Raw genomic sequence first — 112,254 nt, forward strand, 5'->3', positions numbered from 1 at the left:
ATAGGAGGTCTAGGGCCGCCCGGTCCCAGATGTTCACGCCGAATAGCCCCAGCGGCTTGGGGACGGCGCCAGCCAGCACCTGCCTGTCGAAGTGAGTCGGGCTGATGCCCAAATAGCGCGCTGCAGCCGCGCGACGGAGCCCACGCGGCTGCATACGATTGTCATTGGCGGAAACGGGCAAGAGCGTGCCCCTTGAATAGATTGCTCTGAAAACCTCGCCGGCCAGTGCCGACGCACAAATGGTGGGACTGCTGAGCCGCCGCATCGGGTCAATGGGTTTCGACCATCCACTGGCGGCGACTCAGCCGTCCCTTGGCTTATTGTAACACGGCCTATTCCGCCGCCTGCAGCACCACCGCCGACCGTCTGGCAGCCCACACAGCGCGCTCGTCGTCGGCAAGCTCGTCGGCGTGGCCGGCCGCCTCGTCCAGTTCTGCTTTCACGTGGTCAGCGGTCCACAGGAGGCGAGCGAGCGTCTCGGGCGTGATCTCCGCCTCCATATCGCGCAGGTCATAGAGCATGCCCCGTAGGACGGCAAAGCCGTTGCGGAGGTGCGCAATTTCCGAGGCAACAACGGAAGACGTGGCCTTAAACTCGATGGTGGTGGTCATTTGTGATGCTCGTCCAGTTTGATGGCTTTCCACAGCCCCGCCGGTTACAGACCGGCAGCCGGGGGGTGGAAACCAGCCTGGACGACTGGTCGGCAGCGCTTTTAAGCTTTCGCTCTGGACATGACGCACCGCCCCCGGCATAAAGGCCGAGTTGGTGCGCCCGCCAAGGCGCTACCGATGAGCGCCTGAGGAAACCCGCCAAGGCTTCCTTCGCGCAATGTCAGGCCGCCCCGCCAAGGGCCGCCTTAGTCCAAGTCCGGGTTTCCACACCCACGGACACCATCCCATGATTCGGTGAAAAATCCAGCCCTACCTTGGGGCGCTTCGGCGCGTCCACAGGCGAAATCGCGCGCAACCGGCCAGCCGCGCCGAGCGTTTTTCATGGACGGCACCCAGGTAGGACAACCCCATGCGCAAGCCAAAAAATTCAAAAGGACAGTGGCGGCCCAACTTCGAGGAGAAGCAGCCAACCTCTGATGAGGGGATTAAAGCGAAGGAGAAACAGCGGGCCGAAAATATGATGCATCCCAAGCACACGGTCGAGATGCACGAAGAAACTCTCGTTATCCTAGCATGGCTCTCAAAGGTCGACGGCCTTGCAGCCCTGGAGCAATTCGAACGTTGCGAACGGGCAATTGAGACAATGAAACGGGCAGAAGCACTGCTCGCTTCAAAGGGCATTCACGGATACGACGATTGCATCAAGTACCAGAACAAAAAGGCGCGACTTTGGGCTGACTTTATGGCTTCCCAAAACGTGTAGGCAAAGCCCCTACCCGCCCGCAGGCCATGCGGCAGGCGCTGAAGGCCATGCCGGGGGGTGAGGCCACATCCGCCCGGGAGCGCTTTTGTGCATATTTTTCCCGGGTTGTGGATACATACGCGCGCAAGCTATTGATCTCGCGCGCTGGTTGTTGTTGGATGTGCCTACTTTTTAGGCCGGGGCTTTTCACATGGGTAGAATTGCGATTGCGGCGCTTTGCGCCGTGCTGCTGCTTGCGGGCTGCTCTTCAACTCCGGCCGACCTTGAAGCCAAAGCGGCACCGATCGTCCAGACGTATTCCGAAAACTACCAGGAAATTTATCGGAGGGTTTCGACCACTGCGAAGCGCTGCTTTGCCGGTAACGTTGGCGCCTACGCTTCCTTTGCAGTGGACTCCGAGCTGTATTCAGAACTCGGCTATGGCGAGCTAACACTTTCCTTGATCAACATGGGAACGCGCAACTACTACGTTTCCGCCCGTGTCGATAAACAACCGACTGGCTCGAAGCTAACGGTTCGCTCGGGCAACACGCTGGCAAGCGAGAGATACAAGACGCTGCTTCTAGGATGGGCTGGCGGCGATCAGAACTGTCCGGTGATTTGAGGAACGGGAGCAAGATATGTCGGATGATACTTTAAAGCGAATGCTCGACGATGCCCTTCAGGCATCAGCAAACCAGCGAAGCGCTGAGATCTCCGCTAAACAGCGCCGAGAAGCAGAAATGAAAGCTGCAGGTGAGGAGCTCAAAAGTCGCGTTCTTCCCAGACTGTTGCAAGCTCAGAAACTTTGGGAAGGCAAGATGAAGCTCGACATCAACGATCAGAGCGGACGGGTCATCATTAGTTCGCCACATGGGAATCAAGTGAGCCCATCCATCGAAGTATCCGCCACCGGGAAAGAGCACGCATCTTACGTCTTTGTCGCCCATGCGCCTGGTTATGTGCACATCCAAGAAGGCTCCGGACGAAATCGAGGTAACAGAGCATACGAATTCCCTGTCGAAAAAATGGAGCAACTGACAGAGGCCGTTGTTGATGACGTGCTTCGGACGGTCTTGCAAATTGCCACTGGCCTGAAGTCGCAAAGATAGCGATATGACCGATCACGAGTTTGGCGACCAACATACCGAGCTTAAGTTATCGATAGTCGAGAAATACCTTCACTTCTTTACGACCGCTCTGCGTAAGAAATTCCCTGAGCTTTGGTACATCGACGCCTTCGCGGGCACCGGCTATCGGACAATTCGCCATGAGGCTATTCCAGCCAACTTGATTGACGCTGGTGAACCGGAGCGGATAGAGCGACGCCGCGGCTCCGCTAAAATCGCAATCGATGTGACGCCCCGCTTCGATTTTCTGGTGTTCATCGAGAACAAGCCGTCTTATGTCCGAGCGCTTGAGGACTTGCGGGCGCGACACCCGGATAGGCGCATCGCGGTCGTAAAGAATGATGCCAACGAAGGGCTGAAGTCCTTACTCGCTTCAAACAGCTGGAGATCGACGCGCGCCGTTCTATTCCTGGATCCATACGGCATGGAGGTTGACTGGTCGACCTTGGTAGCTATCGCGAAGACTCAAGCAATAGATGTTTGGTACTTGTTTTCGCTAGCAGGCTTTTACCGTCAAGCGACGCGTGATCACGCCGACTTAGATGAGGATAAGAGAGCTGCTCTAACGCGCATGCTCGGTACGAACGAATGGGAGCGCGAGCTATATTCTGCGAACACAACGTTTGATCTTTTTGGCGGCGATGACGGCGTCTCCTTGAGACGCGAGGCCGATCTCGTCGCGCTAGAGGCCTATGCTAAGAAGCGGCTAGAGACCATATTTGGAGCGGTGCTTGACCCTCTGCCATTACCCCTGCACGAGGGGCCACAGCGCTTCTCTCTGTTTTTCTGTATCTCTAGTCAGAATCCCGCAGCGATCAAGTTGGCGAGGAATGTCGGCAATCATATACTCAAGGCCGGCATTTCGTCGTAGGTGCGGCCGTTCAGCATGCGACCTGCGGCCTTCTTGTTCTTACCGCCCCACTGTTTGAAGAAGAATGCGGTGCCGTAGCGGCGACAAGCGGACTCAATTTCGCGAACCCACGCCGCATCCATCGGCCGAGCCTTTGGACCACTCTCGCCGCCGACAATCGCCCAGTGAATACCTTTGAGGTTGGCGTTGGCGACAGACCCGAGCAGTGGCTCAAACGAGATGAACCGTACCGCAGCGCGCACCGCACGCAGTTCATCAATTCTGCCGAGATAGTCCGCGCTCTCTACGCTAGTGCCGAGCCAAACGTTGCGCAGCAGCGGCAGACCTGAGGTGATTTTGGCCATGTGGTCCGGCCGTTTGGTGAGGATCTGGTACGTATGCTGTGGTGTCGCGGCCATCGTCGACCAAACTTCAGCAACGAAATCCGCCGGCACCTCTTCGTGGAAGAGGTCGGACATGGAATTCACAAAGATCTGACGCGGTTTACTCCAGCTCTTTGGCGTCTCCAGCGCCTTACGATCGAGATAAAGCTTACCGGTCCATTTCGCTCTGCCGCCGCTCTTTCGCGTCAGGCCTTCGTACTTCGCAAGGCCCATGGCATCGAGGCGCGCAGCCATCCGCATAGCGTAGCAATTGGTGCAGCCAGGCGAGAGAATCGTGCAACCGGCCACAGGATTCCACGTCGCGTCGGTCCACTCGATCGAGGTTTCAGCCATGGAACTCCCCTTGAGAGTCGAGAGGATCACAAGAAAATGGTGATAATTCGTTAACCACGGGCTGACCTCACGCCGCCACCCGCCTCGTCCTCCAACCCTTCCAATCCATCGGCTTAGGCCTAATCGGCTTGCCAACCCGATCCTCCGGCCAATGGTGGACCGCGCGCTGCGCCACACCCTCGCGCGTGACAGTCGTGAGGACGGCGTGGCCACCGACATAATATCTGCCATCGGTGGCGCGACGGCGGCGCTGGATCTCCAGCATGTGGAGCAGGTCAACCTCTGCATCGCGCGCATCACGGTCAACTCCAAGCCGCCATCCCGCGGCACGCAAGTCTTCGACTGGTGGAATCGGGTTTGCCAGGATGGGTAGCTCGACAAGATTGTGCGCGACGTTGCTGGGATCAGTATGCGCATTGTTGCGCTTCACCCACTCGGCCTTCTCTCCGCCGTTTGACAGCTCAATCGCAAAGGCAGCCGGCCGATCTTCGGCCTCTAGCCAGCCGATCAGTACGACGGTCGCATATTCACTTGCGCCAGCGCGCTCGTTCTCAATGTACCAATCGAACGCACCGTGGAACCACTCCCGGTCCTTGGCGGCAACCTGGTCAAACGTGGTGCAGCTTGTCGCCAGCATCTCTGCAAGCAGGTAAGCGAAGCTCGCAGGTCCTGTCGACGCAATGGCCGCTCGCATTCCCCTGATCGGTAGGCATTTCGGAAAGTCGGTCTGCACCACCTTTCCCCGGACATACAAAAGCGAGTCGGTCATCATGTGCACAGCATTGCTCTGCACCAGCGCGCTGATCGCACTCATTCAAATCATCTCCATGTTAGCAAGTGAGAGAACGCCTGAGCCGATGGCCGGCGTTGCACCGATAGTTTTGGCGTTTTGCTTAGATTGCGAATTGATCTGATTTTGGAAACTCTTTAGCGCTTGCTCTTGCTCGTTAGCTGCTTCCTGCGCGGCTTTCTTCCGATCGTTGAACGACAGGATGGCCAACTGATCGTCTCGCACGCGTGCAACGGCCAGACGCTCCTCGGTGCTCCCGGCCTTTTCGAGCGCGTCGGTGTAGTTCTTGAGGATCTTTTCCCGGTCGTCGAGGTTTGGCGAGACTGTCGTCGACAGCGCCTTCATTGACTTCGCAAAGGCCTCGCCCTGTTCTGCCGCGGCCAACGCGTCAGCGCTGAGATTGCGCAGCGCCTTCGATGTGCCTTGGATGGCTTCTTCTGCGAGGCCGGCGCTCTGAGACATGTCGAGCAATTCGCGCCCGATTTTTCGAACGCTTGGATCACTCGACGACTCAACAATCTGGGATACGGCGAGTCGGAAGGCGCGAACATCTGGCACTCCATCCGCGAACTGCTTGCGAAGAGAGTTGATCGTGTCGCCGAATGCCTTGTATTTGGGATTGTTCTCTTCAGTGAATTGCCCCGCGGCGTCACCAAGTTGGACGTAGGTCGTGACCGTTGCCAGAAGAGAACTGGTCAGGTTGCGGAGATTCTTTCGAACCTCATCGGTTTTCAGCCCTAGCAGCGCCGCTTGGACCTCTGACGATTTTCTGACTACGACGTCGATGCCCTTAGCGGCATCGCCATAGGCCTCCTGGAGAGATCTGATTAGCTCTGCATGCGCCTTCAGGTTCTCGTCAACGTCGTCAACAGCACCGATTGCTTTCGCGCCGTATTGCACCGCTGCGCCACCTAAGGCGATCACGGCAATCGTTGCTAGCGACGTTGGGGATAAGAGCGACGCGAAAGCACTGCTCAGTAGCGACACGGCACCAGTTGCCCCGCCCTGCCCCAGAACTTGGCTGATTTGCGTGCCTTGCTGCAGGGCGACGGTGAACGGCGATTGGCCGCCCTGAAGCTGAACCGCAATGTCCTGAAATTGGGCAGCAAGATTGGCAGTCTGGAATTTTGCAGCGCCGAGCGACTTCGTGACGTCGTCAATCTTCTTGGGCGCCTTCGTGAAGGCGGTTCCAAGACTATTGTCAACCGCGCCGATCTGCCCTACCAGCTTATCAAGCTGACGTTGCATCGCCCGCGTGTCGGCCGAAATTGACAGAATTAGTTGTTCGTTGTCAGCCAATTCGCTCTCCGAAATTGATTTTCAATGATTGTTGCGCGCTGCGCGTTATGTGGCTAGACCGCGCTCCTCAACATCAAAGGAGCGCCGAGTGGCCAAGAAGACGAAGAAGCCTGTTCGCCGTGAGTGGACACCCGCTGAATTGCGAACCCTCAAGAAGCACTCGAAGGATCGGACTTCCGTGGCGAAGATCTCCAAGGAGATGAAGCGGACCGTTGGCGCACTACGTCAGAAGGCGCTCGTCTTAGGTTTCGGCCTGGGCCATCAGCGGTAGTTGGCGGGGCTGTAATCTCTCACTGAGCAGCATCAACGACGAACCTGGAGGAACTCTCCAACTCATACACGGTTACGTTCGTTGCCGGCTCGTCCCCGGAGCTGGCGGAGCGGCCCCGGCCCTAACCCCTAGCCCCGTGCCAGCCGGGGCCGCCTCTCCGCCGAGTGGTAGTATCGGAGTAAGCGTATGCGTCAGTCGCCCTCGATTGTCCCGCTGGATCGTCTAGACCGCGACATCTATTTGGTTCTCGAAGACTTCGGCGCACGTGCAGGCTGTGCCTGGCGCGAGACAGACGAGCAGGACACCGACCGGGAAACGGTGCTGCGCGATTTGCTCTCCGGCCAATACGCCTATCCCGTCCGAATTGTCGCGTTCAACGCCATCGAGGGCTGGTCCCGCGATGCCACTGAGGACATTGCAGATGCGTTGGCAGAACGTGCTGCTCGGGAACGGTTGGACCTGACGTCAGCGCTCGAAGCCTTCGTCCAGGCTAACGCGAGCCTTCCTGTTGCATTGCAGCTCGCCTTGCCGCTGCGCGGCGCCGCTTGAGCACCGCGGCGCCCAAGGTGGATCAACCGACTCGCAAATTCTCCGCCGAGTCTTTTCCGCGATTGTTCACGACGTCGAAGCTGACTTTTGCGCCCTCGGCGAGAGAGCTAAATCCAGCCTTCTCGACTGCCGAGATGTGAACAAAGACGTCCTTGCCGCCCGAGTCCGGCTGAATAAACCCGTAGCCCTTCGTCGGGTTGAACCACTTAACTGTCCCCATAGCCACTTTTGAATTCTCCATTTTTCAAAAACCAAAACTAGTGCTCGAATTTAGACGAAAGAAAGGCTGGCCCAGCCGCCTTCACGCGGCGACACCACCTTCACATCGATGGCGCCAAAATGGCTGTAGTCAAAATCGTTCGGAAAGAAGCTGAAGTAGCACTACCGCTAAACGTCGCAGTGACGCCGGATACTGTTTGCGTAATCAGCGTCGAATAATGAAAGCCGTCGGACAGACCGGTTGCTTTGTAGTTCACCGGGGCAACCATGCGATTCCCGCCCGTGTCTGAATTGTAGTTCACCGCGCCATCTTGCCAAGCGTTCATAGCGTCGAGCCCGATACCCACTGTAGCGCTCTGGCCAGTGGAGGGAAGCGAGAACGTTGACACCAATGTGATGTCCCACACCTCGTCTGCCCAAAGCACGACGCTATTGCGAATCTCGGAATTAACTTCCGCGATCGCACCGCCGAACCCGGAGTTGTTACGATCGGCCGTATAAGCCGCTCGTGTCGCGGTCGCCTGTCGATTGTACCACGACCGCACCAGAGCCGAGTTTGCGGTGCTCACCAACTGGCCCGAACCGTTAGTATAGAACATCCCGACCAGCGATCGCGACGCGTCGCCGCTCTTTATTTCGTGCCCGTATGTTGTATCCGTGGCGTGTCCGGTCGTCGATACTTCAAGCGCAATTGAGCCGCCACTGATGTACGCATATGCATAATATAGCGTGTTGCTGGTGAGGCTTCCGAGCGTCCCCGTTCCTACACCGGCCGACGGGACGGACATCAGAGAGCCATTAACAAAAAGCTGATTGCCGCGCTTTGGCATGAGTATTCCACTCGTCGAGCTGGAATACTGGAATTGACATTGCCCGCCGACAGCGACACCTGCGCCAGCCCCAGGTTCGCCAACGATGTTAAAATTCCAATCCGCCAGCGTGCCGCTACCGTTCGTTTTGTCGACATTGATCGTCAGCGTTGTGCCGCTGTAGGTCGCAAGACCCTCCATCCAGTTCGACGTGTTCGCCGCCGAGCTGGCACGCACGCGCGCGCCATTGGTGTAAGCGAGACCGGATTGCGTGGTGAACGCCTTGGAGCCCGTGCCGATGGTGAGCGATGTGGTGGAGGTACCGCCATAGCCGGGACCAGGAACTGTGCTGGCATCGCCCTTGCTCGCTAGCAACTGCCAATAGGTCGTGTTCGGCGCCGTATGTCCGGCGCTCGGCGTATCGTTGATATAGATGTACGACGAGCCCGACGTGACCTGCACATCGCCGTAAGAATACGTCCTGACACTATCGTAGGCGCCGGTCAGATTGAACGCCTTGAAGATGCCGAGATAGGTCCAAACGCCGCCGACCTTCTCCCAGAGCTTGGCCGTGGTCGGCTGGAATGCAAACTGGCCATCGTTGCCGAGCGACGGATCTGGCTCGGTCTCATCGATGCCGACGAAGACGTAGAACCCCGACGTCTCAAATGCAGCCACGAGCTTGCCCACAGTAGACATCGCCTCGGCGCCGGCAAAGCGTTGCGGCGAGACCTGCCAAATCACATAAGCGACGCCGCTCTGATTGCCGCCGCCCCATGGTGGAATGACTAGATGCGTCGTGTCGGTCACATCGGAGATGACCGACTGAAAGTTTCCGATTTGGAAAATGTCGCCAGGCTTGACGCTGGTCCCTGACCAAATCGCGCCGGAACCCGTGATGGTCGTTCCGCCCGCCGAGACGGTGGCAAGGCCGGTGGAGTAGCTGGCAAGTGCGGTCAAAAGGAATTCCTTCTTGCTTCAACAATGGCATTTGCTTCGGCGATCGGCAGCCATTTGCCGTCGAGCTTTCGCCACGCTTTGCAGGTCAACGGCTGCCAGGCGAGCCAACCGCGCGCGTCGGGCGGGGGTTCGGTGAGTTCAGGAGGAAGGTCGTGAAGTTCGATTTTAATCGAGCAGGTCATCGGTCTCCTCCTCGGGCGCCCACGAAACTTTGCTCGCATCGGCTGGAGTCGCCCCCATGCTGCTTAGGCACAATCTCAACAGCGAAAGCGCCTTAGTGCCAACCTCCTCGCCCGAATGCAGGCGAGCGCGCACGACGCTTGCGATTTCCAGCAAGGCGCGGTGGCTGTGGTTCAGCCAAGGCAACTCGCCAGCGAATTCACGCCAGGCGGTTGCCTGCGGGCCGGTCAACCATTTCGGAGGATCACCGATCGCGTCGGCAGTCGGTTCGTTGCGCTTGAAACGGCCGGCATTGATGAGGTGTCGCCCCTCAATGCGCGCCTTGGCAGCGGGCGTTCGTTGTCTTGGCATTTTACCCCTGGGGGTCTGAATTGCAGATGCGCGCGTTTTAGGAGGCGGCCGGTCTTTGAAGGGCGATCGATTTAGAGCCATCGAACACCCCTCCCCGTCACAGTCGCTAACCCGCGCTCACAGTAAGCACGTTGCTGTTGACCCAAAGCTGGCCAACGACGTGCGGATCCGCGGTGGGAAGGCCGGTGACGATCAGCTTGCCGGCGGCATTGACAGAGAACGTAACATTGCCGATTTGAAGGCTGCCACCTGCGACGACAGTCATCTTGTCGCCGCCGACTTCCTTATAAACCTTAGTTGCGTAGCTCATTTTATCCTCACCAAATCCTCAAAACATCAACAACGCGCCCATCATCGTCACGCACGCATTCGAAGCGATCGCCAGCGCGCATCTCGAAAGGGCCTTGCCACTCGGGGCGACGCCGCGTTGCCGCTAGGTTGTTCGCATGAATTTGCACAGTGCTGCAGTCGTCCAGTTCGGCGATGCCGCGACGGCGGCTGCGATCCCAGGAGTGCACCAATCCGTTGATCGTCATTTCAGGATACCTCGCTTGCGCTGCGCCATCTCGATACGACGCTTGGCAGCCATACTGTTGCTAGAGGCCCGGCTGATCTGAGCTGAGGTGTCCTTGCCGTAAGCACCCCACAAAACCAAACTGATCTCATACAGCTTCGCCTCGGTGATCAGTCGCTTCGGAATATCGCCGCTGTCATCCCACTCCTCGACAACCGGAGTGAATGAGACGCTGACCTCGTTAACCGTGCCGTTGCCCACCGTCGCCAATGCCTCTTGACCGAGCGGTGCAGCAGGATCTGGTGTCAGCGCATAATATAACCCCGCATTGTCCGAGCGCAGTTTAAGGCTGCCGTTGCTGATACGCCCCAGCGGCCTGCTTGGATCATGCGCCCAGAGAGCGGCGACATCTGGATTCTGCGCAAGGTGCTTGTCGAATGCACCGCGCGCGAATCGCTCCTCGAAAAGCCCCGCGATGATGGCGGGCCTATTCCAGGAAATGGCATAACCCGAGATTGTCTCAGCCATTACGTTGCGTCGCCCGCAATCTCTTCTCGCGTTTCGCTTGCATCAACTTGCGTGCAATCACAGCAGGCGAGTCCGAGCACTCTGAGTGCCGGCTTTCGCCAGGCAGCTTCACACTGCGGCGGACCGGCTTGCGGTCGGCCGCGTTAGAAGTGCGTTCGGATCCGTTAGACATAACCAGCCTCCTTCGCTTCCTTGATAAACCGCGGAATGTGGCCGTCGCGCGGTTCACCCAAGAAGCCAAGCGACATCGGCACTAACGATCCCCAAGAGATATCCTCGGCCTCGAATTGGTTGCGCAGGTCGTCATAACCAGCCCTCGCCTCAGCGAGTGCCTCAAGCGCCTTGGCCACTGCTGCGACGCGCCGACCGTACTCTGGCTTCGCAATTTGGCATGCGGCCCGGCTTGCTGGGCCTTTTGCGTCGCTCAACCGGCGACGAACTATCTCAATGGCGGTTTCAACATCCGCCAGTTGCGCGCGAATATCGGTCGCCTGCTTTTGGAGCATCGGCGTGCTGTCAGTCGCGTCGCCAAGCAATTCCGCGACTCGCGCTGGGACAGTTGGCCCGGTCGACCCAGACTCATCGATCCGTTTCTGCAGATCGCGACGCTCACTGTTAAGTTTAGATTGCAGTGCGTACAGGTCTGATTGCTTTTGCAGAAGCGCGGCATAAGCCGGATCGGCGTCAGCGAGGGAGGGAATGCGGTATTCAGCCGCCTCTTTCTTCTTGAGCAATGCCATCAAAACAATTCCTTCATCAAATTTACAAAAGCTTCGCCCTTCACCACGCCAGCAACGCGGTGCGGCGCCTGTTGATGTGACGCGAGCGCACCGGGTAACACGAAGCGGGTTACAGTGCCTTCCGGCGTATGCGCCGAAAATTCGCGCCAGCCGTGGACGAATTCGTAACGGTGCGCGCGAACGTCCTGGATAGCTTCAGGCGAACCGCCAATTGCTACCTCGGCTTTCACTTCCAGAAATTCCAGCGCAGACCGCGGAATGCGGGCCGGCGCATCAGCGGATAGTACCGCGCCGCCCGGAGTCATGAGCGCGTAAGCGAGCGCATGGTCCGGTGCCTCATGGAGTTTCGGTGCCGACATCAGGACGGCGAGCAAAAGACAAACGTCGCGCTGGCCCGGTGCAGGCGCAATTCCGGGTCCGCCAATAGGCAGTATACGCGCCTCCTGGAGGCGCCTTGCGACGCTATAGCCGCGCGAGCGTGGGAAGCCGACATGACGCTGGATGGCGTCAAGCGTTTGGTTGAGCGTGGCCACTTGGCCATCCTCCTCGTGATTTGTGTGTTGTGTTGCGAGTAGTGGTGCCAAAAAATCGCCGGACTAAGCCGGCGCAGGTGCACGTCGTAAGCAGTACCCTTGCCCTCTTGAGGCGAGGGGCAGGATTTTTTCAGTTTTCAGGCTGCAACCTGCAAATATTTTTGGATAGACATATCGACATAGCGTTCAGCCTTCGCGCGGCTGACACCGATCGCGTCCGCAATCTCGCCTATGGTCGCATCGCCGGCCGCCATATCCAGCAGCCCGCAAACCGACTTGCCGAGCTTTGCTCGGATCCGCTTTGTGTCTATGGCTTGGACTATCTTATCCTCTTCGCTCATGTCGTCCACGGTCCAGTCAGGGGCCGCTGCAGAGTGTTTCCGATCAAAGCTAGATCCGCCCGCAATGGGGCGCCACTCTCCCTTGACCGGCTTGCCGACGTCATCCCGCTCGGTGACGACGAAGATTTCCTGACTATGTGCGCGGTAATGCTTGCCCGCCTCCGCTTTCTCCAACTCGACCGCGGCCATGATGGCGTCGCCATCTAAAAGGTCGCGTTCAACAGTTTCCGTGTGATCAAAATCAATGGCCTGGTTGTCGTTCGCCGCGCTCAGGCGGGGCATGGCGTTCCGCACCTGCCAATCTATAAGCCCCATGACGAGCACTAACTTGCCCGCCTTATGCAAGCGCCGGCCTTGAGGCCAGGCGCCTCCCTGGTAGGCGCGCTCGCCTGTGGTTGCTTGCTCTGCCAGGATGGCGCGGTACTGCTCTGGCGTGCGCGGCTGGTTGTCGTTGGCTGGTGTCATTAATGCTCCGTGACGTGCTGATCGGCCGTCTGCGCGGCCTGGACAATAATCTGAATAACTGCGGGATTTAGCGTGCGACTGTGGGGCCGGTAGTTGGTGGCGAATATGGGAAGGATCGCGGTGGCCCCTCGCCCTGCCCGGTCAGGCCGCCTCGTCGTCCTCCTCATATTCAGCGCCCATCCAGGCCGGCCATTCGTCATTGGCTGCGGGCTTATCCTCGAATAGCTCAGGATGCGCCTCGTCCCATTCCCTCATGCCCGCGGCGCGCTCTTGCCGGGCCGTATAGCGCCGCTCCCATTCCTTGGTGCCGTAGTCATCGCGCGGCATCGGAGGGAAGGCTGCAACCCTCGCCCTCAACGCTGCCTCGTCGGCTTCGTCCACGGCCTGCTTGGCGGTGGTGGCGGCTCCGGCGTTGGCTCAGGCTTTGCCGGCAGCGGCGTATCATCGTCGGGACGGGTGGTCGGCGCAGTGAAACCATCCTCGGTTATGACGATGGTGCGGCCATGCAACTCGCTGGAGTCCAAAATCTGCTCAAGGCCGGCCGCGTGCACCAGCTTGGCCAGTTGCTGTTGGCCATCGAATTGGGTTTCGGCGTCGGGATGCTCCAACGTGATGACGTGCTCATGCTGCACGCCAGCCGCGTCGGTTGCGGTGAAGTGTAGCTCCGTCTCGCCGGAAGGGCCGACAACCTTGCTTGCAGTAATGCGGGCCGTTATGGGTGCGGCAGGCTTGCGCTTGGTTGGCTTGGCCGGATTGGCTGGCTTGGACTTGCTCGCCTTCTCTTGCTTCACGTAGCCGGTAGGAGCCACTTCGTCGTAACGCTCCTCGCGCAACCACGTGGCCAGGTGCTTGCGCGGTGCGTCCGGCTTGCCTTGTGCTGCCCATGAGGCTTGCCACTCGCCGGCCTTGGCAATCACGGCGGCGCGGTCAACCTCGGGCGGAAGCGCATCCCACGCAGCTTTGGCTTCTTTTTTGCCTTTCAGGCAGTCATAGGTGCGGTAGCATAGCTCAAAGGTTGGCTCGGCTTGGGAGCTTGGCAACTCTTCCACCGCCGACCCGCGCGCTGGGGTGGCCGCCAGGCCATCCCCAAGCAGCGGCACCGTAGGCGGGCGCGTGTCATCTCTACCTATCTGTAGGTCCGGCTTGTAAGCCGGACTACGTAGGTAGGATTCGGTGGTCATTTGCACACCACTAGCGCCTTCTAGTGGTGGGGATTCAACCACCACCCCGGTGGTCATTTGCACACCACTAGGGTCATCGTCGTTAGTGGTGGCCGCTTGCACACCACTGGCCGTGGTCACCCACCGCGGCACATATTCAGACGGCCGGCTGCCGGCACCCGTGGCGCGCGCCGCGTGCCCCCACTCGTCAAGCTCGCGACACGCCCTGATGACGGTCTTCCGGTCCATGCCGGTGGCTCGCTCAATGAAACGCAGGCTGGCACGACCGTTGCCGTGCTTCTGCCAATATGAATTGATGATTACCCAGCCCGCCTTCATGTGCCGCCCGGAGGTGCGCCGGTCGGCGGCAATCGCACCGAGCGTCCACCACTGAGAAAGCAAGTCGCCAGGCTTGGCGGTGCGCTGCTTAGCGTCGCTCATACTGACACTCTCCGACCGCGACCGCGGCGCGCGCTAGGCCATCGGCAACACTGCGGTCGAAGGTCAGCGAGTGACCGAAAACGCGCAGCGAGCCATCAGTCTTGCGAATGACAGAAACATCCAGTGCCCGAACTCCGGGCGCAACCTCAACGTCGATCGAGGCAAAGCGCCTCCCGCCCGAACAAGGACGCAGATTAAGTATCTTCACTATTCATCCTATTTTTTAAGAGGCCCGAGAAAGAGCCCCATCAACGGCCGCCTTCACTTCGGTCAGCCACTCGCGCGGCATCTCTGAAAGATGCGCTGTGCGCCACTCGGCGTCGTCACGACCAACCAAGACCTTGACCGTCACGGAATCCCCGCCAGCATAGTAAAGGTCGTCGACGTAACTCCCGTCCCGCATAACCATCTGCGTCTCCCAGGTTGGTGCCCATGCAGACAAATACGGGCGGTGCGCGCAAAAGACAGGGCGTCCGATAAACACACCGCCCCATACCAATAGTGCGGCTTTGCGGCCCCATTTACTAAACGGGCGCCCGAAATTTGCGGGAGCTAGGAATCCACAGCTGGCCCGGTAAAGGGCTGCGCGCTGGAACGTTTGGTGCCGCGGCGCGTCCTTGAGATATCGATCCAGTTGCTTGTGGGTCGACCGATGGACATAGTAGCTGCCTACGCGATCTCGGCCTTTATCGTCGGCTTTGGCATCGGGATCTTCATTGCCGGCCTAAACTCTGGCGCGCCAGCTTTGTGGGCCGGCGTCGCCCTGATACCCGTCCTGATCGGGCTCCTGAGTGCTTTCGGTCCCAAATAACAAATCCCTCCCGGAAAAAAACGGCCCCAGCAGTTTGGCGGCGGCTGGGGCCGTTGGACTTACTCCGGCCCGCACGGGGGGCATGAAGCCGGAGCACAGCACCAAGCCCGAGGCTTGCCGGGCGTTCCTAGAACTGTCTGAGGGATTGAGGCCACCCAACTCAGCGGCCTTACTTCTACGTGTTCCGTTTATAAATACACGCCTGGGGAACAAACACTGACCTATTTAAATTGCGCGGCCGTTCTTATCCGGAGAACTACGGGCCCTAGTTGGGTGCCCATTTTAGAGCCGTAACATAAGTTAATTTTTGAGCTGACAGGGCGTGGAATTCGTGCCTAATTCTTAGGCATCAAACACCTTGGGCTTAGGACACCATGGATGGAACTGTTTAAAGCTGAAAAGATTGGCGAAATCAAAAGCCAGCCGAATAGAGAGTGTAGATCCTGCGGAAGAACGCTCCGCTTGTTGAGACTCGTGTTTTTCCCGGATCGGGGAGCGACTGTGCGCGCGTTTGAATGCGAGTGCGGCGAACGTACTTGGGACGACGATTAAGGCTCTTCAGCTCGGCGTGGCACAGCTGGCGGAGAACTACGGGTTTTGGCACAACCCAAAAGCAATTTATCAGGTTGTGTGGTTGTGTTTTGGCGAACAAGCCGGTCCAGCCGCCAACACTTTATGGGTCTTCGCTTGCCTGACGGGTTGCCAAAAGCGGAATTTCGTCAACGATTACAGTGGACGAATTGTTGGCTAACCGACCGGCTAAGTCGTTGAGAATGCCCAGAAAGGTTGTTCCGCTAGGGAGCGCCAGTGCAGGCGACGGCGATAGATGGCGCCGCACTGAGCCGCCATGACAGCCCGGCTGCAATTTCCGCCGCTTCGCGTGAACCTCCCCGCTGCCCGCTACCGACCAATGTCAGTTGGAACCGGTCCAGGCCCATGGCGCAGTGTAACCCCGAGATTGAAGGTTCGGCCGGCGCATCCACAGCGAGGCCGGGCCTTCCGCCATGGCTGAGCCATCCCCACCAGCATCCATCGGACCGACGCGCCAAAATGCTGGAGCACATGGCGCGCGCCAGATCGCTTCCGCAGCGTCAGGCAGATTCCGCGCCGGCGGCGCTCGTGCCGTCAGGCAGCAGCGCCAAGAACGCAATCAGCGATATTCTCGGCGACGTCATCGGCCACGTTATCCTGTTCGGTATCCTCGCCCTGCTCTTCCAGTCGCGCATTCCGCTCTATCTCGGCGCGTTCGTCGTCCTGACCGACGGCGAGCGCATCGAAAGCGCGCTGGCAACGATCGGTATCCGCCTCGAGCCCGAAACGATCGGCCCCGACATCGTCAAGCGCTCCGCATTCTGGTTCGGCTGGTTCGCGTTGCTCGCCGCCTTGAAGGGCTCCGTCCCGGCCTGGCTCGCGCCATGGATGCCTCCGACCGAGTCATGGTCTTTCATCGCCGGCATCGCCCTCCTGCTCGCCATTGTCGAAGCATTCACGGCGCTGGCGATGCGGCGCGCGTTGCCGCCGTTGGGATTGCAGATCAGCCCGAACGGCCTGATATGGACGACGATCCAGTTCGCGATGGCCATGGGCTCGCTGGCTTTGCTGGTGCTGTTCGGATCACTCTAGGCGCCACAGCGCGTCGTTGCTTCACCGCACCCTCGATGACGATGTTGTGAGGCGGCCTGCAGCATAACGGGTCCTTATGCCGCGCTTTCTGCCGGGCGCGCGAAGCGCGCATTTACCGGAAATTTACCCCTGCTCCTTTGCGCTAGTATCATTTGCTTAGAATTTGACAGCTACCGTGGAATTACGGAAGCAATCCCGAACATCATTGGCACCTCATGTCCGTCGCAGAGTTCCTCAGGCAGCGTGCAGTGGACGTCACGGTCAGCGGCAGCTACTCGCTGCCCCGCTGGTATGATTGCGAGGGCAAGCTGCGCAGCTTCGCCTGCCGCACCAAGCGCGTCTCGCCCTTCCGAATGATCGTGGACGTGCCCGTCGTCGGCAAGGTCGGCGAGCGCCTCACCTCCTACTTCCAGGATTTCGGCGAATTCCAGTGCACGATCAGCGCGACGCTGAAGTCGGGCTTCCTGATGGAGCTCGACATGACGCGGGCGCGGCGCGCCTGGATGTCTGAAAAGCTGACCTGGCTCGAGAAGAAGCAGAAGGACGCCAGCGTCCAGGAGCTGCGGAACGACGCGCGTTTCGTACCGCAGGTCTCGCACACCTTCCTGACGCTCGCCAACGGCAGCAGCCATCCGTGCTTCATCATCGACGTCTCCACGGCTGGCGTCGCGATCTCCTGCGAATACGATCCCCCGCTCGGAACCCCGCTTGCGGTCGGCGTCTGCGTCGGGCGCGTGATCCGCAAGTTCGAGCACGGCTTTGCCGTCAAATTCGCCGAAAAACAGTCACGGGATGACCTCGTCCGCCTGATCGTCCGCACGCCCTTGCTCCAGTCGGCCTGAAGCCGGCCCGATCAATCTTAACTCTTTCTTAACTAAATACTGGAGATGGCGACCCCTGCGCAGTAGGGTGTGCCCCGGTGCGTCCGCAATCACTGCGGGCCTCGAGTATTGGAAGCCCCGGAATGTCCATCGCCGACGCCGAGTTCGCCCCGGCAGAGATCGCGCCGAACGCGCCCGTCGCGCCGAAGCCGCAGCTTCCACCCGGCGTCGTCACCGAAGGGCCGCTGGTCCAGGCCAAGCTGCGCGAGAGCTATCTCCTGCTCGGCATCCTCTATGTCGGCGCGGTCGCCGGCATCATCTGGGCCGTGACGCAAGGCGTCGGCAAGGTCGAGCTGTTCACGTTCGCCTGGATGTTCGCGCTGACGACGTTCGGCATCGGTGCCGGCATGCACCGCCTGTTCGTCCATCGCAGCTTCCGTACCGGCCCGATCATGCGTGTCTTCTTCTGCGCCATCGCCCAGATGGCTGTGCAGGGCTCGATCGCCAAATGGGTCGCCAACCACCGCCGCCACCATCTCTACGCCGATGACGTCGGCGATCCCCACAGCCCGCAATTCGACGGCTTCGGCAATCGCTATATCAGCGCGTTCAAGGGCTTTCTGCACGCCCAGGGCAGCTGGGTGTTCGACCAGGCGACCACCGACAACGAATACTATGCCAAGGACATCCTCGCCGATCCGATCGCGATGTTCTTCGTGCGCACGCGCTGGGTCTGGTACGGGATGTCGGCAGTCTTCATCCCCGGCGTGATCGGCTACACGTTCGGCGGCGTGCACGCCATGATCGGCTGCGTGCTGTTCTCCGGCCTGCTCCGCGCCTATCTGCTGATCCTCACCAGCCAGCTCACCGGCTCGGTCTGTCACGCCTATGGCTATCGTCGCTTCGAGGTCGTCGACGCCTCGACCAACGAGTTCGTGACCACGATCCTCACCTTCGGCGAGGGTCTGCACAACAACCATCACCGCTTCCCGCGGGACGCCTACATCTCGCACGCCTGGTGGGAGATCGATGTCAACGGCCTGATCATCCTGGGCCTGGAAAAGATCGGTCTCGTCCACGACGTCTTCCACGCCTCGCACCGTCAGCTGGAGCGGGCGGCCGAAGCAGAGGCGGCCTCGACGGCGCGCTGAATTGGCAGGCAGCGGCCACCGCCGGGCCGTCTTGCCTGCGCATCGCCGCCCTATCGCGGCCCCATTGCGGGATCAGCTTATGATCGTCCGTGCCTCCAGGCCGGGCGTCATTTGCAGACTTGCGATCGGGGGACCGAATGGCAGTCGACAAAGTTACAGTGGACAAGATCACCTGGGACAGGGTCGGCCGGGTCACTGAGCCCGGACGCTACATGTACACGTTCGGCTGGCTCACCATCACCGCCGGCGATCTGGAGATCTGGAAGCTCTACCCCCAGGCCGCGTTCACGCTGCTGGCGCAACCGGGCGAAGCCGACACATCCCTCGGCGAGGAATTCCATCTCGGCGCCTTCGACGTCGCTCCCGGGGCGCCGCCGCCGTTCACCACGCACTGAAGGCGGAAAGCACCGGCCGTTGCTGGAACGCATGGCATGGGCGTTGCTTTATCATCGCCATGATGCACATCCCCGCCGTCGACCAGGCTTTCCTGCTGGTGCTCATCGTGTTCTGCCTTGGCACCTGCCTCGTCCGCGCCTTCTGGGAGCTGGAGCAGGCGCGGATGCGCCGGCTCGCCTCGCCGCCCCGCGAGGACCCAACGAAGCGCGGCTAGCTGGCCTGACCGGCGCAGGGCTACGCCGTGAATCGAAGAAACCCACGCATTTCCTTGATCCGGCTTGCCAATCGCGCCTCAAGCTCGGCGGCGCGAGCGTTATCATGGATGACGAACAGGTGCTGTCATGCAATTGATTGCGCTTGTATTCTACGGCGCGACGGGCGACGGCAGATGAACGAAGTCTGTCGCGCTCGTTAAGCGAACCGACAGCGTGCGCATGACACATGGTCGCATCGGTGAATGTAGATAAGCGGATCAAGGGAACCTATTTTCGGCGCCGATGTACCTGATTGAAGCATTGCCCACCGTCATCGGAACGGCCGCCATCGCCCCGGCGCTGCTGATGCTGTGGCTTGTCATCGCCGCCGAGGAGCGTCCGGGACCGCCGGCCCAGGTCTGGACCGCGTTCCTGTTAGGCGCGGCCAGTATCTCGCTGCTGGGCCTCGCCCGCGCCCCCTTCGCCAAGATGGTCGCCGCGCCCGACGACCCCTGGGCGGCGCTGGCGATGCATTCGATCTTCGGCGTCGCGCTGCCAGAGGAAGCCGTCAAGGTGATCGCCATCGTGGTGATCTCCTCGACCAAGCGGCGGACCTTTGCCAATCCGATGGACACCGTGGTCTATGGCGCCGCGGTCGGCCTCGGCTTCGCCGCTTACGAGAACCTCGCCTATCTGGTTCAGCACGCCGAGATTTGGCGCTCGCTGGCCGCCTTGCGCAGCGTGCTGACGGTGCCGTTCCACGGCGCGCTCGGCATCATCGCGGGCGCTTATCTGACGATCGCGCGCGCCGGCACGGCGCTGGGTGCGAACCGGCACCATCGCGACTGGGCCCGCCTCTCCAGCCGCCTCCTGATGCTGGCCGGCCCGCTTGCGCTGCATTCCGCCTTCGACTTTCCGCTGCTGACCCTGCAAAGGATGCCCGACCTCGATCCGACACTGCGGATGTGGCTGGGCGCCTCCAGCCTCTTGATCGGCTTCAGCTCGATCGCCTTCGCGATCCGCCTGGTCCGGCGCGTCGCTCGCCATCACGCCCCCCGGACCGATGTCGCGCGGGAGCGGCTCAGCCAGCTCCGCCGGATGTGGGCGCTGCTGCTTGCCGGCGGCGGCGTCGGCTTTCTCGGCCTCGCCTTCGTGCTGACCTCGATCCATCACTGGCTCATCAACCCCGAGCGCAATCTGACGCTGGCCCTGATCCCGATCGGCTTCGTATCGATCCTGCTCGGCCTTGCGCTTCTGATTGTCACAACGGCGATCTATGTTCTTGGCCGCAACCGCATCCGCACCAGCGCGGAGGGTTTTTCCTCGGCGCCCGGCGGCGGGTGAGCCGCGGGATGGCGAGCGCGCTGCGCGCATACTAGATTGAGCGCTGACCTTTCGATCTGGAGCCTGCCGATGACGTCGCCCGAGGATTTTTCGCGGCTTCAATCCATGATGAGCCAGACGGTCAAGGCCCATTGGAAGGCCTTCTTGTTCGAGGGCATCCTGCTCGCAATTCTCGGCGTCGCGGCGCTGATCCTGCCGCCGCTCGCAAGCCTTGCTATCGCGATCTTCCTCGGCTGGATGTTCCTGATCAGCGGCATTGGCGGGCTGATCGTGACCTATTGGGCGCGCAGCACGCCGGGCTTCTGGTGGTCGCTGATCTCGGCTGCGCTCGCCGTGCTTGCCGGCATGCTGCTGCTGGCCCGGCCGATGCAGGCCGTGCTGACGCTGACCATCGTGGTCGGCGCCTACTTCCTGGCCGAGGGCGTCGCCACCATCATGTACGCACTGGAGCACCGCCGCGAGCTCATCGGCCGCTGGTCGTGGCTGCTGATCTCGGGCCTCGTTGACATCGCGATCTCCTTCATGGTGATCACGGGACTGCCGAGCTCGGCGGAATGGGCCATCGGCGTCCTCGTCGGTATCAACCTCCTGTTTGGCGGCGCCAGCCTGATCGGCCTGGCGCTGGCGGCGCGCAACAGCAACACCTGACCCGCCTCGTCACCTGCCGCGCAGATTGGGGGTGACAATCCGCCGATGGCGCGCTATATGCCCCTCCATGATCACCGTCGCCACCAGCTATTTTTGGTACTTTAGCTACGACAGCTCGCTGGCGGCAGGAGGATCGCGCTCAATCTGAATATTGAAGCAAACGTCCGAACAAGCCGCCAGACCTGGCGGCTTTTTTATTGGCCGGCAGGTTCGAAACAAACAGGAGCCCGCCGTGCTGAGCACGACCGACGATCTTCGTATCCGCGAATTGAAAGAGCTGAGCACGCCCGATGAGGTGATGCGGGAAGTCCCGCGCACGCTCACCGCGACGCGTGTGGTGATGGCGGCGCGCAACGCCATCCACGCCATTCTCGCCGGCCAGGACGACCGCCTGCTGGTCGTGGTCGGCCCCTGCTCGGTGCATGACCCCAAGGCCGCGCTCGAATATGCCGAGCGGCTCGCGAGCTTGCGCGAAGAACTCGCCGACCAGCTCGAGGTCGTGATGCGGGTCTATTTCGAGAAGCCGCGCACCACGGTCGGCTGGAAGGGCCTGATCAACGATCCCGATCTGGACGGCAGCTTCGACATCAACAAGGGCCTGCGGCTGGCGCGCAACGTGCTGTCGGCAGTGAACAATCTCGGCCTGCCCGCCGGCACGGAATTCCTCGACATGACGACGCCGCAATACATCGCAGACCTCGTGTCCTGGGCCGCGATCGGCGCACGCACGACCGAGAGCCAGATCCATCGCGAGCTGGCCTCGGGCCTGTCCTGCCCGGTCGGCTTCAAGAACGGCACCGATGGCAATGTGCGGATCGCAGCGGACGCCGTGAAGTCGGCCTCGCATCCGCATCACTTCATGGCGGTGACGAAGCTCGGCCGCTCGGCGATCGCCTCGACCGCTGGCAACGAGGACTGCCACATCATCCTGCGCGGCGGCAGCAAGCCGAACTATGATGCGGCAAGCGTCGCGGCCGCCTGCAACGAGCTGACCAAATCCGGTGTCGCGCCGCTGGTGATGGTGGATGCCAGCCACGCCAATTCGAGCAAGAAGCCCGAGAACCAGCCGCTGGTCACGGCCGACATCGCCGGCCAGATCTCAGGCGGCGAAGGCCGCATCATGGGCGTGATGATCGAGAGCAACCTCGTTGCCGGCCGCCAGGACGTCGTGCCGGGCAAGCCGCTCACCTACGGCCAGAGCATCACCGACGGCTGCATCGACTGGCCGACTACGGCGACCGCGCTCGAGCAGCTCGCCGACGCGGTGGAAATCCGTCGCAACGCCCGGCGCGCCGGATTGCAGGAGCGCTCGGCCTAGCTCATGGCGAACTCGCGTTCGCTCTCCTCACCTCTCCCCAACGGGGAGAGGTGAAAGGATCAGCAGCCGCGGCAGATGCTCTTGATCTTGCGATCGAGCTCCGCGTCTTCCTTGTTCGCGGGGGTGTTCGGATTGCTCAAATTCTTCTCGCTCGGCACGTCAGCCGCCCGCGGCTGGCGGTGACCGACCGGTGCCGGCAACACCGATCCAGAGGTTCCGCCGCTGCCGCCGGAGGTCGATCCCTTGGAACCGCCGGTCTGTGCTGCCGCCGCGCCGCCAAGCAAGACCACGAGCGATGCTGCCACCATGATCTTTTTCATTTCCGCCTCTCCATTCTCGAACCGGCGCGCTCTCCATCACCGCTCACGTCTCGGGCGGATAGAGATGAACGTCGCCGCAATAGTCCACGATACGATAGCGCGTTTCGGCCCCCGCATCACCCGCATGGGGTGCGGTATTTTGTGGCGCCAGGACGTAGCTCGGCCCCACCGGGGATTTGCCGGCGCCGCCGGGAATGTCGATGACATAGTCCGGCTGACAAAGCCCTGACACCCGCCCGCGCAACTGCCGCATCAAATCCTGTCCTTCGGCAAGGGTCGTGCGAAGATGCGCGGTGCCCGGCGCGAGGTCGCCGTGATGCAGATAATAGGGTTTGATCCGGCATTCGACGAAAGCTCGCATCAAATCCGACAGAGCGGCGATGTTGTCATTGACCCCGCGCAACAGCACGGACTGGCTAACCAGGGGAATCCCGGAATCGACGAGCCGCGCGCAGGCGGTGCGCACCGGTCCCGTCAGTTCGCGCGCATGGTTGGCATGCAGCGCCACCCAGGTGGCCGCGCCCTCGACCTTGAGCGCCGCAACCAACTCGTCGCTGATGCGCGCGGGATCGGCCACGGGCACGCGGGTGTGAAGGCGGATGATCTTGACGTGGTCGATTGCCGCGAGTTCGGCCATGATCTCGCCCATCCGGCGCGGCGACAGCATCAGGGGATCGCCACCGGTCAGGATCACTTCCCAGATCTCGTGATGCGAGCGGATGTAATCGATCGCCGCGCGATAGGCGCTATCCGACAGCGCGTTCTCCTTGCCGGGTCCCACCATTTCGCGGCGGAAGCAGAAGCGGCAATAGACCGCGCAAACGTGAACGAGCTTGAACAGGACGCGATCGGGATAGCGGTGCACGATCCCTGCTACCGGCGAGTGCGGATGATCGCCGATCGGATCGGCGTCCTCGCCCGGCTGCATCTCAAGCTCCGCGGCGCTCGGAACGAATTGCCGTGCGATGGGATCGTCGGGGTCGGACGGATCGATCAGTTCGACCAGCGCCGGCGTGATCGCCACCGCATAGCGCGCGGCAACGCGCTCGAGCGCCGGCAGCGCTGCTGCGGGCGCCAGACCTTCAGCGACGAGCTCAGCCGGCTCGCGCAGGGTGCGTGCAAGGTTCGTTTTTGTCATGTCTCACTAGACGCTTCATTTGCAGGTGGCGTCCAAACCACCTGATCGATCCGCGATGCGCCGCTTGCCAGCATCACCAGCCGGTCGAGGCCGAGCGCGACGCCGCTCGCCTCCGGCATTGCGGCGACCGCAGCCAAAAAGTCCTCGTCGAGCGGATAGGCTTCGCCGTAGCGGCGCTGCTTCTCCGCCATCGATTCCGTGAAGCGCTTTCGCTGCTCCGCGGCATCGGTCAGTTCCCCAAAGCCGTTGGCGAGCTCGACGCCGCATGCGTAGACCTCGAAGCGCTCGGCAACCCTGGGATCGTCAGTCTTCACCCGTGCCAACGCCGCCTCTGGAGATGGGTATTCGAACAAAATGGTCAAACGCCCCTGCCCCAGATGCGGCTCGACGTGCTCGACCAGCACCTTGCTGAAGACGTCGGACCAGGTGTCATCCCCGGCCACACGGACCTTGCCACTGGCCGCCTCGGCCAGCGCGGCACGGTTACCCTCGCCGTCCCTGATTGTCGACAGCAGGTCGATGCCGACGAACCTTTCGAAGGCGCCCGCGACCGTCAGGAGCTCCGGCTCGGCGAAGGGATCGGCGGTCCGCCCCCGGAACGAGAAGGTGCCGATGCCGGTCGCCTGCGCCGCACGGGCGATGACGACGACGCAATCGGCCATGATGGCGTCATAGGAGGCGCCTGCCCGATACCATTCCAGCATGGTGAATTCGGGCAGATGAAGGTCGCCGCGCTCACGGTCCCGGAACACCCGGGCGAACTCGAAAATCCGCGTCTCGCCCGCCGCCAGCAGCTTCTTGCAGGCGAATTCGGGCGACGTCCGCAGATACCGGAGGGCTCGGCTACCGTCCGGCCGCATGATCTCGGTCCGAGGGGCGTGCAGGTGGGTCTCATTGCCCGGAGACACCTGGAGAACGGAGGTTTCGACCTCCACGAACCCCTGCTCCGCGAAAAAGCCCCGTAGAGACCCGGTAATGGCCCCCCTGGCCTGGAGGAACGGCCGACGGTCGAGGTGCCGCCCGGGCGACCAGAACGGTGAGATGGGCTTGTCCCCAGCCATTACCCGACCGCCCCAGATCCGAGCAAAACGCTGGCATCTAACGGCAAAATCAGTATGTTGCGGCCCGAAACGGGCGCCGAGGTCCGATTTGAGGCCCCAAGTCCCCCATCGAATTGATCACGTCCTGGCCGGTGCCGGGCCAAGCAAGCAGGAAATATAGCTTTGAGAGTCATCGCCAGTTCTATTCGCAAAGGCAACGTGATCGAGCAAGACGGCAAGCTCTATGTCGTCGTCAGCGCCGAAAACATCCACCCCGGCAAGGGTACCCCGGTCAGCCAGATCGAAATGCGCCGAATCTCGGATGGGGTAAAGATCTCCGAGCGCTACAAGACCACCGACCAGGTCGAAAAGGCCACCATCGAAGAGCGCAACTACACGTTCCTGTATGAAGATGGCGACGGCTTCCACTTCATGAACCCGGAGACCTACGACCAGGTCCAGGTCTCCAAGGACGTCGTCGGCGACGCGGCCTCGTATCTTCAACCGGACATGACCGTCAAGCTGTCGACCCACGACGTCAACGTGGTCTCGCTCGCGCTGCCGCAGCGCGTGACGCTGGAGGTGGTCGAAACCGAGCCGGTGACCAAGGGCCAGACCGCCTCGTCCTCCTACAAGCCGGCGGTGCTTTCCAACGGCGTGCGCACCACCGTGCCGCCGCACATCGCGGTCGGTACCCGCATCGTGGTCATGACCGAGGACGGCTCCTACTCCGAACGCGCCAAGGACTGACGGGGAACAGAGCGATCGCAGGTGCCGCCGGGGGGCGAGACAGTGGTTGGGAAGGGTTTCCGCTTCGTCTCGCTTCTTTTGGCGTCGCTTTCGCTCCTCATTGCCGCTCCGCTCGCTGCGGATGAATTCCGCAGCCCCTCGCTCACGGCCCTGCGCGTCGACTGGCGCGCAGCGCTCGACCAACTCCGCACCGAGATCAACAGCCGCCCCCGCGTCGCGGACGATTTCATCTTCGCACCTCGCCGTTCGGTGCCGCGCTACGATCCGCGCGCGATGCCCGCCCTGGTGCAGCTCAACGCGGTTTCCTCGCGATTCTTCACCGGCATCACCCGCAGTCCCGTGCCGGTGCTGCTGCCGTTCGACGCCGCCGCTTACCTCGAGGCGCAACGCAGCGGCGCGACGGCGACGCTCGCGCTGTCGCGCTATCAGGCGGACTTCAATCCCGTCGACATGTTCGATGCCGGCCCCGCCGGCTACAGCGCGACTTTCTCGCTCGAGCCCGGCGCCGGTGAGGGAATGCCTAGCCGGGTGTTCACAAGGCCGGTCGAAGTGCACATCACAGGATCGGCGCTCGTCTACGACATCGCCGATCCCGCCGGCGGCAAGGGCGAGCAGATCAAACCACTCACAGCGCTCTACCCGGACCTGCGCAGGTTCATCCGGGAAGGCTATGTACGCTACGCTTTCACTCGTTTCGGCGTCGCCTATGTGGTGTCGATCCAGTGCCTCGACAGCGTCGCCAAGCCGCGGCGGCTGGCCTGCAAGGAAGCCTATCCGGTGGCCGAGCGCTTCCTGAAGGCCCTGCGCGTCGCCGGCGGCCAGCGCATGCGGCCATTGACGGACATTGCCTCCAACGTCCTCGATCGTCCGGCGGGCCGTTCGCCGGATTTCAGCTACCGGCCGAGCGGCGATATCATCCCGAACACCGGCTACCGCAAGCAGGGCGGCCATCCCGACGCAATGGCCTATGCACAAATCCGCTTTCCGCTCGAAAAGGCACCCGCCTTCATCCGCTCGCAATCCTATGCCAAGCGGGACAGGACGGAGAGCACGACCGCCTATCCCTGGCGCGACAATTTCTGCGAGTCCCGCAGTTTCGAGGTCTGGCAATGCGCGGGCGGTTACGGCCATCAGGGCGAGGACATCCGCGCCGCCGACTGCCCGCCGCCCGGCGAAGGCCGCGAGCCCTGCGATCCCAAGCAGCGCGGCGTCGTCGCCGTGCGCGATGCCATCGTGATCCGCGCGTCCAAGGATCAGGCCGCGACGCTTCAAGTCAACAGCCGCACCGAGCACATCCGCTTCCGCTACATGCACATGAATCCGCACGCAATGAACGCCGATGGCGTGCTCAATGGCCGCATCGTCACCGAAGGCGAGAAGATCGGTGTGATCTCGAATTATCTCGACCATCCAGCCGGCACCTCGATGCATCTGCATTTCGACGTGCAGGTGTTCACACGCGACGGCTGGATCTGGGTCAGCCCCTACGTCACCCTGGTCTCCGCCTACGAACGCCTGATCCACGCCCGCGGCCGCGAGGTCGGCCCGGAGATCGCGATCACGTCGCAGCCGGTCGCCCATGCGCTGCCGGACGACGTGATCAAGCCGGATCTGCGCGAGGGATCGAGCGGCGAGGAGAATTGAGGGCTTGCTCGCTCCAATGAAGGGCGGTGCAAGAGCTTGTTGTCGCGCGCACCGCCGGCTCAAACAAAAACAGGGATCGGGGTGATGAGTGTCGGACTGATCGGTCTTCTCGACGATATCGCGGCGATTGCAAAGGTGGCAGCGGCCTCGCTCGACGATGTAGCGAGCCAGGCTGCCAAAGCGGGCGTAAAGGCGGCTGGCGTGGTCATCGACGACGCGGCCGTTACGCCGAACTACGTCATCGGCTTTGCCTCGAAGCGCGAACTGCCGATCGTCGGCAAGATTGCGGTCGGATCGCTGCGCAACAAATTGCTGATTTTGCTTCCCGCTGCCCTGCTGCTTGGTTATTTCCTTCCCACCGCGGTGACGCCGCTGCTCATGCTGGGCGGAGCCTTTCTCTGCTACGAGGGTACCGAGAAGGTGCTCGAAGCCGTGATGCCGCATCATGCGCACCACCACGAAGCCCAGCTCGAGCCGATCGCACTGAATGCCCGGTCGGTCGAGGACGAGAAGGTCGCGAGCGCCATCAAGACGGATTTCATCCTGTCGGCGGAGATCATGGCGATCACGCTGGCGGCCCTCCCGGCGGGCAGCATCTGGATGCAGGCGCTGGTGCTGGCACTGGTCGGCTTCGGTATCACGGTCGGGGTCTACGGCGTGGTGGCCCTGATCGTGAAGGCGGACGATGCCGGCGTAGCCCTTGCGGGCTACGACGGCGCCTCAGTCATTGGCGCCGCGATCCGCTCGCTTGGACGCGCCCTGGTCCGCGGTATGCCCACCTTCCTGGCGGTGCTGAGCACCATCGGCACTGCCGCCATGATCTGGGTTGGCGGCGGCATCATCCTGCACGGCATCGAAAAATACGGCCCGCCCGTGGTCGGCCGCACGGTCCATGCCGCAAGCGAGGCGGCCGCACACGCCCTTCCATCCATTGCCGGCATCATCGAATGGTCGGTCGAGGCAGCCATCTCAGGCGTGCTTGGACTTCTTGTCGGCGCAGTTGCGATTCCGGCCGTCCAATACGGTCTCTCGCCGGCATGGAAACGGCTGAGGCGATCGCGGGCGGGCTGAAGGGAACGAGCCGTGTAGCCCGGATGGAGCGAAGCGTAATCCGGGGACTTTCTCGCGCGAGGCAACGGTCCCGGATTACGCTTCGCTCGATCCGGGCTACCGATTATTCAAGCAACGTCGTGAGCTGCGCGCCCTCGTCCGCCACGAACACCGCGATCAATTCCGCGGGCTCCGTCGCGCTGGCGTTGGCCGAGACCAGATGCGTCGAGCCCGGCGGTTCGAAGAAGGACTGGCCGACGCCAAACGTCTCGACAGGACCGCCGCCGAGCTGGGAACGGATCTCGCCCTTGGTGATGTAGGCGGTCACGGATCCAGCGTGACGATGCGGGCGCGAGAATCCGCCCGGACCATAGGTCACGCGCACGATGGTGACGCGCTTGCCCGGCACGTTCGGCAATGCGTAGGAGCCGATCGGTTCGACCTTGTCGAGCGGCGAGCTCTCCGCCGCTGTGGCGCAGAGCGGCGCCAGCGCGCCGGAGACGGCATCCATCGTCACCGGCAGCGCTTTGCCGATCGCCAGCGCACAGGCCAGCCCTGCAACGACGGCGAGCGCCGTCGAACGTGACGGCGCCGGACGCTGTACGGCAGATAAACTCATTGCTGTCATCATAACCTCCCTTCGTGCCGATCAGGATGCCGCGGCATTCGCGGCCGCCGGCCGCGGCGCCGGCGTCCAGCGAAACGCAGCCCCGAAGCGGTTCCAGACGTTGATCGAGGCGACCGCCGAGGTCAGGTACATCAGCTCGGTCTCGGAGAACTCCCGGGCAGCTTCGGCATAGACGTCCTCGCTGACGCCGTCGGGCAGGACGGTCAGCGACTCGGCCCAGGCCAGCGCGGCACGCTCGCGCGGCGAAAAGATCGGCGCCTCGCGCCAGACCGCGACCAAATGGAGCTTGTCGACGGGAACGCCGATCCGTTCCGACAGCAGGACATGGTGCTGCACGCAGAAGGCGCAGCCGTTGATCTGCGAGGCGCGCAGCTTGACGAGCTCGATGAGCTGCTTGTCGAGGCCGGCCTTGGTCGCAAGCTGACCGAGCGCCAGCACCAGATCATAGACGTCAGGCGCGATCTTCTTGAAATCCTCGTATTCGCTACGGGCATGTGACATTGCGGTTCACCTCGTCTTATTATAAGTGTACTTACATATTATAAGAGCTCTGACATGTCACGCAAGACCGACGCCGTCACCAGATCGAAAACCCGCACGGTGCCCGAACCTGCCGGCGACGCGGCGGTGCGTGTTCCCGCTGCCGGCGAAGGCAAGCGCGGCGAGCAGGGCTATCTCGGCTATCTCTTGCGCCAGGCTCACGCCGCAGTCCGTCTGACGATGGAGCGGACGCTCGCAGACCTCGGCGTTACGTCGCCACAATTTGCCGTGCTGACGATGCTGAATGCCTATCCGGGACTATCGGGTGCCGATGTCGCCCGCCTCACCTTCCTCACGCCACAGACGGTCGGGGTCATCATCCGCAACCTCGAACGCGACGGCGCGATTCTGATGACGCCTCATCCCGTCCACGGCCGTATCCAGCAATGGACGCTGACCAAGCGCGGAACGTCGTTGTTGAAGGCGTGCCGGGAACGGGTGATGGCGCTGGAGAAGCGTCTGGCTGGCGGCCTCGACGCCAAGGCCGAGGCGAGCATTCGCCGCTGGCTCGCCAACGTCGCGACGGAGTTGCAGGGGGACTAGGTGTGGTCTAGTCGCCGCCTCCTCCGTCACAGCCGCCGGCATCCGAGAAATCGCCACCTGCACCGCCGTCGCCGCCCTGAATACCGCGGCCAAAGTTCTCGGCGATGATCATCAGAACGACGACGAAGAGCCCGGCGCCGAAGGGCCAAGGATTGGCACGGATGATGTCGAACAGCTCCCGCATGCCGCATCCTACGCGGACGGAAGCGAACCGACCGTAAAACGACAGGCCTAAAGTCAGGGATATCGCGAAGCGCGGGAGCCGACTACCCGCCCTTCAACTCTTTCTTAACCTCACCATCGACCCAGGTCTCGTCCGCCGCGATCACCCGTACGCGGCTGTCGTCGGTGGCATTCACCAGCACATGCGAACTCACCCGGTCGGCGCTTTGCTCGAGGTGCAGATCGGTCTCGGGCTTCCAACTCAGCGTGGTTGCGAGATCGCCGGGAAAGATCTGCCATTGCGATCCGTCGTCGAGTTCGACGACATGGCTTTCCGCGTGCGTGTGTATCTTCATTCCACCCCGAATGTTCGATGAACGGACTGCATGCGAAAGGCGGGCCCCGACGATCCGCCGGGGCCCTGCTCCGTCAGTCGTTGTCGTGATGAATTACAGTCTTGCTGCGATTGCCGAATTCATCCTGCTTCTTGATCACCGTGGTGCGATCAGAGGGCTCGCGCTCCCTGATGACGGTGGTGCGGTCGCGATCACGGTCTCGCTCGCGGTACTCGTGGGACTGACCGACCGTCACGCCGGCGCCGACCGGGCCGACGTGAACGCCGACTTCATCAGCGAACGCGGGCGTCGCGACGGCGGTGATCATGGCGGCGGCAAACAGATATGTCCTCATCATCATCTCCTCCTTCCGGATACGGAGGGAATGCAGGACTGCGACAGTTTGTTCCGACAGAAGCATGATCCCGGGCCGCGCAGAATCAGCCACGCGGCTGTTCCAGGAACCGACCCACACCGGCCATGTTTCGGGCTACAATGTGCCCATGACGCACGCTGATTCCTCCCTCCATCCGACTCGCCGCAACCTGCTGCACTCGACGTTCGGTGCAGCCGCTTTGCTCACATTCCCGACACGCTTGCTCGCCGCGCCTCCGGGCTTCGACGAATGGCGCGAGAGCTTTCGCGCACGTGCGATGGCCAAGGGCATTTCGGCAGCGACCTGGCAACGCGCGATGGGACGGGTCGAGCCCGACATGAGCGTGTTCAAGCAGATGCGCAGCCAGCCCGAATTCCACGAGCAGGTCTGGCAATACATCAACCGTCGCGTCTCCGACTGGCGCGTCATCAACGGCAAGATCGCACTGAAGAACAACGAGGCGCTGCTGGCGCGCATCGAGCGGGATTTCGGCGTCGAGCGCGGCACGCTGCTGGCGCTGTGGGGCGTCGAGTCCGCTTATGGCGATCCCCTGGTGCAGCAGAACCACATGACGCCGGTGTTTCCCTCGCTCGCCGCGCTCGCCTGGAACGAGCCGCGCCGCAAGGCCTATTGGGAGACCGAGCTGATCAATGCGCTGCGCATCGTCGACAAGGGCTGGAGCACGCCGGAGCAGATGCAGGGATCCTGGGCCGGCGCGATGGGCCATTCGCAATGGATGCCGGAAGTCTGGCTCAATGTCGGCATCGACTATGACGGCGACGGCAAGGTCTCGCCCTTCGGCAAGCCCGACGACGCGCTGGGCTCGACCGCAAAATATCTCGTCAACCGCGGCAAATGGCATCGCGGCGAGCATTGGGGCTATGAGGTGCGCGCCGCCGGCAATATGAGCGGCAGCCGCACCTATGCGGCCTGGGCGTCAGCCGGCGTCACCCGAGCCGACGGCCAGCCGTTCCCGCAGCCGAACGCATCCGCGCAAATGTGGACACCGGTTGCGGGCGGACCGACCTTCCTGCTCGGACCGAATTTCTACTCGGTGAAGAGCTACAACCCTTCCATGAACTATGCGCTCGCGATCTGCCATCTCGGCGACCGCTGCCTGGGGGCGCCGCCCTTCATCCAGCCCTTCCCCGGCTCCGAGCGCGCGCTGACGCTCGCCGAGGTGCAGGAGATGCAGACGCGATTGACGAAAGCCGGTTTCGACACCGGCGGCACCGACGGCCGGGTCGGTAACGACACCATGAAGGCGATCAAGGATTTCCAGCAGCGCGCAGGGATTGCGCCAGCGGACGGCTATGGCGGGCTGAAGGTGCTGGCCAAGCTGCGGCAGGGGTCGTAGGGACCAGTCATTCCGGGGCTCGCGCAGCGAGAACCCGGAATCTCGCGCCACATCTCTGGATTCCGGGTTCAAGGCTTTGCCTTGCCCCGGAATGACACTGTGGTCAGTGCCGGTACTGCGGCTCTTCCGCGTCGAGCTGCCTGCGGATCGCGGCGAGATGCAGCCGGGCGGATTCGGAATCGCCTTGGCGCATCTGCCTGTAGGTCTCGGCCGCGATCGCAGGATCGACCGGCAGCACCTTCCGTCCCGTCGACATCGCCAGCACTTGCACTTCGGCGGCGCGTTCGAGGTAATAGAGATCGTCCCAGGCTTCCGCAATGGTGGGCGCCAGCACCATCACGCCGTGATGCTTCATGAAGACGATGTCGGCGTCGCCGACGGCGGATGCGATGCGCGCACCTTCCTGGTTGTCGAGCGCGAGGCCGTTGTACTCGCGGTCGACCGCGGTGCGGCCGTAGAATTTCAGCGCGGTCTGACCGGCCCAGATCAAGGGATCGCCTTCGGTCATCGACAGCGCCGTCGCATAGGGCATGTGGGTGTGGAATGCGACCTTGGCGCGCGGCAGGCGCTTATGCATCTCGGCATGGATGTAGAACGCGGTCGCCTCCGGCACGCCCTCGCCGTCGAGCACGTTGCCGTGGAAATCGCAAATCAGCAGCTTTGACGCGGTGATCTCGCGAAAGGCGTAGCCATAGGGATTGACGAGAAACAGATCGTCATGGCCGGGTACCACGGCCGAGAAGTGATTGCAGATGCCTTCCTCAAAACCGTTGCGCGCCGCCATGCGGAAGCAGGCGGCGAGATCCTCGCGTGCGGTGCGGATTGCATCGGTGGCGAGGTCCGGCCGGTTCGAGCGAGCGGGCTCAGGCGCAGAAGAGGACGAATGAAGGCTGTGCGCCATGGCGAAGGAAACCTCTGTCGGTCAGAAAGCTCCTCGCGTTGTACAGGGGCTGCGCCTGCGCGTCAGCCCCTGCGACCGCCACCCTGCCCTGCGCGGCTCAGGCCCGCCGCGGCACGCCGCCGGCATTCATGCCGCCGTCGATGACGAGCTCGCTGCCGGTGACGTAGCGCGAGGCATCGGAGGCCAGATACAGCACGCCGGAGGCGATCTCCGCCGCCTGCCCTGCGCGGGCGAGCGGCGTGACGACCTTGGCGCGCTCCTCGGGATCGATCGGCGCGTTCTGGCCCGCGCCGGACGCACCCGTCGGGATCTTGCCCCAGATCGGGGTATCGATGATGCCGGGATGCACGGAATTGACCCGGATGCCGTCGCCGGCCGCCGCGCATTCCATTGCAATCGATTTGGCGAACAGCCGCACGCCGCCCTTGGTCGCCGAATAGGCCGACAGGCCCGGAGCGCCGCGCAGGCCCGCGAGCGAGGACATCATGACGATCGAACCGCCGCCATGCTTTCGCATCAGCGGCAGGCAATGCTTGACCGAGAGAAACACCCCGTCGAGGTTGATCGCATTCTGCTTGCGCCAGTCGGCGAGGGTCATGTCGACGATCGATGGCACGGAGATGCCGATGCCGGCATTGGAGACGAGAATATCGAGCCGACCATAGCGCTTGGCGATTTCGGCGACGATATCGATCCAGCGCTCCTCGCTGGTGACGTCCTGCTCCACGAAGATCGCCTTGCCGCCGGCTTTCGTCACGCGCTTGGCGAGCTCGGGCCCGCGCAGCTCATCAATGTCGGTGATGACAACAGTCGCGCCCTCGCGCACGAACAGCTCGACGATGGCCTCGCCGATACCCGAGGCGCCGCCGGTCACCAGCGCGACCTTGCCCTCAACCTGCCCTGCCATGTTCACTCCCTTTTTTGTTGTTTGAGCGATCTATTTCTGACGCTCATGCGCTATCTAATCACGGATGGCCCCTGGTCCGGTAGCGCGACGTCGATGACGCGGAATTGCACCCGCTCGACGCCCTGGTAGCGATCGACCGAAAGCGATCCGGCGACATGCAGTTGCTGGCCGCGGTTGGCCAGCAGCGCGTTGCCGAGCTTCTGGCCGATCGAGCGGAACGCGATGCCGTTGACGATGGCGCCATCGCCCGACTTGAAGCGCAGACGCAGATGCGCCTGCCCGACCTCGTCGGCAAAGACGAGTTGGTGCGCCGGCAGCGCCAGCACGGCTTCCGGATTGCCGCTGCCGAACGGACCGGCACGGTTCAGCGTTGCCGCAAGCTCCGTCGTCACGGCGCGCGCGGAGACCGCGCCGTCGATATAGAGCTCGTTGACGTGGCGCGCCTCGGCGACGTCCTGCGCCAGCGCATTTTCGAGATAGGCCCGAAACTCGGCGAGCTTCTCTTTCCGCAACGTCACGCCCGCGGCCATCGCGTGGCCGCCGCCCTTGAGCAGAATGCCATCAGTGACCGCCTGTCGCACGGCCTTGCCGATATCGACGCCCGCGATCGAGCGGCCCGAGCCGGTGCCGATGCCGCCTGGCTCGAGGGCAATGGCGAAAGCGGGCCGCGAGAATTTTTCCTTCAGCCGGGAGGCAACGAGGCCGACGACGCCAGGGTGCCAGCCTTCGGACGCCGTGACGATGACGCCGAGCTTGTCCTCGAGCCCGATCGAGGCCAACGCCTCGGCTTCGGCTTGCGCCTCGGCCGCCTGCTCAATGACGCGTCGCTCGCCGTTGAGGCGGTCGAGCTCGGCCGCGATCCGCGCGGCCTCGACGCTGTCGCCTTCCAGCAATAACCGCACACCGAGATCGGCGCGGCCGATGCGGCCGCCGGCATTGATGCGAGGCCCCAGCATGAAGCCGAGATGCCAGGCCTCCGGCGGCCCGTTGAGCCGCGCCACATCCATCAGAGCGGTATGACCGACATGGTCGCGGCGCCGCATCGCGATCAGCCCCTTGGCGACGAAAGCGCGGTTGAGACCGATCAGCGGCGCGACGTCGGCAACCGTGCCGAGCGCGACGTGGTGCAGCATGCCGAGCAGATCCGGCTCGGGCATCTCCGCGCTCCAGAAACCGCGCTGGCGCAGCTCGCGGTTGACGGCAACCAGCGTCACCAGCACGAGACCTACAGCGGCGAGATGGCCGAGGCCGGAGAGATCATCGAGCCGGTTCGGATTGACCAGCGCGTCAACCTCCGGAAGCTCGGTGCCGGCCTGGTGATGGTCGATCACGACCACGGACATGCCAAGCCGTTTTGCTTCGGCGAGCGGTTCGATGCTGGTGGTGCCGCAATCGACGGTGACGAGCAGCGTGGCGCCCTTTGCCGCCAGCCCACGAACCGCTTCGACATTGGGCCCATAGCCTTCGAAAATGCGGTCGGGAATGTGGATCAGCGGATCGAGTCCGCAATGGCGCAGGTGCCAGGCGAGCAGTGCCGCCGAGGTCGCGCCGTCGACGTCGTAATCGCCGAAAATCGCGACCTTCTCGCCCTTCGCCGCGCCATCCGCGATCCGCTTCGCCGCGGCCTCCATCTCCGTCACGGTAAAGGGGTCCGGCAGGAGCTTGCGGATGGTCGGATCGAGAAAGTCGGCGACTGCATCGATATCGACGCCACGGCCGGCCAGCACCCGGGCCAGCAGTTCGGGAAGCTGGTGCCGCTGCACGATGGCGAGCGCCTGGGCCGCTCCACGGGGATCCAGCCGGTCGCGCCAGAGCTTGTCGGTCAGCGAGCGCGCGACGCCGAGGAACGCCTGGGGCGCTTCGACGGGCAAGGCGGTTGCAGGCGGCGTCATGGGTCGCAGTTGGTTTGAGGAACCCGGAGCCGACGGTATCGGTCCGGCTTGCAGGACGATTGACCCGGAATCCTCAGGGATTTGCAATCTCCGCGCCGCACAAAGCGGTGGATTGCCGATTTGCTGCGCCGACTGACTATCATTTGGGCATTCGGCGGAACAGCAAATTAAGGAGGCGTTAGGTGGAATCTTCGAAAAAGAATCGTATTCGATCTGTAAGCGATTGTTCCGGGTTCATTGCAGATCAGACCTCATTGCCAAGGGAAATCCCCGATGTCTGCTGCGCTGGGTCTGAAAGCCAAGCCGATCGCCACCGAACCCGCTGACGACGATTCCGACATCTCCGCGCTGATCAACCGCCTCACCGCGGAGGTCAACCAGATCGCGGTCGACAAGACCAAGTCGATCCAGCAGATCACCAACCAGATGAAGATGCTGGCGCTGAACGCGCTGATCGAGAGCTCGCGCGCCGGCGCGCAGGGCGCGGGCTTCGCCGTGGTGGCGCAGGAGGTGCGCGGCGTCGGCCAGCAGGTCGAGACCATCGCGCGCGAGCTCGAAAGCCAACTGACGAAGCGCACCGGCGATCTCGTCGCCTCGATCGACCGCATGAGCCAACGCTCGCGCGGCGAGCGGATGGTCGACCTGTCGCTCAACGCCATCGAGCTGATCGACCGCAACCTCTATGAGCGCACCTGCGACGTGCGCTGGTGGGCGACCGATTCCGCCATGGTCGATTGCGCGGCCTCGCCGACCGCCGCAGCGATCTCCCACGCCTCGCAGCGCCTGGGCGTGATCCTCGGCGCCTACACGGTCTATCTCGATCTCTGGCTCTGCGACCTCGACGGCAACGTCATCGCCAACGGCCGCGCCGACCGCTTTCGCGTGGTCGGCCAGAACGTCGCCCACACCAAATGGTTTCGCGAGGCGCGAACCTTGCGCTCCGGTGACGACTACGTCGCCGGCGACGTCGAGAACCAGCCGCTGCTCGGCAATGCGCAGGTGGCGACCTATTGCGCCAGCGTCCGCGCCGGCGGTCAGGCCCACGGCGCTCCGATTGGCGTGCTCGCCATCCACTTCGACTGGGAGGCGCAGGCTCGCGCCATCGTGCAGGGTGTGCGCGTCGGCGACAGCGACAAGGCCCGCGTGCTGCTGGTCGATTCGAATTTCCGCATCATCGCGGCGTCCGACGGCCAGGGCATCCTCAGCGAGCGCATCTCGATCTCGCTGAACGGCCAGCGCTCCGGCTTCTACCATGACCGCTCGGGCGCCCTGGTCGCCTTCCATGCGACGCCGGGCTATGAGACCTATCGCGGGCTCGGCTGGTACGGCGTGATCGTCTGCGGGGTGTGAGACAGCCGGCCGATTCAAAAACCCGAAAACAACCCCATGCACAGTAGCCAAAGGGCTGCTTTCATTGGTGTTTTCAGCCGGGCTTGCCTTTCTTGTTCTCTCAAACATTTTGACAAGTCGGGCAAAACACTGGCACTCTGCGATCATCGCAGAGTGTGTTTGCGGCACGAGGGAATGACCCTAGCGGTTTTGTGAAATCGCACCCCGGCTTCTGAAGCATTTTCCGGCAAGCCGCGCCCGTAACAGGCAAGAGCCCCGCGCCCTTGATCGACTAGAGTCGCTTCGCATCACGTTAATCGACGTGAGCGCGCGAGTCCGCCCTGGCTAATCATCTCGCGCTCGTCACATGCCAAGGAGACATGCCATGAAGATCGTCGTGATCGGCGGAACCGGATTGATCGGATCCAAGCTCGTGGCGAAGCTCAAACAGCAGGGCCACGACGCGGTAGCAGCCTCGCCGAAATCAGGTGTGAATGCCGTGACCGGGGAAGGCCTCGCGGCGGCGCTGGCCGGCGCGGATGTCGTGGTCGACGTGGCCAATGCGCCGTCTTGGGAGCCTGCCGCCGTGCTCGAATTCTTCGAGCGATCGAGCCGAAATCTCGCCGCGACCGAGGCCGCCGCAGCCGTCAAACATCACGTCGCGCTCTCGATCGTGGGGACCGATCGTTCGCCCGACATCGCCTATTTCCGTGCCAAGCTCGCCCAGGAGACCATCGTCAAGGCCTCGGCGGTCCCCTACTCCATCGTCCGCGCCACGCAGTTCTTCGAATTCCTCGGCGCCATTGGCGAGGCGGGAGCGGCCGGAGACAAGATCGTCGTTCCATCGGCGCTGTTTCAGCCGATCGCCGCCGACGATGTGGTCGATTGCCTCGCAGAGATCGCAACGGGGCGGCCGCTAAATGGCACCATCGACATCGCAGGCCCCGAGAAGGCTCCCTTCAATGAGTTCGTCGCGCGCCGCCAGAAAGCCTCCGGCGACAGCCGTACGGTGGTCGGCGACCCAAAAGCGCAATATTACGGCGCTTCCATTCAGGACACATCGCTGAACCCGCTCGGCGAGGCTCGGCTCGGGAAGACGCCGCTCGCAACATGGCTCGCGCGCCTCTGAGGGGCCGCCAGTCCCGCAATCAATACAGAAACGGCAATGAAGGAAATCCCATGCGCAGATTGCTGATTGCAACGGCGGTTTACGCCGCGTCTGTCCTGGCGGTCCATGCGGCCGAGACGGCAGCACCATCGGCCAAGGTCACCGTCGTATTCGACCAGACGCTGCCCAATGTCCCCGGCAAGAGCATGAAGGGCGTGCTGGTCGAGTATGGTCCCGGAGGCTCGTCGCCGGCCCACATCCATGCACCCTCCGCCTTCATCTACGCTACCGTCCTGGAAGGCGCGATCCGCAGTCAGGTCAATGACGGCCCGGCCAAGGTCTTTCACAAGGGGGAGAATTTTTCCGAAAGACCCGGCGACCGCCACGGCATCAGCGCGAACGCCAGCGATACCGAGCCTGCCAAGCTGCTTGCCGTGTTCGTGGTGGATACGGCCGACAAGGAGCTGACAATGCCTATGCCGAAATAGCCTGCAGACGCACTCCCGCCGGGGTCGGATTCTTATTCGAGAGGGTCTTCATGTTTCCGACCGTTGCGCGGTGAATTCTCGATCTGGGGTGGCAATCAGCGCGCGGTACCGATCTTCGTACTGTCGCGCCATTCGGCATGCGGTGAAGCGTTCCTCGAAGCGGGCGCGCACCCTCTTTCGATCCAGCTTGCTCAATTCGCCGACCGCCTCGACCGCCTGATCCTCGTTCTCGACGATGAAGCCGGTCACACCGTGCTCGATCACCTCAGGGACGGAGCCGGAGCGGTAAGCGATCACAGGCGTTCCGCAGGCCATCGCCTCGATCATGACCAACCCGAAAGGCTCCGGCCAATCGATCGGAAATAGCAGCGCGGCGGCCCTGTCGAGGAAGGCCTGCTTCTTCACGTCATCGACTTCGCCGACAAGCTGGATCTTCTCGCCATCGATTTGAGGCTCGAGGTGCTTCTTGAAATAGGCGGTCTCGGCGCGCGGAATCTTCGCGGCGATACGCAGAGGCATCCGGGCCGCGTGCGCGATGCGGATGGCGTCCTCCGGCCCCTTCTCGGCCGTCAGTCGACCGAGAAACGCCAGATAGGCTCCCTCCTCATAGGAGGGGCGCAACAGCTCCGACGGCAATCCATGCTGGATGGTTCCCATCCACTTCGCGTCCGGAAGCGGCAGGCGCTGATGATCGGAGATCGACACGAAACCAGCCTCGGGGAATTGCCGAACCAATTCGGGCAACCCAGGCAAGTCGAGGCGACCGTGCATGGTCGTCATGAACGGCACGCCAAGCCGACTGAGCAACGGGAGTTGCAGCCAGTCGATATGCGCGTGGATCACATCGAAATCCCTCGCCCGCTTCGCGATCGCTTCCAGCAGCATTGCGTTGGCTGCACCCGGATCCGCGCCCTTTCGGCCGAGTCGCAGCGCGCGTGGCCATACCGGGTGAAGCTTGCCAGTCGTGCGGGAGTCGCCGCTCGCAAACAGCGTGACGTCATGTCCAAGCTTGACGAGCTCATCGACCAGCCAGGCCACCACCCGCTCGGTGCCGCCGTAGAGCTTTGGAGGGACGCTTTCGGCCAAGGGAGCAAGCTGAGCGATGCGCATGACAGCCCGCCGCTATACCGCTGACCGGACGATCAGCACGATGGTCGCGGACAGGAGGTTCGAGATCGCGAGCAGCGTCCACTGCGGCCTCGCGCTTGCGCTCGCCAGGCGGCACGCGAGGCTCTCAATCAGGCTCAGCATGAGTCGTCCGAAAGCCGCTCGAGATAGGCAAGCCCGAAACCCGTGAGCTCCTGGGCATCGCCGTTACTCTGGCGCGCTTCCCGTCTCCCTCGCAAATGACGCTCGAGCAGGCAGCGACGGCCGTCTGCGGCATCGACATCGCGATGCTGGGCGCGGTACACGCACCAAGCGGTATCGACCGCCGTTCGTAGCGGGTCGTCGTCGACCATCTTCCCAGCTCCCACTGGAGATATCCATGGGACGCCAACTCGTCGCGACGGCGGAAGTTTCCAGTTTTTCCCGAAAGTCTAATCCTGCCCGCAAGGCGAGCGCAGCAAGCGCTCACTGCCTGCGCGTGCAAATCAGGCGGCGCGGCGAGCGGCCATCTCCAGGGCGAGGAGCAACGCGGCGTGGCTGGCGCCGATCGAAGCGATGCCCTGCCCTGCGATGTCGTAGGCGGTGCCGTGCGCGGGCGTGCAGATCGGGAAGGGGAAGCCGCCGAGCATGGTCACGCCGCGATCGAAGCCCATCAGCTTCATCGCGATCTGGCCCTGGTCGTGATACATCGTCAGCACCGCATCGAAGGCGCCGGCTTTGGCGCGCAGGAAGACGGTGTCGGCCGGGAACGGTCCCTCCGCGGCGATGCCCTCGCGCTGACCGGCCGCGACCACGGGCGCGATGATGTCGATCTCCTCGCGACCGAAATTGCCGCCGTCGCCAGCATGTGGATTGAGACCGGCCACCGCGATCCGCGGCCGCGCGAAGCCGGCGTTGCGCATGCAGGAATCGGTCAGCTTGAGCGCGCGATGGATGCGTTCGCTGGACAGGTTTGCAGCAACGTCCCTCAGCGGGATGTGCGAGGTCACCCGCGCGTTCCAGAGCCGGTCCAGCACGTTGAACTCGCTCGCCGCCGACTTGAGTCCGACCACCTCCGCAGAGAATGCGATCTCGTCGTCGTACTCGGCGCGCGCGAGCCGCATCGCCTGCTTGTTGAAGGGGGTGAAGCAGACCGCATCGACATGGCCGTCGCGGCCGAGCTCGAGCGCGTTTTTGTAGTTGGCCAGCGCGAACCTGCCGCCGGCAAAGGTCGCGGTCTTCGGCTCGACCTCCTTGGGATCGAGATGGCCGAGATCGACAAACAGCGCCTCGCCCTTCGCCGCGCGAAGATCGGCCCCCTGCTCCGACATCTTCAGCGCCGGCTTGACGCCGGCAATGCGCGCGCCCTCCTCGAAGATGCGGCGGTCGCCGATCACGACGAGCTGGCAGCTCGCGCGGATGTCGTCCTGCGCCACCAGCTTGGCCGTCAGCTCCGGGCTGATGCCGGCGGGGTCTCCCATGGCCAATGCAATCAGCGGCTTTGCGGTCATATGATCACCTTCTCCTGGGCCGTCGTTTCGGTCGCGGGGGATGCGGGTTTGCGCCAGAGGCGCGCGAGCTGCAGCACGAGCGGAAGCAGCAGCAGCGCGATGCCGGCCATGATCAGGCATGTCACCAGCTTGTTCGCGAAGAAGATCCCGAGCGATCCCTTCGACATCAGCATCGACTGCCGGAACGCATCCTCGGCCTTGTCGCCGATGACGATGGCGAGCACGAGCGGCGCCAAGGGATAGAACAGCTTCTTGAAGAGATAGCCGACGATGCCAAAGCCGAGCATCATGACCACGTCGAGATAGGAGTTCGACACCGAATAGGCGCCGACGACGCAGATGATCACGATCAGCGGGGCGATGACGACGAAGGGAATCCGCATCAAGGCGGCAAACACCGGAACGGTTAGCAGGACCAAGGCGACGGCGACGATGTTGCCGACATACATCGAGGCGATCAGGCCCCAGACGAAGTCCTTCTGGTCGACGAACAGCATCGGCCCGGGATTGAGGCCCCAGATCATCAGCCCGCCCATCATGACGGCCGCGGTCGCCGAGCCGGGAATGCCGAGCGAGAGCATCGGCAGCAGCGCGCTGGTGCCGGCGGCATGGTCAGCCGTCTCCGGCGAGATGATGCCTTCGACCTCTCCGGTGCCGAAATAGCGGCCGCGGCGCGAGAAGCGGCGGGCAATGCCATAGCTCATGAAGGAGGCCGCGGTTGGCCCGCCTGGCGTGATCCCCATCCAGCAGCCGATTGCGGCGCTGCGCAGCAAGGCAACGCCATGCCGCGGCAGGCGGCCGACCGCGCGGAACACCTCGCGCCAGTCGATCTTCGAGGACACCGCGCGGGCATGGAATTCCTCTTCGACCGCAACCAGCAGCTCGCCGATGCCGAACAGGCCCATCACCGCGACGACGAAGCTCACGCCCTTGACGAGTTCATCAACGCCCATGGTGAGGCGGACGCTGCCAGAGACGGTGTCGATGCCGATCGCGGCGATCGCAAAGCCGATCGCGAGCGCCACGACGGTCTTGATCGGCGCGGCGCCGCCCATGCCGACGAAGCTGGCAAAGGCCAGGAAATAGACGGCAAAGTATTCCGCCGGCCCGAAGGCGAGCGCGACCTGCGCCACCCAGGACGCGAGGAAAGTGATCAGGATGACGCCGATCAGCGCGCCGAAGGCGGCCGAGCCGAAGGCGGTGGCGAGCGCCGTGGTCGGCCTTCCGTCACGCGCCATCGGATAGCCGTCGAAGGTGGTCGCGACCGACGACGGCTCGCCGGGAATGTTGAACAGGATCGAGGTCACCGAGCCGCCGAACAACGCGCCCCAATACATGCTGGAGAGCAGGATGATCGCCGACACCGGCTGCATGCCGAAGGTCAGCGGCAGGAGCAGCGACACCCCATTCGGCGCACCCAGCCCCGGCAGCACGCCGACGAGAATGCCGAGCAGCACGCCGACGACCATCAGCACCAGGTGCGGCACGGTGACCGCGATGGTGAAGCCGTGGAGGAGTTCGCTGAGATTGTCCATCGGCCCTCCGTCAGAACCCGAGGGCGGCTGCGAGCGCGCCGTGCGGCAAGCTCACCTGGAACATGCGCTCGAACACGACGTAGAGCGCGAGTGCCGTCGCCGCCGCCATGGCGAGCGCGCGCGGCACGGATTGGTGCCTGGGGATCGCCAGCACCGCGAAGACATACAGCGACGAGGCGACGTACATCCCGGCGAGGGGAATCGCGGCTACGAAGATCGCGGCGGGCACGAACAGGCCGGCGAGCCGGCGCAGCTCGATCGGCGTGATCGCGATGGGAACGTTTGCCAGGGACGCAACCGGCAGCACGCCCCGCACCAGGTTGTAGAGGCTGCCGAGCACGATGATGATGCCGGTCAGGAACGGGAACGTGCCGGCGTCCACGCCCGCGCTCGACCAGCCAATGCCGTTGTCGAGGCTCGACACCACGACGGACACCCCGAAGCCGCCGGTGAGCACGGCAGTCGCAAGTTCAAGCGCGCGGCGTGAGATCATGGGGGGCTCCGCTCAGGCCGCGTACAGCGGTCGATTATCACGCACGCACTTTCCCAGCGCTCGGTGTCGTCCCGGCGAAAGCCGGGACCCATAACCCCAGGGAGGAGTTTGACGAAGACTCGGAGTTGAATTCGCATCGGTACGACGACCGTCGCCTATGGAGAGATCACGCGGTATGGGTCCCGGCGCCTCCGCGCGCAATTGCGCGCTAGGCTGGGACGACAGCGGAGTTTGAGGCGCGCCCCGCCTCACTTCACCAGCCAGCCCTGCTCGCCCGCCACCTGCTTGACGTGTTCGAGGTCCTGCTTGATGAACTTGTCGAACTCGACACCCGTCAGGAACGTGTCGACCTGGGAGGTCTTCTCGATGTAGTCCTTCCACTCCGGCGTCGCCTGCACCTTCTTCATAAGATCGACATAGAACGCGGCCTGGTCCGGCGTAACCTTGCCGGGCAACCACACCGTGCGCGGCTGCTCATATTGCTTGATGTCGAGCCCCTGCTCGACGCAGGTCGGAACGTCGCCCCAGCCTTCGGTCGCGGTGACCTTGGCGCCCTGCGGCAACCGCTTCGGGCTGAAAACGCACAGCGGCCGCTGCGTGCCGCCGCGCCATTGCCCGAGGCTTTCGCTGGGATTGTTGACGTGGGAGTCAAGATGTCCGCCGGCGAGCTGCACGGCGGTCTCGGCGCCGCTCTTGAAGGGGATATAGGTCAGCTTGACCTTGCCGGCCTTCTCGATCATGCGCGTCAGCACCTCGTCGGTGTCCTTCGACTGGGCGCCGCCCATCTTGAACTCGCCCGACCCGGCCGCCTTCAGATAGTCACCCGCCGTCTTGTAGGGTGCGTCCTGCTTGACCCAGAGCAAAAACTCGTCCTGCGCCATGGCCGCTACGGGCGTGAGATCGGTGTAGTTGAAGGCGACCTTGGAGACGAGCGGTTGCTGCCACGCGTTCGAGGTGCCGAAGATGACCTTGTAGGGATCGCCGGCGGAGGCCTTGCCGTAGACATAGCCTTCGGCTCCGCTGCCACCGCCCTTGTTGACGACGACGATCGGCTGCTCCGTCAGCTTGTGCTTGGTGATGATGTTCTGCACCGCGCGCGCGAGATTGTCGGTCCCGCCGCCGGGCCCGGCGGTGGCGACGAACTCGATCGGCTTTTGCGGTTGCCAGGCGCTGAGCGCCGGCATCGTGCCGGCGAGCATCGTCGCGGCTGCGGAGAGCATAAATATCGACGTCCGACCCATGATTTCCTCCAGCTGATTTTTGTCTCTTATTGTTGTCCGTCCTATCGACGTCCGATCAGGCGACGCGCTCCTCGCGCCTTCCTGATGCCAGGACGATTGCGCCTTCTTTTTCGAGCGCTTCGATCTGCTTCTGGTCGAACCCGTACTCGGCCAGCACCTCGCTCGTATGCTCACCATAGACCGGCGCGCCCGAGAGGACTTTGCCTGGGGTCTCCGAAAACTTGACGGGAAGACCGATCGTCTTCACCGGGCCGAGCGTGGAATGCTCGACCTCGACGACCATCTCGCGCGCCAGAGTCTGGGGATCGCTGAGCGCCTCCAGCATGTCGTGCACGGGTCCGCAAGGCACGCCCTTCTCGTCCAGCGCCGCGAGCCAGTGCGCCCGCGATTTCGTGCGGAAGCGCTCGCTCAGGACCGCTTCGAGCACCTTCAGATTGGCCATGCGGTCGGCGCCGGTGACGAAGCGCGGATCGGCGGCGAGTTCGCTGGCGCCAAGGGCTTCCAGCATCAAGAGCCAGTGCTTTTTGTTGGCGCCGCCGACCACGAGCCAGCCGTCGGACGCTTCGAACGCCTGATAAGGCGCATTGAGCGGATGGGCCGAGCCCATCGCGCGCGGCGCGGTCCCTGCGGCGAGCGCAATGGTCGACTGCCAATAGGTTTGCACCAGGGCGGCTTCATAGAGCGAGGTCTCGACCCACTGCCCCTCGCCGGTCTTGAGGCGGTGCGTATAGGCCGCGAGGATGCCCATGCTGGCGAGCAGGCCAGCGGTGATGTCGGACAGCGGCGGGCCACATTTGACGGGCGGCCCATCGGGGCGCTCGCCGGTAAAGCTCATGATGCCGCTCATGGCCTGCGCGACGAGATCGAAACCGCGGCGGTGCTTGTAGGGGCCGGTGCGGCCGAAGCCCGACAGCGAGCAGTAGATCAGCGCCGGGAATTGCTCGTGCAACGCCTCGTAGCCGAAGCCGAGGCGCTCCATCGCGCCCGGCGCAAAGTTCTCGACCAGCACGTCGGCATCAGCGATCAGCCGCCGCAGCACCTGCTTGCCGCCCTCGGTCTTCAGATCCAGCACGATGCCGCGCTTGTTGCGGTTCATCATCAGGAAGGAGGCCGCCTCCTCCCCGATCTTCGGCGGCACCGAATGGCGGGTATCGTCGCCGTTCGGCGATTTCTCGATCTTGATGACGTCGGCGCCCATGTCGGCGAGCATCAGGGTGCAGGTCGGCCCGGCCATGACATGGGTGAGGTCGACGACCCTAAGGCCGGCCAGCGGTCCCGAACGGCGCGAGTTGGATTGCGATCGATCGCTTTGCATGGGGCCCGTCCTATTGACCGCGCCACTGCGGAGCGCGCTTGTTGAGGAAAGCATCGAGCCCTTCGCGAAAATCCTGGCTCGTGTAGCACATCAGGATGAGGTCCTCGCCTTCGTCCCTTGTCAGCCGCCGTTGCAGGCGGGCCACCGCCTGTTTGGTCGCATTCAGCGTCAACGGCGCATGACTGGCGACGAGCCTGGCGACCTCGTCGGCGCGCTTGTCCAGCGCGGCAAGATCCTCGACCACTTCGCCGAGCAGCCCAACGCTTGCAGCCTCCGCGGCGTCGACGAGGCGTGCGGTGAAGATCAGGTCCTTGACGCGCGCAGCGCCAATGAGTGCGGTGAGACGGCTGACATTGGACATCGACAGGCAATTGCCAAGTGTTCGGGCAATGGGAAAACCGATCTTCGCGCTTGCCGTGCCGATGCGCAGGTCGCAGGAGGCGGCGATGCCGGCGCCGCCGCCGGTGCAAAAGCCGTTGATCGCCGCGATGGTCGGCACGCGGCACTGTTCGAGCGTGTTCAGCACCCGATCGATGCGGTTCTCGTAGTCGATCGCATCCTGCGGCGTCTTGAACTCGCGGAACTGATTGATGTCGGTGCCGGACGCAAAGGCCTTGTCGCCGGCTCCGCGCAGCACCAGCACCTTGATCGCATGATCGCTGTTGGCCTCCTCGCAGATCGCAGCGAGCCGCTCGTACATGGCGAAGGTGAAGGCGTTGCGGGCCTGCGGACGGTTGAAGGTGATCCGCCCGATGCCGTCATTGCATTCAAAAACGAGGTCGTCTGCCTCCATCGCCAGGTCCATTTTCTCATATCCTCTTGTTTTTTACATTTTTGAATGCAAAATCTGCGATTAGCAAGCTGGAACTTCAGAACACCAATCGATTATCCCAGTTTTGCATTCAAAATTGGAGCGCTGGTCCCCATGCTTCACGAGGAAGTCGTCGGCCGTATCCGCGCCATCCTGCTCGATGGCGAAATCCCGCCTGGCGCGCGGATTCCCGAGCGCGAGCTATGTGAACGGTTGGAGATCTCGCGCACGCCGCTGCGCGAGGCGCTCAAGGTGCTTGCCGCCGAAGGCCTCGTGCAGCTGTTGCCGCATCGCGGCTCACGCGCAGCAAAACTGACCGACAAGGACATGCGCGACCTGTTCGAGGTCTGCCAGGGCCTGGAGGCCCTCGCCGGCGAGCTCGCCTGCGAGCGCATCACGGACGCCGAGATCGACGAGATCGCCGCCGCGCATGCGGCCATGGTGCTGCATTATCGCGACGGCGATCTGATCCAGTACTACCGCGGCAATCGCGCCATCCACGAGGCCATCGTCACCGCAGCCGGAAATCCCGTGCTCGCGGGGCTCTACACATCAGTAACAGCGCGCATCCGGCGCGCGCGCTACGTCACGCCGATGACGCCGCAGCGCTGGGCGCTCGCCGTGAAGGAGCATGACGCCATCCTGAACGCGCTCCAGCGCCGCGACGGCGCCGGCCTCTCTCACATTCTGCGCGCGCATCTCCGCCACAAGCGCGAGGAAGTGTTGCAGGCGGGCTTTGCCGAGACGGAAGGGACCGATCTCATGCTGAGAATTGCGTAAGACGCAATTCGCGTTGTCCTGGCCAGCGGAGCGCGCGTCCACACGCGGCCGGCCCGCTGCCGCGGCTCGTTCTCGCTCCGCGTGAATCTGCGCACTAATTCCACTTGCTAGCTTGTCGCGGCCGGAGCAGCATACTTCTCTGCCGACCTGCGGCCGCGCGGCCGATCAGGCCGGTCCCCACGCGCGAACAATCGCGCAAAACAAAAGACAAAAGCGAGGAAACGCATGACAGTCGATGTCTCCCGTCGATCCCTACTCGCGCTTGGAGCGGGCCTTGGTGCCAGCGCCATGCTCGGCACCAGCGCTATGGCGCGGGCACCCAAGCTTGGCACCCAGACTCCCTATTGGCACCGCTTCGTTCTCGGCGATGCCGAGGTCACCGTCGTGTCCGACGGGCCGCTGCCGCTCGGCGATCCCTCCGGAACCTTCACCGGCGTTCCCAAGGAAGAGGTGAAGAAGATGCTGGCGGACAATTTCCTGTCGCCGGACAACGTCGTGCTCGAACAGAACTCGCCGATCGTGAACACCGGCGACAAGCTCATCCTGTTCGATACCGGCATGGGCTCATCGAAGATGTTCGGCGCCAGCACCGGCCGGCAGCAGAAGAGCATGACCGAGGCCGGCATCAAGCCGGGGGACATCGATGCCGTGGTGTGCTCGCATGCCCATATCGACCATATCGGCGGCATCGTCGACGAAGGCGGCAAGCCGCTGTTTCCGAACGCGCAGATCTACATCTCACAGACCGATTTCGACTTCTGGACCGACGAAGGCAAGCTCGGCAGCCCGGCCAAGGACTTCGTGGTTCACGCCCGCAAGAATCTGCTGCCGGTCCGCGACAGGATCGTGTTCTTCAAGGACGGCCAGGAATTCCTGCCGGGGGTCCAGGCGATCTCCGCGCCCGGTCACACCGTCGGCCACACCATCTTCATGGTGTCGTCGGCCGGCAAGTCCTTCGCCTTCCTCGGCGACCTCTCGCACCATTCCGTGCTGCTGCTCGAGCGGCCGCGCATGGAATTCTCCTACGACACCGACCCGAAGCAGGCGGCGGAATCGCGCGTCAAACTGCTGACGATGCTGGCGGCCAACAAGACCCCGGTGATGTCCTATCACTTTGCCTGGCCAGGCTACGGTCATGTCGCCAAGGCCGGTGAGGGCTTCCACTATTATCCCGAACCGATGCAGATGACGCTGTAGGTTCTCGAGATCAGGTCCGGGCGGCGCGTGCCGTCCGGACCATTGCTGGCCGCGTACATCCTATCGAGATGCCGGCTAGCAGCCGAGCCTATCGGCGATCCCGCCAAAGTCCTTGGCGACGATGTCCCAATTGCCGGTGGCTTCGAAATCGACCTTTTGGAGCGGACCGTACTCCGTCGGCCGTGCGACGAACGCGGTCTTCAGCCCGTTCTTCTGGGCGGCCGCGAGATCGCCGTTGTGGGCGGCGACCATCATCACCTCCTCCGGCTTGAGGCAAAGCAGCTTTGCTGCGCCGAGATAGGTCTCGGGATCGGGCTTGTAGTGCTCGAACAGTTCGGCCGACATGATGAGGTCCCAAGGCAGGCCAGCGAACTTCGCCATGTTGGTGAGCAGCGCGACATTGCCGTTCGACAGCGGCGAGATCACGAATTTCGACTTCAGCCGCGTCAGGCCCGCGACGCTGTCCGGCCAGGGATTGAGGCGATGCCAGCCCTTGGTGAGATGATCGAGATCGGCCTCGGTGAGGCCCTTGATCGCGAACTGCTCGACCAGCTTCTCCAGCGAGCGGCGGTGCAGATCGTCGAGCATGACATAGCCGCGCTCGGGATGTCTGCGCACCTCGTCCATCGAGGCCATGTACATGCCGCGCCAGCCATCGACCAGAGCGGTCCAGTCGGCGCTAATGCCGCGCTGCCTGCTCCACCACATGAAGTCGGAGATCAGGCTGGTGCGCCAGTCCACGACGGTGCCGAACACGTCGAACACCAGGGCTTTGACGGCGGAGAGTTCGGACATGGCGCTTCCTCGTGTTCTTATCGTTGGTCATTCCGGGGCGCGCGGAGCGCGAACCCGGAATCCATATCGCCTCAGACTCTGCCACCCTATGGATTCCGGGCTCGACGCTTTGCGTCGCCCCGCAATGACGGGCAGTTATCCTTACTTAGTCCAGATGGAACTTCGCCAGCTCGCGATGCTCGGCCTTGATGTAGCGCACGGTGCCGGTGACGGAGCGCATCACCACAGTTTCGGTCTCGATCACGCCGTCCTTGCGGAATTTGACGCCCGAGAGCAGCGAACCCGTGGTGACGCCGGTGGCGGCGAACAGGCAGTCGCCGCGCGCCATGTCCTCGATACCGTAGATCATCTTGGGATCGTTGACGCCCATCTTGGCCGCGCGTTCACGCTTCTCGTCGGAATCGAGAATGAGACGGCACTGCATCTGGCCGCCGATGCAACGCAGTGCCACGGCCGCGAGCACGCCTTCCGGCGCGCCGCCGGTGCCGAGATACATGTCGACGCCGGTATTGTCGGGATCGGCGCAATGGATCACGCCGGCGACGTCGCCATCGGTGATCAGGCGCACGGCAGCGCCGGTCGAGCGTACGCTCTCGATGATGCTGGCATGGCGCGGGCGATCGAGCACGAGAACCGTGATGCCGTCGGGCTGGACGCCCTTGGCCTTGGCGAGACGGCGGACGTTGTCGGCCGGCGTTGCATCGAGATCGACGACGCCCTTGTTGTAGCCCGGCCCGATCGCGAGCTTCTGCATGTAGACGTCGGGGGCGTGCAGCAGCGTGCCGCCGTCGGCCATCGCCATCGTGGCGATCGAGCCCGGCATGTTCTTGGCGCACAGCGTGGTGCCTTCGAGCGGATCGACCGCGATGTCGACCTGGGGGCCGGCGTTCAGGCCTACCTTCTCGCCGATGAAGAGCATCGGCGCCTCGTCGCGCTCGCCCTCGCCGATCACGATGGTGCCCTCGATCGGGAGCTTGTTGAGCTCGCGGCGCATCGCATCCACCGCAGCCTGGTCGGCGGCCTTTTCATTGCCGTGCCCGCGCAACCGCGCCGACGACACTGCCGCCCGCTCTGTCACCCGCACGATCTCCAGCGTAAGGATGCGCTCGAGCAACGCGTGCGGCGGGACTGAAATATGGGTCGACATCGGCTCACTCCTTCGAAACGTTTGGGACGGAAATCTCCGTCCGTATCAACTCGTAACACCCACAGTTCGTTCGAACCGTGTCAATTCTTCTCGATTCGTATCACCTGCGGCCTTCCGCTGATCACCTTGTCCTTCTGCACGGCGGCGAGCGCGCGGCGCACCGCGTCCTCATGCGTCGCATAGGTGATCAGGATGACGGGCACAGGAACCGCCTTGCCGTCGGCTGGCGCAGCGCCGCCATTGGGATGACGCTGCACGATCGACTCGATCGAAATCTTCTGCTCTGCCAGCCGCGTCGCGATCGCAGCCGCGGTGCCGGGGAAATCGCGCGCCAGAAGGCGGATGTAATAGCCGCCCTCGTGCCGCTCCATCGGCGCCTTCTTGGTGTCGCGCAAATGAGAAATGGGCCGGCCGAACGGATTGGCGCGGATTCCGCGCGCGACATCGGCGATATCGGCGACGACGGCGGATGCCGTCGCGGCACCGCCGGCGCCGGGGCCGACCAGCGTAATCGGCGGAATGCCCTCGCCGTCGATTGTGACCGCATTGGTGACGCCCATCACCTGCGCGATCGAGGAGGATTTCGGAACCATGGTCGGATGCACGCGCTGCTCGATGCCCTTGGCGGTGCGCACCGCAACGCCGAGCAGCTTGACGCGGTAGCCGAGATCGGCCGCCGCGCGCAGATCTTCCGGCGCGATGGAGGAGATGCCTTCGACATACACCGCGCTTTGAGCAACTTTCGTGCCGAAAGCGAGGCTGGCGAGAATGGCGAGTTTTTGCGCGGTGTCATGGCCGTCGACGTCAAAGGACGGGTTGGCTTCGGCATAACCGAGCCGCTGCGCATCCGCGAGGCATTCGGCGAAGGACAGGCCTTCCTGCTCCATCCGGGTCAGGATGTAATTGCAGGTGCCGTTGAGGATGCCATAGACGCGGTTGACGCCGGTTCCGGCAAGTCCCTCGCGCAACGTCTTGATGACGGGGATCGCGGCGCCGACCGCTGCCTCGTAATTCAGCGCACCGCCGTGCTTTTCAGCGCCTTTCGCCAGTTTCAAACCGTGCTTCGCGAGCAGCGCCTTGTTGGCGGTGACGACCGACTTGCCGGCGCTGAGCGCGGCCTCGACGGCCGACAGCGCGGGATCGCCGGCGCCGCCCATCAGTTCGACGAAGCAATCGATGCCGGGATGCGTGGCCAGTGCCATGGGATCCTTGACCCATTCGACGCCGCGCAGGTCGATGCCGCGCTTCTTCGCCTTCGAGCGCGCGGTGACGGCGACGACGCGGATGCCGCGGCCGCTGCGGCCTGCGAGCACGCGGGCCTGCGTTTCAATCAGACGGACAACTTCGGCGCCCACGGTGCCGAGCCCCGCTATGCCCACTTTCAGGGGTGCAACCATGATGACTTAGAAAACCTGCCGAAGAGAACTTAACGCCGATTGGCGAGCGGAACGACGTTGTGCAACGTTTCGATGCCGCTTTCAAGGAAGCGTCGCACGCCGCGCGCGGCCTGCCTGATCCGTTGCTCGTTTTCCACCATGGCGATGCGGACATATCCTTCACCATGCTCGCCGAAGCCGACGCCGGGCGAGACCGCAACGCCGGATTTCTCCACCATCAGGGTCGCGAATTGCATGCTGCCGACGCTGCGGAAGGCTTCGGGCAGCGGCACCCAGGCAAACATCGAGGCCTCCGGCGGTGGGATCTCCCAGCCGGCGCGACCGAACGATTCCACCAGCGCATCGCGGCGCTTGCGGTAGGTGTCGCGCATCTCCTTGATGCAATCGTCCGGACCGTTCAGTGCGGCGGTCGCCGCGACCTGCACCGGCGTGAAGGCGCCGTAATCGAGATAGGATTTGACGCGGGCGAGCGCCGCGATCACGCGCTCATTGCCGACGGCAAAACCCATGCGCCAGCCGGCCATCGAATAGGTCTTCGACATCGAGGTGAATTCGACGGTGACGTCCATCGCGCCGGGCACCTGGAGCACCGAGGGCGGCGGATTGTTCTCGTCGAAATAGACCTCGGCATAAGCGAGATCGGACAGGATCAGGATCTCGTGCTTCTTCGCGAAGGCGACGAGGTCCTTGTAGAAGTCGAGGCTCGCCACATAGGCGGTCGGGTTCGAGGGATAGCAGACGACGAGCGCGAGCGGCTTAGGAATCGAATGCACGATCGCCCGCTCCACCGCCTCGAAGAACTGCGGCGTCGGCTCGGAAGGCACCGAGCGGATCACGCCGCCCGCCATCAAAAAGCCGAAGGCGTGAATCGGGTAGCTCGGGTTCGGACAGAGGATGACGTCACCGGGCGCGGTGATCGCCTGCGCCACGTTGGCAAAGCCCTCCTTCGAGCCCAGCGTCGCGACGATCTGGGTATCGGGGTTGAGCTTCACGCCGAAGCGGCGGGCGTAGTAGCCAGCCTGGGCCCGGCGCAGTCCGGGGATGCCGCGAGACGCCGAGTAGCGATCGGTGCGCGGCTTGCCCAGCGTCTCCTTCAGCTTTTCCAGCACATGCGAGGGGGCCGGCAGATCCGGATTGCCCATCCCGAGGTCGATGATGTCGGCGCCGGCATTCCGCGCGGCCGCCTTGGCCCTATTGACCTGCTCGAACACGTAAGGCGGAAGGCGGCGGATGCGGTAAAATTCTTCCATGGCTCTCTGGGCTCCGGGGCAACCGGTCAGGACAGAATCGACAGGCCGGGACGGCGCTTCGGAAAGGCGTCCATTTTCGTCGTGAAAATTACTCAAAATCAAATGCTTAGAGCAATCATCGACGACAAAGACTGAAGTCGTTCGCCCTGACTCTCGGCTGAACCGTGGTCTTTTAGCACGGCAAGGCGGGGGCGCCAGCGATTACCTTGGAGCGGCTCATTTCGCATCCTTGCCGGCGACGGCCTGGCGATCGCGCGCGGCAGCGAGCTCAGCCTCGATCTTGGCGCGCTGCTCCGGCGGGATGACCGCTTGATCGCGATCCGGCGGCAGGTCGTGCACCGGCAGATAGGTGCCGGGCTCCCTGGGATGCGCCTGCGCGTCCGTAGGCGTCATATCCGCGAGCTGACTCGAGCAGCCGCCGACGGCGAGCGCCGCGATCAGCAGCGCGCCGCGGATCGGCAGCGTCTTTTGCAGGTCCCACAACGCCAACACTTGGGAAATCCCCTACTCGTCCCAAAGCACGGCCCCGGGCAACCTTACCCAAGACCGCGCCCAAGCTCAAACCATTGCTGCCCAAATGGTGCGAGCGAGAAAACAGCCAATGCCCACCAAGCCGAGCGGTGCGGCCCGAATGTGACGGAACCAAGAAGATTTGTCGCAGTGCAACACATCTTCGAGAGTGTTTAACGTCAAACATGCGAGCTTCGCGGTGACGAATACGGAATGAATCGTTACTGTTCTGCTCATGAATATGGCCACGACCGATACGCCCAAACCCGAGACGAAGTTCGATGCGGAAGCCTTCGCGATGAATGTCGCGCGGGCGATGGAGAGCGGCGGCAAGGCACTGGCCGCTTACCTCAAGCCGCGCGAGAGCGGCGAGGTGCAGGATCGCCCGCCGCCCGAGCTCACCGAGGTCGTCAGGACCTTCACCTCGGTCGCCGAATACTGGCTGTCGGATACATCCCGCTCCTCCGATCTGCAGACCAAGCTCGCCAAGGACTATCTCGACCTCTGGGGCTCGGCGGTGCGCCGCATGGCCGGCCAGGACGCGCCGCCCGCGATCGCGCCCTCGCCGCGTGACAAGCGTTTTGCCGACCCGGAATGGAAGTCGAACCAGTTCTTCGATTTCGTGATGCAGCTCTATCTGCTCACGACCAAATGGGCTCAAGAGCTGGTGCGTGACGCCGAGGGGCTCGATCCGCAGACCCGCCGCAAGGCGGAGTTCTACGTCCAGCAGGTCATCAACGCGATCTCGCCGTCCAACTTCGTGCTGACCAATCCGGAGGTGCTGCGCGAAACGGTGGCCAGCAGCGGCGAGAACCTCGCCCGCGGCCTGAAGATGCTGGCCGAGGACATCGCAGCCGGCAAGGGCATGCTGAAGATCCGCCAGTCCAACCCGGACAACCTCGTCGTCGGCGTCAACATGGCGACGACGCCGGGCAAGGTGATCTACCAGAACGAGATGATGCAGCTGATCCAGTATTCGCCGACCACGGAGACGGTGCTGCGCACCCCGCTCCTGATCGTGCCGCCCTGGATCAACAAGTTCTACATCCTCGATCTCAAGCCGGAGAAATCCTACATCAAGTGGTGCGTCGACCAGGGCATCACCGTGTTCGTGATCTCATGGGTCAATCCCGACAAGCGGCTCGGCAACAAGAGCTGGGAAGACTACATGAAGGAAGGTCCGCTCACGGCGATGGACGTGATCGAGAGGGTCACGGGCGAGATGAAGGTGCACACCGCCGGCTATTGCGTCGGCGGCACCATGCTCGCGACCACGCTGGCCTGGCTCGCCGAAAAGCGCCGCCAGCGCGTGTCGTCCGCAACGTTCTTCGCGGCACAGGTCGACTTCACCCATGCCGGCGATCTCCTGGTGTTCGTCGACGAGGAGCAGATCACGGCGCTCGAGCAGGACATGAAGGCGGCCGGCGTGCTCGAAGGCTCGAAGATGGCGATGGCCTTCAACATGCTGCGCTCCAACGATCTGATCTGGTCCTACGTCGTCAGCAACTATCTGAAGGGGCAGCAGCCGAGCGCGTTCGACCTCTTGCATTGGAATTCGGACGCGACGCGCATGACCGCGTCGAACCACTCCTATTACTTGCGCAATTGCTATCTGGAGAACCGGCTCTCCACCGGCACGTTGGTGCTCGACAACACGCTGCTCGATCTCTCCAAGGTCAAGGTTCCCGTCTACAACCTCGCCACCCGCGAGGACCACATCGCGCCTGCTGAATCGGTGCTGTACGGCTCGCAGTTCTTCGGCGGTCCGGTGAAATACGTGCTGTCGGGCTCGGGCCACATCGCCGGCGTCGTCAATCCGCCCGCCTCGAACAAGTACCAGTACTGGACCAACGACAACATCAAGGACGTCAACGTCGCGCAATGGATGAAGGACGCCGTGGAGCACAAGGGCTCGTGGTGGCCGGACTGGCGCCAATGGCTGGGCGAGCTCGATCCGGAGCAAGTCCCGGCGCGCAGCGTCGGCAGCGACGCCCTGCCCCCGATCGAGGACGCGCCCGGCAGCTATGTCAGGGTCCGCGCATAGCGGAATCTTCCGCGCTTTTGTATAGACTCGCGCTCAACGCAGCGACGACAGAGGGGATCGAACCATGACGCGCGAATTGTTCTGGCTGACACTGACTGTGATCCTGACCGGGATCCTCTGGATCCCCTACACCATCAACCGGTGCCAGGTCCGCGGCCTCAGTGGCGCGTTGGCCAACCCCTCGCGCGGCGACAAGCCGCAGTCGGAATGGGCGAACCGCCTGATGTTCGCGCATGACAATGCGGTCGAGAACCTCGTGCTCTTTGCGCCGCTGGTGCTGATCCTCAACGCGATCGACTATTCGACAAAATGGACCGTGCTCGCCTGCGCCGTCTACTTCTGGTCCCGCGTCGCGCATCTCATCGTCTACGCGATCGGCATTCCCGTGTTCCGCACGCTGGCCTTCACCGTCGGCTTCCTCGCCCAGGCCGTGCTGGCGCTGGCGATCTTCAAGGTGGTTTGATTTCGTGTCCCGGACGCGCGAAGCGCGAGCCGGGACCCAAAACGCCGCAAACGAAGCAGAAAACATGGGCCCCGGCTCTGCAGCGCATCACTGAAGGAGTGCTGCGCTGCGTCCGGGGCACGAGACTGCCCTACTCCTCCGGCAATCCCAGCATCAGCCGCATGTTCTGCACGGCCGCGCCGGAAGCACCCTTGCCGAGATTGTCGAGCCGGGCGACCAGCACGGCCTGGTGATATTTGTCGCTGGCGAAGACGTAGAGCTCGAGCACGTTGGTCTCGTTGAGCGCCTCCGGCTCGATCCGGCCGCCTTTGGCCGCCTCGTTCTGAAGCGGCATCACCTTGACGTATTTCGAGCCGGCGTAACGCTTGGCGAGCGCAGCCTGCAGATCGGTACCACCGGGCTTGCCGGGCAGCGTGTCGAGCTGCAGCGGCACCGAGACCAGCATGCCCTGCCGGTAGTTGCCGACCGACGGAATGAAGATCGGCCGCCGCGTCAGGTTCGAATAGAGCTGCATCTCCGGCAGATGCTTGTGCTCGAAGCCGAGGCCGTAGAGCTCGAAGGATGGCGCGCTGCCGTCCTCGAAGCTCGCGATCATCGACTTGCCGCCGCCGGAATAGCCGCTCACCGCGTTGACCGCGACGGGGTAATCCTGCGGCAACAGGCCGGCATCGACGATCGGCCGCAGCAGCGCGATCGCGCCGGTCGGATAGCAGCCGGGATTGGAGACCTTCTTGGCGGCCTTGATCTTGCCGGCCTGATCCGGCGTCAGCTCGGGAAAGCCGTAGGCCCAGTCAGGCGCGACGCGGTACGCGGTCGAGGCGTCCAGCACCTTCGGGCCCGCAGCGCCCATGCTGTCGACCAACGCAACCGTTTCCTTGGCGGCATCGTCGGGCAGGCAGAGGATGACGAGATCCACCTCCTCCATCAGCGCCTTCTTGGCCGCGGGGTCCTTGCGCTTGTCGTCGGCGATCGTCTTCACGACGACGTCGTTCTGGAGCTTCAGCCGCTCGTTGATGCCGAGCCCGGTGGTGCCGGAGCCGCCGTCGACGAAGACGGTTGCGGGTTTGGCGGCAGCGCCCTTCGGGGCCTGTTTGATGTCAGCGAGGCTCATAGTGCGCTCCCTTCGAGCATGTTCGTGTCGTCGGCAAAAACCTGCGGCCTTGCCTGCCGCATCAAATGTGAGATCTGCTTGGCGTCGGCATCGCCGGCGCTGAGCGCATTCGCGATCGCCGCATAGTCGGCGTCCGATTTGTGCTGGTTGAGCTTGAAGCTGCCTTCGACCTCCTCAACCGTCATCACCAGACCCACGATCGCCTTCTTCATCGCTTCCAGCCGTCCGGCCGTCATCTTGTCCGATGTCCACGGCTTCTTCGGCAGCAGCCAGTTCTCGAACTTGTCGCTGAGCGTGTCGATCTGCACCGCCAGCTCGTCGTCAGACAACATCCGCACCGGCCCGCTCAGATGCACCGACTGGTAGAGCCAGGTCGGCACCTGGTCCGGCGAGACGTACCAGTCCGGCGATACATAGGCATCGGGGCCATTGACCGCGAGCAGCCAGGACACTGCGCCGTCCGCGAGCTTTAGCAGCGGATTGTGACGGGCGACATGAAAGGCGGCCTGCGGCGTGCCGTCAGCCGCATAGGTCAAATAGAACGGCAGCGGGGAAGCGACCGGTTTCTTGCCGTCAAAGGCGCACATGGTGCCGAAGCCGCGCTCTTCGGCGAACTTCAGGCTTGCGGCGCGGTCCTGCTTGAAAAAGGGTGGCGTGTACATCGTGGTCTCCTGCTGGGCCTCCTTGGGGGGCCGCCGGATCAGATCGCGCTGACAGGAGAGAGAATGCCGCGGATCGGATCCAGCGGCAAAGACGATGATCTCAAACGCGATCGACCGCCCAAACCGCTAAAGAGCGGCGGCGGCGACGGGCGAACAGGATGGTCGCGGCGTTGATCATGGCGCGCGGCTATAAAGCCAGATCAGGTTTCCGTCAAGGTTTCGGCGTCAGATCACCCGCCAGATCCATTCCATGATCTTGGCGAGCACGTCGCCGAACAGCAGGAGCACGGCCGACCAGATCAGGGCCGAGACGAAATTGGCGGCCTGGAAGCTCCAATAAGGCATCTCGAAGATGCCGGCCGCGAGCGGCACCGAGGCGCGCAAGGGGCCGAAGAAGCGGCCGATGAAGATGCTGGGGACGCCCCAGCTGCGCACGAAAGCCTCGCCTCTGGGCAGGAGTTCCGGATAGCGCGAAAGCGGCCACATCTGCGCGACCTTCTCCTTGTAGCGGTAGCCGAACCAGTACGAGACCCAGTCGCCGAGCGCCGCGCCGAGGCCGCCGGCGATCCAGACCGGATAGAAGCTGATGCCGCTCGCCCCGATCAGCGCACCGATCGCAACCAGCGCGCCCCAGGCCGGGATCAGCAGCGAGATGAAGGCCAGCGATTCCCCGAAGGCGAGCACGAACACGATCGGAGCCGCCCAGGCCTGGTGAACGCGCACGAAATCGGCCAGGGCGTGCGCAATCTGCTCCATCTAAAAAAAGCCTTCCCGCCCCGTCTCAAGGTGCTGCTCGATGAAAAAGACTGGTAAGCCAAGGGCTTGTGTGACATCAAGTCACAAAACTCGCTCGACGCGGACGGTCCGGTCAAATTGCCGGGAATTGCAGGGCCTGCGGCGTAAAATCGCCGGGATTGGCTCCCAACCAAACCGCCCGGCCCGCCCCGCGGTAACCTTTCCAAGTCAGAAGTGGCATAGTCGGCCTAACCGATTCGCCGCTGATGCGGCCCTCAAAGCGTATCAAGATATATGTCCAAGCAGTTGAAACCCAAAGCAAAAGACGATTTTTTCGGCGGCGATGAGCCAAAGCCTCGCGCGCCTGCCAAGGCGGCTTCGCGCGGAACCGGCGGCGAAGCCGACTACACCGCGGCCGACATCGAGGTGCTCGAAGGCCTGGAACCGGTGCGGCGCCGGCCCGGCATGTATATCGGCGGCACCGACGAGAAGGCGCTGCATCATCTGTTCGCCGAAGTCATCGACAACTCGATGGACGAGGCGCTCGCGGGACATGCGACCTTCATCGGCGTCGAGCTCTCCGCGGACGGCTTCCTGACCGTCACCGACAACGGCCGCGGCATTCCGATCGACCCGCATCCAAAATTCCCGAAGAAATCGGCGCTCGAAGTCATCATGTGCACGCTGCATTCGGGCGGCAAATTCGACTCCAAGGTCTACGAGACCTCCGGCGGCTTGCACGGCGTCGGCATCTCCGTGGTGAACGCCCTCTCCTCGTTGCTCGAGGTCGAGGTCGCGCGCAGCCAGAAGCTCTACCGCATGACGTTCGAGCGCGGACACCCCAAAGGCAAGCTCGAGGATCTCGGCAAGATCAACAACCGCCGCGGCACGCGCGTCCGCTTCAAGCCCGATACCGACATCTTCGGCGCCAAGGCTGCGTTCAAGCCGCAGCGCCTGTTCAAGATGACGCGCTCGAAGGCGTATCTGTTCGGCGGCGTCGAGATCCGCTGGAATTGCGCGCCCGAACTGCTCAAGGGCGTCGAGGACGTCCCGGCCGAAGCGACGTTCCACTTCCCCGGCGGCCTCAAGGACTATCTGGCGGCTGCAATTCACGCCGACACGCTGGTGCATCCCGACATCTTCTCGGGCAAGTCGGGCCGCAACGGCGCGCATGGCGCCTGTGAATGGGCGGTCGCGTGGACCGCGGATGCCGACGGCTTTCTCTCTTCCTATACCAACACCGTCCCGACGCCCGATGGCGGCACGCACGAATCCGGCCTGCGCAGCGCGCTGCTGCGCGGCCTGAAGGATCACGCCGAGCGCGTCGGCCAGGGCAAGCGCGCCTCGTCCATTACGTCGGAAGACGTGATGGTCGGCGCCGCCGTGATGCTCTCGGTGTTCGTGCGCGAACCCGAATTCCAGGGCCAGACCAAGGATCGTCTCGCCACCGCGGAGGCGCAGCGCATCGTCGAACAGGCGATGAAGGATCCGTTCGATCACTGGCTCTCGGGCAATCCGAACATGGCCAACAGGCTGCTCGATTTCGTGATCGACCGCGCCGAGGAGCGGCTGCGGCGCCGCCAGGAAAAGGAGACGGCGCGCAAGACCGCCGGCAAGAAGCTGCGCCTGCCCGGCAAGCTCGCCGACTGCACCGACGCCGGCACCGAAGGCTCCGAGCTCTTCATCGTCGAAGGCGACTCGGCCGGCGGCAGCGCCAAGCAGGCGCGCGACCGCAAGACCCAGGCCGTGCTGCCGTTGCGCGGCAAGATCCTCAACGTCGCCTCCGCCGGCAAGGACAAGCTGACGGCCAATGCCCAGCTCTCCGACCTCGTGCAGGCCATCGGCTGCGGCCAGCTCCTGCAATACCGCGAAGAGGATCTGCGCTATCAGCGCATCATCATCATGACCGATGCCGACGTCGACGGCGCCCACATCGCTTCGCTTCTGATCACCTTCTTCTACCGGCAGATGCCGCGGCTGATCGACGAAGGGCACCTCTTCCTCGCGGTGCCGCCGCTTTACAAGCTCACGCACGGCACCAAGTCGGTTTACGCGCGCGACGACAAGCACAAGGAAGAGCTGATCAAGAGCACGTTCAACGCCAACGCCAAGGTTGAGGTGAACCGCTTCAAAGGCCTCGGCGAGATGATGCCGGCGCAGCTCAAGGAGACCACGATGGATCCGAGCAAACGCACGCTGCTCAAGGTGGTGCTGCTCGCCGACGATCGCGACACCACGGCGGATTCGGTGGAACGACTGATGGGCACCAAGGCCGAGGCGCGCTTCGCGTTCATCTCGGACAAGGCCGAGTTTGCCAGCGAAGAGCTGCTGGACGTGTGAGTCCTCGGCGCTGTAGCGCTTCATCGAGAGCCCCGGCGAAAAGCCGGGGCTCTTTTGCTTTGCGGGGGTGACGACGTCGCTGCGGTCCGTACGGCTTTGAGCGATTCCCGGCACCGTCGTTGCGACTCGGCCAACGACTCACGGCGCTCAGGCGGAGGCACGACTGCCTCCATTTCGGACAAGGCGGGATTTACTAACGAAACCTTACCCGAGGTTGAATTCCAAAAAGCTCAGTAAGGCTTTGAATTTATGTGATTATTCCAGATTTCGACAGCCGCCACCGAAATGCCCGCGTATCGGCGTTTTCCGGCGACTGTGCCTGCCCGGCAACAGCATTCCGGCGAGAAACGTCTATAGTCCGGACATCAGATGACACGAACTTCAGTGCGCTCGCGCTGCTACACAGACCAAGGTTGGGGATTTTTATCATGAAGAAGGTTTTGCTCGCTCTGACCGCGGTTGCCGCGATGACCGGTTCGGCCTCGGCGGCCGATCTCGGTGCCCGTCCCTACGTGAAGGCCCCGATGCCGGCGCCCGTCGCGAACTGGACCGGCTTCTACGTCTTCGGCGGCGGCGGCGGCGGCCTCTCCAATGCCGACCAGAGCATCGTGGACACGGCGACCGGCACTCCGTTGACGATCACACAGCGCCAGGGCGGCTCCGGCTGGTTCGGCACCGTCGGCGCCGGTTACGACTGGCAGTTCAGCGGTACTTGGGTTGCCGGTGTGTTCGGCGACGCCCAGTTCGGCAGCATCCGCGCCACCATCCAGGATCCCATCTTCGGCATCACCGGCAACCAGAAGCTGGAAACCTCCTGGGCCGCGGGCGTGCGCCTCGGCTGGCTGGTCGCCCCGAACGTTCTCTCCTACGTCAACGGCGGTTACTCGGGCGCCCACTTCGGTCAGACCAACTTCACGACGCTGGGCGGCACTCCCGTGGGCGTCCATCTCGCCAGCTACGACCGTCACGGCTGGTTCGTCGGCGGCGGTGTCGAGAACAGCCTGAACATCTTCGGTATCACTTCGCCGGGCTGGTTCATGAAGACCGAGTATCGTTCGGCCTTCTACAACGCCAAAACCCAAACCGAGCTCTTGGATGGCACCAACGCGCCGCTCATCAACAGCGTCCGCGCCAACAGCTGGAACCAGACGATCTCGACCTCGCTGGTCTACCGCTTCAACTGGACCGGTCCGGTCGTCGCGAAGTATTGATCCGAACGCAAGTTCAGACGTCAAAGCCCCGGCATCGCCGGGGCTTTTTCGTTATGGACTGGTCGGCGACCAATGCTCGACTTCAGTGTCGTACGCAGCGAGCCGAACTCCGATCACTCACATAACATTGGTGATCGCCCGCCCCCGCATCGCGACATGCGCTGGGCTTCGCCGCGTTGGCTTCTGCCGGCGGCGCCATTGTATCCGAACCGAAGCTACGGTTACTGTGTGCCCCAAGCTTTCGTGGCCGCAGCAATCGTTCGTGCCGCGAGTCGCGACGGAAACGGACCGACGGGGAGGAATGCATGCGCAGATTTCTGCTTGTAGCAGGCCTGTTTGCCCTCGCCGTTGGGCTGCTCTGGATTGGACAGGGCACGGGTACGGTGCCCTGGCCGCGATCGAGCTTCATGGTCAACCAGCTGCATTGGGCCGCCTATGGCGCCGCCATGGCCGGCTTCGGGCTGGTGCTGATCTGGCAGAGCAACCAATAAAAGAAACCAGGGAATACAAGCATGACATCCAGCCGGTTCGAGCTCCGCGGCAAGGTCGCGATCGTAACAGGAGGCAATGGCGGCATCGGGCTCGGCATGGCGCGCGGCCTTGCCGATGCCGGCGCCGACATTGCCGTGGTCGGACGCAACGAGGCCAAGTCCAAAGCAGCAGTCGAAGATCTCAGGCAGCGCGGCGTCAAGGCGATCGCGGTTGCGACCGATGTCACCGACAAGGCCGCGATCGAAGCCATGATCGCGCGCGTGGTGAAGGATCTCGGCCGCATCGACATCCTCGTCAACAACGCCGGCATGAGCATCCGCAAGCCGCCGCACGAACTCGAGCTCGACGAGTGGAACAAGGTGATCGACACCAACCTCACCAGCGCCTTCCTATGCTCGAAGCTCGCTTATCCGGCCTTGAAGGCGTCAGGCAACGGCAAGGTGATCAACATCGGCTCGATGATGTCGATCTTCGGTGCGAGCTTCGCCACCGCCTACGCGGCAAGCAAGGGCGGCATCGTGCAGTACACGCGTGCCTGCGCCAATGCCTGGGCGCCCGACAACATCCAGGTCAATGCGATCCTGCCGGGCTGGATCGACACCGACCTCACCCGCGGCGCGCGGCAGCAGGTGTCGGGATTGCACGAGCGGGTGCTGGCGCGCACGCCTGCGGGGCGCTGGGGCGACATCGACGACTTCGCCGGCATCGCCGTGTTCCTGGCCTCGCCGGCATCGAACTTCGTCACGGGCACCGCGATCCCCGTCGATGGCGGCTTCTCGGTGATGGCCTGAGGCCGGGCCTGTCGGCCATTCAACAACGCAAAAAAAGAAGCCCCGGACAAATCCGGGGCTTTTGAATTTAGGCAGTGCTTTTTTTGATCGTTGGTCGCGTTGCGTCGTCGACGTGCTCAGTAACGGGCAATGACAGGTGCGTCGAACTTGTAGCTCGCGCGCACGACGGCCCACTGGATGTCGCGCGGCTTGGCGTCGAAGGTGTAATTCCCCGAGGTGCCGCCGAGCTGATAGGTCTGGCTGCCGAAGGCAGCGTAGTTGTATTCGAGGCCGACGATCCAATTGCGGGTGACGCCATATTCCCAGCCGGCGCCGACGGTCCAGCCGTTGGCCCAGTGGGTCTGTCCGCCCGAGCCCGACACACCGATGGTGTCGCTGACCGACAGACGGTTGTTCGCGCCGGCATAGCCGCCCTTGATGTAGAAGAGGTTGTTCTGCACGGCGAAGCCGGCGCGGCCGACCACGGTCGCGAGCACGTTGGTGCGCCAGGAGAACACGTCGTCGCCCGCACCGAACGCGGTGTTCGTGAACGAGCCCTTGTTGTCGAGGCCGGAGATCGTGCCTTCCATGCCGAACACGTAGTTGTTGGCTTGCCAGTTGTAGCCGATCTGGGCGCCGCCCATGATGCCCGCGCTGCGCTGACGATAGCCCTCGCCCGGGACGAGATCGCCGAACGGCGCACCGGTCCCGTTGTTAATGAACTGCTGGTTGGTCCATGCGCCGCCGATGTGACCGCCGACATAGAAACCGGTCCAGTTGAACAGGGGCTCCACATAGGCTGGCGCCTTCGTGTAGCGCGCGCCGAGATCGGCGGCGGAGGCCGCGCCCGTCGAAACCAGAGCGGTCGTGCAGGCGAAGGCGGCAATCAATTTGTTACGCATGGTACAGCCCCGTGTCCTTTGATGGACGCACGGTCACAGACGGGTGTTACTAAAATTCGAATCAAGAGAGTTAACGCGGCGCATGGGCACGCGCCGGTCCGCAAATCCGTCGGCGCTGTTGCACCCTCGCAACGCTGCACACGCGGTTTAACGCAGCATTATCCATACCGAATTCCCGCGCTACGCTGCCGGCGCAGCTTTCGAGTGCACGTGCTCGGGCCGCACGCCGAGCGCAAGCAGGCGCGCCGGAATGCCCTGCAGCCATGGCAGCGCGGTGATGAGGCGCACGATCAGCGGCACCTTGAGCGGCCGGTCACTGCCTTGCAAGGCGCCGCTGATGATCTTGTTCTGCACGATCACCTGCATTCGCTGCGTCATCTTCACCGGGAACTCGCGGCGACGGCGCACGGCATCGAGATCGCTCTCGGGCGGGCAGCCGTGCTGCATCTTGTCCGCCAGCAGATTGGCGGTTGCGACTGCATCCTGCACGGCGAGATTGACGCCGACGCCGCCGACCGGAGACATCGCATGCGCGGCATCGCCAATGCAAAGCAGACCCGGCCGCGTCCAGCGCGCCATGCGGTTGATCGCGACGGTCAGCAGCTTGACGTCGTCAAAGCTCTTCACGTCGGCGATGCCGGACCTGAGGATCGGGGCCATGCGCACGACGTCGTCGAGCAGCGCCTGCAGTCCCCTCGCCTTCACCGCCTCATGCTGTCCCTTGGCGATGACATAGGCGCACTGCCAATAGTCGCCGCGATCGAAGGTGATCATCATCTTGCCGGGCTCGACGCGCGCGAACACGCTTTCCGTCTCGTCGGCCTTGCGGCCGGCGCGGAACCACAGCACGTCCATCGGCGCGCCGATTTCCTCGACGACGAGGCCGGCGCGCTCGCGCACCGTCGAATGCCGGCCGTCGCAGGCGATGGTGAGATCGGCTTCGATGTCGATGATGCCGTCAGGCGTTTTCGCCCGCACCCCGGCGATCGTCTCGCCGCGGCGGATTAGATCGACCGCCTCCGTACTCATCATCACCTCGAGCGAGGCAAAGCGCCGGCCGGCCTCGCGCAGGAAATTCAAAAAATCCCATTGCGGCATGAAGGCGATGAAGGGGTATTTGGTGTGGAGCCGGCTGAGATCGGCGATGCGCACCGGTGTGCCGCCGAACAGGCCGTCCATCTTCTGTAGGCGTTGATGCGGCAGCTTCAGGAAGCCGTCGATCAGACCGAGCTCGTCCATGACCTCGAGCGTCGAGGGATGCACGGTGTCGCCGCGGAAATCGCGGAAGAAATCCGCATGCTTCTCCAGCACCACAACCTCGATGCCGGCGCGCCCCAGGAGATAGCCGAGCATCATGCCGGCCGGCCCGCCGCCGACGATGCAGCAACGGACCTTTTTCGTCCGGTTCGGTTGTTGGTCGGATGTCATTGCAGCCACGATCCGCGATGCGAGTAGCGATCAAGATATGGCGGGCAATGTAACGCCGATTCCGATCGAACGGCGCTTGAATGTGGATGCGCGATCTCCAACGCCGGCCGGCCGCTCAGATCACGCCGGCCCTTCCGATCCCGGGAATAAGCCGCGCGCCCTGTTGTTATCAGGACACGCGCCGAAGCTGCGATGCGGAAGAGAGCAAGCCGCGGGCCTAGCGTTGCTCGCGGCGAGGAGCCGCGTCTACCATCAGCCGCGCGCGTCACGCAGCCGGTCGCCACTTGCGCGGCAACGGAAAGGCTCGCACTGCGGCGGGCTCTCCTGCACGGGATCTAGACTATTTCTGATCCTCATTGCTGGTCCCGGTGCCCGGACTGCCGATCGGCAACCCGTTCGGCGCATGACCGACACCTGCGTTCCGTCCAGCTTGCGCGGCCGCTGGCGAGGTGCCGTTTGCAGTCGGGGACTGAGCGTTCGGATTGTTCAAGCCGGTATTGGTGTTGACGTTGGCACCGGTGGTGGTGCCATGAGTGCCCATTCCCGAAGGAGCCGACGGCCCCGAATTGGCGCTGCCGGATGAGGTGCCCATTCCGGCACCCGAGCTGGCAGCGGATCCCGCGCTTCCGCCCCCGGTCCCCGTACCGGCAGCAGCACCGGCACCGCCAGCCGCACCACCGCCGCCTCCGCCAGCACCCCCGCCTCCCTGGGCAAAAGCGGTCGTTGAAAGCGCAGCGCATGCGAAGGCTATGAGGATGGACTTGCGGATCATGGATCGTCTCCCTGGTTTGACAGACAATCCAGGTGACCAAGGACTTGTTCCGTCGCCTGCGGCGAACGGACGTCCACTACCTCAGGGCTTCGACTTCCGTTCCCATGGGCGCTTGCCGTCGGAATCACGATCCCAGGGACGCGTCATCGGAGCCACCTTTTCATCCTCGGCGGCCTTCGCACGGTCCGCTTGGACGCGTTCCCGGTCGGTCGGTGGCTGCGTGGGGATTGGAGCAGTTTGCGCCAGAGCCGGAAGCGTCGTGAGCAGCGCGACGATGATGAATTTTGTCATCCCCGGCTCTAACATTTCCACCGTTGGCTTGTCCGAATTAAGTTCGTCCATCCCGTCACGCCCCGCCCGATCAACACGGCCTCAATTATTGCCGCGGTTCGCGCTGCGGAAACTCTTGATCTCCGAGACGCTGCCGTCGCGATAGGTCAACTCCACCGAGACAGACTGCGTGGCGGGTGCAAGCTTCATGTAGAGCGGCATGCCGGCGGTGATCGCACTGGGGTCGCGCATGTCGCAAGCAGGCATCTTCAGCACCTGGTTGGGCACGGCAGTGTCGATGCCGATGCGCACCTCGCGGATGGCGCAGCGATAGGACACGAGGTGCGTGTAGTAAACCAGCAGCCCGTTGAACTCGCGGAAGGACAGCCAGCTCGTCGACGTCATGTCGAGGATCTTGCGCTGGTCGCGGATCAGCGCGGCCTCAGGATCGAACCTGATCGGAAACGGCCCCTGCATGTCGCCGGACTGATCGACATAGCGGACCTCGATGGTGCCGGCCTGTGCATCCGGCGGCAATTCGATCGACGGGTTCGGCATCCGCTTGCGCGTGCGCGGATCGAGCGTGTCGATGAAGCCGGTCTCGCGGAAATCGCCCTTGCCGGCCATGCGCCAGGAAATGCCGAGAGTCGGGTCGGCGAACGAGAACACCACGCTCCAGCCGCCATTGTGCCGCGAGAAGCTCGCGATCGGCGCGTTGATGGTCTCCTCCTTCGGCATCTGCGGCACCGACACTGGCGGCAGCGCCGCGAGCTTCTGCGGCGGCGGATCGGCCGGCCGCGCGGCAGCATCCTTCGCCACGCCGCTGAGGAAGACATCGTCGACCATCTGGTCGAAATAGACCGGCACCTGCCTGTGCTTGACGGTATCGGCCATCTCGCTGACGGCACGGCGGGTGCGCTGCGCCACCTGCACGAGGTTCTCGCCGGGTTGGAGCAGCTCCTTGGCGAAGGTGCGCGTGAACACCGAATTGGGATTGGCGTCGTCGTTGGAGAGGCGGTCGAGCGCGGTCTGGCGGGGACCTGCCGAAAACACCGAGAACACGCCTTCGGGCAACTGCACCATCGGGGCAAGCCCGCCGCCACCGGCGACTGCGCGGGTGCCCTTGCGCTCGAATGGGTTGTTGCGGCAGGCGTCGAATACGAGGATCGAGGTCCGCGCCTTCTTGTTCTGGAGGCGCTCGACGATGCGGTCGGCCAAGATCGAGGCGTCACGCACCAGCTCTTCCTGCCCTTCGGTCGCCGCCGGCACGTCGGTCGGCAGCAGGTAGTTCTGGCCCGCGATCTCGAAGCCGTGGCCGGCGTAGAAGAAGAACGCGGTGTCGCCTGGCTCGATCGTCTTGTCGAAGGCGAGCAGGGTCTCGGAGAATTGCTGCCGGCTCTGGTTCTCCGCGACCATCACCGAGAAGCCGAGCTGCTTCAGCGTATCGCCCATGGTTCGGGCGTCGTTGACCGCCTTGAGCAGCTTCGGAACGTTCCTGTAGTCGTTGTTGCCGACGACGAGCGCGACACGCTTCTCGGCATAGGCGGGAGCTACAAAGCCGCTCAGGCCCGCCGCCAGGCCAAGGGCCGCCAGAATTCCGAAAAGCCGACGCGTCATCGCAAAATTCCCGTTGCAGAACGGCGCCACGCCGCTTCCCTCGAACAGCAGTTCATTGGACCCCCTGCCGCTGTGTGATAGTCGGCCCAGAGGTAACGAGGGTTCAAGGGCCCGGGCCCCGGTTCCACGATCTGCCTATGGCAGATTGCGCCGGAATCTGCTTTTTCTTTGGCATCAGGCAAACGCGCTCGAAGCGAGGGGGCTGCCGTGTATCGCTGGTGTACCGACGAAGTCGAGCCGCACGATCGCTTCGATTATTGGCGCGAGGTGCGCTCCAAGGGATTGTTCGGCGTAACCGCCGAACTCGAGCGCGAACGGCGCGCGGACTTCTTCGGCGAATTCTCGCTGCGCCAGCTTGGCGGCGCCGGCCTCGTCGAGCTGAAGGCCTCGCAATATACGGTCGAGCGCAGCAGCTCCGACATCGCCTACGCACCCGGCGACAGCATCTGCGTCTACCAGCAACTCGGCAGCGGCGGCTGGTTCGGCGGCATGCGCGGAAACGACTTCGCGATCGCCCCGGACAATTTCGCCACCAGCCATACCGACCTGCCCTACCGCACGGCGCCGCTGGGCGCCGGGGGCTTCCACCTGCGGATCCTGAAGATTCCAGTCAGCAGCATCCCGGCGCAGGACAAACGCATGCGCGAGCTTGCGCCCCGGACGTTCGGCGATCCCACCCTGGCGCCCCTGCTCGGGGCCTGCTTTGCCGAGCTCGGCGAAGCCTCCACGGATCAGTGCGCCAGCGATGCGACCTCCCTCGTCCAGGCTTTGGCCCATCTGGCGCTGATCGAGCGCGGCATCGTCAGGCCCGGCAGCCGGCGCGGACAGGCCGCGCTACGGACCGCCCGCCTCTCGCGGGCCCAGCGCCTGATCGCGGGCCACCTGCAAAACCCGGATCTGGCACCGACGATGGTGGCCGACGAACTCGGCGTGTCCGTACGCCACCTGCACATGCTGTTCGAGACTGCGGCGAAGAGCTTCTCACAGACCGTGACGGACGAACGCCTGAAACAGAGCCGCCGCCTGATGCGTGAGGCACCGGAGCGGCTGATCGCCGACATAGCGACCTCCTGCGGCTTCGAGAGCCTGGCAACCTACTACCGGGTCTTCAATGCCGCTTATGGCATGGCCCCAGGCGACTTCCGGGCGCAGGGCTCCGATAGGCGTTAGCCGCCGTTTTGGCGGCTCAGGCCGGAGCGCGAGGTTGGGCGGAAAAACCCCAGTCGCACCCGCTATTTGGTAAAAACCTCAGGTTTTTTAGGACCTTCCCGCGCCCGCTCCATTGACTTTGGCCGATTCCCGCCTATGTTCCGGGGCGACGCGGCTCAGATCGAAGACCGATTCCTGAGCCTGGCGCTTTGTTCGCGTGAGTCAGCACCCCCAGCTTCTTTGAGAGCGCGCCGTTTCGGGGTGGAACGCGACAGCCTTATTACCCTCGATTCCGAACGGCGGTTTCGACCAGAGGCTCAATGTCCTTTTCAGATCTCGGACTGTCCGAAAAAGTCCTCGCCGCAGTGGCGGCCACCGGTTACACCACCCCCACCCCCATTCAGGAACAGGCGATCCCCCACGTCCTCGCACGCAAGGACGTGCTCGGCATCGCCCAGACCGGCACCGGCAAGACCGCGGCCTTCGTGCTGCCGATGCTCACCATCCTCGAAAAGGGCCGGGCCCGGGCGCGCATGCCGCGCACGCTGATCCTCGAGCCGACCCGCGAGCTCGCGGCCCAGGTCAAGGAAAACTTCGACCGCTACGGCGCCGGCCAGAAACTCAACGTCGCGCTTCTGATCGGCGGCGTTTCCTTCGGCGACCAGGATGCCAAGCTGACGCGTGGCGTCGACGTGCTGATCGCCACCCCCGGCCGCCTCCTCGACCATACCGAGCGTGGCGGTTTGCTCCTCACCGGGGTCGAGCTGCTCGTCATCGACGAAGCCGATCGCATGCTGGACATGGGCTTCATCCCCGACATCGAACGCGTCTGCAAGCTCGTCCCGTTCACGCGACAGACCCTGTTCTTCACCGCGACCATGCCGCCGGAAATCCGGCGCATCACCGAAGCCTTCCTGCACAATCCGCAGAAGGTCGAAGTGTCCAAGCCTGCCACCACTGCCGTGACCGTCACGCAATCCCAGGTGCCAGCCGGGCGCGAGGCGCATGAGAAGCGCGAACTGCTTCGCCGCCTGCTGCGCGAGGCCAAGGATCTCAAGAACGCGATCATCTTCTGCAATCGCAAGCGCGAAGTCGCCATCGTTCACAAATCGCTCCAGAAGCATGGTTTCAGCGTCGGCGCACTGCACGGTGACATGGACCAGCCGGCCCGCATGGCGGCGCTCGAACAGTTCCGCAAGGGCGAGCTACCGCTTCTCGTCGCCTCGGACGTTGCCGCCCGCGGCCTCGACATTCCCGAGGTCAGCCACGTCTTCAATTTCGACGTCCCCCACCATCCCGATGACTACGTCCACCGCGTCGGCCGCACCGGCCGCGCCGGTCGCACCGGCACCGCGATCTCGATCGTGACGCCGCTCGACCAGAAGTCGATGGTGGCAATCGAGAAGCTGATCGGCCAGAGCATTCCGCGCGCCGAAGGCGACTTTGAAATCCACGCCGAAGCCTCCGATGGGACCGAGCGTCCGCGCGAGTCGCGCGGCCGCGAACGTTCACGCGGCGGACGCGGCAAGCCGCAGCGCGGCCGCGATCGTGAGCGCAGCCACGAGCCGCGCGAGCCCCGTGGCGAGGCGAGACATGCTTCCGAGGCAAGACAATCTTCTGAAGCAAGACATTCTTCCGAAGCAAAGAGTTCTTCGGAGGCAAGACAGCCCGCTGAAGCCAGGCATCGTTCTGACGACAAGCGCAGGGCCGAGCCGCGTCACGACGCGCGCCAGCAGGCTAATAATTCGCATGTGCCGTCGATCGGCCGCCCCGAGCCCCGCCGCCAGCGCGAAGCCGACAGCGAGCCGGGCGATCATTCGCATCTGCCGGCGTTTCTGCTGCGGCCGGTTCGCTCCTCCCCCGCCGGAGCCTGAGGCGCGAAGCGCCCCAGGTTTCGGTTGAGCAAAGCCGCCGCACAATTTTTTAGATGCATTCGTGAACGTATATTTACGGGGTGTTCACGATCGTCCGTTAGCCTACGAACATAATTTAAGCATTGCTGCGGTCGACGGCGCATCGACCGCTGTGGGGTATGTTCCGTGGTCAAGGTTCTCGATGAACACGAACGCACGATGGCGTTCGCCGAGGTAGCACTCGGGCAGATCCGATCGCTGCGGCAGACGGCAATTCCCCGCAACTATGAGATTTGGTACGTCTACGCCACCGGCTACAACGCGCCGCTCAACAAGATCGTCAATGAGACGCTGGCGCGCAGCGGCAAGCTGACTGAAGCCGATCTCGAGCAGATCTACGAGACCTATCTCTCCCACATCAAGACCACCGACCGCATCGACAAGGTCGGTGCGCGCGTCATCGGCGAGATCGACGACGTGATGAAGGTCTTGAGCGATGCACTCGGCATGACCGGCTCCTACGATGCCAGCCTGTCGGGAGCCACCGAGAAACTGGCGTCGGCCAAGAACCGCGAGCAGATCAAGGCGATCGTCGAGACGCTGCTGCGTTCGACCAGCGAGATGCGCGAGACCAACAAGACGCTGGAAGACCGGCTGACGCTGTCGATGAACGAGATCAGCAATCTCCAGCAGAGCCTGGAGGCGATCCGCGCCGAGAGCCTGACCGATCCGCTCACGGGCCTTGGCAACCGCAAATATTTCGACCGCATGATCGACATGGCGGTGCAGAGCGCCCTCGCCTCGGGCGAGCCGCTGTCGCTGCTGCTGTTCGACATCGATCATTTCAAGTCGTTCAACGATTCCTACGGCCATCTCACCGGCGACCAGGTGCTGCGGCTCGTCGGACTGTCGCTGAAGCAGACAATCAAGGGCCAGGACATCACCGCGCGCTATGGCGGCGAGGAATTCGCGGTCGTGCTGCCCAACACCGCGCTGCGTCAGGCCCTCACGGTGGCCGACCACATCCGCCGCGCGGTGATGGCGAAGGAATTGAAGAAGAAGTCCACCGGCGAGATCCTCGGCCGCGTCACCATCTCCGTCGGCGTCTCCATGCTCAAGCAGGGCGACGACACCGACGCGCTGATCGAGCGTGCGGATGCCTGCCTCTATGCCGCCAAGCGCAACGGCCGCAACCGCGTGATCTGCGAAGCCGATCCGGAATACGCGGTCGAGACCCACAGCCGGGTGGCGTAGATTTTCAAAGAGCTGCCGTAGGGTGGGCAAAGGCGCGTAAGCGCCGTGCCCACGATCTCGGCATGATTATTTCGAACCGTGGGCACGCTTCGCTTTGCCCACCCTACAGCATCGCCGCTTGACATTATTCCGTGGCGAACAACATCTGACACGACAACATTGGCCGCCTGCACCCGAGCCCGCAAAGGACTTGTCGTCGTGCCCAATCCCCATGATTTTCACGCGCCGCAACCGTCCTACACCAGGGATGAGCTGCTGAGATCGAGCGAAGGCGGCTATTTCGGCCCCGGCAATGCGCAATTGCCGGCGCCACCGATGCTGATGATGGATCGCATCACGGAAATCAGCCTGGACGGCGGCGAATTCGGCAAGGGCCATATCGTCGGCGAGCTGGATATCGTGCCGGACCACTGGTTCTTCGATTGTCACTATCGAGGTGATGCGATGATGCCGGGAAGCCTGGGCCTGGATGCGATGTGGCAGATGGTCGGCTATTGGCTCGGCTGGTCGGGCTCACCGGGCAAGGGCCGCGCCATCGGCGTCGGCGAAGTCGAGTGCACGGGCACCATCACTCCGGAGACGCGACGCGTGCGCTACGAGGTCGCCATGCGGATGGTCCGCCGCGGCAAGCTGGTGCTCGGAATTGCCGATGGCCGTGTGCTTGCCGACAGCGTCTGCGTCTTCACCGCCAAGGACATGAGGGTTGGCCTGACCAAAGCCGTGGATTGAGGCTCGTAGGGTGGGCAAAGGCGCGCAAGCGCCGTGCCCACCATCTCTCCACAATCAGCAGCCTAACCGTGGGCACGCTTCGCTTTGCCCACCCTACGAACCGATTTCTTGGCCGACTGCTTCTTGGCGATTGGCTTCTTCGCCACTTTCTTCTTCGGCCGCTTCTTCACCTTGGCACGCTGGGCGGCAGCGAGGGCAGCCCTCGCCCATTGTGCTAGCTCCGCGGAATCGTCGAACAGGCGCGCCGGCAGCTCCCAATAGGAGTTGACCACCACGGTCTTGGCGCGGGTCGAGTACTGAAACGGCTTTGAGCCTTCGGCTTCAAAGTCTGGGATCGTCACCTCGTCGGCGCGCAAGAACAGGCCGGCACGCAGCGACAGCGCGAAGTTGATGCCGTCGGCGGAGATGCCGTAGCCGGAGAACATTTTGCGGATGGTGACGGGGCCGAAATCGGCGAACAGGTCGGTCAGAAATTCGCGGTCCATCGTGCGCTCTCTCTCCCCAACGTCGTCCCCGCGAAAGCGGGGACCCATAACCACAGGGAGAAGTTGAGCGAAGACTATTAGTCGTGCCAGCTCCGGTACTGGCACCTCCCGCTAAAGAAAAATCACGCGGTATGGGTCCCCGCTTTCGCGGGGACGACGACGGAGTGATCGGCGCGAGCCGGGCTTACCCGTCGATCTTGGCCGGCCGCAGCTCAACCGACTCGCCGCAGCCGCAGGCGGAAATCTGGTTCGGATTGTTGAAGACGAACTGGGCCTGCATCTTGTCGGCCTTGTAGTCCATCTCGGTGCCGAGCAGGAACAGCACGGCCTTGGGATCGACCAGGATCTTGACGCCCTTGTCCTCGACGACCTCGTCGGTCGGGCGGACGTCGTGGGCGTATTCGACCGTGTAGGACTGGCCGGCGCAGCCGCCGTTCTTCACGCCGACGCGCAGGCCGACGATCTCGGAATCGGCGCGCTGGGTCAGCTCGGTGATGCGCTGGGCAGCAGCGTCCGTCAGCCGCATCACCTGCGGGCGCGGTCGCCGCGGCTTCGGAGTGGATGCTGGTGTCGCCTGGGTCATCTTATCTATCTGGTCCGTTGCGGAGCAAATTCAATGCTGAGGTTACGCGTCACCACATGTTGAGCACGAGGCGCGCCTCGTCGCTCATGCGTTCCGGCGACCACGGCGGCTCCCAGACGACCTTGACGTCGACTACGCCGACGCCGGGGACGCTGGCAACCGCGTTCTCGACCATGGTCGGCAGCTCGCCGGCGGCCGGGCAGTTCGGCGTCGTCAGCGTCATCTGGACGTCGACGGAGCGGTCGTCCTTGATCTCGACCTTGTAGATCAGGCCGAGCTCGTAGATATCGGCCGGGATTTCCGGGTCGAACACGGTCTTCAGCCCGGCGATGATCTCCGTGGTCAGCCGCTCGGTCTCCTCCCGCGGCAGCGCCGAATGGGTCTCCATCGGACTAGCTTTGATTTCGGCCGTGTCACTCATGCGAACAAATCCCGCGCCTTCAAAAGCGCCTGTGCCAGATGATCGACTTCTTCCCGCGTATTATACATGCCGAACGAGGCCCGGCAGGTGGCCGTTACGTTGAACCGCTCTAAAAGCGGCATGACGCAATGGGTGCCGGCGCGCACCGCGATGCCCTGGCGGTCGATCACGGTGGCGACGTCGTGGGCGTGTGCGCCCTTCAGCTCGAAGGAGATCACCGGGCCCTTGCCCCGTGCCGTGCCGATCAGCCGCAGCGAATTGATCTCGCGGAGCCGATCCTGGGCATAGCTAGTGAGATCGTGCTCGTGCGCGGCGATACGCTCCTTGCCGATCGAATTGACGTAGTCGATGGCAGCGCCAAGGCCGACGGCCTCGACGATCGCGGGAGTGCCCGCCTCGAATTTGTGCGGGGGATCGCCATAGGTGACGACCTCGCGCGAGACCTCGCGGATCATCTCGCCGCCGCCGTTGAAGGGACGCATTGCGACGAGGTGGTCGTACTTGGCCCAGAGGATACCGATGCCGGTCGGCCCATAAACCTTGTGGCCGGTGAAGACGTAGAAATCGCAGCCGATATCCTGGACGTCGACGGGCAGATGCACCGCGCCCTGGCTGCCGTCGACCAGCACGGGAATGCCGCGTGCGTGGGCGATTCTGACGACCTCCTTGACCGGCACGATGGTGCCGAGCGCGTTCGACATCTGCGTGATCGCGACCAGCTTGGTCTTGGCCGTCAGCAGCTTCTCGAACTCGTCGATGAGGAAGTTGCCCTCGTCGTCGACCGGCGCCCATTTGATCACGGCACCCTGGCGTTCCCTGAGGAAATGCCAGGGCACGATGTTGGAATGGTGCTCCATGATCGAGAGGACGATCTCGTCGCCCTCTTTGATGTTCGGCCCGCCCCAGGACGAGGCGACCAGATTGATCGCCTCGGTCGCGTTGCGAGTGAAGATCACTTCTTCCGTACGGGGCGCGTTGATGAACTGCGCCACCTTGGTGCGGCCGCCCTCATAGGCTTCGGTCGCCGCGTTAGCGAGGTAATGCAGGCCACGATGCACGTTGGCGTATTCGCTCGTGTAGGCCTGCGTCATGCGGTCGAGCACGGCGCTCGGCTTCTGCGCCGAGGCGGCGTTGTCCAGATAGACCAGCTTCTTGCCGTAGACTTGCATCGCGAGCGCCGGGAAATCCTGGCGCACGCGCGCGACGTCGTAGGCGCCGTTCTTGACCGCGGGATGCGTGCTCATGACCGCCGCTCCAGCCAGCGCTCGGCAATGCCGATCACGTGCTCGCGCAGACTATCATCGGCGATCTGCTCGATCGCTTCGCCGACAAAGGCCTGGATCAGCAGCGCCTGGGCCTGCTTCTCCGGCAGGCCGCGCGCTTTCAGGTAGAACAAGAGGCTATCGTCGAGCGCGCCGGCGGTGGCGCCGTGACCGCAGGAGACGTCGTCGGCAAAGATCTCGAGCTCGGGCTTGTTGTCGGCCTCGGCTTCATCCGAGAGCAGCAGCGCGCGGGTCATCATCTTGCCATCGGTCTTCTGCGCGTCGGGGCGGACGATGATGCGGCCCTGGAACACCGAATGAGCGCGGTCGTCGATCACGGCGCGGAAGATCTCGCGGCTGACGCAGTTCGGCACGGCATGGTCGACCACCAGCGTGGTGTCGCCGTGCTCGGTCTTCTGCAACAGGTTGACGCCGTTGGCGAAGAGCTCACTGCCCTCCCCCGCCAGCGTGATGAAGCCCTGGAGGCGGCTGACAGCCGCGCCGGTGGTCATATTGAAGAACTTGAGCTTCACGTTGGCGCCGACGGTGACGAAGTGCGAGGTCAAGTTCACGGCGTCGGGTGCGTCGTCCATCAGGCGAATATGCGCAACGTCGGCATCATCGCCGACAGAAACGATCACGGCGTCATTGACCTGGTAGGCCTTGCTGCCTGCCGCAACGAAGCTCTCGACGATAGTGGCGTGCGCGCCCTTCCCGATCGTGACCTGCGAGCGGGTGAAGGCCGATGCGGCAGCCGCGGTCGCGATGTGGATGATCTGGATCGGCGCGGACAGCTGTGCGCCATCGGCGATATCAAGCACGACGCCGTCGGTCGCCATCGCCGCGTTCAGCGCGATCACGGCATCCGTGGACGTGGTCTTCAGCAGACCGGCATCCTTCTCCAGCGTCTCCCGCAGCGTCTTGAAGCCGGCCTCGGAGGCGAGCGCCTTGACGTCGGAGAGATCGGCTGCGAACACGCCGTCGACCAGGACCAGCTTGCGGGCTCCTGCGATCGCATGCGTCTTCACCGCGTCCGCGGCGCGCTTCAGCGCGGCCGCATCGGGCGCGGCTGCCAGCGGCAGCACCTCGCCGACCAGCGCGCGCAGGTCGGTGTATTTCCATTCCTCGATCCGGCGGTGCGGAAGGCCGAGACGCTCATAGGTCTCGAACGCCTCGCGTCGCACGGCGGTGACCGCGGTCGAACCCGGCAGCCGGCCCTCGGCGCTGGTGAAGAGATCGCTCACCGCGCGGCCCTTTCCGGTCTTTGCCACAGCAACGTTCATTGCAAAATTCCTTACGCGGCATCCTCGAACTGGGCGTAGCCGGATGCTTCCAGCTCCAGCGCCAGTTCCTTGCCGCCGCTCTTCACGACACGGCCCTTCGACATCACATGCACCACGTCGGGCACGATGTAGTTCAGCAGCCGCTGATAATGGGTGATGACGACCATCGCGCGCTTGGGCGAGCGCAGCGCGTTGACGCCGTCGGCCGCAATGCGCAGCGCGTCGATGTCGAGGCCAGAATCCATCTCGTCGAGGATGCACAGGCTCGGCTCGAACAGCGCCATCTGCAGCACCTCGTTGCGCTTCTTCTCGCCGCCGGAGAAGCCCACATTGACGCCGCGCTTGAGCATGTCCTGCGGGATGTTCAGCGACTTCGAGACCTCGCGGACCTTCTTCAGGAAGTCCGGCGTCGAATATTCGCTCTCGCCGCGGGCCTTGCGCTGCGCGTTCAGCGCGGTGCGCAGGAAGTTCATGGTGGCGACGCCGGGAATCTCGACCGGATACTGGAACGCCAGGAACACGCCCTTGGCGGCGCGCTCGTCCGGCGACATCTCGAGCAGATCCTCACCCTTGAACAGGATCTGGCCGTCGGTGACCTCGTAGCCGGGCTTGCCGGCGATGACGTGGGAGAGCGTCGACTTGCCGGAGCCGTTCGGCCCCATGATCGCGTGGACCTCGCCCTCGTTCACGGTCAGCGTCAGCCCGTGGAGGATCTCACGCTCCTCGACACGAACCTTGAGGTCTTTCACTTCAAGCAAAGCCATTTTGGTGTCCAGTCTATTCAAATGATGCATGGAGCGCTTAAGCGCACCGCGAGGGTCGGTATTAACCGACCGACCCTTCAAGCGAGATCGAGATCAGCTTCTGCGCTTCCACCGCGAATTCCATCGGCAGCTGTTGCAGCACATCCTTGACGAAGCCGTTGACGACGAGGCCGACCGCCTCCTCCTGCGAAAGACCGCGCTGGATACAGTAGAACAGCACGTCCTCGGAGATCTTTGAGGTCGTCGCTTCGTGCTCGAACGTCGCCGAGGAGTTCTTGGCCTCGATGTACGGCACGGTGTGCGCGCCGCACTTATCGCCGATCAGCAGCGAGTCGCAGGCGGTGAAGTTGCGCGCGCCGGTCGCTTTCCGGTGCGCGGTGACAAGGCCGCGATAGGTGTTCTGCGACTTGCCGGCCGCGATGCCCTTGGAGATGATCCGGCTCGACGTGTTCTTGCCGAGATGGATCATCTTGGTGCCCGAATCGACCTGCTGGAAGCCGTTCGAGATCGCGATCGAGTAGAACTCGCCGCTCGAATTGTCACCTCGGAGAATGCAGCTCGGATACTTCCAGGTGATCGCCGAACCCGTTTCGACCTGGGTCCAGGAGATCTTCGAACGGTTGCCGCGACAGTCGCCACGCTTGGTGACGAAATTGTAGATGCCGCCCTTGCCTTCCGAATTGCCCGGATACCAGTTCTGCACCGTCGAATATTTGATCACGGCATCGTCATGCGCGACCAGCTCAACCACGGCGGCATGCAACTGGTTCTCGTCGCGCTGCGGCGCAGTGCAGCCCTCGAGATAGGAAACGTAGGAGCCCTTGTCGGCGATGATCAGCGTGCGCTCGAACTGGCCGGTGTTGCGCTCGTTGATGCGGAAATAGGTCGACAGCTCCATCGGGCAGCGCACGCCCGGCGGCACGTAGACGAACGAGCCGTCGGAGAACACCGCCGAGTTCAGTGTCGCGTAGAAATTGTCCGAGGTCGGAACCACGGAGCCGAGATATTTCTGCACCAATTCAGGGTGCTCGCGGATCGCTTCCGAGATCGGCATGAAGATCACGCCGGCCTTCTTCAGCTCCGCCTTGAAGGTGGTCGCAACCGAGACCGAATCGAAGACCGCGTCGACCGCGATCTTGCGCCGGGCGGGATCTTCTTCGCCGGGCTTGGGCTCGACGCCTTCGAGCATGGCGACTTCCCGCAGGGGAATGCCGAGTTTCTCGTAGGTCTTCAGGATCTCCGGATCGATCTCGTCCAGCGAGGTGACCGTCTTCTTCGGCTTCGGCGCCGCGTAGTAGTAGAGGTCCTGGAAGTCGATCTTGGGATAATCGACGCGCGCCCAGGTCGGCTCGGTCATGGTCAGCCAGCGCCGATAGGCCTCGAGCCGCCACTGGAGCATCCAGTCCGGTTCATTCTTTTTCTGCGAGATGAATTTTACGATCTCTTCCGAGAGCCCCTTGGGCGCCTTCTCGGAGTCGATCAGGGTCTCAAACCCATAACGATACTGGTCGACGTCGATGCGCTTCACGCGCTCGACCGTCTCTTGTACGGCTGGCATTCCATCCTCCGCTCGCGGTTTCAAGGACCGCGGTGGATCAAACTCGAACGATTATTACGGTGTCTATTACGATGTTTTTTGGCGGAAAGCACCTGCTTAGAACCGTTCAAGCCGTGTTTCATCGCTTAGCTCTTAAGTAGGGTATTACCGAGCTTTCGCCAAGCCTCTAACGCCCTATTGATGTCATCGAGTTCCGTGGACCAGCCCAGACTGAGACGCACCGCTCCCTGGGCCACGGCGGGATCGTACCCCATGGCCGACAGCACATGGGACGGCTGGACCTTGCCCGAGGAACAGGCCGAACCCGAGGAGACTGCGATGCCTTCGAGGTCGAAGCCGATCACGGCAGTCTCAGCCTTGAGGCCAGGCGCGGTGAAAAGGACGGTATTTGGCAACCGCCGGACCTCGTCCGCGAAGATCGTTGCGCCGGCGATTCCTCGGATGCCATTTTCCAATTGGTTTCTGAGGGTTGCCATCTGCTCCGCATCTTCCGAAAGAGCCTGAAGCGCGGCCTTCACCGCTGCGCCAAAGCCGGCGATTCCCGCAATATTCTCGGTTCCCGCGCGCCGGTTCAGCTCCTGGCCGCCTCCCCGCAGCAACGGATCCAATCCTGTCAGTCCCTCCGCCATAGCCAGCGCGCCGACGCCCTTGGGGCCGCCGACCTTATGTGCAGAAAAAGTCGCAAGATCCGCGCCCATATCTTTGATTTGGAATGGGATTTTGCCAAGCGCCTGGATTGCATCGACGTGCAGGAGGCCGCCGGCCTCATGGACGATCCGGGCGACCTCCGCGACCGGCTGGAGCGCGCCGGTTTCGTTGTTGGCGGCCATGACGGAAACCAGTGCCGGAGGGCCGTCACCGAGCAGGCTCCTGAGATGGTCGAGGTCAACGACACCGGAACGCATCACCGGGATCAGACCGATCTTGTCCGCCGCGAACCGGCCACCGGTCAGCACCGAAGCGTGCTCGACGGCCGAGACCAGCAGCCGCTCGACCGCCGGGCCGCCGGACGACCGCCGCAGGCCAGGCGACAGCGCCAGCGCGTTGGCTTCCGTTCCAGCGGAGGTGAAGACGACGTTCCGCGGCAGCGCCCCTACCGCTCCTGCCAGCGTGGCACGGGCCTCCTCGACCAGCCGTCGCGCCTCCCGTCCCTCGGCATGGACCGATGACGGATTGCCGACCAGGTCCCAGGCGGCGAGCATTGCGCGTCGCGCTTCCGCGCGCAGCGGCGTGGTCGCATTCCAGTCGAGATAAACGCGGTTCCGCATGTAGTATTATATTACCTTGCTTGGGAAACCTGGCCCGTGGGGCCCATCCAGCCCGACATGGCGCCCCGACACGCGCTTGGCAACGGGCGATTCCATATCCGCGGCAGCTGATGACGCGACCATGACACGCTAACATCTTGAGCCCATTGAGTGATGTTCAAGATGCTTGCTTTTTGACCCTCAGCCTATGTTAGAACCCGCACCGTCAAGTCACCGCGCGCCTTCAGCGCATCACCGCAAGGCGCGCCTTCTCACCCTTCATTCGCGCTTCCGTCGGTACCTGCCGATGAGGCCACAATCGGTTGATTGCCGCGGATCGTCTCTCCAGCAAATCAATCAAGAGATCATCGATGCCTGAAGTTATTTTCACTGGCCCTGCCGGCCGTCTCGAAGGCCGCTATCACCCGGCCAAGCAGAAGAACGCGCCGATCGCGATGATCCTGCATCCGCATCCGCAGTTTCACGGCACGATGAATCATCAGATCGTGTACCAGTGCTACTATGCCTTCGCGCATCGTGGCTTCTCGGTGCTGCGCTTCAATTTCCGCGGCGTCGGCCGCAGCCAGGGCTCGTTCGACCACGGTACCGGCGAATTGTCGGACGCCGCCGCAGCCCTCGACTGGGCACAGACCATCAATCCCGAAGCACGCGCCTGCTGGGTCGCCGGCTTCTCCTTCGGTGCCTGGATCGGCATGCAGCTCCTGATGCGCCGCCCCGAGGTCGAGGGCTTCATCTCGATCGCGCCGCCGGCCAATCTCTACGACTTCTCATTCCTTGCGCCCTGCCCGTCGTCGGGCCTGATCGTGCATGGCGAGAAGGACGCGGTGGTGCCGCCGAAGGACGTCAACACGCTGGTCGAGAAGCTGAAGACGCAGAAGGGCATCGTGATCGACCAGCAGGTCATCCCCGGCGCCAACCATTTCTTCGACGCCAAGCTCGAACCGCTGATGGAAACCATCACGGCGTATCTCGACATGCGGCTCGCGAACGTTCGCTAAGACCTTGTAGCCCGGATGGAGCGAAGCGCAATCCGGGACTCTCCATCCGCGGACACAAAGCCCCGGATTGCGCTTCGCTCCATCCGGGCTACGGGCCAGAGCTCGCAGCTCAAGCCAGCTTGAGCGCGGCGATCCCCATCAAGACGAGCGCGATGCCCGCAAGCTTCATCGCGCTCAAAGTCTCGCCGAACAGCACCACGCCCATCACGAAGGTGCCGGCCGCGCCGATGCCGGTCCACACCGAATAGGCGACACCAACTTCCAGCACTTTGAGCGCGCGCCCGAGCAGGAAGACAAAGGCTGCGAGCAGCACCAGCGAAGCAACACTCCATCCCACCCGCGTGTAGCCTTCCGCGTACTTCATGGTGATCGCCCAGCCGACATCGAGCGCGCCGGCGATCACCAGCATCAGCCAGGCCATGGACTGTGACATCGGCTCGCCTCAGGCGGCGAGCTTGAGCAGATGCGCGTCGTGCCGCACCAGGAAAGCCCGCAGCAATTGCGGATAGTCCGCGCCGACCGCGGTGCGTACGCTCGGACGCTTCGCCAGCTCCGCACGCCACGCCCGCACCTTCGGCAGATCGCTGAAGATGCCGAGCTCGGTCAGTTCGTCGAACACATCGAAATAGCGGAAGACGGGAGCGAACACCGCATCGACCAGGCTGAACATATCGCCTGCGAAATACGGGCCCGCGCCAAGCGCTGCCTCGACACGCCCGAATTTTGCGACGAGCGCCTGGCGCTTGGTTTCGAAGGTCGCCGGATCCGTCGTCGTCTCCAGTCCCCAGAGATCGCCGAGGATCGCCGAGCCGAACTCCATCCAGGCGCGGTGCTCGGCACGCTTCAGCGCATCCGCCGGATGCAGCTTCGCGCCCCCTTGCGTCTCCTCGATATATTCACAGATCACGTTGCTCTCGAACAGCGCGACCTCGCCACTATCGGTCGTCACCACCAGCACCGGTACCTTGCCGAGCGGCGACAGTTTTAGAAACCAGTCGGGCTTGTTGGCGAGATCGATGTCGATCCGCTCGAATGGTACGCCCTTCTCCTTGAGGGCGATCACGGCGCGCTGCACATAGGGGCAGAGCTTGTGGCTGATCAGTTTCAGTGAAGCGGGCGTCTCAAGTGCGGTCGTCATGGCAATGATCCCGGCGATTGATGCAACTACATCCAATATAGATGCAGTTGCATGTACTCGTCAAGTTCAATGCATCTGCATTGATCGCCCGACCTCAGGGCCGCGCGATGACCCCGCCCGTCATTGGCATCGGCACCCCCGTGGTGGTCGGATAGGACAATGGCAGGCCCTTCAGCCCACGCGCAGCGAGGAAGCCGAAGGCCTGGGCTTCGATGGCGTCGGAGGCCCAGCCGAGCGTCTCGGCGGCCTCGACGGTCGCCGATCCCACCCGCTCCCGGAGCATCCGCAGCATGGTGAGGTTGCGAGCGCCGCCGCCGCAGACGATCCAGTTCCGCGGTCGCCGCGGCAACAACGGGATGATGCGGGTGATCGCCGTCGCGGTGAAGGCGGTCAGGGTCGCAGCACCGTCCGCCGGCGCCACGTCGCCGAGCCTCAAGGCGGCGAAATCGTTGCGGTCGAGCGATTTCGGCGGAGGCAGCGCAAAGAACGGCAGCTCCAGCGCGCGAGCGATCCAGGCCTCATCGGCCTTCCCAAGTGCTGCGAACTTTCCTTCCGCATCGAACGCCTGGTTCATGGTGCGGTACATGAAATCGTCCAGCAGCGCGTTGCCCGGGCCGGTATCGCAGGCGATCAGCGTGTCGTTGCCGTCGATATAGGTGATGTTGGAGACGCCGCCGATATTGACCACCACGATCGGCCCCTCGCGATCCAGCGAGTTGGCGAGCGCGCGGTGGTAGACCGGTACGAAGGGCGCCCCTTGCCCGCCCGCCTCGACATCGGCGGCACGGAAATCATGCATCACGGGGATATGGATCGCTTTCGCCAGCGCCGGAGCGTCACCGATCTGCACCGTCAGCCGACGTTCGGGGCGATGCAGCACAGTCTGGCCGTGGAAGCCGACGATGTCGACATCCTCGGGCTTCAGGCGGTTCTGGGCGAAGAAGGCGGCAACCGCCTCGGCATGGGCCCGTGTAACCGCGCGCTCGGCCTCGGCCAGGATCCCTGGCCGGGCGTCACGTTGCGGCAGGTGCACAGCCTCGGAGAGCGCCTGGCGCAGCAGATTGCGCTCCGCAGGGCTATAGGCGCGGTAGCCGGACGGCCCGAATGCCTTCACCTGTTTTCCATCGGTTTCGATCAGCGCGACATCCACCCCGTCCAGCGAGGTGCCGCTCATCAAACCGAGTGCCGTCAACATCATGGATCAGCGTCCTCAAGAGACCCCCTCCGGCATGCCGATCTTGTGCCAGAGGGACACATCTTATAATGCCACAGCGCCAAGCGGCGGGCAGCAATCGGGTTCCCACGGAAGACCCTTAAATTGCTCCCGAAACAGTAAACCAAGAATTGTCAGGCACGCCGACAGATGACTGCATTTAAATCGGATTTCCTCAATATCCTGCAGGAACGTGGCTTCATCCACCAGTGCTCCGATTTCGAGGGGCTGGACGCGCTCGCCGCCAAGGGCGAAGCGACCGCTTATGTCGGCTACGATTGCACCGCCCGCTCGCTGCATATCGGCAATTACCTCACCATGATGATGCTGCACTGGCTGCAGCAGTCCGGCAACAAGCCGATCACGCTGATGGGCGGCGGCACCACCATGGTGGGCGATCCCTCCGGCAAGGACGAGACGCGCGCGATGCGCACCGTCGCCGAGATCGAGGCCAACAAGGAATCGATCCGCGGCGTGTTCGCGAAAGTGCTGCGCTACGGCAGCGGCGCGAGCGACGCCGTCATGCTCGACAATGCGGAGTGGCTGACCAAGCTGAACTGGATCGAGATGCTGCGCGACGTCGGCCGGCACTTCTCGGTCAACCGCATGCTGACGATGGACTCCGTCCGGCTGCGCCTCGAGCGCGAGCAGGAGATGAGCTTCATCGAGTTCAACTACATGGTCTGCCAGGCCTACGACTTCGTCGAGCTCGCCAAGCGCACCGGCTGCAAATTGCAGATGGGCGGCTCGGACCAGTGGGGCAACATCATCATGGGCGTCGATCTCGGTCGCCGCATGGGCACCCATCAGCTGTTCGCGCTGACGACGCCGCTGCTGACGACGGCGTCCGGCGCCAAGATGGGCAAGACCGCGCGAGGCGCGGTCTGGCTCAACGCCGACGCGTTCTCGCCCTATGATTTCTGGCAGTACTGGCGCAACACGGAGGATGCCGACGTCGGCAAATTCCTGAAGCTGTTCACGACGCTGCCGATGGCTGAGATCAAGAAGCTCGAAGCGCTCGGCGGCTCGGAGATCAACGAGGCCAAGAAGGTGCTCGCCACTGAAGCGACCGCGCTGCTGCATGGCCGCGAGGCCGCGAACGAGGCGGCGGAGACCGCGCGCCGCACCTTCGAGGAAGGCGCGCTGGCCGAAACCCTGCCGACGGTGGAAATTCCGCGGGGTGAGATCGACGCCGGCCTCGGCGTGCTCAACGCCTTCGTCAAGGCGGGCCTCGTTGCATCCAACGGCGAAGCCCGGCGCCAGATCAAGGGCGGCGGCCTTCGCGTCAACGACGAGCCGGTCACTGACGAAAAGATGGCACTGTCGGCAAGCAATCTGACGCCGGAAGGCGTGATCAAGCTGTCCTTCGGCAAGAAGAAGCACGTCCTCCTTAAGCCTGCATAGGCGTATGAGCTTTTCGCTGCTTGTCAGGGCGCACGGATGCGCGCTCCCTGACGGGCAATGGATCAGAACACGCCCAGGGAGAACGTCGGGAGCGATCAGCGGGACGCTGTTCGCACCGCGCTCGTCGTGCTCGCTCTGTGCTTCACGCTGGCCGTGCTCGGCCGCGGGCTTGGCGACAGCTTTACGGTGTTCCTGAAACCGATTTCGGAAAGTTTTGGCTGGGACCGCGCGCAGATCGTCTCGGTCTATTCACTGACCTGGCTCGCGAGCGGTCTCACCGCGCCCTTCGTCGGACGCCTGTTCGACCATTCCGGACCACGCATCGTGTATGCGCTCGGGCTGCTGCTGCTGGGCGCGGCATTCCTGGTCGCGGCCCACGCGCAACATCTCTGGCAGTTCCAACTCTCGATCGGCCTCTGCGTCGGTATCGGCGTTGCCTTCATCGGCATCGTGCCGAACTCGATCCTGCTCGGCCGCTGGTTCGGGCCCCGTCTGCCGACTGCAATGTCGGTGGTGTATTCGGCGATGGGCGGCGGCGTGTTGGCGCTGCTGCCGGCCTCGCAGCTTCTGATCGATCACATCGGCTGGCGTGACACCTACCAGCTGTTCGGCTTTACGGCACTTGGCCTGTTGCTCCCGCTGATGCTGCTGCCGTGGCGACTGTTCGCCGCGGGCTCGCCGCATGTCGTGAAGAGGACCGACCCTGACTTCGTCGACAATGGCTGGACCCTGCTCCGTGCCATGCGCCATCACGCCTTCTGGGCGCTGTTCTGGACCTTCTTCTTCACTGCCGTCGGCATGTACTCGATTGCCGCGCAGATCGTGGCCTATCTGATCGACGCCGGCTTTCCGCCGCTGCAGGCTGCGACCGCCTGGGGTTTCTCCGGCGTCGTGCTTGTGTTCGGCATGCTCGGCGTGTCCGCGCTCGACGGCCTGATCGGGCGCCGGCCGTCGGTGCTGCTGAGCTACGCGATCTCGATCCTCGGCATCGTCCTGCTCTGGCTGTTGCAGTATTCTCCGAACATCCTGTTGCTCACCGGTTTCGTCGTCTGCTTCGGCAGCATGATGGGCTCGCGCGGTCCGCTGATCAGCGCCACGGCGATGAGGATTTTCCAGGGCAAGCGGGTCGGCACCATCTACGGCACTATCTCGATCGGCAGTGGCCTCGGCTCGGCGTTCGGCTCCTGGAGCGGCGGCCTGATCCATGACGCGACGCACGGCTACAACGCGCTGCTCGCCTTCGCACTTGCGAGCGTCGTGCTCGGGATGATCCCGTTCATGATCGTGCCCGCCTTGCGGCGGTAGGTCTCCTGGAGGTAACTTGCGCGCATCCGCGTCACCGGCAAATTACGGATGGGCGCGACGCGGAACACGCGCGAAAAGTGCGGTCGCACGCGGCTGAAATCCTGGCCTGCGGTGTTTTATCCGACATGACGAAAATGTCAGGACGAATCGAGTGTGCATGGCTTGCGAGGCGGTACCGAATGCGGTCCAAGTCACAGCATTGGATGGAGGGCACAAACCAATGAACTTTCCCTATCTCGTTCGCTTTCAACCGGTTCTCTTGAGCCTGTTTCGCTTCGTCACCGGCCTGTTGCTGTTCCAGTACGGCGTCGCCAAGCTGTTCAAGTTTCCGGTGCTGCCGTACTTCGCGAACATCCCGCCGCTGATCTACGCGGCAGGTACGCTTGAGCTCGTGCTTGGCGCGCTCCTGATGCTCGGCCTGTTCACCCGCCTCACGGCTTTCATCCTGTCGGGAGAAATGGCCTTCGCTTACTTCATGGGCCACATGCTCAAGGGCGAAACGCCGGTGTTCCTGCCGCTGCTCAACGGCGGCACCTCCGCGATCCTGTTCTGCTTCGCCTGCCTCTATCTCTCGGCAGCCGGCGGCGGCTCGGTCAGCGTCGATGCAGTGATGGGCAAGGACAGCGACGCATCGGGCGAAGCCTACGCGCGGCGCTGACGCGCTCACGGGTTGACCTGAAAGCAAGACGGCACCGGCGGATCTGCCGGTGCCGACTCAGCGCGCCCCCAGCACGTTCCAGATCAGAACGAGGGCCGCCACGAGCAGCACGGCCATGACGATGCGGTGAACGAATCGCTTCATTGCCGCTCCGGCCGGGCTCGGTCACCACCAAATTCCGACATCGTCTGTCTCGGCGACCTGACGCGCCCCGCGCCGGCGAGGCGCGTTTCCGCCTGCGTGCTTGCGCATCCGGCTGCGGACGCTGCACGCGCGGCAGCACGTCGCACGCGTCCATTCATGATTGGTAAGAACTTCATGCTACCGACGCGAGCAATAACAACCATTTCTTTCGAGGCCGCGATGAAGCTGATGAGTCATCTCAAGATCCGGACCAAGCTCGCCAGCATGGTCTGTCTTTCGGCTCTCACAGTCACGGCCATCATCGGCGTATCGTCCGTCCTCAGCAAGAGCCGCATGATGGAGGACCGGGTCCAGCAGATGCGGACCGCGGTAGAGCTGCTCTACAACTACGCGCAATCGCTTCAGGAAGAGGTTGCCGCCGGCAAGCTGACGCCGGCCGACGCCAAGGCCCAGTTCCACCAGCGTGGCCGCCGCATGAACTTCAACGGCAACCAGGGCTATCCCGTTGTCTACAACCCCGACACCTCCATCCTGGTGAACGGCGCCAACCAGCAGCTGGAAGGCAAGATCACTGGGGCCAAGGACTCTAACGGCGTCCTGATCGCCGACGCCATCATCAAGGCCGGCGGCGAGACCGCACAGGGCGGAGTCACCTCCTATCTCTACCCCCGCCCCGGCCAGACCGAGCCCGTGCGCAAGACCGTCTTCGCGCGCAAATTCGCGCCCTGGAATGCGACCATCAGCTACGGTCTCTATGTCGACGACATCGACGCCGACGTGCGCGCCTTGACGCTGGAGCTGGCCGCGATCGGCATCGGCCTGATGCTGCTGATGGCGACGCTGTCCTGGCTGATCGCCCGCGACGTGCTGGGTGCGCTCGACCGCCAGAAGAACCGCATGCAGGAGATATCGGAAGGCGCCATCGACAAGCCGGTCGAGGAGACCGACCGCGGCGACGAGATCGGCCGCATGGCCGAGACGCTCGAAGTGCTCAGGCAGACCGCGCTGACGGCGCGGAACCTGGAAGCCGAGCAGGTCGCCACCAAGACCCGCAGCGAGCAGGAGAAGCGCGACGCCCTGATCGCCCTCGCCGATCGCTTCGATGCCTCCGTCGGTCAGCTCGTCGGCCTGATGGCCTCCGGCTCCGGCGAGCTCGAGACCACCGCCAAGTCGATGTCATCCACGGCTGAGGGCACCAACCGCCGCGCCGCCGTGGTCGGCACGGCCGCCACCGAAGCCAGCCAGCGCGTCCAGACCGTCGCGGCTGCCGCCGAAGAGCTCTCCTCCTCCATCACCGAGATCAGCCGCCAGGTCGCCCAGTCCGCGGAAGTCACGGGACGCGCGGTCGACAGTGCGCGCCGCACCGACACCATCGTGCGCGCGCTCTCGGACGGTGCCCAGCAGATCGAGCATGTCGCCGAACTGATCTCCAGCATCGCCGCGCAGACCAACCTCCTCGCGCTCAACGCCACCATCGAGGCCGCGCGCGCCGGTGAAGCCGGCCGCGGCTTTGCCGTCGTCGCTTCCGAGGTGAAGTCGCTGGCGAGCCAGACCGCGGAAGCCACCCGCGAGATCGGCGACAAGATCGCGCAGATCCAGGGCGCGACCAAGGAGGCCGTGGACGCCATCGGCGGCATCACCGCCACCATCGAGGAGGTCAGCCGCATTGCCACCTCGATCGGGGCTGCCATCGAGGAGCAAGGTGCCGCCACTGCCGAGATCTCCCGCAGCGTCTCGCAGACCGCGGAAGCCACCAAGGAAGTCACCACCAATATCGGCGGCGTCTCTACCGCCGCGAACGAGACCGGCAATGCCGCCGGCATGGTGCTCGCCGCCGCCTCGAACCTCTCCAAGCAGGCCGAGCAGCTCTCCGGCGAAGTCGGGACATTCCTCGCCGGCGTGCGCGCGGCTTAGGCGGCCGACAACACTCCAAGCGATCTCCGTCATGCCCGGGCTTGTCCCGGGCATCGACGTTCTTGGTGCCGTGTGGTGAGGCGTGGATGGCCGGGACAGCCCGGCCATGATGCCGGAGACAGCCGCCCCCTACTGCCGCCTCGTCAGGCTACATCCACTCGAGAGCTGGCGCGTCGAGCCGGTCGAACCGTCGTTCGACTGCGAGGGGAATTCTTCGAACGGCGAATTCTGCTTGCCGGTGTTGAACTCGAAGATCTTGCGGAACAGGCCCGGGGCCATCGCCGAGATCGGATTGACGCGCATCACGGGCGCAGCCGGCGTGCCGACGACCTCATAGGTCACGCCGATCAGCCCTTCATTGTTGCCGCCGCCGAGGAAGATGCCGAACAACGGGATCTGGCCGAAGATGTTGTTGACGCCATACATCGGCACGAAGGTGCCGCTCATGCAGACCTGGTTGCCGGGATAGTCGATCGAGCCCTCGATGGTGGCGCCGATCATGGGACCCTTGACCACGCCGTCACGGACCGTGAGCGCGCCATTCTGCCGCGTGAACTCGGCGCGGAGCGCACTGAACGAGACGCCGTTGCCGGTGCCGTTGGGCGCGCCGGCGGCAACGCGCTCGAGCTGCGCCTCGCCTTTCACCATGAAGTCGCGGACGTTGATGAGGCCCTCGCGCGAGGTGTTCGGCTCGGATGTCGGCGGCTCCATCGCCACCACCATCTGGCCGCCGACCGCCTTGGTGTAGGTGTCGGTGAAGCGCAGCAGCGCGCCGGCATCGTTGGTCTGGAGGTAGATCACCTCGCGGTTGCCCTGGGCACGCCCGCCACGCAGGTCAGCCGCCACCGGCGTGTCTTTGCCGACCTTGCCGCTCAGCGTGAACGCCTTGATGGCACCATTGCGTTTCGACATCTTGGCATCGACGCTGCGCATCGCCTCGCCGTTGAAACCGGCGACGGCACCGAGCTTCACGTCGATGTCGAAGTCGACGTTCTTCATCTTGTTCTTGTCGTCCTTGGAATTGCCGGAGATCGCCGACTTCAGGAAGCCGCGACCGTCAAACACATCGCCGCGCATCGTGCCCTTGATGACGCCATCCTGGCTGCGCTCCACCTTCAGCGACGCCTTGTCGCCATCGGACGGCGAATAGGTCGGGAAGTTCGCGCTCATGAGATCGCCGTTCGCGTCGACCTCGACCGAGCCCTTGATCGAGGCGCCACCGCCCTCGATGACGATGTCTTCCAGACGCGTCGATTGCGCGGTCGGCACGACCTTGAAGCTGGCCTTGCCCGACTTGCCCGGCAGCTTGACCCAGCCGGGCAGGATGTTGTCGAGCTTCACCGAGGTCAGGTCGGCCTCGACGCCGAGCTTCGTCGTCTGGTCGGGACCGCCCGCGATCTTGCCCGACAGCTTGATCGGCAACGATCCGCTGACGGCGGGGCTGAGATCGAATCCCAGGCGCGCCCGGCTCGCATCGTCCAGCGTCGCCTGCAACCTGACATCCGCGTCGCCCTCGGCCGGCTTGCGATAGTCGAGCGAGGCCGCCTGCCCGTTGATCTTGACGTCGCCCTTGACCTGATAGCCCGTGTTGCTCGCGACGATCTTGAGAGTGTTGGCCTCCAGCTTCTGGTTCATCACCAGCTTGTCGGCGGCAAAACCGTTGAGGTCGGCGGTGACGGCGTAGGTCGTGTCCGCCTTGGTCAGCTCGCCCTTGACCGGAAGGCCGAGCTGGATATTCGCCGTGAACGTCCCCTTGCTGGTGTTGGGATCGACGACTGTCGACGACAGATCACTCAGGCGATCATTCGAGAGCATCTCGGCCGCCGCGGGCACAGGTCCGTCGACGCGGAACCTGGTCCGCGACGGCGACGGCTTGGGCGCCATATCCGGCACCTCGAAGACGAAATCGGAAATCGTGACTTTGCGGCCGGCGGGCGTATCGGCGATGCCCTGCCCGATGGTCACGGTCGCGGTACGCCCGGTGACGCGCGCCTTCAGATCGGCATCGTGCACAACGGGCATGCCGTCCACGGGACGGACCGCGACGCCGCTCGCCACGATGTTGACCGAGAGGCCGTCGTCGGGAATGGGCGGGCCCTTGCGCGGAAGGTTCTTCGTCGGCGAATTGACGCCGATCTCGATGCGCTGGAGCGTACCGCGCTCGATCCGCTCGATCACCCATTCGCGCAACTCGGGAACGACCAGCGTCGGCCACATCCGCTTCAGCGCGGAGGCCGACATCGGCGTTCCCGCAAAGCCCAGCGTCAGCCGCGGCTCGCCGGAATAGTCGATCGCCCCCGTGCCGGCGACGCCGATCTCGCCATTGCTGATGTCGGCCTGGGTCAGCAAGAGGCGCTTGTGGTCGGTGTCGAAGCGGAAGCCGATCGCGATGCGGTTGAAGACGAGCGGCGGCTCGTTGTCGATGCCGCCGAGCAGGATCGAACCGCCGCTAAAGCCGAGCTGCCAGTCGTTGATGGTGCCGTTGGGCGGCTCGAGATGGGCCAGAAGCATCAGGCGGTTCGCGCCCGACAGGATCTTGAACGGTGCCACCAGCACCCGCCGATTGGCGTCCCACTCGACGTTGATCTCGGCCTGGTCGATCGCCATCGGATAGTCTGGCGTGTCGGTGTCGATGATATTGCCGGCGCCGACCGCGAGCTTGCCGCGGAAGAAGGTCGGCACGCCATCGCGGCCGAGTTCGCCCTTGAGCTCGCCCGTCAGCGGCAGGTCGGCCGTGTAGGTGAGATCCTTGACCCGCAACGCCAACAGGATGTTGGAGGTCGAGACCTTGTCGGCCTTGATGTCGACCGAGCGCACACCGTTCTCGGCCGGCCCGATCGTGGCGCGCAGCATCCATGGGCGCGCGCCCTCTTCGCCCAGGCTGAGCGTGACGCCCCCGCGGCTCGGCCGGCGCAGGCTGAGCGTGATGTTCTCAAACGACCATTTGCTGCCGCGCTGCTGATCGTCGACGATCAGGTTGCCGTTCTTCAGACCGATCTCGTTGAGGTTCTGGCCGTCGAGGCCGGTCATGCTCAGACTGTCGAGCCAGTCGAGGCCCTGAAGGATGCCGCTCTGCGCCGTCGCCTGAGGCGGGCCTTGAGAGGCGGCTTGGGATGGATCCTGGCTCGCGGGCCCCGTGGCGAATGGCGGCGGCGGGACGCCGTTGCGCGGGAATGTCGGCGGCAGACCCGCGTCCTTCTTCGAGGCGACGCCGGTTGCCAGCGGCTTTGCGGTATCGCCGGCGGACACGGTGACGGTACCGTCGGGCGCGATGCGGATCGCGAGTTCGGCATCGACCAGATTGAGGCTCTCGGCGCGCAGGTGCCCCATCAAGAGGCCCGCACCCGATAGCTTCACTTCGGCCTTCGGCGCGCTGGCAACGATGGCGTGATCGCGATCGCGGACGATGATGTCTCGGATGCGGACGGCGATGCGGACCCGGCCGGCGCGCTCGATCTGGGTGCCTCCGATCTCGACCGTGTTTCCGTGACCGATATTGTCCTCGATCGCGGCCGCCAGCCATGGCGTTGCAATGTCGAGATTGATGGGGCCGGCACCGAGCCGCCACCACAGCGCGCCGAAGCAGCCGATGAAGATGACGGCGAGAGTCCCGACGACAAGGACGACACGCTTCAGCCAGCGATCGGCGGCCAGCCAGCGGCGCAACGCGCCAAAACCGTCACCGAAGCGATGAAAGCCCGAATTGGAACGCGACAACAGCCGGCGCGCGCGATGGCCCGCGGCCGCCTCCTGATCCGGATCCCAATCGGCTTCGTCCCATTCCTGCGGCTGTTGCTGAACGCCGCGCCGATCGAAATCCCGATTGTAATCCTGGGGCGACTTATTCCTTGCCATTGCCTCTCGATACAGGCGCCCGTCAAACGATTGAGCGCCGCCGGGACCGCAGCCGTCCGCGGGAAGCGAAGCTCCCTGCGCCGGCATTGCCGCCATACCTCGAATATTCCTGCTGTTCGTCATTTCGCCCCGGGAGCGCGTTCAACGAGCAGTGGGGTGGTGCGTGGAATTCCTTGTAACCATACTCCGGCGCCGCCAGACTTGCCCAGCCGAGGGCGCGATTCCGGCACACCGGACGAGAGCTGCAATACCGTTTCGGTTGACCCGCCGAAAGCGTCGAAAGGAAGGCGTATGTCCAAGAAATCCCGAACGAAATCGTCCAAAACGCCCTCCGGCAGTCCGACGGCTAAAAAGACGGCCCTGAAAACGCGGGCCTCTACTCCGACAAAGTCCGCGAAAACACAGCGGACACCGGCGACCAAATCAACCGGGACCTTAGCAAAAGCAGGATCACATACGGCCGCATCGAAACAGTTAAATTCCTCCAAATCGGCGTCCCCGCCCCCTAAGGCGAAGTCCGGCCTGGCCGAGGGCCACAAGGCCCCCGCCTTCCGCCTGCCCCGCGACGGCGGCGAGGTCGTCACATTGGCGGACTATGCCGGCCGAAAGCTCGTCCTGTTCTTCTACCCCCGCGCCGACACCCCGGGGTGCACCCTGGAGGCGATCGACTTCACCCGCCTCGCCCGTGCCTTCGCGGCTGCCGGTACCGCCGTGCTCGGCGTCTCCGCCGATCCGTTAAAGGCTCAGGAGAAGTTCCGCGACAAGCACAAGCTCGGTATCCCCCTGATCTCGGATGAGACGCACCAGATGCTGGAAGCCTACGGCGCCTGGGGCGAAAAATCCATGTATGGCAAGAGCTTCCTTGGGATTCTTCGCACCACGATACTGGTGGGGGCCGATGGCAAACTGGCCAGGATATGGCGCAATGTCCGGGTCGACGGTCATGCCGACGAGGTGCTGGAAGCGGCAAGAAGTCTTTAACCAGTCCTTTAAATTCGCGCGTTCCCATTTCCGGAAAATTAACCATGACCGGCCCAGATTGCTGCGGCAATTAGGCCGTACGGACTCATCCGACCGGCGCGGGAGTGCCGATGTCGAAAAGTTCTGCCCAATACTCGCAGTACGCCCAACATCATCCTCACGACCACGGACGGGCCTTCCAACGCCGTCCCGCCCTCGCGACAGCCACAGCGATTCCCCTTCCCGCGACCGACGACGCCTACACCATCGTCCATGCCGGCAAGCAGGTTCGCTTCGGGCCCGTGGTGTTCTGGATCGTGGTCGGCACGGTGGTGCTGCTCGGTCTCTGGTCGGCGGCAACCGCCACCTATTTCGCTTTCCGTGACGACGTCCTGACACGGCTGATCGCCCGCCAGGCCGAGATGCAGTACGCCTATGAGGACCGCATCGCCGAGCTGCGCGCCAAGGTCGACCGCACCACCAGCCGCCAGTTGCTCGACCAGGAACAGTTCGACCAGAAACTCGACCAGATCATGAAGCGCCAGACGGCGCTGGAGTCCCGGGCGACGGCGCTTGGGGCCATGCCTGACGTGACCGCCTCGATCCCCCGCGCGGCCCCACAGCGCGGCGATTCGAGCCAGAGCACGCCAAAACCCTCGCCGATCAGCGACACCGTGATTTTCGTGGCGCCGCCGGACCGTGAGGCCCGCCTAGAATCGCGCGCACCCACCGTCGCAGCGCCCCCGACCAGCCAATTCGCCAAGAACCAGGGTTTCGACAACGTCCTGGTTCGGCTCACGACCTCGCTCGACCAAGTTGAACGGCGCCAGATGGCGGCGCTCAGCGCCGTCGAGGAAGGCATGGATTCACGCATGCGCCGGATGCGCGGCGTGGTCAGTGATCTCGGCCTGAATCTCGCCAATCTCGAATCCGCCGTGCCGCGCAGCGCGATGGGGGGGCCGTTCGTAGCGGTCAAACTGACGGCCAATGCCGGTCCGTTCGAGAAGCAGCTCTATCGCATCAACACCACGCGCGCCGAGATGGACCGTCTCAACCGTACGCTGGCGCTCGTGCCCTATCGCAAGCCCGTCATCGGCGAGGTCGAGTTCACCTCCGGCTTCGGCGTCCGCAGCGATCCCTTCCTCGGCCGGCCCGCGATGCATACCGGGCTCGATTTCCGCGCTGCCACCGGCGATCCGGTTCGCGTCACCGCCAACGGCAAGGTGGTGTCCGCCGGCTGGTCCGGCGGTTACGGCCGCATGGTCGAGGTCGACCACGGTAACGGGCTTTCGACCCGCTACGGCCATCTCTCCGAGATCAACGTCAGGGTCGGCGAGACCGTGAAGATCGGCCAGGTCGTCGGTCTGGTCGGGTCGACCGGTCGCTCCACCGGTCCGCATCTGCATTACGAGACCCGCATCGAGGGCGAAGCGGTCGATCCGCAGAAGTTCCTGCGCGCCGGCGTGCGTCTCAGCGCGGGCTAAGGCGACAAAAGGCGCCTGTGCATGATCACTGGCTGCGCTCGTGGCCGACCTCGCCGGTGATGACGTCGCCGAACAGCTCCCAGGCCTGCCCGTTGAAGCGCATCAGCTGCATCTGCTCGATCGGGAAATAATCGTCCGGTGAGGTGTTGACCATGATGCCCGGCAGCATCAGGTCGGTGTGGAAATCCTTCAGGTTGGCGGCCTGCTTCATGACGTTCTCACGCGTGAGATTGTCGCCGCACTGCTTGAGCACCTGCGCCATCGCCTCGGCCTGGACATAACCGTAGATGTTGTTGGAATTGGCCTTGTCGCCGTCGGGATAATATTTGTCCATGAATTCACGCCATTTCACGACGGCTGGATCCTTGTCCCAGGTCGGATCGGTCGGGTCCTTCAGATAGACCGTCGAGATGATGTCCTTGGAATAGTCGAGCCCGGCGGGCTTGAGCACCGAGGCGACCGAAGTCGCGGTGTTGGCCAGGAAGAATTTCGGCTTCCAGCCGAGCTCGCCGACCTTCCGGATCGCCTGCGCCGAGCCCTTCGGCGCGGCCCATGAGAAGAAGATGTCGGCACCGGAATCGTGCAGGGCCACGATCTGCGAGTCGATCGAGGGATCGCTGACCTCGTAGGACTTGTCGGCGATGATCATATTGGCCTTGTCGCCGAGCCCGTCCTTCAGGCCCTTGAACTGGTCCTTGCCGGCGTCGTCGTTCTGCCAGAACACCGCGATCTTGCTGCTCGGGAAATGATCGCGAATGTACTTGGCGTAGATCCGTCCCTCGCTCTGGTAGTTGGGCTGGAAGCCCATGGTCCACGGGAAGTTCTTGGGGTCGCCGAACTTGGTACCGCCGGAGGCGACGAACAGCTGCGGCACCTTCTTGGCGTTCATGTATTTCATGATCGCGGAATTCGAGGGCGTGCCGAGCGGCTGGAAGATCAGCAGCACCTCGTCGCTCTCGACCAGCTTGCGCGCCTGCTCGATCGCCTTCGGCGGCGAGTAGGCGTCGTCATAGCTGATGAAATTGATCTTGCGTTCGTTGATGCCGCCCTGATCGTTGATCATCTTGAAATAGGCAGCCTCGGTCTTGCCGATCACACCATAGGACGACGCCGGCCCGCTATAGGGCATGATGTTGCCGATCTTGATTTCGGTGTCGCTGGCGCCGGGGTCGTATTTTTTCTGCGCCGAGACCGGTGTCGTGATGAGCACTCCGGCAGCAAGCATGGCGAGGGCAGCAAGGTTTTTGCGACGACCCGGCATCGGTCTCTCCCCTGTTTTGTAGTCTTGTTTTGTAGGGAGTGTCGCAAGGCCGTTCGCGGCTGGCAAGCGCTTCGATTTTCCGCGAGATGAAACGGCGAATCCGGAATTTACTCGCTGCGTCGCAGCAGGTTCAAAACGCGTCCGTCGATCACGAGCAGCGCGCTGCCAATGACAATGGCGCCTGCGATCTCGCGCATCGAGATCGGCTCACCCAGCACCAGCCATCCCAGCAGGATGGCGGTGACGGGAATGAGCAGCGTCACCAGCATGACATTGGTCGCACCGGAGCGCCGTATGATCTGAAAGAAGACGATATAAGCGAGCGCCGTCGAGAGGCCCGCGAGACCAAGCACCGCGAGCCAGGTCGTCAGGCCCGGCACCGGAAGACGCCAAGGCTGCTCCACCACGCCGGCGACGATCGCCATCATCACCGTCGACGCCATCAGTTGAAACGTCGCCGTGCCGAGCGGAGCTGAGTCCTTCAGCATTCGCCGCGCTGCCAGTGCGGCGAATCCATAGCTGAAGGCGCCGCCAAGGCAGAGCAGGATGCCGAGCCCCTGCCCCGGCCTCGTCTCGAGGCCCCATCCGCGCAGGATGATTACGCCGGCAAGGCCGAGCCCCACACCGGCCACGCGCCGCATCTGCAAGGCCTCTTCGCCCGCCGCGGCCATCACGACCACCGTGAACAGCGGTGTCGTCGCATTCAGGATCGACGCCAGTCCACTCGGGATGAAAGTCTGCCCCGCCACGATCAACGAGAACGGGATGACATTGTTGAGCAGCCCGATCACAACGAACGGCTTCCACCCCACAATGCTCTTGGGCAAGCCGATCCCCTGCATGCGGAGCAGCGGCAGCAGCATGGCGGCACCGAGCGCGACCCGCAAAAACACCAGCGTCAGCGGCGGCAATTCCCGCAAGGCGGCGCCGTTGAAGAAGAACGAGCCGCCCCAGAGGACGGAGAGCACCGCGAGCAGCGACCAATCGCGCGCGTCGATCCTGTTGGCGTTTGGGAGCATGCGTTTCACCTCGGCGCAGCTGCTCGCCTAGGACAACGCGGAAAATCTCGCCACCCGGTTTCCGACAACATTGCTCAAGATCATCCCCGTGACCGCCGATCGCCCGCGATATCGGCAACAACCGCCCCAATCACCAACGCGCCGCCAATGAGCGCGTGGACGGCCGGTATCTCACGGAAGGCAACCCAGATCCAGAACGGCATCAGCGGCGTTTCCAGCGTCGCGATCAGGGAGGCCTGTCCTGACGGCAGCAAGCGCGAGCCGAGCATGTAGAAGGTCAAGCCCAGCGAACTTGAAGGCAGCCGAACATCGCGAGGATCGCGAAGCCGTTGCCGCCGACATGAGCGATGTCATGCGCGAATGGAAGGCCGACGAGGCTTCCGATGAAATTCGACAGCGCGGCCGCCGCCACCATCGACGTCTCGCGATGGCGCCGGACCACCACCGTCATGGTGGAGATGGCGAGCACCATCAGGCAGCTGAGCGCGATGCCACCGAGATCGGCACCGGCTCGCACACCGCCGACCGTGATCACCACGCCGGCAAAGGCAATCAGGCTCGCAATCAGCGTGCGCCATGTCGCGGCCTCATTGAGCCACAGCCAAGCCAGCGCGGCCGCAACAAACGGCTGTGTTGCGATCAGCACCGCCACGTTCATGACGTCGGTCATCTGCAGCGCGGGAATGAACGAAACCATGCCGATCGCGGACAATGAGGCCACGAGCAGGCCTGCCTTGCCCGGCGCCAGCAACTGCCGCAGGCCGGCGCGGCCTTGCATCACCACGAGAAGCACAGTGATCAGGCCGCCGGCGAACAGGCCGCGCCAGAACAGAATAGTCCAGGGATCGAACGGTAGAAGGCGCGTGAAGAACGGCGCCGTGCTCCAGGCAATCGCGGCGGCGACGACGAGGGCAATGCCGAGACCGCGTTCCGAACGAGGCTGCCCCATGTGGATGTGACCGGCTAGGACGGCTTCTTCGGCCGCGACACCAGCTCGATCATCCTGCCTTCGTCGTCATCAGGCATCGCCGCCTTCGCCTGCGCGTAGGACTCGACCGCGGCCCGCGAGACTAGCGGCTTGTCGGCCAGCAGGCTCTCCGCGAGTTTGACGGCATAGGCGGCATCCTTGTGCCGCAGCGCTGCCGTGAAGGTCGCGCCGCTGAAGTCGCGGGCAACCATGCGCTTGGAGTGGCGCTGCACCTGCGGGCTTGCGGCCACGCCCGCCTGGATCGATTCCAGCACGAGGTTCATGTCGAGCCCGGCCTGCTCGGCGATGGCAAGGCCCTCGGCGAGGCCGGCGATCTGGATCGCGCCCATGAGATTGTTGATGAGCTTGTAGACCGTGCCGGAGCCGACCGCGCCGAAATGGCGGATGGTCGAGCCGATCGGCGTCAGATACGGCCGCGCGCGTTCGAGGTCGGCTGCATCGGCGCCAACCAGCAGCGTCAGCTTTCCACTGGCGGCGGCATCCGGCAATCCGGTCACGGGGCAATCGATATAGATGAGCCCGCGCGCATTCAGCTCGCGGCCCATCTCGCGGGCATGGTCATAGGAAACGGTGGAGCATTCGATCGCGATGGTGCCTGATTTCGCCGTCTTGGCCGCGCCCTTCGGCCCGAGCCAGACCGCGCGCGAGGCTTCGTCATCGGCAACCATGGTCACGACCGCGTCGGCATCGATCGCGGCGTCCTCGGGCGAGGTCGCCCAAAGCGCGCCGCGCGCGATCAAATCTTCAGCCTTGGCCTTGCTGCGATTCCACAGCGTCACCGTGAAGCCGGCATCGAGATAGCGGCCGGCCATGCCATGACCCATCCGCCCTAATCCGATGAAGGCGACGCGGGGCATGATCAGTCCACGTCCTCGATATCGGCACCCGTGGTGCCGAAGGCGCGCTGCGCCAGCGTCGCGGCCATGAAGTCGTCGAGATCGCCGCCGAGCACGCCCGAGGTGTCCGAGGTCTGCACGCCCGTGCGCAGATCCTTCACCATCTGATAGGGCTGCAGCACGTAGGAGCGGATCTGGTGACCCCAGCCGATATCGGTCTTGGCGGCCTGGTCGGCGGCGGCCTTCTCCTCACGCTTCTTCAGCTCGATTTCATACAGGCGCGCGCGCAGCATGTCCCAGGCCTGAGCCCGGTTCTTGTGCTGGGAGCGGCCGGCCTGGCAGACCACGGCGACACCGGTCGGAATGTGCGTCAGCCGCACCGCGGATTCGGTCTTGTTGACGTGCTGGCCGCCGGCGCCGCCCGAGCGCATGGTGTCGACGCGGACGTCGGCTTCCTTGATGTCGATCTTGATGCTGTCGTCGATGACCGGGAACACCTGCACGCTCGAGAACGAGGTGTGCCGCCGCGCGTTGGAATCGAACGGCGAGATGCGCACCAGGCGATGCACGCCCGCTTCCGTCTTCAGCCAGCCATAGGCGTTGTGGCCTGAGACCTGGATCGTCGCGGACTTGATGCCGGCCTCTTCGCCCTCGGACTCTTCCAGCACCTCGACCTTGAAGCCGTGGGTGTCGGCCCAGCGCGTGTACATGCGCAGCAGCATCTGCGCCCAGTCCTGGCTCTCAGTGCCGCCGGCGCCGGCATGGACTTCGAGATAGGAATCGAACCGGTCGGCTTCGCCCGACAGCAGCGCCTCGAGCTCGCGCCGCGCCACTTCCTTCTTGAGATTCTTGAGAGCCGCTTCGGCTTCCGCGACGACGCCGGCATCGCCCTCGGCCTCGCCGAGCTCGATCATGCCGATGTCGTCTTCGAGCTCCTGCTCGACCTTGCCGATGCCCGAGAGCGAATCCTCCAGCGAGGTCCGCTCCTGCATCAGCTTCTGGGCCTTCTGGGGATCATTCCAGAGATTGGGATCTTCTGCGAGCTTGTTCAGCTCAGCGAGGCGCGCCGTCGATTTCTCGACGTCAAAGATGCCTCCTCAGCAGCCCGACTGACTGCTTGATCTCTTCTACCAACCGTTCGATTTCGGCGCGCATGTCGTTCTCTGATGTCGCGGAATTGGTCCGCGTTCGATTGCTAGCGCATGATCCGGGAAAGTGTGCAGCGGTTTCCCGACAAGATCATGCGCAAACGAAAAACCTGAAACGCGATGACTCGTCACGTTTCAGGGGATGTAACGGCGGCAGCGCCAAAGCGCAACCGCCGGAACCGGGATCGTCTGTCTTGTCCTAAGCCTTAGTACAGCCCGCCGGTGCCCGGCCGCATGAAGAAGCCGGAATCCGGCTGCTGCTGCTGCGAGGCCGGCATGCCGCCGCCGCGCCCATCGGCATCGGCAACGCCGATCACCGAGTAATTGTCCGGCGGCGCCGTGCCCGGCTTGAAGGCTTCGAGAATGGTTCCGCCAGTCTCGCCCGGACCTGCGCGCATACCGGTTTTGGAGACGACGCGCACGAGCTTGATGCCGGCAGGCACCTTGAAGGGAACGGCGGGCTTGTCGGCGAGCGCGAGCTTGAGGAAATCGCGCGCGATGGGAGCGGCCAGATGGCCGCCGGTTGCGGCATTGCCCTTACCCAGCGGACGCGGCTTGTCGTAGCCCATGTAGATGGCGACCGCGACGTCGGGCGAGAAGCCGACGAACCAGGCGTCCTTGGCCTCGTTGGTGGTGCCGGTCTTGCCGGCGACGGGTTTGCCGACTTCCTTGATGACCGTAGCCGTACCAGCCTGCACCACGCCTTCCATCAGCTCGGTGATCTGATAGGCGGTCATGGAGTCCAGCACCTGCTCGCGGCGGTCGATCAGCTGCGGCTCGGCCTGGTTCTTCCAGCCGCCCGGCGCGTCGCAGCCGCGGCATTCACGCTGGTCGTGCTTGAAGATGGTGTGTCCGTAGCGGTCCTGGATACGATCGATCAGCGTCGGCTTCACCCGGCGGCCGCCATTGGCGAGCATCGAGTACGCCGTGACCATGCGCATCGCCGTCGTCTCGCCGGCGCCGAGCGCGTAGGAGAGATAGTTCGGCAGTTCGTCATAGACACCGAAACGGCGAGCATATTCACCGATCAAGGGCATGCCGATGTCCTGCGCCAGCCGCACCGTCACGGTGTTGAGCGATTGCCGCAGCGCGTTGCGCAGCGTCACCGGTCCCTGGAATTTGCCGGAGGAGAAGTTTTCAGGCCGCCACACGCCGGCGCCCTGCCCCTGGTCGATTTCGATGGGGGCGTCGAGCACGACGGTCGAGGGCGTATAGCCATTGTCGAGCGCCGCCGAATAGACGATCGGCTTGAACGACGAACCCGGCTGCCGATAGGCCTGCGTGGCGCGGTTGAACTGGCTCTGGTCGAACGAGAAGCCGCCGACCATGGCGAGCACGCGGCCGGTCCAGGGATCCATCGCCACCATCGCGCCGGACACTTCGGGGATCTGACGCAACCGGTACTGGCCCTCGACCGGCTGGCCATCCTTGTAGAGTGGATCGGCGTAGATCACGTCGCCGGGCTGCAGCACCTGCGACACCGCCGACGGCGTCTTGCCTTTGGTTCCGCCCTGCACGGCTCGCGCCCACCGCACGCCGTCAACCGTGACGATGCCGGTCTCGCGCTGCTTGCTCACGGCTCCGCCAAGCTCGCGGCTCGGCTGGAAGCCGATGCGGGCCGACTGGTCGCTGGTCTCCAGCACCACCGCCATGCGCCATGGCGAGATGTCCGAGAGCGATTTGATCTCGGCGAGCTTCACGCCCCAATCGCCCGAGGTATCGAGCTTGCTCATGGCGCCGCGATAGCCCTGCTGCTCGTCATAGTTCACGAGGCCCGAGACCATGGCCTTGCGCGCCATGACCTGGATCTTCGGATCTAGCGTGGTGCGGACGGAGAGACCGCCCTCATACAGCTTCTTCTCGCCGTAGCGCTCGAAGATGTCGCGGCGGACTTCCTCGGCAAAATATTCGCCGGCGAAGGTGTGGGCGCCGTTGGAGCGGTTGGTGACGGCCAGTGGCTCCTTGCGCGCCTTGTCGGCGTCGGCCTGCTTGATCCAGCCGTTCTCCACCAGACGGTCGATCACGTAGTTGCGGCGTTCGATGGCGCGGTCGCGGTTGCGGACCGGATGCAGCGTCGCCGGCATCTTCGGCAGCGCGGCCAGATAGGACGCTTCCGCCACCGTCAGCTCGTTCACCGACTTGTCGAAATAGACCAGCGAGGCAGCTGCGATGCCGTAGGCACCCAGACCGAGATAGATTTCGTTCAGATACAGCTCGAGGATCTTGTCCTTCGAGTAGGTCTTCTCGATCCGCATCGCGAGCAAGGCTTCCTTGATCTTGCGGGCGAAGGAGACCTCGTTGGTCAAAAGGAAGTTCTTGGCGACCTGCTGGGTGATCGTGGAGGCACCCTGCGGACGCCTGTTCGAGCCGTAATTCTGGATGTAGACCACGCCCGCGCGCGCCATGCCGGTGTAGTCGATGCCGCCATGCTCGTAGAAATTCTTGTCCTCGGCCGCAAGGAACGCGTTGATCACGAGCTTCGGCACCGCCTGGATCGGCAAATACAGCCGCCGCTCCTTGGCGTACTCGCCGAGCAGCGAGCCGTCGACCGCGTGCACGCGGGTCATCACCGGCGGCTCGTAATCCTGAAGCTGAGAGTAGTCGGGCAAGTCCTTGGAGAAATGCCAGATCAGGCCTGCCACGGCCCCGACACCGACAAGGAACACCACCGTTCCCGCGGCGAACAGGAAGCCCATGAACCGCACCAGCAAGCGCATTATGTGTTTATCCGTTCAATCTCTGGATCAGCTCAGTATCAGCCCCTTGGCACCCAAACAGGGGCCAATTCACGTCACGAATTCACCGGCTTACGCAATACCATCAGTGCCGGACTTTAGACGCTTGCCGAGCGGGATTCTCTCCGATTCCGGAACCCCCTGCGGCATTTTTATAAAGCGCCGGCTGTGGCCAAACTAGGGCTTTTGCGGCGGGACGGAAAAACCCTTTCAATTCGACGATCCCCCGGGTCGTCAATTTGACGATCCCGCCGTGGCCATCCGCTTGGTCAAGAACCCGTCGATCGCCTGCGCCATCGAGCCCACGGCACGGGAGCGCCAGCCCTCGGAGACCAGATGCTCGAGGTCGCCCTTATTTGAGACGTAACCGATCTCGACCAGCACCGAGGGCACGTCGGGCGCCTTCAGCACCCGGAAACCCGCCGACTTCAGGGGGTGCTTATGCATCCGCACCGTCGACTTCATCTCGCCCATCAGAAGACGCGCGAAACGGTTCGAAAAGGTGCGGGTTTCCCGCTGCGTGAGGTCGATCAGGATGTCGGCGACGTCGGTCGGCTCCTCGGCGAGGTTAAAGCCGGCGATCGCGTCCGCCCGGTTTTCCGCGTCCGCCAGCCGCTGGGCCTCGGCGTCGGACGCCTTGTCGGACAGCGTATAGATGGTCGCGCCCTGCGCATCGCCCTCGGCACGGGGCAGCGCATCGGCATGAATAGAGACGAACAAGGCGGCCTTCAGATTCCGGGCGATCTTGGTGCGGTCATTGAGGGGAATGAAGGTGTCGTCGTTCCGCGTCATGACCACACGGTATTTGCCGGCCTTCTCCAGCTTGTCGCGGAGCGCGAGTCCGAAGGCCAGCACCAGGTTCTTCTCGCTCTCGCCGCTCGACTGCGTGCCGTTGTCGATGCCGCCATGGCCGGGATCGATCACGACCACCGGGCGGCCATCGGCCTTCTGCTGCGCCGTGTCCGGGGCCGTCGTCGCGGGAGCCGTTGCGGGCTGCGCCTCGGCGATCGTGGGCCGCAGCTCGGGGCGATTTTCGGGTGCGAGCGACTGCACGAAGGCGGTCCGGTCGACCTCCTCCAGCTCCAGCACGAGCCGGGCCGGCTGGCCGTTGGCCGCCTCCAGCACATAGGAATTGGCGATCCGGGCCGGTCCCGTCAGGTCGAACACGATTCGCGAGCCGCCGGGCATGACGAGCCCGTAGCGGAAGGCCTTGACCAGGCCGCGCCCCCCGACCCCCGTGCCCGCGGGCAGCTGAAAATTGACCTGCGGCACGTCAACGACGACCCGGTACGGGTCCGCGAGCGTGACCGCGCGGAAGGTAACGGTCTGGTCGATATCGAGAATGAAGCGGGTCTGCTTGCCATCGCCGGCCAGCCGGGCGGCCGAGGCGACTGGAAAATTGGCTACCGCAACAGTGGGTTGCGGCTGGCTTTCCGCGGCGCGCAGGCGCGAGGAATCAGCGCACGGCAACGCTGCGGCGCACAGAAGTGCGCATCCCAGCAAAACCCGTTGATTTGTGCGGCTCGCCACCGATTCCGTGCCTCCGAGCAGCCCTTTTAACGCAATAGAACCACAGGGTTAATCGATCCTTAATGACAGAAACGCGAAACTCGCTGACTGTGACCGCCGTGCGACGCTCCCTTGCACCGATGGCTCATTCCTCGTATGTACGGAATGCTGACGGCCGATATTTCCGGTTGTGTCGCATTCAGCCTCCCGGTGCAGCGCCGGAACTCTCAAGGTTTGGGAATTCCAGCGTTTTCCGCTCCCCTCTAAGACCAGCGCGGTGCGCGGCAGCGAGGTGGAGCGGGTCAAGCGCCGGCGGCGGACGGTCCTGGGTTACCTCTCGCGTTACCGGGACAGTTCTGACAGCGACGTAACCCATTACCCGGTCCCTTGATCCCAAGGGAGCGGTTCGTGATCCCCAAGGCGAGCGCGCTCGCGCCATGCCTGGCCAGCAGCAACTGATTGAAGGGCGGCCTCGCCGCCCAATGTTTCATACGGGCCGACGCTTGATGCGCCAGACTGTGCCGACGAATTCTGAAGGATCATTCGCGACGCTGCGGGGTGAAAATCCCGCGCGCCGCCTTGGTCCTGAAGCTTCCGGTTCGGCAAGGCGCGAGAGACGGCGTTTCGGCCTTCCCCTCACCCCCGAATCAGGTGGACCGTCGCGTCACCCGGCAGCGCAGCTCGCGCCCACGGTGAATCGCGCCCGCCGCCGCCAAGAGTTAAGACATGCCCAACAAGATGTTGATCGATGCCACCCACCCGGAAGAGACCCGGGTCGTCGTGGTCCGCGGCAATCGCGTCGAAGAGTTTGATTTCGAGACCGCGCAACGCAAGCAACTGCGCGGGAATATCTACCTCGCCAAGGTCACAAGGGTCGAACCCTCGCTCCAGGCCGCCTTCGTCGAATATGGCGGCAACCGCCACGGCTTCCTCGCCTTCAGCGAAATCCATCCCGACTACTACCAGATCCCGGTCGCCGACCGGCAGGCACTGATCGAGGCCGAGGAACAGGCCCATCGCGAAGCCGAGGAAGAGAGCGAGAACCGCTCCCACGGCCGCCGCCGTTCGCGCCACCGCAACGCCCGCCGCCGCGGTCACGGCGAGCGCGTGCGCAGCGACATCGTCGAAGGCCTCGACGCCGGGGCCGATCCCGCGGCCCAACCGGTCGAGGGCGAAGCCCCGCACACCGAGGGCGCACTGCACGAGGGCGAGCATCTGCACGCCGGTGCCGAGCATCATGGCGAGCACGACGGCCATGAGCATCACGACCACGAACATGGCGATCATGACCACCACGATCATGACCACGAAGCACATGGTCATGACGATCATCATCACGTCCATGCTGACGATCACGCGCACGATCATGACCATGATCACCAGCACGATCATCACGACCATGATCATGCCGGCGAGACGCCCCCGCCTGTCGCGGCCGTCGGCGCCGAGCCAGCGGTCGCGACCGAGACGCAGGCGCAGCCCTTCGAAGCTCATGCCTCGGAAGCTCATGCCTCCGAAGCGCATGCCGAGGCTCTCGCCGAAGCCGTGACCACCGCCGCCGAGCCGGCCGACGCCGTGTACGGCGAAAGCGCCGAGACGTCGCATGCCGAGGCTGCGGAAACGACCGGCGAAGACGACGAGGACGAGGACGAGGACGGCGAGGATGCCGAAGAGGAAGTCGTTGAATCCGTCGGCGGCGACGACGTGCTGGAGGAAGTGCCGGAGCGCACCTTCCGCCCGCGCCGCCAGTACAAGATCCAGGAAGTCATCAAGCGCCGCCAGGTGATGCTGGTGCAGGTCGTCAAGGAAGAGCGCGGCAACAAGGGCGCGGCGCTGACCACCTACCTCTCGCTCGCCGGCCGCTATGCCGTGTTGATGCCGAACACCGCCCGCGGTGGCGGCATCAGCCGCAAGATCACCAGCGCTCAGGACCGCTCGCGCCTGAAGGAAGTGGTGCAGGATCTCGACGTGCCCGAGGGCATGGGCATCATCCTGCGCACCGCCGGCGCCGCCCGCACCAAGCCCGAGATCAAGCGCGACTTCGAGTACCTGATCCGGATGTGGGAGACGGTGCGCGACCTGACGCTGAAGTCGCAGGCCCCCACCCTCGTCTACGAGGAAGGCTCGCTGATCAAGCGCTCGCTGCGCGACCTCTACAACAAAGAGATCGACGAGATCTCGGTTGCCGGTGAAGCCGGTTACCGCGAAGCCCGCGACTTCATGAAGATGCTGATGCCCGCCAATGTCAGCGCGGTGAAGCAGTATCGCGACGGCCAGCCGCTGTTCTCGCGCATGGGCGTCGAGAGCCAGCTCGACGCGATGTTCTCGCCGACAGTGCAGCTGCGCTCCGGCGGCTACATCGTGATCAACCAGACCGAGGCGCTGGTCTCGATCGACGTCAATTCCGGACGATCGACCCGCGAGCACCATATCGAGGACACCGCGCTCAAGACCAATCTGGAAGCGGCCGAAGAGGTCGCCCGCCAGCTTCGCCTGCGCGACCTCGCCGGCCTGATCGTCATCGACTTCATCGATATGGACGAGAAGCGCAACAACCGTGCGGTCGAGCGCAAGCTGTCCGATTGTCTGCGGCAGGACCGCGCGCGCATCCAGGTCGGCCGCATCTCGCATTTCGGCCTGCTCGAGATGTCGCGCCAGCGCATCCGCGCCAGCGTGCTCGAGAGCTCGACCGATCCGTGCCCGCATTGCGGCGGCACCGGCCATGTCCGTTCAGTGTCGTCGGTGGCACTGCAGCTGCTGCGCGGCCTCGAAGAGATCCTGATGAAGGGCGCGACCCACAATCTCGTGGTCCGCACCCGCACTGATGTCGCGCTGTATGTGCTGAACCACAAGCGCGGCCATCTGCGCGATCTCGAGAACGGCTTCAAGGTGACGCTGTCGGTCATCGCCGACGCGAGCGTCAGCGGGCCGCAGGCCTATCTCATCGACCGCGGCGAGCAGGTCCATACGCTGGAAGCCGCCAAGGCACTGCTGGTGGCGCAGGCGGCAGCAAGCCCGCCGCCGATCGTTGAAGAAGTCTATGACGACGAGGAATTCGATTCCGAACTCGAATCCGAGGTCGAAACCGAGGAGACCGAAGGTCTCACCGAGGAGCAGGCTGCGGGCGAGGCAGCCTCCGACCAGGACGGCCAGCGCCGCAAGCGCCGCCGTCGCCGGCGCGGCCGCGGTGGCCAGCGCGACGGCGAGTTGCGTGAGGATGGCCCCGCCACCCTTCCCGAGGCGGCTGTTGCGGCCGGCGAAGGCGAAGAGGATGCCGAGTCCGAGCAGGATGGCGAAGAAGGCGAGGAACAGGCGGCCCGCGGTGAGCAGCAGGGCAGCGCTGACCGCCGCCGCCGGCGTGGTCGCCGCGGCGGACGCCGTCGGCGTGGTGGCGGTGAGGACGGTCTCGCCGGCTCCATCAGCGACGAGCTCGCGGCCAATGCGCCGCCGGAAGCGTCCGACGCAGTCGCCGATTTCGACGGCTTCGGCGGCGAGGCCGCGCCCTCGATTGCCCAGGCCGAACACACCGCTGAGCCTGAGGTCTCGCAGCCTGAGCCGCGCGCCGAGGTGCAGACCGAGGTGGCACCGGCCCAGCCCGAGCCAATTGCCCCAGAGGAAGAGCCCGCCGACGACAAGGCCGCGCGGCGCCGCTCCACGGTCCGGGAAAAGGTGAGCTTCCTGTCGAGCAGCCCGATCGAACCGGCAGCCCCGGTTGGGCAGGCGCCTGAGCCGGCCGCCCTGCCGGCAGCTGAACCCGCGCCGGAACCGGCAAGCGAAACGCCGGCCGCGCCACGCCGCGCCGGCTGGTGGTCGCGCCGCTTCGGCGGCGGTGAATAAAGCCGAACATTCAAGAAAAAACGCCCGGGTCAAGCCGGGCGTTTTTTGATTTGGCGAGGACAGTTTCAATGCAAAGCGCAATCGTTCTCGGCGGCGGCATGATCGGCGTGAGCGCGGCGCTGCACCTCCAGCAGCGCGGCTGGGCCGTCACACTCGTCGACCGCAGGGAGCCGGGCCGCGAGACCAGCTACGGCAACGCCGGGATGATCCAGGCGGAAGCGGTCCGCCCCTATCCGATGCCGCGCGACCTTGCGACGCTGCTGAAGATCGCGACCGGCCGCACCAACGACGTGCGCTACAGCCTGTCGTCGCTTCATCTCCATATCGAGCCCCTGCTCCGCTACTGGTGGCATTCGGCGCCGAAGCGTCATCGCGAGGCGGTCGATGCATGGGCGCGGCTGATCGCCTACGCGACGAGCGAGCACGACATCCTCATTCGCGAAGCCCATGCCGACAATCTCATCCGCCGCGCCGGCTATCGCATGCTGCATCGCGATGCCGCTTCATTCGATCTGGCGATCCGGACTGCGGAGGAAGACCGGCGCGAGTTCGGCGTAAATTTTCGCGTGCTCTCCGGCAAGGAGCTTGCGAGGGCCGAGCCGGTCCTGCGCGACGATCTTCCCGGCGCGATTCATTGGCTCGACACCTGGACCGTGTCCGATCCCGGCGCGCTGGTCACGGCCTATGCCGAGCTGTTCGAGCGCCGCGGCGGCGCCATTGTGCTCGGTGATGCGCAGTCGCTGCGACAGACCGCGACCGGCTGGTCGGTCGATACGGACCAGGGGCGCCTCGACGCCGCCAACGCCGTCGTGACCCTCGGGCCGTGGTCGCCCGACCTCCTCCACAAATTCGGCTATCGCATTCCCCTGGTGCGCAAGCGCGGCTACCACATGCATTACAGCGGCGGCGCTTCGCTCGACCTGCCGCTGATCGACAAGTCCGGCGGTTATGCCATGGGGCCGATGGCCAAGGGCATTCGCATCACCACCGGCGCCGAGCTGACGAGCCCGGACGCGCTCGCGACGCCCGTGCAGCTTGCCAGCGCCGAAGCATCCGCGCGCGAGCTGATCGACCTCGGCAAGCGCGTCGAGCCGGATCCGTGGTTCGGCACCCGCCCCTGCACGCCCGACATGCTGCCGGTGCTCGGGCAAGCTCCGCAGCATCCCGGCCTCTGGATGAATTTCGGCCACGGCCACCAGGGCTTTACCCTCGGACCCGCGACGGGGCGCCTGCTCGCCGAGATGATGAGCGGCGAGACGCCTGCGATCGATCCGACGCCGTACCGGCCGGAGCGGTTCTAGCCCAAAGAAAAAGGGCTGATCGAGGATCTCGACCAGCCCCATTTCAAGGTCTGACAGCGCAGCTCGCGCGGTCGGATCCAGATCAGTCCGTCGTGATCGCCGTCTCCATGTCGGTCGGATCGATCTGCTTGGAGAGGTTGGCGTTGAGTTTGTCGCGGTCGAGCTCACCCTCCCACCAGGCGACGATCACGCAGGCGACGCCGTTGCCGCACAGATTGGTCAGCGCGCGGCACTCGCTCATGAACTTGTCGATGCCGAGCACGATCGCCATGCCCGGCACGAGGCGCGGATCGACCACGGCCAGCGTTGCCGCCAGCGTGATGAAGCCCGCACCGGTGATGCCGGAGGCGCCCTTCGAGGTCAGCATCGCCACGACCAGGATGGTGAGCTGCTGGCTGAAGCTGAGATCGACGCCGAGCGCCTGCGCAATGAACAGCGTCGCCAGCGTCATGTAGATGTTGGTGCCGTCGAGGTTGAACGAGTAGCCCGTGGGCACTACCAGACCGACCACCGACTTGGAGCAGCCGAGCCGCTCCAGCTTCTCCATCATGGACGGCAGCGCGCTCTCCGAGGAGGAGGTGCCGAGCACGATCAGCAGCTCGTCCTTGATGTAGGCCAGAAACTTGAAGATCGAGAAGCCGGCCAGGCGCGCGATGATGCCGAGCACGACGAACACGAACAGCGCCGCGGTGGCATAGAAGGTCGCGATCAGACCGATCAGGTTGAGGATCGCACCGGTCCCGAACTTGCCGATGGTGTAGGCCATCGCACCGAACGCACCGATCGGTGCCGCGCGCATCACGATCGAGATGACGCCGAACACCGCATGCGCGGCGTCGTCGATGAAGCTGCGAATGGTGTGGCCGCGCTCACCTAAGCTCATGATGGCGAAGCCGAACAGCACCGAGAACAGCAGCACCTGCAGGATCTCGCCCTGCGCGAAGGCGCCGACCACGGTGTCCGGAATGATGTGCAGCACGAAGTCGACGGACTTCTGGCCGGCGGCCTGCTTGGCGTAG

Annotated in this window: 114 protein-coding genes (2 of these 114 only partly in view); 43 read left to right on the forward strand and 71 right to left on the reverse strand. The window is 63.8% G+C overall.

Annotated features, from left to right (window positions below):
• Positions 1-181, reverse strand: the 5' portion of a protein-coding gene (locus tag GA0061098_RS13655) for a hypothetical protein (protein ID WP_129590852.1). 92 nt of this gene lie to the left of the window's left edge; only the first 181 of its 273 coding nucleotides appear in the window; it begins with the start codon at positions 179-181; its stop codon lies off the left edge, out of view.
• Positions 182-332: 151 nt separating this feature from the next.
• Complete coding sequence (locus GA0061098_RS13660) at positions 333-611, reverse strand: hypothetical protein (protein ID WP_091956781.1); 279 nt, start codon at positions 609-611, stop codon at positions 333-335.
• A 409-nt stretch (positions 612-1,020) separates the two neighbouring features.
• On the opposite strand from GA0061098_RS13660, the gene GA0061098_RS13665 reads away from it, so the two are divergent.
• The 4 genes from GA0061098_RS13665 to tcmP all read left to right on the forward strand — a co-directional run bounded on the left by GA0061098_RS13665 (position 1,021) and on the right by tcmP (position 3,354).
• Positions 1,021-1,374, forward strand: a complete 354-nt coding sequence (locus GA0061098_RS13665; protein WP_091956782.1) for a hypothetical protein — start codon at positions 1,021-1,023, stop codon at positions 1,372-1,374.
• 190 nt (positions 1,375-1,564) lie between these two features.
• Positions 1,565-1,978, forward strand: a complete 414-nt coding sequence (locus tag GA0061098_RS13670) for a hypothetical protein (RefSeq protein WP_091956783.1) — start codon at positions 1,565-1,567, stop codon at positions 1,976-1,978.
• 16 nt (positions 1,979-1,994) lie between these two features.
• Entirely contained in the window at positions 1,995-2,465 is a 471-nt protein-coding gene (locus GA0061098_RS43725; RefSeq protein ID WP_129590853.1) for a hypothetical protein, read from the forward strand.
• 4 nt (positions 2,466-2,469) lie between these two features.
• Positions 2,470-3,354, forward strand: a complete 885-nt coding sequence (gene tcmP, locus GA0061098_RS13680; protein WP_091956785.1) for a three-Cys-motif partner protein TcmP — start codon at positions 2,470-2,472, stop codon at positions 3,352-3,354.
• Here the strand turns inward: tcmP and GA0061098_RS13685 are convergent.
• From GA0061098_RS13685 to GA0061098_RS13695, 3 genes are all read right to left on the reverse strand, one after another.
• A complete protein-coding gene (locus tag GA0061098_RS13685; RefSeq protein WP_091956786.1) occupies positions 3,324-4,070 on the reverse strand; it encodes a DUF5131 family protein in 747 nt (248 codons plus the stop codon). The genes tcmP and GA0061098_RS13685 overlap by 31 nt on opposite strands.
• A gap of 67 nt (positions 4,071-4,137) precedes the next feature.
• Entirely contained in the window at positions 4,138-4,884 is a 747-nt protein-coding gene (locus GA0061098_RS13690; RefSeq protein WP_091956787.1) for a hypothetical protein, read from the reverse strand.
• Positions 4,885-6,159: a phage tail length tape measure family protein gene (locus GA0061098_RS13695; protein WP_091956788.1), complete on the reverse strand. Its 1,275-nt coding sequence runs from the start codon at positions 6,157-6,159 to the stop codon at positions 4,885-4,887.
• 88 nt (positions 6,160-6,247) lie between these two features.
• Between GA0061098_RS13695 and GA0061098_RS13700 the strand changes: the two genes are divergently transcribed.
• Both GA0061098_RS13700 and GA0061098_RS13705 read left to right on the forward strand, forming a co-directional pair.
• A complete protein-coding gene (locus GA0061098_RS13700) occupies positions 6,248-6,430 on the forward strand; it encodes a hypothetical protein (protein WP_091956789.1) in 183 nt (60 codons plus the stop codon).
• Between the two features lie 186 nt (positions 6,431-6,616).
• The gene (locus GA0061098_RS13705) at positions 6,617-6,979 is read left to right on the forward strand and encodes a hypothetical protein (protein ID WP_091956790.1); all 363 of its coding nucleotides are present in this window, start codon (positions 6,617-6,619) and stop codon (positions 6,977-6,979) included.
• Between the two features lie 22 nt (positions 6,980-7,001).
• Here GA0061098_RS13705 and GA0061098_RS13710 read toward each other — a convergent pair whose 3' ends face one another.
• The 12 genes from GA0061098_RS13710 to GA0061098_RS13755 form a co-directional block, all read right to left on the reverse strand.
• Positions 7,002-7,220 carry a cold-shock protein gene (locus GA0061098_RS13710; RefSeq protein WP_165637346.1) on the reverse strand — a complete coding sequence of 73 codons (219 nt, stop codon included), beginning with the start codon at positions 7,218-7,220 and terminating at the stop codon, positions 7,002-7,004.
• A 79-nt stretch (positions 7,221-7,299) separates the two neighbouring features.
• Positions 7,300-8,967 (reverse strand): hypothetical protein, encoded by a 1,668-nt coding sequence (locus GA0061098_RS46080; protein WP_245323297.1) that lies wholly within the window; start codon positions 8,965-8,967, stop codon positions 7,300-7,302.
• The gene (locus GA0061098_RS43730) at positions 8,964-9,149 is read right to left on the reverse strand and encodes a hypothetical protein (protein ID WP_129590854.1); all 186 of its coding nucleotides are present in this window, start codon (positions 9,147-9,149) and stop codon (positions 8,964-8,966) included. Before GA0061098_RS43730 ends, GA0061098_RS46080 begins: the two co-directional genes overlap by 4 nt.
• Entirely contained in the window at positions 9,133-9,498 is a 366-nt protein-coding gene (locus tag GA0061098_RS13720; RefSeq protein WP_165637368.1) for a hypothetical protein, read from the reverse strand. The genes GA0061098_RS43730 and GA0061098_RS13720 overlap by 17 nt, the downstream gene beginning before the upstream one ends.
• Before the next feature lie 106 nt (positions 9,499-9,604).
• A complete protein-coding gene (locus tag GA0061098_RS13725) occupies positions 9,605-9,808 on the reverse strand; it encodes a hypothetical protein (protein WP_091956792.1) in 204 nt (67 codons plus the stop codon).
• Positions 9,809-9,815: 7 nt separating this feature from the next.
• The gene (locus GA0061098_RS43735) at positions 9,816-10,034 is read right to left on the reverse strand and encodes a hypothetical protein (RefSeq protein WP_129590855.1); all 219 of its coding nucleotides are present in this window, start codon (positions 10,032-10,034) and stop codon (positions 9,816-9,818) included.
• The gene (locus GA0061098_RS13730; protein ID WP_091956793.1) at positions 10,031-10,540 is read right to left on the reverse strand and encodes an HK97 family phage prohead protease; all 510 of its coding nucleotides are present in this window, start codon (positions 10,538-10,540) and stop codon (positions 10,031-10,033) included. The genes GA0061098_RS43735 and GA0061098_RS13730 overlap by 4 nt, the downstream gene beginning before the upstream one ends.
• A gap of 164 nt (positions 10,541-10,704) precedes the next feature.
• Positions 10,705-11,280: a hypothetical protein gene (locus tag GA0061098_RS13735; RefSeq protein ID WP_091956794.1), complete on the reverse strand. Its 576-nt coding sequence runs from the start codon at positions 11,278-11,280 to the stop codon at positions 10,705-10,707.
• Complete coding sequence (locus GA0061098_RS13740; protein WP_129590856.1) at positions 11,280-11,813, reverse strand: hypothetical protein; 534 nt, start codon at positions 11,811-11,813, stop codon at positions 11,280-11,282. The genes GA0061098_RS13735 and GA0061098_RS13740 overlap by 1 nt, the downstream gene beginning before the upstream one ends.
• Before the next feature lie 137 nt (positions 11,814-11,950).
• Positions 11,951-12,619 carry a hypothetical protein gene (locus GA0061098_RS13745; protein WP_091956796.1) on the reverse strand — a complete coding sequence of 223 codons (669 nt, stop codon included), beginning with the start codon at positions 12,617-12,619 and terminating at the stop codon, positions 11,951-11,953.
• 141 nt (positions 12,620-12,760) lie between these two features.
• On the reverse strand, positions 12,761-12,946 hold the full coding sequence (locus GA0061098_RS13750) for a hypothetical protein (RefSeq protein ID WP_091956797.1): 186 nt from the start codon (positions 12,944-12,946) through the stop codon (positions 12,761-12,763).
• Positions 12,947-12,972: 26 nt separating this feature from the next.
• A complete protein-coding gene (locus GA0061098_RS13755) occupies positions 12,973-14,220 on the reverse strand; it encodes a helix-turn-helix domain-containing protein (RefSeq protein WP_091956798.1) in 1,248 nt (415 codons plus the stop codon).
• A 1,873-nt stretch (positions 14,221-16,093) separates the two neighbouring features.
• Here GA0061098_RS13755 and GA0061098_RS13770 point away from each other — a divergent pair.
• From GA0061098_RS13770 to GA0061098_RS13800, 8 genes are all read left to right on the forward strand, one after another.
• A complete protein-coding gene (locus GA0061098_RS13770; RefSeq protein WP_245323299.1) occupies positions 16,094-16,654 on the forward strand; it encodes a hypothetical protein in 561 nt (186 codons plus the stop codon).
• Positions 16,655-16,869: 215 nt separating this feature from the next.
• On the forward strand, positions 16,870-17,496 hold the full coding sequence (locus GA0061098_RS13775) for a PilZ domain-containing protein (protein ID WP_091956802.1): 627 nt from the start codon (positions 16,870-16,872) through the stop codon (positions 17,494-17,496).
• A gap of 122 nt (positions 17,497-17,618) precedes the next feature.
• On the forward strand, positions 17,619-18,626 hold the full coding sequence (locus GA0061098_RS13780; protein ID WP_091956803.1) for an acyl-CoA desaturase: 1,008 nt from the start codon (positions 17,619-17,621) through the stop codon (positions 18,624-18,626).
• Positions 18,627-18,763: 137 nt separating this feature from the next.
• Complete coding sequence (locus GA0061098_RS44945) at positions 18,764-19,021, forward strand: hypothetical protein (protein WP_165637347.1); 258 nt, start codon at positions 18,764-18,766, stop codon at positions 19,019-19,021.
• 59 nt (positions 19,022-19,080) lie between these two features.
• A complete protein-coding gene (locus GA0061098_RS44950) occupies positions 19,081-19,236 on the forward strand; it encodes a hypothetical protein (protein ID WP_165637348.1) in 156 nt (51 codons plus the stop codon).
• A gap of 283 nt (positions 19,237-19,519) precedes the next feature.
• A complete protein-coding gene (locus GA0061098_RS13790; RefSeq protein WP_091956804.1) occupies positions 19,520-20,560 on the forward strand; it encodes a PrsW family glutamic-type intramembrane protease in 1,041 nt (346 codons plus the stop codon).
• Positions 20,561-20,629: 69 nt separating this feature from the next.
• Entirely contained in the window at positions 20,630-21,208 is a 579-nt protein-coding gene (locus tag GA0061098_RS13795; RefSeq protein WP_091956805.1) for an HdeD family acid-resistance protein, read from the forward strand.
• Positions 21,209-21,440: 232 nt separating this feature from the next.
• The gene (locus GA0061098_RS13800; RefSeq protein ID WP_091956806.1) at positions 21,441-22,526 is read left to right on the forward strand and encodes a 3-deoxy-7-phosphoheptulonate synthase; all 1,086 of its coding nucleotides are present in this window, start codon (positions 21,441-21,443) and stop codon (positions 22,524-22,526) included.
• A gap of 59 nt (positions 22,527-22,585) precedes the next feature.
• On the opposite strand, the gene GA0061098_RS13805 is transcribed toward GA0061098_RS13800, so the two are convergent.
• Genes GA0061098_RS13805 through epmA form a run of 3 tightly spaced genes read right to left on the reverse strand, consistent with a single transcriptional unit; the run spans position 22,586 to position 25,045 of the window.
• On the reverse strand, positions 22,586-22,846 hold the full coding sequence (locus tag GA0061098_RS13805; protein WP_091956807.1) for a hypothetical protein: 261 nt from the start codon (positions 22,844-22,846) through the stop codon (positions 22,586-22,588).
• Between the two features lie 43 nt (positions 22,847-22,889).
• Positions 22,890-23,984 carry a lysine-2,3-aminomutase-like protein gene (locus tag GA0061098_RS13810; RefSeq protein ID WP_091956808.1) on the reverse strand — a complete coding sequence of 365 codons (1,095 nt, stop codon included), beginning with the start codon at positions 23,982-23,984 and terminating at the stop codon, positions 22,890-22,892.
• Positions 23,981-25,045: an EF-P lysine aminoacylase EpmA gene (gene epmA / locus GA0061098_RS13815; RefSeq protein WP_091956809.1), complete on the reverse strand. Its 1,065-nt coding sequence runs from the start codon at positions 25,043-25,045 to the stop codon at positions 23,981-23,983. Before epmA ends, GA0061098_RS13810 begins: the two co-directional genes overlap by 4 nt.
• Positions 25,046-25,207: 162 nt before the next feature.
• Here epmA and efp point away from each other — a divergent pair, with 162 nt between their 5' ends.
• The 3 genes from efp (at position 25,208) to GA0061098_RS13830 (ending at position 28,489) form a co-directional block, all read left to right on the forward strand.
• A complete protein-coding gene (efp, locus tag GA0061098_RS13820) occupies positions 25,208-25,774 on the forward strand; it encodes an elongation factor P (protein ID WP_018323088.1) in 567 nt (188 codons plus the stop codon).
• Positions 25,775-25,795: 21 nt separating this feature from the next.
• Positions 25,796-27,418, forward strand: a complete 1,623-nt coding sequence (locus GA0061098_RS13825) for a peptidoglycan DD-metalloendopeptidase family protein (RefSeq protein WP_091956810.1) — start codon at positions 25,796-25,798, stop codon at positions 27,416-27,418.
• An 84-nt stretch (positions 27,419-27,502) separates the two neighbouring features.
• Positions 27,503-28,489, forward strand: coding sequence for a DUF808 domain-containing protein (locus GA0061098_RS13830; RefSeq protein WP_091956811.1), 987 nt, complete (start codon positions 27,503-27,505; stop codon positions 28,487-28,489).
• A gap of 103 nt (positions 28,490-28,592) precedes the next feature.
• On the opposite strand, the gene GA0061098_RS13835 is transcribed toward GA0061098_RS13830, so the two are convergent.
• Together GA0061098_RS13835 and GA0061098_RS13840 are read right to left on the reverse strand one after the other, a co-directional pair.
• The gene (locus tag GA0061098_RS13835) at positions 28,593-29,096 is read right to left on the reverse strand and encodes a cupin domain-containing protein (RefSeq protein ID WP_091956978.1); all 504 of its coding nucleotides are present in this window, start codon (positions 29,094-29,096) and stop codon (positions 28,593-28,595) included.
• 21 nt (positions 29,097-29,117) lie between these two features.
• Positions 29,118-29,597, reverse strand: coding sequence for a carboxymuconolactone decarboxylase family protein (locus GA0061098_RS13840; RefSeq protein ID WP_091956812.1), 480 nt, complete (start codon positions 29,595-29,597; stop codon positions 29,118-29,120).
• 54 nt (positions 29,598-29,651) lie between these two features.
• On the opposite strand from GA0061098_RS13840, the gene GA0061098_RS13845 reads away from it, so the two are divergent.
• Positions 29,652-30,179 carry a MarR family winged helix-turn-helix transcriptional regulator gene (locus GA0061098_RS13845; RefSeq protein ID WP_091956813.1) on the forward strand — a complete coding sequence of 176 codons (528 nt, stop codon included), beginning with the start codon at positions 29,652-29,654 and terminating at the stop codon, positions 30,177-30,179.
• Positions 30,180-30,186: 7 nt separating this feature from the next.
• Here the strand turns inward: GA0061098_RS13845 and GA0061098_RS44955 are convergent, their stop codons facing one another.
• The 3 genes from GA0061098_RS44955 to GA0061098_RS13855 form a co-directional block, all read right to left on the reverse strand.
• Entirely contained in the window at positions 30,187-30,363 is a 177-nt protein-coding gene (locus tag GA0061098_RS44955; RefSeq protein ID WP_165637349.1) for a hypothetical protein, read from the reverse strand.
• 82 nt (positions 30,364-30,445) lie between these two features.
• Positions 30,446-30,697, reverse strand: coding sequence for a hypothetical protein (locus tag GA0061098_RS13850; protein WP_091956814.1), 252 nt, complete (start codon positions 30,695-30,697; stop codon positions 30,446-30,448).
• 73 nt (positions 30,698-30,770) lie between these two features.
• Positions 30,771-31,031 (reverse strand): hypothetical protein, encoded by a 261-nt coding sequence (locus tag GA0061098_RS13855; RefSeq protein ID WP_026202873.1) that lies wholly within the window; start codon positions 31,029-31,031, stop codon positions 30,771-30,773.
• 148 nt (positions 31,032-31,179) lie between these two features.
• On the opposite strand from GA0061098_RS13855, the gene GA0061098_RS13860 reads away from it, so the two are divergent.
• Positions 31,180-32,409 (forward strand): lytic murein transglycosylase, encoded by a 1,230-nt coding sequence (locus tag GA0061098_RS13860; RefSeq protein WP_091956979.1) that lies wholly within the window; start codon positions 31,180-31,182, stop codon positions 32,407-32,409.
• A gap of 103 nt (positions 32,410-32,512) precedes the next feature.
• Here the strand turns inward: GA0061098_RS13860 and GA0061098_RS13865 are convergent, their stop codons facing one another.
• The 3 genes from GA0061098_RS13865 to recJ form a co-directional block, all read right to left on the reverse strand.
• Positions 32,513-33,310 (reverse strand): aldolase, encoded by a 798-nt coding sequence (locus GA0061098_RS13865; protein ID WP_091956815.1) that lies wholly within the window; start codon positions 33,308-33,310, stop codon positions 32,513-32,515.
• 97 nt (positions 33,311-33,407) lie between these two features.
• Complete coding sequence (locus GA0061098_RS13870; protein WP_165637350.1) at positions 33,408-34,217, reverse strand: SDR family NAD(P)-dependent oxidoreductase; 810 nt, start codon at positions 34,215-34,217, stop codon at positions 33,408-33,410.
• A 50-nt stretch (positions 34,218-34,267) separates the two neighbouring features.
• A complete protein-coding gene (gene recJ / locus GA0061098_RS13875) occupies positions 34,268-36,109 on the reverse strand; it encodes a single-stranded-DNA-specific exonuclease RecJ (RefSeq protein ID WP_091956817.1) in 1,842 nt (613 codons plus the stop codon).
• A 273-nt stretch (positions 36,110-36,382) separates the two neighbouring features.
• Between recJ and GA0061098_RS13880 the strand changes: the two genes are divergently transcribed.
• The 3 genes from GA0061098_RS13880 to GA0061098_RS13890 all read left to right on the forward strand — a co-directional run bounded on the left by GA0061098_RS13880 (position 36,383) and on the right by GA0061098_RS13890 (position 39,034).
• Positions 36,383-37,459, forward strand: coding sequence for a methyl-accepting chemotaxis protein (locus GA0061098_RS13880; protein WP_091956818.1), 1,077 nt, complete (start codon positions 36,383-36,385; stop codon positions 37,457-37,459).
• A 364-nt stretch (positions 37,460-37,823) separates the two neighbouring features.
• Positions 37,824-38,567, forward strand: coding sequence for an SDR family oxidoreductase (locus tag GA0061098_RS13885; RefSeq protein ID WP_091956819.1), 744 nt, complete (start codon positions 37,824-37,826; stop codon positions 38,565-38,567).
• 50 nt (positions 38,568-38,617) lie between these two features.
• Entirely contained in the window at positions 38,618-39,034 is a 417-nt protein-coding gene (locus tag GA0061098_RS13890; protein ID WP_091956820.1) for a cupin domain-containing protein, read from the forward strand.
• A 48-nt stretch (positions 39,035-39,082) separates the two neighbouring features.
• Here GA0061098_RS13890 and GA0061098_RS13895 read toward each other — a convergent pair whose 3' ends face one another.
• The 9 genes from GA0061098_RS13895 to GA0061098_RS13930 all read right to left on the reverse strand — a co-directional run bounded on the left by GA0061098_RS13895 (position 39,083) and on the right by GA0061098_RS13930 (position 47,020).
• A complete protein-coding gene (locus GA0061098_RS13895; protein WP_091956821.1) occupies positions 39,083-40,144 on the reverse strand; it encodes a glycosyltransferase family 4 protein in 1,062 nt (353 codons plus the stop codon).
• Between the two features lie 12 nt (positions 40,145-40,156).
• Positions 40,157-40,285 (reverse strand): hypothetical protein, encoded by a 129-nt coding sequence (locus GA0061098_RS46970; RefSeq protein WP_283807988.1) that lies wholly within the window; start codon positions 40,283-40,285, stop codon positions 40,157-40,159.
• Positions 40,279-40,494 (reverse strand): hypothetical protein, encoded by a 216-nt coding sequence (locus GA0061098_RS13900; protein WP_091956822.1) that lies wholly within the window; start codon positions 40,492-40,494, stop codon positions 40,279-40,281. The genes GA0061098_RS46970 and GA0061098_RS13900 overlap by 7 nt, the downstream gene beginning before the upstream one ends.
• Positions 40,495-40,626: 132 nt before the next feature.
• The gene (locus tag GA0061098_RS13905; RefSeq protein WP_091956823.1) at positions 40,627-41,631 is read right to left on the reverse strand and encodes a 4-hydroxythreonine-4-phosphate dehydrogenase PdxA; all 1,005 of its coding nucleotides are present in this window, start codon (positions 41,629-41,631) and stop codon (positions 40,627-40,629) included.
• A complete protein-coding gene (locus GA0061098_RS13910) occupies positions 41,628-43,166 on the reverse strand; it encodes a tripartite tricarboxylate transporter permease (protein ID WP_091956824.1) in 1,539 nt (512 codons plus the stop codon). The genes GA0061098_RS13905 and GA0061098_RS13910 overlap by 4 nt, the downstream gene beginning before the upstream one ends.
• 10 nt (positions 43,167-43,176) lie before the next feature.
• Positions 43,177-43,659: a tripartite tricarboxylate transporter TctB family protein gene (locus GA0061098_RS13915; RefSeq protein WP_091956825.1), complete on the reverse strand. Its 483-nt coding sequence runs from the start codon at positions 43,657-43,659 to the stop codon at positions 43,177-43,179.
• Between the two features lie 248 nt (positions 43,660-43,907).
• Positions 43,908-44,900 carry a Bug family tripartite tricarboxylate transporter substrate binding protein gene (locus GA0061098_RS13920; protein ID WP_091956826.1) on the reverse strand — a complete coding sequence of 331 codons (993 nt, stop codon included), beginning with the start codon at positions 44,898-44,900 and terminating at the stop codon, positions 43,908-43,910.
• A 55-nt stretch (positions 44,901-44,955) separates the two neighbouring features.
• The gene (locus tag GA0061098_RS13925; protein WP_091956827.1) at positions 44,956-46,215 is read right to left on the reverse strand and encodes a CaiB/BaiF CoA transferase family protein; all 1,260 of its coding nucleotides are present in this window, start codon (positions 46,213-46,215) and stop codon (positions 44,956-44,958) included.
• Positions 46,216-46,225: 10 nt separating this feature from the next.
• Positions 46,226-47,020, reverse strand: coding sequence for an enoyl-CoA hydratase/isomerase family protein (locus GA0061098_RS13930; protein ID WP_091956828.1), 795 nt, complete (start codon positions 47,018-47,020; stop codon positions 46,226-46,228).
• A 120-nt stretch (positions 47,021-47,140) separates the two neighbouring features.
• On the opposite strand from GA0061098_RS13930, the gene GA0061098_RS13935 reads away from it, so the two are divergent.
• Positions 47,141-47,806 (forward strand): GntR family transcriptional regulator, encoded by a 666-nt coding sequence (locus tag GA0061098_RS13935; RefSeq protein ID WP_165637351.1) that lies wholly within the window; start codon positions 47,141-47,143, stop codon positions 47,804-47,806.
• A 225-nt stretch (positions 47,807-48,031) separates the two neighbouring features.
• Positions 48,032-49,003 (forward strand): MBL fold metallo-hydrolase, encoded by a 972-nt coding sequence (locus tag GA0061098_RS13940; RefSeq protein ID WP_091956830.1) that lies wholly within the window; start codon positions 48,032-48,034, stop codon positions 49,001-49,003.
• A gap of 75 nt (positions 49,004-49,078) precedes the next feature.
• On the opposite strand, the gene GA0061098_RS13945 is transcribed toward GA0061098_RS13940, so the two are convergent.
• The 5 genes from GA0061098_RS13945 to GA0061098_RS13965 form a co-directional block, all read right to left on the reverse strand.
• Positions 49,079-49,798 carry a haloacid dehalogenase type II gene (locus GA0061098_RS13945; RefSeq protein ID WP_091956831.1) on the reverse strand — a complete coding sequence of 240 codons (720 nt, stop codon included), beginning with the start codon at positions 49,796-49,798 and terminating at the stop codon, positions 49,079-49,081.
• Positions 49,799-49,943: 145 nt separating this feature from the next.
• Positions 49,944-50,945, reverse strand: a complete 1,002-nt coding sequence (gene glpX / locus GA0061098_RS13950) for a class II fructose-bisphosphatase (RefSeq protein WP_018323059.1) — start codon at positions 50,943-50,945, stop codon at positions 49,944-49,946.
• Between the two features lie 80 nt (positions 50,946-51,025).
• Complete coding sequence (locus GA0061098_RS13955; protein ID WP_091956832.1) at positions 51,026-52,342, reverse strand: homoserine dehydrogenase; 1,317 nt, start codon at positions 52,340-52,342, stop codon at positions 51,026-51,028.
• 29 nt (positions 52,343-52,371) lie between these two features.
• On the reverse strand, positions 52,372-53,592 hold the full coding sequence (locus GA0061098_RS13960; RefSeq protein WP_018323057.1) for an LL-diaminopimelate aminotransferase: 1,221 nt from the start codon (positions 53,590-53,592) through the stop codon (positions 52,372-52,374).
• 216 nt (positions 53,593-53,808) lie between these two features.
• A complete protein-coding gene (locus GA0061098_RS13965) occupies positions 53,809-54,084 on the reverse strand; it encodes a hypothetical protein (protein ID WP_049815128.1) in 276 nt (91 codons plus the stop codon).
• A 253-nt stretch (positions 54,085-54,337) separates the two neighbouring features.
• Here GA0061098_RS13965 and GA0061098_RS13970 point away from each other — a divergent pair, with 253 nt between their 5' ends.
• Together GA0061098_RS13970 and GA0061098_RS13975 are read left to right on the forward strand one after the other, a co-directional pair.
• Entirely contained in the window at positions 54,338-56,146 is a 1,809-nt protein-coding gene (locus GA0061098_RS13970) for a PHA/PHB synthase family protein (RefSeq protein WP_165637352.1), read from the forward strand.
• Between the two features lie 64 nt (positions 56,147-56,210).
• The gene (locus tag GA0061098_RS13975; protein WP_091956833.1) at positions 56,211-56,609 is read left to right on the forward strand and encodes an MAPEG family protein; all 399 of its coding nucleotides are present in this window, start codon (positions 56,211-56,213) and stop codon (positions 56,607-56,609) included.
• Between the two features lie 130 nt (positions 56,610-56,739).
• On the opposite strand, the gene argC is transcribed toward GA0061098_RS13975, so the two are convergent.
• From argC to GA0061098_RS13990, 3 genes are all read right to left on the reverse strand, one after another.
• Positions 56,740-57,720, reverse strand: coding sequence for an N-acetyl-gamma-glutamyl-phosphate reductase (gene argC / locus GA0061098_RS13980; protein WP_091956834.1), 981 nt, complete (start codon positions 57,718-57,720; stop codon positions 56,740-56,742).
• Positions 57,717-58,382 carry an FMN-binding negative transcriptional regulator gene (locus GA0061098_RS13985; protein WP_091956835.1) on the reverse strand — a complete coding sequence of 222 codons (666 nt, stop codon included), beginning with the start codon at positions 58,380-58,382 and terminating at the stop codon, positions 57,717-57,719. Before GA0061098_RS13985 ends, argC begins: the two co-directional genes overlap by 4 nt.
• Positions 58,383-58,607: 225 nt before the next feature.
• Complete coding sequence (locus tag GA0061098_RS13990) at positions 58,608-59,138, reverse strand: DedA family protein (RefSeq protein WP_091956836.1); 531 nt, start codon at positions 59,136-59,138, stop codon at positions 58,608-58,610.
• Positions 59,139-59,411: 273 nt separating this feature from the next.
• Here GA0061098_RS13990 and parE point away from each other — a divergent pair, with 273 nt between their 5' ends.
• The 4 genes from parE (at position 59,412) to GA0061098_RS14010 (ending at position 63,951) form a co-directional block, all read left to right on the forward strand.
• Entirely contained in the window at positions 59,412-61,457 is a 2,046-nt protein-coding gene (gene parE, locus GA0061098_RS13995) for a DNA topoisomerase IV subunit B (protein ID WP_091956837.1), read from the forward strand.
• A 428-nt stretch (positions 61,458-61,885) separates the two neighbouring features.
• Entirely contained in the window at positions 61,886-62,668 is a 783-nt protein-coding gene (locus GA0061098_RS14000) for an outer membrane protein (protein ID WP_091956838.1), read from the forward strand.
• A gap of 305 nt (positions 62,669-62,973) precedes the next feature.
• Positions 62,974-63,159 (forward strand): hypothetical protein, encoded by a 186-nt coding sequence (locus GA0061098_RS14005; RefSeq protein WP_091956839.1) that lies wholly within the window; start codon positions 62,974-62,976, stop codon positions 63,157-63,159.
• Between the two features lie 21 nt (positions 63,160-63,180).
• The gene (locus GA0061098_RS14010) at positions 63,181-63,951 is read left to right on the forward strand and encodes an SDR family NAD(P)-dependent oxidoreductase (RefSeq protein ID WP_091956840.1); all 771 of its coding nucleotides are present in this window, start codon (positions 63,181-63,183) and stop codon (positions 63,949-63,951) included.
• Positions 63,952-64,067: 116 nt separating this feature from the next.
• On the opposite strand, the gene GA0061098_RS14015 is transcribed toward GA0061098_RS14010, so the two are convergent.
• The 5 genes from GA0061098_RS14015 to GA0061098_RS14035 all read right to left on the reverse strand — a co-directional run bounded on the left by GA0061098_RS14015 (position 64,068) and on the right by GA0061098_RS14035 (position 68,919).
• A complete protein-coding gene (locus GA0061098_RS14015) occupies positions 64,068-64,832 on the reverse strand; it encodes an outer membrane protein (protein ID WP_091956841.1) in 765 nt (254 codons plus the stop codon).
• 180 nt (positions 64,833-65,012) lie between these two features.
• Positions 65,013-66,260, reverse strand: coding sequence for an FAD-dependent oxidoreductase (locus GA0061098_RS14020; protein WP_091956842.1), 1,248 nt, complete (start codon positions 66,258-66,260; stop codon positions 65,013-65,015).
• A 340-nt stretch (positions 66,261-66,600) separates the two neighbouring features.
• The gene (locus GA0061098_RS46085) at positions 66,601-66,852 is read right to left on the reverse strand and encodes a hypothetical protein (RefSeq protein WP_245323301.1); all 252 of its coding nucleotides are present in this window, start codon (positions 66,850-66,852) and stop codon (positions 66,601-66,603) included.
• A gap of 261 nt (positions 66,853-67,113) precedes the next feature.
• Positions 67,114-67,374 (reverse strand): hypothetical protein, encoded by a 261-nt coding sequence (locus tag GA0061098_RS14030; protein WP_245323305.1) that lies wholly within the window; start codon positions 67,372-67,374, stop codon positions 67,114-67,116.
• Between the two features lie 30 nt (positions 67,375-67,404).
• Positions 67,405-68,919 (reverse strand): caspase family protein, encoded by a 1,515-nt coding sequence (locus GA0061098_RS14035; RefSeq protein WP_091956982.1) that lies wholly within the window; start codon positions 68,917-68,919, stop codon positions 67,405-67,407.
• A 207-nt stretch (positions 68,920-69,126) separates the two neighbouring features.
• On the opposite strand from GA0061098_RS14035, the gene GA0061098_RS14040 reads away from it, so the two are divergent.
• The 4 genes from GA0061098_RS14040 (at position 69,127) to fabA (ending at position 73,904) form a co-directional block, all read left to right on the forward strand.
• The gene (locus GA0061098_RS14040; RefSeq protein WP_091956844.1) at positions 69,127-70,089 is read left to right on the forward strand and encodes a helix-turn-helix domain-containing protein; all 963 of its coding nucleotides are present in this window, start codon (positions 69,127-69,129) and stop codon (positions 70,087-70,089) included.
• A gap of 299 nt (positions 70,090-70,388) precedes the next feature.
• Positions 70,389-71,942 carry a DEAD/DEAH box helicase gene (locus GA0061098_RS14045; RefSeq protein WP_091956845.1) on the forward strand — a complete coding sequence of 518 codons (1,554 nt, stop codon included), beginning with the start codon at positions 70,389-70,391 and terminating at the stop codon, positions 71,940-71,942.
• Positions 71,943-72,107: 165 nt separating this feature from the next.
• Positions 72,108-73,175, forward strand: coding sequence for a GGDEF domain-containing protein (locus GA0061098_RS14050; protein WP_091956846.1), 1,068 nt, complete (start codon positions 72,108-72,110; stop codon positions 73,173-73,175).
• Positions 73,176-73,373: 198 nt separating this feature from the next.
• Complete coding sequence (gene fabA, locus GA0061098_RS14055; protein ID WP_091956983.1) at positions 73,374-73,904, forward strand: bifunctional 3-hydroxydecanoyl-ACP dehydratase/trans-2-decenoyl-ACP isomerase; 531 nt, start codon at positions 73,374-73,376, stop codon at positions 73,902-73,904.
• A gap of 62 nt (positions 73,905-73,966) precedes the next feature.
• Here the strand turns inward: fabA and GA0061098_RS14060 are convergent, their stop codons facing one another.
• The 8 genes from GA0061098_RS14060 to GA0061098_RS14095 all read right to left on the reverse strand — a co-directional run bounded on the left by GA0061098_RS14060 (position 73,967) and on the right by GA0061098_RS14095 (position 81,528).
• Positions 73,967-74,389, reverse strand: a complete 423-nt coding sequence (locus GA0061098_RS14060) for a TfoX/Sxy family protein (RefSeq protein ID WP_165637353.1) — start codon at positions 74,387-74,389, stop codon at positions 73,967-73,969.
• Positions 74,390-74,573: 184 nt separating this feature from the next.
• Positions 74,574-74,972 (reverse strand): HesB/IscA family protein, encoded by a 399-nt coding sequence (locus tag GA0061098_RS14065; RefSeq protein ID WP_018323036.1) that lies wholly within the window; start codon positions 74,970-74,972, stop codon positions 74,574-74,576.
• Between the two features lie 49 nt (positions 74,973-75,021).
• Positions 75,022-75,393 (reverse strand): SUF system Fe-S cluster assembly protein, encoded by a 372-nt coding sequence (locus GA0061098_RS14070; protein WP_091956848.1) that lies wholly within the window; start codon positions 75,391-75,393, stop codon positions 75,022-75,024.
• Positions 75,390-76,637 (reverse strand): cysteine desulfurase, encoded by a 1,248-nt coding sequence (locus GA0061098_RS14075; RefSeq protein WP_091956849.1) that lies wholly within the window; start codon positions 76,635-76,637, stop codon positions 75,390-75,392. Before GA0061098_RS14075 ends, GA0061098_RS14070 begins: the two co-directional genes overlap by 4 nt.
• Positions 76,634-77,938: a Fe-S cluster assembly protein SufD gene (sufD, locus tag GA0061098_RS14080; protein ID WP_091956850.1), complete on the reverse strand. Its 1,305-nt coding sequence runs from the start codon at positions 77,936-77,938 to the stop codon at positions 76,634-76,636. The genes GA0061098_RS14075 and sufD overlap by 4 nt, the downstream gene beginning before the upstream one ends.
• 11 nt (positions 77,939-77,949) lie before the next feature.
• A complete protein-coding gene (gene sufC, locus GA0061098_RS14085) occupies positions 77,950-78,702 on the reverse strand; it encodes a Fe-S cluster assembly ATPase SufC (protein WP_165637354.1) in 753 nt (250 codons plus the stop codon).
• 61 nt (positions 78,703-78,763) lie between these two features.
• Positions 78,764-80,260 carry a Fe-S cluster assembly protein SufB gene (gene sufB, locus GA0061098_RS14090; RefSeq protein WP_091956852.1) on the reverse strand — a complete coding sequence of 499 codons (1,497 nt, stop codon included), beginning with the start codon at positions 80,258-80,260 and terminating at the stop codon, positions 78,764-78,766.
• Between the two features lie 125 nt (positions 80,261-80,385).
• Positions 80,386-81,528: a cysteine desulfurase family protein gene (locus GA0061098_RS14095; RefSeq protein ID WP_091956853.1), complete on the reverse strand. Its 1,143-nt coding sequence runs from the start codon at positions 81,526-81,528 to the stop codon at positions 80,386-80,388.
• 350 nt (positions 81,529-81,878) lie between these two features.
• Between GA0061098_RS14095 and GA0061098_RS14100 the strand changes: the two genes are divergently transcribed.
• Positions 81,879-82,526, forward strand: a complete 648-nt coding sequence (locus GA0061098_RS14100; RefSeq protein ID WP_014495555.1) for an alpha/beta hydrolase — start codon at positions 81,879-81,881, stop codon at positions 82,524-82,526.
• Between the two features lie 109 nt (positions 82,527-82,635).
• Here GA0061098_RS14100 and GA0061098_RS14105 read toward each other — a convergent pair whose 3' ends face one another.
• From GA0061098_RS14105 to GA0061098_RS14115, 3 genes are all read right to left on the reverse strand, one after another.
• Positions 82,636-82,959, reverse strand: coding sequence for a DMT family transporter (locus tag GA0061098_RS14105; RefSeq protein WP_091956854.1), 324 nt, complete (start codon positions 82,957-82,959; stop codon positions 82,636-82,638).
• A 9-nt stretch (positions 82,960-82,968) separates the two neighbouring features.
• Entirely contained in the window at positions 82,969-83,664 is a 696-nt protein-coding gene (locus GA0061098_RS14110) for a glutathione S-transferase family protein (RefSeq protein WP_091956855.1), read from the reverse strand.
• 94 nt (positions 83,665-83,758) lie between these two features.
• Positions 83,759-84,862, reverse strand: coding sequence for an anhydro-N-acetylmuramic acid kinase (locus GA0061098_RS14115; protein WP_091956856.1), 1,104 nt, complete (start codon positions 84,860-84,862; stop codon positions 83,759-83,761).
• A 165-nt stretch (positions 84,863-85,027) separates the two neighbouring features.
• Between GA0061098_RS14115 and tyrS the strand changes: the two genes are divergently transcribed.
• The 4 genes from tyrS to GA0061098_RS14135 all read left to right on the forward strand — a co-directional run bounded on the left by tyrS (position 85,028) and on the right by GA0061098_RS14135 (position 90,302).
• Positions 85,028-86,281 carry a tyrosine--tRNA ligase gene (tyrS, locus tag GA0061098_RS14120; protein ID WP_091956857.1) on the forward strand — a complete coding sequence of 418 codons (1,254 nt, stop codon included), beginning with the start codon at positions 85,028-85,030 and terminating at the stop codon, positions 86,279-86,281.
• A gap of 57 nt (positions 86,282-86,338) precedes the next feature.
• Positions 86,339-87,586, forward strand: coding sequence for an MFS transporter (locus tag GA0061098_RS14125; RefSeq protein WP_091956858.1), 1,248 nt, complete (start codon positions 86,339-86,341; stop codon positions 87,584-87,586).
• 220 nt (positions 87,587-87,806) lie between these two features.
• Positions 87,807-88,244 carry a DoxX family protein gene (locus GA0061098_RS14130; protein WP_091956859.1) on the forward strand — a complete coding sequence of 146 codons (438 nt, stop codon included), beginning with the start codon at positions 87,807-87,809 and terminating at the stop codon, positions 88,242-88,244.
• 363 nt (positions 88,245-88,607) lie between these two features.
• On the forward strand, positions 88,608-90,302 hold the full coding sequence (locus tag GA0061098_RS14135) for a methyl-accepting chemotaxis protein (RefSeq protein WP_091956860.1): 1,695 nt from the start codon (positions 88,608-88,610) through the stop codon (positions 90,300-90,302).
• A gap of 129 nt (positions 90,303-90,431) precedes the next feature.
• On the opposite strand, the gene GA0061098_RS14140 is transcribed toward GA0061098_RS14135, so the two are convergent.
• A complete protein-coding gene (locus tag GA0061098_RS14140) occupies positions 90,432-94,244 on the reverse strand; it encodes a DUF3971 domain-containing protein (RefSeq protein WP_165637369.1) in 3,813 nt (1,270 codons plus the stop codon).
• A gap of 204 nt (positions 94,245-94,448) precedes the next feature.
• Between GA0061098_RS14140 and GA0061098_RS14145 the strand changes: the two genes are divergently transcribed.
• Both GA0061098_RS14145 and GA0061098_RS14150 read left to right on the forward strand, forming a co-directional pair.
• Positions 94,449-95,138 (forward strand): peroxiredoxin family protein, encoded by a 690-nt coding sequence (locus GA0061098_RS14145; protein WP_091956862.1) that lies wholly within the window; start codon positions 94,449-94,451, stop codon positions 95,136-95,138.
• A gap of 110 nt (positions 95,139-95,248) precedes the next feature.
• The gene (locus GA0061098_RS14150; protein ID WP_208610650.1) at positions 95,249-96,601 is read left to right on the forward strand and encodes a M23 family metallopeptidase; all 1,353 of its coding nucleotides are present in this window, start codon (positions 95,249-95,251) and stop codon (positions 96,599-96,601) included.
• Between the two features lie 25 nt (positions 96,602-96,626).
• Here the strand turns inward: GA0061098_RS14150 and GA0061098_RS14155 are convergent, their stop codons facing one another.
• The 8 genes from GA0061098_RS14155 to GA0061098_RS14185 form a co-directional block, all read right to left on the reverse strand.
• The gene (locus GA0061098_RS14155; protein ID WP_091956864.1) at positions 96,627-97,862 is read right to left on the reverse strand and encodes an ABC transporter substrate-binding protein; all 1,236 of its coding nucleotides are present in this window, start codon (positions 97,860-97,862) and stop codon (positions 96,627-96,629) included.
• A 107-nt stretch (positions 97,863-97,969) separates the two neighbouring features.
• Positions 97,970-98,881 carry a DMT family transporter gene (locus GA0061098_RS14160; RefSeq protein WP_091956984.1) on the reverse strand — a complete coding sequence of 304 codons (912 nt, stop codon included), beginning with the start codon at positions 98,879-98,881 and terminating at the stop codon, positions 97,970-97,972.
• A gap of 80 nt (positions 98,882-98,961) precedes the next feature.
• On the reverse strand, positions 98,962-99,150 hold the full coding sequence (locus GA0061098_RS46090) for a hypothetical protein (RefSeq protein ID WP_245323310.1): 189 nt from the start codon (positions 99,148-99,150) through the stop codon (positions 98,962-98,964).
• An 8-nt stretch (positions 99,151-99,158) separates the two neighbouring features.
• Positions 99,159-99,830, reverse strand: a complete 672-nt coding sequence (locus GA0061098_RS14165) for a DMT family transporter (protein WP_245323312.1) — start codon at positions 99,828-99,830, stop codon at positions 99,159-99,161.
• Between the two features lie 14 nt (positions 99,831-99,844).
• On the reverse strand, positions 99,845-100,726 hold the full coding sequence (locus GA0061098_RS14170) for an NAD(P)-dependent oxidoreductase (protein ID WP_091956865.1): 882 nt from the start codon (positions 100,724-100,726) through the stop codon (positions 99,845-99,847).
• Positions 100,727-100,728: 2 nt separating this feature from the next.
• Positions 100,729-101,860, reverse strand: a protein-coding gene (gene prfB, locus GA0061098_RS14175; protein ID WP_099091752.1) for a peptide chain release factor 2 whose coding sequence is annotated in 2 segments (ribosomal slippage) — positions 100,729-101,790 and positions 101,792-101,860 — 1,131 coding nt in all. Because the reading frame shifts where the segments join, the coding sequence is not laid out codon by codon here.
• Positions 101,861-102,059: 199 nt separating this feature from the next.
• Positions 102,060-104,570: a penicillin-binding protein 1A gene (locus GA0061098_RS14180; RefSeq protein WP_091956866.1), complete on the reverse strand. Its 2,511-nt coding sequence runs from the start codon at positions 104,568-104,570 to the stop codon at positions 102,060-102,062.
• A 252-nt stretch (positions 104,571-104,822) separates the two neighbouring features.
• Positions 104,823-106,118: an N-acetylmuramoyl-L-alanine amidase gene (locus tag GA0061098_RS14185; protein WP_091956867.1), complete on the reverse strand. Its 1,296-nt coding sequence runs from the start codon at positions 106,116-106,118 to the stop codon at positions 104,823-104,825.
• A 705-nt stretch (positions 106,119-106,823) separates the two neighbouring features.
• Here GA0061098_RS14185 and GA0061098_RS14190 point away from each other — a divergent pair.
• Positions 106,824-109,934 carry an Rne/Rng family ribonuclease gene (locus GA0061098_RS14190; protein WP_091956868.1) on the forward strand — a complete coding sequence of 1,037 codons (3,111 nt, stop codon included), beginning with the start codon at positions 106,824-106,826 and terminating at the stop codon, positions 109,932-109,934.
• 68 nt (positions 109,935-110,002) lie between these two features.
• Positions 110,003-111,235 carry an NAD(P)/FAD-dependent oxidoreductase gene (locus GA0061098_RS14195; RefSeq protein ID WP_091956869.1) on the forward strand — a complete coding sequence of 411 codons (1,233 nt, stop codon included), beginning with the start codon at positions 110,003-110,005 and terminating at the stop codon, positions 111,233-111,235.
• A gap of 82 nt (positions 111,236-111,317) precedes the next feature.
• Here the strand turns inward: GA0061098_RS14195 and GA0061098_RS14200 are convergent, their stop codons facing one another.
• Positions 111,318-112,254 carry the 3' portion of a dicarboxylate/amino acid:cation symporter gene (locus tag GA0061098_RS14200; protein ID WP_091956870.1) on the reverse strand. 398 nt of this gene lie beyond the right edge of the window, so only the last 937 of its 1,335 coding nucleotides appear in the window; its start codon lies off the right edge, out of view; the stop codon is at positions 111,318-111,320.

The organism is Bradyrhizobium shewense, assembly GCF_900094605.1.
Taxonomy (GTDB): domain Bacteria; phylum Pseudomonadota; class Alphaproteobacteria; order Rhizobiales; family Xanthobacteraceae; genus Bradyrhizobium; species Bradyrhizobium shewense.

Coding starts and splice junctions, on each gene's coding strand:
- GA0061098_RS13945 (WP_091956831.1), bottom strand. CDS start 49,798: ATGTCCGAACTCTCCGCCGTCAAAGCCCTGGTGTTCGACGTGTTCGGC.
- GA0061098_RS13930 (WP_091956828.1), bottom strand. CDS start 47,020: ATGGACCTGGCGATGGAGGCAGACGACCTCGTTTTTGAATGCAATGAC.
- GA0061098_RS46085 (WP_245323301.1), bottom strand. CDS start 66,852: ATGGGCACCTCATCCGGCAGCGCCAATTCGGGGCCGTCGGCTCCTTCG.
- argC (WP_091956834.1), bottom strand. CDS start 57,720: ATGAGCCTCGCTGACATCAAACAGGCCCCGAAGGGCGCTGCCGCCAAA.
- GA0061098_RS14100 (WP_014495555.1), top strand. CDS start 81,879: ATGCCTGAAGTTATTTTCACTGGCCCTGCCGGCCGTCTCGAAGGCCGC.
- GA0061098_RS13880 (WP_091956818.1), top strand. CDS start 36,383: ATGTCTGCTGCGCTGGGTCTGAAAGCCAAGCCGATCGCCACCGAACCC.
- GA0061098_RS14180 (WP_091956866.1), bottom strand. CDS start 104,570: ATGCGCTTGCTGGTGCGGTTCATGGGCTTCCTGTTCGCCGCGGGAACG.
- GA0061098_RS13985 (WP_091956835.1), bottom strand. CDS start 58,382: ATGTACACGCCACCCTTTTTCAAGCAGGACCGCGCCGCAAGCCTGAAG.
- GA0061098_RS13990 (WP_091956836.1), bottom strand. CDS start 59,138: ATGGAGCAGATTGCGCACGCCCTGGCCGATTTCGTGCGCGTTCACCAG.
- GA0061098_RS14160 (WP_091956984.1), bottom strand. CDS start 98,881: ATGCTCCCAAACGCCAACAGGATCGACGCGCGCGATTGGTCGCTGCTC.
- GA0061098_RS14105 (WP_091956854.1), bottom strand. CDS start 82,959: ATGTCACAGTCCATGGCCTGGCTGATGCTGGTGATCGCCGGCGCGCTC.
- GA0061098_RS14010 (WP_091956840.1), top strand. CDS start 63,181: ATGACATCCAGCCGGTTCGAGCTCCGCGGCAAGGTCGCGATCGTAACA.
- GA0061098_RS13920 (WP_091956826.1), bottom strand. CDS start 44,900: ATGGGTCGGACGTCGATATTTATGCTCTCCGCAGCCGCGACGATGCTC.
- GA0061098_RS13860 (WP_091956979.1), top strand. CDS start 31,180: ATGACGCACGCTGATTCCTCCCTCCATCCGACTCGCCGCAACCTGCTG.
- GA0061098_RS14075 (WP_091956849.1), bottom strand. CDS start 76,637: ATGAGCACGCATCCCGCGGTCAAGAACGGCGCCTACGACGTCGCGCGC.
- GA0061098_RS13915 (WP_091956825.1), bottom strand. CDS start 43,659: ATGATCTCACGCCGCGCGCTTGAACTTGCGACTGCCGTGCTCACCGGC.
- GA0061098_RS14130 (WP_091956859.1), top strand. CDS start 87,807: ATGAACTTTCCCTATCTCGTTCGCTTTCAACCGGTTCTCTTGAGCCTG.
- GA0061098_RS14145 (WP_091956862.1), top strand. CDS start 94,449: ATGTCCAAGAAATCCCGAACGAAATCGTCCAAAACGCCCTCCGGCAGT.
- GA0061098_RS14110 (WP_091956855.1), bottom strand. CDS start 83,664: ATGACGACCGCACTTGAGACGCCCGCTTCACTGAAACTGATCAGCCAC.
- GA0061098_RS14045 (WP_091956845.1), top strand. CDS start 70,389: ATGTCCTTTTCAGATCTCGGACTGTCCGAAAAAGTCCTCGCCGCAGTG.
- GA0061098_RS13850 (WP_091956814.1), bottom strand. CDS start 30,697: ATGAAGATACACACGCACGCGGAAAGCCATGTCGTCGAACTCGACGAC.
- GA0061098_RS13775 (WP_091956802.1), top strand. CDS start 16,870: ATGTCCGTCGCAGAGTTCCTCAGGCAGCGTGCAGTGGACGTCACGGTC.
- GA0061098_RS13830 (WP_091956811.1), top strand. CDS start 27,503: ATGAGTGTCGGACTGATCGGTCTTCTCGACGATATCGCGGCGATTGCA.
- GA0061098_RS13900 (WP_091956822.1), bottom strand. CDS start 40,494: ATGGTCGACGACGACCCGCTACGAACGGCGGTCGATACCGCTTGGTGC.
- GA0061098_RS13870 (WP_165637350.1), bottom strand. CDS start 34,217: ATGGCAGGGCAGGTTGAGGGCAAGGTCGCGCTGGTGACCGGCGGCGCC.
- GA0061098_RS44950 (WP_165637348.1), top strand. CDS start 19,081: ATGATGCACATCCCCGCCGTCGACCAGGCTTTCCTGCTGGTGCTCATC.
- GA0061098_RS14115 (WP_091956856.1), bottom strand. CDS start 84,862: ATGATGTTGACGGCACTCGGTTTGATGAGCGGCACCTCGCTGGACGGG.
- GA0061098_RS13970 (WP_165637352.1), top strand. CDS start 54,338: ATGAATATGGCCACGACCGATACGCCCAAACCCGAGACGAAGTTCGAT.
- GA0061098_RS13725 (WP_091956792.1), bottom strand. CDS start 9,808: ATGAGCTACGCAACTAAGGTTTATAAGGAAGTCGGCGGCGACAAGATG.
- GA0061098_RS46090 (WP_245323310.1), bottom strand. CDS start 99,150: ATGCTCGGCTCGCGCTTGCTGCCGTCAGGACAGGCCTCCCTGATCGCG.
- GA0061098_RS13865 (WP_091956815.1), bottom strand. CDS start 33,310: ATGGCGCACAGCCTTCATTCGTCCTCTTCTGCGCCTGAGCCCGCTCGC.
- GA0061098_RS14005 (WP_091956839.1), top strand. CDS start 62,974: ATGCGCAGATTTCTGCTTGTAGCAGGCCTGTTTGCCCTCGCCGTTGGG.
- GA0061098_RS13670 (WP_091956783.1), top strand. CDS start 1,565: ATGGGTAGAATTGCGATTGCGGCGCTTTGCGCCGTGCTGCTGCTTGCG.
- GA0061098_RS13745 (WP_091956796.1), bottom strand. CDS start 12,619: ATGACACCAGCCAACGACAACCAGCCGCGCACGCCAGAGCAGTACCGC.
- GA0061098_RS14000 (WP_091956838.1), top strand. CDS start 61,886: ATGAAGAAGGTTTTGCTCGCTCTGACCGCGGTTGCCGCGATGACCGGT.
- GA0061098_RS14150 (WP_208610650.1), top strand. CDS start 95,249: ATGTCGAAAAGTTCTGCCCAATACTCGCAGTACGCCCAACATCATCCT.
- GA0061098_RS13935 (WP_165637351.1), top strand. CDS start 47,141: ATGCTTCACGAGGAAGTCGTCGGCCGTATCCGCGCCATCCTGCTCGAT.
- GA0061098_RS14155 (WP_091956864.1), bottom strand. CDS start 97,862: ATGCCGGGTCGTCGCAAAAACCTTGCTGCCCTCGCCATGCTTGCTGCC.
- epmA (WP_091956809.1), bottom strand. CDS start 25,045: ATGGCTGGGGACAAGCCCATCTCACCGTTCTGGTCGCCCGGGCGGCAC.
- GA0061098_RS14070 (WP_091956848.1), bottom strand. CDS start 75,393: ATGAGTGACACGGCCGAAATCAAAGCTAGTCCGATGGAGACCCATTCG.
- GA0061098_RS14195 (WP_091956869.1), top strand. CDS start 110,003: ATGCAAAGCGCAATCGTTCTCGGCGGCGGCATGATCGGCGTGAGCGCG.
- GA0061098_RS13955 (WP_091956832.1), bottom strand. CDS start 52,342: ATGGTTGCACCCCTGAAAGTGGGCATAGCGGGGCTCGGCACCGTGGGC.
- GA0061098_RS13975 (WP_091956833.1), top strand. CDS start 56,211: ATGACGCGCGAATTGTTCTGGCTGACACTGACTGTGATCCTGACCGGG.
- GA0061098_RS13835 (WP_091956978.1), bottom strand. CDS start 29,096: ATGACAGCAATGAGTTTATCTGCCGTACAGCGTCCGGCGCCGTCACGT.
- GA0061098_RS44955 (WP_165637349.1), bottom strand. CDS start 30,363: ATGCGGGAGCTGTTCGACATCATCCGTGCCAATCCTTGGCCCTTCGGC.
- sufB (WP_091956852.1), bottom strand. CDS start 80,260: ATGCCAGCCGTACAAGAGACGGTCGAGCGCGTGAAGCGCATCGACGTC.
- GA0061098_RS13780 (WP_091956803.1), top strand. CDS start 17,619: ATGTCCATCGCCGACGCCGAGTTCGCCCCGGCAGAGATCGCGCCGAAC.
- GA0061098_RS13910 (WP_091956824.1), bottom strand. CDS start 43,166: ATGGACAATCTCAGCGAACTCCTCCACGGCTTCACCATCGCGGTCACC.
- GA0061098_RS14095 (WP_091956853.1), bottom strand. CDS start 81,528: ATGCGGAACCGCGTTTATCTCGACTGGAATGCGACCACGCCGCTGCGC.
- GA0061098_RS13960 (WP_018323057.1), bottom strand. CDS start 53,592: ATGGAAGAATTTTACCGCATCCGCCGCCTTCCGCCTTACGTGTTCGAG.
- GA0061098_RS13750 (WP_091956797.1), bottom strand. CDS start 12,946: ATGCCGCGCGATGACTACGGCACCAAGGAATGGGAGCGGCGCTATACG.
- GA0061098_RS13940 (WP_091956830.1), top strand. CDS start 48,032: ATGACAGTCGATGTCTCCCGTCGATCCCTACTCGCGCTTGGAGCGGGC.
- GA0061098_RS14170 (WP_091956865.1), bottom strand. CDS start 100,726: ATGCCCCGCGTCGCCTTCATCGGATTAGGGCGGATGGGTCATGGCATG.
- tcmP (WP_091956785.1), top strand. CDS start 2,470: ATGACCGATCACGAGTTTGGCGACCAACATACCGAGCTTAAGTTATCG.
- GA0061098_RS13840 (WP_091956812.1), bottom strand. CDS start 29,597: ATGTCACATGCCCGTAGCGAATACGAGGATTTCAAGAAGATCGCGCCT.
- GA0061098_RS13720 (WP_165637368.1), bottom strand. CDS start 9,498: ATGCCAAGACAACGAACGCCCGCTGCCAAGGCGCGCATTGAGGGGCGA.
- GA0061098_RS13925 (WP_091956827.1), bottom strand. CDS start 46,215: ATGCAAAGCGATCGATCGCAATCCAACTCGCGCCGTTCGGGACCGCTG.
- tyrS (WP_091956857.1), top strand. CDS start 85,028: ATGACTGCATTTAAATCGGATTTCCTCAATATCCTGCAGGAACGTGGC.
- GA0061098_RS13690 (WP_091956787.1), bottom strand. CDS start 4,884: ATGAGTGCGATCAGCGCGCTGGTGCAGAGCAATGCTGTGCACATGATG.
- GA0061098_RS13810 (WP_091956808.1), bottom strand. CDS start 23,984: ATGACAAAAACGAACCTTGCACGCACCCTGCGCGAGCCGGCTGAGCTC.
- GA0061098_RS14015 (WP_091956841.1), bottom strand. CDS start 64,832: ATGCGTAACAAATTGATTGCCGCCTTCGCCTGCACGACCGCTCTGGTT.
- GA0061098_RS13895 (WP_091956821.1), bottom strand. CDS start 40,144: ATGCGCATCGCTCAGCTTGCTCCCTTGGCCGAAAGCGTCCCTCCAAAG.
- GA0061098_RS14060 (WP_165637353.1), bottom strand. CDS start 74,389: ATGGACCGCGAATTTCTGACCGACCTGTTCGCCGATTTCGGCCCCGTC.
- GA0061098_RS14135 (WP_091956860.1), top strand. CDS start 88,608: ATGAAGCTGATGAGTCATCTCAAGATCCGGACCAAGCTCGCCAGCATG.
- GA0061098_RS44945 (WP_165637347.1), top strand. CDS start 18,764: ATGGCAGTCGACAAAGTTACAGTGGACAAGATCACCTGGGACAGGGTC.
- GA0061098_RS46970 (WP_283807988.1), bottom strand. CDS start 40,285: ATGCTGAGCCTGATTGAGAGCCTCGCGTGCCGCCTGGCGAGCGCAAGC.
- GA0061098_RS13685 (WP_091956786.1), bottom strand. CDS start 4,070: ATGGCTGAAACCTCGATCGAGTGGACCGACGCGACGTGGAATCCTGTG.
- GA0061098_RS13905 (WP_091956823.1), bottom strand. CDS start 41,631: ATGACCGCAAAGCCGCTGATTGCATTGGCCATGGGAGACCCCGCCGGC.
- parE (WP_091956837.1), top strand. CDS start 59,412: ATGTCCAAGCAGTTGAAACCCAAAGCAAAAGACGATTTTTTCGGCGGC.
- GA0061098_RS14165 (WP_245323312.1), bottom strand. CDS start 99,830: ATGGGGCAGCCTCGTTCGGAACGCGGTCTCGGCATTGCCCTCGTCGTC.
- GA0061098_RS14065 (WP_018323036.1), bottom strand. CDS start 74,972: ATGACCCAGGCGACACCAGCATCCACTCCGAAGCCGCGGCGACCGCGC.
- GA0061098_RS43730 (WP_129590854.1), bottom strand. CDS start 9,149: ATGACCTGCTCGATTAAAATCGAACTTCACGACCTTCCTCCTGAACTC.
- GA0061098_RS13885 (WP_091956819.1), top strand. CDS start 37,824: ATGAAGATCGTCGTGATCGGCGGAACCGGATTGATCGGATCCAAGCTC.
- sufD (WP_091956850.1), bottom strand. CDS start 77,938: ATGAACGTTGCTGTGGCAAAGACCGGAAAGGGCCGCGCGGTGAGCGAT.
- glpX (WP_018323059.1), bottom strand. CDS start 50,945: ATGTCGACCCATATTTCAGTCCCGCCGCACGCGTTGCTCGAGCGCATC.
- GA0061098_RS13855 (WP_026202873.1), bottom strand. CDS start 31,031: ATGAGGACATATCTGTTTGCCGCCGCCATGATCACCGCCGTCGCGACG.
- GA0061098_RS13805 (WP_091956807.1), bottom strand. CDS start 22,846: ATGAAAAAGATCATGGTGGCAGCATCGCTCGTGGTCTTGCTTGGCGGC.
- GA0061098_RS14190 (WP_091956868.1), top strand. CDS start 106,824: ATGCCCAACAAGATGTTGATCGATGCCACCCACCCGGAAGAGACCCGG.
- GA0061098_RS13710 (WP_165637346.1), bottom strand. CDS start 7,220: ATGGAGAATTCAAAAGTGGCTATGGGGACAGTTAAGTGGTTCAACCCG.
- recJ (WP_091956817.1), bottom strand. CDS start 36,109: ATGACGCCGCCTGCAACCGCCTTGCCCGTCGAAGCGCCCCAGGCGTTC.
- GA0061098_RS14140 (WP_165637369.1), bottom strand. CDS start 94,244: ATGCCGGCGCAGGGAGCTTCGCTTCCCGCGGACGGCTGCGGTCCCGGC.
- GA0061098_RS13705 (WP_091956790.1), top strand. CDS start 6,617: ATGCGTCAGTCGCCCTCGATTGTCCCGCTGGATCGTCTAGACCGCGAC.
- GA0061098_RS13770 (WP_245323299.1), top strand. CDS start 16,094: ATGGCGCGCGCCAGATCGCTTCCGCAGCGTCAGGCAGATTCCGCGCCG.
- GA0061098_RS13890 (WP_091956820.1), top strand. CDS start 38,618: ATGCGCAGATTGCTGATTGCAACGGCGGTTTACGCCGCGTCTGTCCTG.
- GA0061098_RS13755 (WP_091956798.1), bottom strand. CDS start 14,220: ATGAGCGACGCTAAGCAGCGCACCGCCAAGCCTGGCGACTTGCTTTCT.
- GA0061098_RS13730 (WP_091956793.1), bottom strand. CDS start 10,540: ATGGCTGAGACAATCTCGGGTTATGCCATTTCCTGGAATAGGCCCGCC.
- GA0061098_RS43725 (WP_129590853.1), top strand. CDS start 1,995: ATGTCGGATGATACTTTAAAGCGAATGCTCGACGATGCCCTTCAGGCA.
- GA0061098_RS13845 (WP_091956813.1), top strand. CDS start 29,652: ATGTCACGCAAGACCGACGCCGTCACCAGATCGAAAACCCGCACGGTG.
- GA0061098_RS13660 (WP_091956781.1), bottom strand. CDS start 611: ATGACCACCACCATCGAGTTTAAGGCCACGTCTTCCGTTGTTGCCTCG.
- GA0061098_RS14020 (WP_091956842.1), bottom strand. CDS start 66,260: ATGACATCCGACCAACAACCGAACCGGACGAAAAAGGTCCGTTGCTGC.
- GA0061098_RS43735 (WP_129590855.1), bottom strand. CDS start 10,034: ATGACGATCAACGGATTGGTGCACTCCTGGGATCGCAGCCGCCGTCGC.
- sufC (WP_165637354.1), bottom strand. CDS start 78,702: ATGGCTTTGCTTGAAGTGAAAGACCTCAAGGTTCGTGTCGAGGAGCGT.
- GA0061098_RS14030 (WP_245323305.1), bottom strand. CDS start 67,374: ATGGACGAACTTAATTCGGACAAGCCAACGGTGGAAATGTTAGAGCCG.
- GA0061098_RS13735 (WP_091956794.1), bottom strand. CDS start 11,280: ATGGCATTGCTCAAGAAGAAAGAGGCGGCTGAATACCGCATTCCCTCC.
- GA0061098_RS14125 (WP_091956858.1), top strand. CDS start 86,339: ATGGATCAGAACACGCCCAGGGAGAACGTCGGGAGCGATCAGCGGGAC.
- GA0061098_RS13795 (WP_091956805.1), top strand. CDS start 20,630: ATGACGTCGCCCGAGGATTTTTCGCGGCTTCAATCCATGATGAGCCAG.
- GA0061098_RS13665 (WP_091956782.1), top strand. CDS start 1,021: ATGCGCAAGCCAAAAAATTCAAAAGGACAGTGGCGGCCCAACTTCGAG.
- GA0061098_RS13790 (WP_091956804.1), top strand. CDS start 19,520: ATGTACCTGATTGAAGCATTGCCCACCGTCATCGGAACGGCCGCCATC.
- GA0061098_RS14035 (WP_091956982.1), bottom strand. CDS start 68,919: ATGACGCGTCGGCTTTTCGGAATTCTGGCGGCCCTTGGCCTGGCGGCG.